We start from the raw sequence: 115,343 nt of genomic DNA on the forward strand, positions 1-115,343 counted from the left end.
GTCGAATTGTGTATATTTCCAAATAACTGTGTAAATATACATTTTGTTTTACGTTAAATAATATTACTTTGAACATAACCCAGTTTGTCTGAGAACGCGTATAGAAACGGAGGGATAGCAAAAACAAATAGCTTATAACAAATACTTTTAATATTCCATTTGTTCATGTGGAATAAGTCCCCAATGGACAAATGAATGTTCAGAGGAGGAAAAATGAAAAAACTTTTCAATGTATGTTTAATTGTATTCGTACTATTTTCGCAACTTGCTAGTTTTCCATACAATCAAGTAAAAGCGGAAACCTTAACAGGAGATTCCTTATTTGAAACTGTTGAAATGAAAGATGCAACGAATCATATTATTGACGAAGCATTAAATCCTAAAAACTTAATAAATGCAGGATCAATCATTCACCTAGAATATGCTTGGTCAATAAAAGATCATCAAATTGCACAAGAAAAAGATGCAACAGTTCTTCAAATACCTAACGCATTAAAAGTAAAAAATGACCAACAAGGAAACTTGATGGCAGATCAACAAATTATTGGTCAATATTTTGTTACGGCAAACGATAACAAAATGAAAATAGTCTTTAACGATTCAGTAAAAGATTCAAAAGGTGTTAAGGGAAAAATTAAATTTGACACTGTATTCAATCCAGATTTAAAACCTGGCATAAAAGCCGTCCCACTCACTTTCCCTCTAGGTACAGTAGCTAAGACTATCTCAGTTCCTGTTCAAGTAGATAACCCTACTTCACCTACTATTAATAGTGATGATGCTAAGCAGACTACCGAAGAGCAAAAGAACGGTGACGCACAGCAACCTACTGAACAGCCAAAAGATGGTGAAACACAGCAGAAACCTGCGGAACAACCAAAAGACGGGAATCCTCAGCAGCCTGCGAAAAAGTCAAAAGATGGTGAGACACAGCAGAAACCTGCGGAACAACCAAAAGACGGGAACACTCAGCAACCTGCGGAACAACCAAAAGACGGGAACACTCAGCAACCTGCGGAACAGCCGAAAGATGGGAATCCTCAGCAGCCTATGGAACAGCCAAAAGATGGCGGGACACAGCAACCTACTGAGAACCCTGGTGATAACACAACAGGGCAACCTGTTGAAAATCCAGACCCATCACCTAAGCAAATTAAAGAAAATATTTTAACAAGCGTAAAATTAACAGATAAAGACGGAAAACCATTTAATGATACAGATAATCGTCCAAATCCTGATTCTGCTGCCAATATCGATTTTACATGGGAAGTTTTAGAATCATTAAAAGTAAAAAAGGGAGATTACTATATTTTCCAACTTCCGGAATATTTTATCGTCCACAACACCATTACACAGCCTTTAGTTGATGGAACAGGACATGAAATTGGGACGTTCGTTGTTGACTTAAACGGAAAAGTAACTATGACTTTTAACGAGTACGTTGAAGACAACCCTAATATAGATGGTCATTTAAAAGTTGGTACCGAATTTAATAAAACAAAAATTAAAGGGACTACGGAACAAAAAATTCCTTTCCCAATTAAAGAACAAGACGTTATTATCGAGCTTGATTTCAAACCTAATGTAAAGAAATCTATGAATAAAAAAGGTATACCTGATAGACCGATTAATACGAATCAAATTAATTGGACAGTCGAAATGAACAAAACAAAAGACATTCTTACAAACGCTGTCTTCCAAGACAATATTCCAAATGGAGCCAGTCTCAGTGAAGATTCTATTAAGGTTTATGAGTTAGAAGTAGATATTAACGGGAAGACAACTCGTGGAGCCGAAGTTAGTAAAGAAGAATATACACTCACTTCATCTTCCGATAAATTAAATATCGCTTTTAAAAATGAAACGAAAAAAGCATATCAAATTGAATATGCGACAAAAATTACTGACGAAAGTGTTACTAGTTTCAAAAATGAAGCAAAAGTATCCAGCAAGAATCAAGGAGATGTATCCGCAAATGCAACTGTAACTGTTTCACGCGGTACACATCTAGAGAAAACTAGTAAATATAATCCAAAAACACAGACAATTGAATGGACAATTACTTTCAACGGTGACCAGAGAGATATTAAACAATCTGATGCGCTTTTAAAAGACATCTTGGACAAATCTCATAAAGTTGATGCAAGTTCTATCGTGGTTAAAAATGCTTCTTATGATAATAACGGAAAACTTGTTACAGGTGACAACGCCACAAACTTTACTGTAAAAGAAACCGATGAGGGATTTGATTTACAATTTAATGAAGATATTAATAGTGCCTATGTGATTACTTATACATCGAAAGCCAAGAATGATGTTATACAAGATGGCGAAATCGAAAATACAATTATTGCAGATGGAAAATGGAGTAAAACAAACAAAGTTACATTACAACAACAAAACATCATAAAGAAACATAATAAAAATGCAAACGATACAGATTACAATAAGAAAACAACGAAATGGACAATTATTGTAAATGATAACAATTACGTGTTAAATGATGCTGTTATCACTGATACGTTTGACTATAGTGGACTTACATTACAAAAAGATAGTTTCAAAATTACTGATGGATCAACTGAACTGAAATTAGACTCTGATTACACACTTGATGTAACAGCTGACGGATTCAAAGTAACACTAGCTGGTATTTATAAGTCTAATATGGATAAAACTTTAACCATCACGTACACAACAGACTTTAATTACGAGACTCTATCTAAAAAGGATGATAATAAATCATTCAAAAATACAGCTGAGTTATCATGGAAAGATATAAATGGGAACGATAAAAATAGTAAATCTCATGATAGATTCAATCCTGACGGCTATACAAAAGGAAACGGATTTAAATACGGTTCTTACAATGCCCAAACGAAAGAAATCAAATGGGACATAGGGTTTAACTATAATAACAGGACTATTAAAGACCCTTCTATCGTTGACGTACTAGAAAACAATCAAAAACTTATACCAGACTCCATTGAGATTCATCATATGGAATTAACTGGTGGTGCAGACGGTTATAAATTAGGGGCACTTGTTTCCCCTGACGAATATACGGTAGAAAATGCAACGAAAGATAATAAAAATACATTAACGATTCATTTTAAAAATGAAATTAAAACAGCGTACCATATCAGCTTTAAAACTTCACTTGCAGGTGAAGAAATTAATAAGCGCTATGATAATTACGCCAAATTAAAAGATGGATCGGAAACTATCGCCAATATTCATGGTGCATTCGAGATCAAAAATGGTGGTAGCGGCGTTACGAAAAAAGCAAAACAAAATGACAAGTACATTGATTGGAGCGTTTCTATTAATGCAAGTCAATCAACGATTGAAAATGCTGTCGTAACAGACGATCCGACAGACAATCAAATTCTCGATGAAAAGTCATTCCACCTATATGGGACAACAGTAGCCGTGGATGGCACTTTAACGAAAGATACAACAAACGAATTAAAAGAAGGAAAAGACTATAAACTCAAAATAACAACAGACAACAATACGGGAAAACAACAATTTACAATTGAATTTCTTCATACTATTAATCGAGCTTATATTTTAGAATACCGTTCACTCATTAATGCAGACAATAATGAAAAGGTAAGCAATAAAGCGAAGATTACTGGTAATAGTTTGAAATTAACAGAAACTGAAAAAATTGAAGAAATAGTAGTTAAAGTATCTTCTGGATCTGGAGGCGGTTCTGCTACTAAGGGACGCGGAAACCTTCAAATTAAAAAAGTAGATAATGCAGATCCAAATAAAATTTTATCTGGCGTAATATTTACTTTATTCGATCGCACAGGTACAACTGCTATTCGAACAATTACAACAGACGAAAATGGTATCGCTCAGTTTAACAACTTAAAACGCGACGAATATCTGCTCAGAGAAATGAAAACTCTTGATGGCTATGTCATTAGTAAAGAATTAAAAGCAGGTAAACTTGTTAAGCTTGGTGCAGAAGAAACTACAACATATACTCTTAAAAACGAGAAATTTGTTGGAAAAGTAGTACTTACAAAGACTGATGCTCATAACAAAGAAAAGCTTAAAAATGCAGTTTTCTCTCTGCTTGATCAAAACCATAATGTCATTCCTGAACATAAAGAATTAATAACAAATGATAAAGGACAAATTACTGTAGATAATTTAAAACCAGGAACTTACTACTTAAAAGAAATAAAGGCTCCTGAACATTATCAATTAGATGATCGACTTATTGAATTTACAATCGAGGAAGATCAAACAACAGTAATTAATAAAGAGGCCCAAAACAACTTGATTAGAGGCTCAGTTATCCTAACAAAAGTTGATAAAGAGGGTAATACTTTAGAAGGTGCAGTATTTAGTGTACGGGACCGAAATAACAAAAGAATTCCTGGTTATACCAAATTAACGACAAATGGTAACGGACAAATCGAAGCGAAAAATTTACTTCCTGGAGAGTACCAATTTGTTGAAGAGAAAGCTCCTGAACATTATGAAATAGATAAAAAACCACTTAAATTTACAATTGAAAAGAGCCAACAGAAAGCACTTACTGTTACAGCGACAAATCACCTCATTAAAGGTGGTGTCACTTTAACGAAAGTCGATGATGTCGATGGCACTGCCCTTGAAGGTGCTGTATTTAAAATTGTCGATGCGAATGACGAGAAACAAGTAATTCGTGAAAATATAAAAACAGGTTCAGATGGAAAAGTTACCGTTAAAGATTTAGAGCCTGGTGCTTATAAATTTATCGAAACAGAAGCTCCTAAGGATTATACGTTAAGTACAAACCCTATCGAGTTTACAATTGATAAAAGCCAACAAGCTCTTGCTACTGTTACGGCAAATAACAGCTTAAAAACGGGCGAGGTTGAATTATTAAAAGTTGATGAGTTTGGTGAGAAAAAACCACTAGAAGGTGCTGTATTCAAACTTGTCGATACAAATAATAATGACGTTTCCCCTCACACTAACTTAACTACTGATAAACACGGTAAAGTTAAAGTTAGTAACCTACGTCCTGGTACGTATAAATTTATTGAAATAGCTGCTCCTGAACATTACGTTTTACGAGCAGAACCTATTGAATTTACAATCGATAGAAGTCAGAAAGAAACTCTACTTGTGAAAGCTGAAAATGCTTTAAAACCAGGAGATGTTGAATTAACAAAAGTTGATGATATCGATGGTACAGCTCTTGAAGGTGCTGTATTTAAAATTGTTGATGCAAATGATGAAAAGAAAGTTATTCGCGAAAATGTAAAAACTGGTGCGGATGGTAAAGCTATCGCTACTGGCTTACGCCCTGGCGATTATAAATTTATCGAAGTAACAGCACCGAAGTATTACGACAAAAATACAAAACCAATTAAATTTACGATTACAGAAAGTCAAACAACTCAGGCTACTGTTACCGCTAAAAACAGCTTAACAAAAGGCGGTATTGAGTTAACAAAAGTGAATGCTGCAGATGAAAAGGAAACACTTGAAGGTGCAGTATTTAAAATCGTTAATAGAGATACTAATGAAGATGTTCGTACGGACCTTGTTACGAATAGTAAAGGAATGCTAGTTGTAGATGACTTACGTCCTGGTAACTATAAGCTTATCGAAACAAAGGCTCCAACTTATTACGATGTAAATGTAGAACCAATTGAATTTACAATCGAAAAAGGACAACAAAAACTCCTTCCACTTACATTTAAAAATAGTTTAACGAAAGGAAAAGTTAAACTTATTAAAGAAGATGATGTGGAAAGTAGTAAAGCTCTTGCCGGCGCTGTATTCACATTGCAAGATGCAACTGGCAAAGAAATTATGAAAGATTTAACAACAGATGATTACGGAGTATTAGTTATTCCTGATTTAGCACCAGGGGATTATCAATTTATCGAAACAAAAGCCCCTGAACATTATAAATTAGACAAAACACCTATTAAGTTCACAATTAAAAAAGGTAGTAAGGAAGATCTTCCTATCCCTGTTACTGTAAAAAATAGTTTACTTACAGGTGGCGTCACTTTAACAAAAGTTGATGATGTTGATGGCACTACTCTTGAAGGTGCAGAATTTATAATCGTTGACGCTCATGATACTAAAAAGGTAATTCGCAAAGGTTTAACAACTGATAAAAACGGTAAAATTTCTGCTTCTGATTTACGTCCTGGAGACTATCAATTTATTGAAGTAAAAGCTCCAAAAGACTATACCTTAAGCAAAGACCCTATTCCATTCACTATCGAAAAAAGTCAAAAAGAGAATATTACTGTTACTGCTACTAACAGTTTAAAGAAAGGTGCAGTAACATTAACAAAAATTGATGACATCGATCGTACGATGCTCGAAGGTGCAATCTTTAAGATTGTGGATATGAATGGTAAGGAAGTTCATACGAATCTTGTTACAGATAAAAACGGTAAAATTTCTGTTTCTGATTTACGCCCTGGAGACTATCAGTTCATTGAAACAAAAGCTCCTGAGCACTATGTATTAGATGAAACAACGATTCCATTTACAATTGAAAGAAGTCAAACGAAAGAGATCAATGTTACAGGCAAAAATGCTTTGAAAAACGGTAGCGTTGAACTAACAAAGATTGACGATATTGATATAACTACAAAACTTGCTAACGCCGTATTTAATTTATTAGATGCAGACGGAGAGCTAGTTAAAGAAGGCTTAAAAACAAATGATGAAGGTAAAATTGTTGTTGAAAACCTACGTCCTGGTACGTATCAATTCGTTGAAACAATTGCTCCTGAACATTACGATTTAGATAAAAAACCTATCGTATTTACAATTAAAAAGAGCCAAACTGAAACTCTTCATATCACTGCTACAAATGCTTTAACAAAGGGTGCAGTTAAACTTTCTAAAGTAGACGATGTTGATGGCACTGTTCTTAAAGATGCAGTATTTAAAATTGTTAATATGAACGGTGATGTAGTTCATAAAGACCTTGTTACAAATGAACAAGGAATAATCGAAATTAATGACCTACGTCCTGGTGATTACCAATTTATCGAAACGAAAGCTCCTAAGCATTACGTTTTAGATGAAACACCAATCAAATTCACTATTGAAAAAGGACAGAAGAGAGCTATTTCTTTAACTGCTACAAATAGCTTAAAACAAGGTAGTATCGAATTACTTAAAGTTGATGATTTAAACACTCAAACAAAACTTGCTGATGCGGTATTTAATTTACTGGATCAAGATGGCAAAGTACTTAAAACAGATTTAAAAACAAACAGTGAAGGTAAAATCGTTATCGAAAACTTACGTCCTGGTACGTATCAATTCGTTGAAATAACGGCTCCTGAACACTATGATTTAGACAAAAAACCAATTATATTTACAATTGAAAAAAGCCAAAAAGATATTGCTACCGTTACTATGAAAAATAGTTTAACAAAAGGCGGCGTGGAACTTTCTAAAGTGGATGACGTCGATGGCACTACTCTTGAAGGCGCAGTATTTAAAATTGTGGATATGAATGGTACTTTAATTCGCAAAAATCTTGTTACGAATCAACAAGGTAAAATTAGCGTTTCTGACCTACGTCCTGGTGATTATCAATTCATCGAGACAACGGCTCCGAAACACTACGATTTAAACAAAGAGCCAATTCCATTCACAATTACAAAGAGCCAAGCTGATCCTATCTCCGTTACAGCTACAAATAGCTTAACGAAAGGCGCTGTGGAACTTTCTAAAGTGGATGATGTAGATGGTACTGCTCTTAAAGATGCGGTATTTAAAATTACTGATCTGAATGGTAACGAGATTCGTACTGAGCTTACAACAGATGTACATGGAAAAATTTCTGTTTCTGATTTACGTCCTGGGGACTATCAGTTTGTTGAAACGAAAGCTCCTGAACACTATAAATTAGATAGTACACCTATTAAGTTTACAATTAAGAAAAGCCAAAAAGAAAAGCTCCAAGTTACTACTACAAATAGCTTAACTGAGGGTGCTGTAGAATTAATAAAAGTGGATGATATAAATCCAGATACAAAACTTTCTGATGCAGTGTTTAACATCATCGATGCGAAAGGTAAAATTGTTCGCACTGATTTAACTACTGATAAAGATGGTAAGATTACTGCTACGAACTTACGCCCAGGAGACTATCAATTCATTGAAACGAAAGCTCCTAAGCATTACGATTTAAATAAAACACCTATTAGCTTCACTATCGAAAGAAGTCAACTAACTCACGCTTCTGTTAATGCTAAGAATGGCCTAACAAAAGGTGGCGTGGAATTAACGAAAGTTGACTCTATAGATAAGAAAGAAATGCTAGAAGGTGCGGTATTTAAAATTACTGATCTGAACGGTAACGACATTCGTACGAATTTAGTTACCAATAAAGACGGAAAAATCATCGCTAAAGACTTACAACCAGGAGACTATCAATTTATTGAAACAAAAGCTCCTAAACATTACGACTTAAATGAAGAACCAATTAAGTTCACAATCGAAAGAAGTCAAACAAAGCATGTCTTCGTTACAGCTATTAATAGCTTAACGAAAGGTAGTGTTGAGTTAATTAAAGTTGATGATGCCAAGCAAAACACAACACTTGAAGGTGCAGTATTTAAAATTGTTAATAAGGATGGACACGATGTTCGTACCGATTTAACTACTGATAAAAACGGCCGTTTAGTTGTGGATGAATTACCGCCAGGAGACTATGAGTTTATCGAAACAAAAGCTCCTGAACACTATGACTTAAACAAAACACCTATTAAGTTCACAGTTAAAAAAGGCCAAGAAAAAATTGCCTCTGTTACTGCTACGAATAGCTTAACTAAAGGCGCAGTTGAATTAACTAAAGTTGATGACATCGATGGTACTACTCTTGAAGGAGCAATATTTAAAATTGTAGATATGGACGGCAAGGATGTTCGTTCTGATTTAACTACTGATAAAGATGGGAAGATTTCTGTTTCTGATTTACGTCCGGGAGATTATCAGTTTATTGAAACGAAAGCTCCTAAGCATTATGACTTAAACCAAAATCCTATCAAGTTTACTGTTGAAAAGAGCCAAACTGCTAAAGCTTCTGTTACTGCTACTAACAGCTTAACTAAAGGCGCAGTTGAATTAACTAAAGTTGATGACATCGATGGTACTACTCTTGCAGAGGCTATCTTTAAAATTGTAGATATGAACGGTAAGGATGTTCATTCTGATTTAACTACTGATAAAGATGGGAAGATTTCTGTTTCTGATTTACGTCCAGGAGATTATCAGTTCATTGAAACGAAAGCTCCAACTGGCTATGATTTAAACATTAAACCAATTCCTTTCACAATTACGAAAGGACAATCTCAGATTACCTCTGTTACAGCTTTAAATAGTTTAACAACAGGTTCAATTGAGTTAACTAAAGTTGATATTGATCACCATGGAACACTTGAAGGTGCCATTTTCAATATTTTAGACCAAGATGGAAAAATCATCCGAGAAGGTTTAAAAACAGACCAACACGGAAAAGTAATCGTAAATGATTTGAAACCTGGTAATTATCAATTAGTAGAAACACAGGCTCCTAAAGGCTATCAATTAGATGCATCACCAATAAACTTTACAATTGATAAAGCCCAAGCTACACCACTACAAATTACAGTTTCAAATAAAAAGATTGAATCTTCGTCAGGTGGAGATGACAAGCCAGTTACTCCTCCAAATAAAGAAGAAAACAAAGGCAATGAAACATCTGAGAAACACAAAAACGGAACTTCCGAAGAAACATCAAATGAAACAGATAACAAACAGCAAGATGATCGAAATACGGATAAACACCTTCCAAATACAGGTCATAAAGAAGACCCTACACAAACAGTAGGTATCGTCCTTCTACTAGCTGGATTATTAAGTATTTTAGCTACAAAACGCAAAAAACATTATTAATAATGTTTTTACATCCAATCAATCTCTCAATTGATTGGATGTTTTTTTATACAAAAAGGACGATACATAAAGTATCGTCCTTTTAACGGGGTGAGGCTGCCCAAAAGTACGGAAAACCTTTGAACAGCCTCTTATTTTCATATGGATGCCTTACATATATCACTGATAATAATTATGAAATGCGGAAACATAATTACCATCAACTGATTCAAACATGAGAAATGAAACCCTACAGTGGTTCCATTTCTCTACATAATCTAAAGTTTGGGTACACTAGATTCATGCAATGTAGGAGCTTTCAGAGTAGAAAGCGAACCTTCGTTTAAAATGATAGCATACATATCTTCCTCAAAAATATGCAAATATGCATATATTGTTTTTATTTCTCAATGTCAGAATATTGAAAAATAAAAGACGCGAAGGTAAAATAAAGTCATTATCCGTCTTCTTTTGTCAGTCACAGAGAATAGAAGAATAGGAGAGGAAAAAATGAGAAAATCATTGAAACAAAAAATAGTAAGCTCTTTGCTTGCTGTATCACTCGCTGTTAGCTTAGCTCCAATTGGGCAAGCAAAAGCGGATTCCACGTCAGAGGTTACACAAACTCCATCTATTACAAAACAGATTGATCCAAACCGCGCAATTGAACATGTTCGTTTCTTATCTGAAACAATTGGTCCTCGACCCGGTGGAACAAAATCCGAAGAATGGGCTTCTCGTTACATTGGTATGCAGCTTAAATCGATGGGCTATGAAGTAGAATATCAGCCATTTCAGGTGCCCGATCAGTACGTTGGATTCATTGAATCACCACTATCAATAAAACGTAATTGGCAAGCTGGTGCTGCTCCTAATTCACTAATTTCTACAGAAGCTGTTACAGCTCCCCTTATCTTTGTTCAAGGTGGGACAAAATTAGAAGATATTCCAAATGAAGTAAACGGTAAAATTGTTTTATTTGAAAGAGGAACGACAATTACAGACTATAATAAACAAGTTGAAAATGCTGTTAGCAAAGGTGCAAAAGGTGTTCTTTTATACAGTTTAATTGGCGGACGCGGAAATTATGGACAAACCTTCAATCCCCGCCTAACGAAAAAGCAATCTATCCCTGTCTTTGGTCTTGCTTATGCGCAAGGAAATGCATTTAAAGAAGAAATCGCTAAAAAAGGGACAACAATTCTTTCCCTAAAAGCGAGACATGAATCTAAATTAACATCTCTAAATGTTATCGCCAAAAAGAAACCAAAAAAGAGTACCGGTAATGAAAAAGCAGTCGTTGTAAGTTCGCACTATGATAGTGTTGTCGGAGCACCTGGCGCAAATGATAATGCTTCTGGAACTGGATTAGTATTAGAACTAGCTCGTGCTTTTCAAAATGTAGAAACTGATAAGGAAATTCGTTTTATTACCTTTGGTTCTGAAGAGACTGGCTTACTTGGCTCCGATTATTACGTTAATAGTCTATCCCAAAAAGAACGCAATCGAATTTTAGGTGTCTTTAACGCAGACATGGTTGCAACAAATTATGATAAAGCAAAGAATTTATACGCTATGACACCTGATGGCTCTACAAACTTTGTAACAGATGCTGCCTTGCAAGCAGGTAAACAACTAAATAATGACCTCGTCCTACAAGGTAAATTCGGTTCTAGTGATCATGTTCCATTTGCTGAAGCTGGTATTCCTGCTGCTCTATTTATTTGGATGGGTGTCGATAGTTGGAATCCATTAATCTATCATATTGAGAAGGTATACCATACACCTCAAGATAACGTATTAGAAAATATTTCACCTGAACGAATGAAAATGGCATTAGACGTTATCGGAACAGGGGTTTATAACTCGCTTCAAAAACCTGTTACTCAAATTGAACAGAAAGCTGCTTAATCAATAAAAGACCACTGATTTTTATCAGTGGTCTTTTATTGAGAAAAAATATATATGCATAAAAGCATATTTTATCCTACTCATTATCGTATACAATATTAACTGTAACAATATCGATTACAACTTATAAGGAGGCTTTTTCTATTATGAAAAAAATGATTTTAGCAGGTGCGTTAACTTTAGCAGGAATTACCGGCGCTACCGCGTTTATTCCTGAAACAAAAGTCGCTGCTGCCGCTCAAGAAAAAAGCTTTACAAAATTTTATTCTTTGCAAACTGGAGGTAGTTCTGAACAAGAACCTGTTTTCCTTCAAAAGGGACAAGAGTTAACAATTCAACCTAACAGCAAAACTCCTAGTTACAGTGTTTATGACTCAAATCATAACCTTATTGGACGTTATTCTGATGGTTACGGCCGAATTTTCACTGCAAAAACAGATGGAAATATGTACGTTCAATTTCATGCACCTTACGTTTACTATAGTCCTGTTAGTTTTTCTGTTACTTATACAATCCAATAAAATAAAGGGCCTTTCTCAAGGGCCCTTTATTTTGCTTCCCAATCCACTTTTACAAAACCATCTTTCACCATTAAACCACTTATATTAAATACATACTTTTCATTTGCTTTTAATGTAGCTTTAAAAGTACCTTTTTTCGATTCACAGATTTCTTTTAACTCTCTTATACCTTCTCCTTCTCCTTTCCTTTCATATAAGCTAAAGCATAAGTTACCATGTTTTGCATCTGTTTCATAAGAAAATGTTACTTCTGTATCTTTTGCATACTCAAGTTCAATACCTTTCCCAGCAATATCCCATGATGAGAATTTTGCCTCGTAACTTGTCTCCCCTTGCTTCTCATTTTCTAAATATATATCACCAGCTCTCCACATATCATCTAGCGTTTGAACAAAAGCAAAGCCGCTAAGTAATACAAACATCGCGCTTGCAAATATGACAACTAATGTTATCTTTTGTTTTTTCATAACCTTCATCTTATGTTCTCCTTCTATTTTCTTGTTACTTCTTCGTATCATATATAACAAAACTCCAATAAAAAATGGCAATACAATCGCTATAACACTCCACCACTGACTTATTCCACGCGTTTTCGCATCTGTATACACCCATGATGCTACACATACTAAAAGTGCTATAAAAGCCAAAAACATTGTAATCCCAGCTATCTCAAATACTACAAATGGATTAGCGAACTCTATCATGTAATTTATACTCCTTCTTTAAAAATGACTGTATGACAACGTATATAGGAATGTATAGGTGCATCATAATAACTATCGTTATAATGACAGATATTTTATGATCCAAATGACTAACAAACTGCTCTAGGGTGACTGTTAATACAATCATCCAAATAGCATGAATGAAAACAACCCATCTCTTTTCTAATTTCCGAGCATTTCGCACGCTCTGTTTCGTATGATTTATCAGCTCTTCGCTAGGAATCATCTCTCCCGCTAAACTGCTCTTTATTTTCTGTTCAAATTTATCTTCCTTCATGCACGAAACCCTCCAAATGTTCTCGCATTTTCTTTTTCGCATAATTGAGACGATACTTCACCGTACCAATCGGTATATTTAATATTTCACTCATTTCCTTGTAAGAATATTGTTCATAGTAATAGAGTACGAGTACCGTTTTATATTTTTCATTTAATAACTGTATTACTTCCCGTATCATTTCCGCTTCCACTTTTTGAATAAATTCTTCTGATATATTCACTTCATCTGCGAAATCTATTTCTCCACCATCTTCTTTATGAAACAAATCCAATATTCGGTCTTTCCACCTTTTTTTCTTACGATAAAAATCATAAAACGTACGAACACAAATTGTAGTGATCCACTTTTTATAATTATCCACATAAGAAAGTTGGTGCCTTGATGAAAAAACCTTTATCCACGTCTCTTGAAAAATATCTTCCGCATCTTCTTTCGTTTTCGCTAACTTATAGCATAAGGAATATATTTGCTGCTTATATATATCAATTAATTCTTCTACCTTTTCTTCCATCATAAGCCTCCTGTCATTTATATAAGACGACGCAAATTATCCTTTTGTTTGATAAAATTTTTTTTTTTTATTATCTCCATACAAAAAGGCAATCACAACATCGTGTGATTGCCTTTTACTGAAAGCGAAAAATCGGCTCCGCTTTGCTAGAATACTCGGTGGCTTCGCGCCTTCCTCCGAGGCAAAGTACGCCTCTCTGTCAGGAGCTCCATCCCCCCCTATTCTAAACGAGCCGCTTTCGCTTTTCTTAATTACATTTTTTCTGGTGCAGATACTCCTACGATTGCTAATGCATTTTGAAGTGTAGTGCGTACTGCTTTCATTAACTCGTAACGAGCTTTACTTAATTCTAAGTTATCTTGGTTCAATACTTTTTCTGCATTGTAGAAGCTGTGTAATGCTGCTGCTAATTCAAATGCATAGCTTGTAATGCGGTGTGGCAGACGTTTTTGTGCTGCATCCGCAACTACAGCTGGGAATTCACCAAGTTTTTTCAGTAACTCTACTTCTTTCTCAGAAGTAACAAGTTTGTAATTCACGTCTCCATCTGCAGCTAATCCTAACTCTTCACCTTGACGAAGGATACTGCATACACGAGCATGAGCATATTGTGCATAGTATACTGGGTTTTCATTAGATTTTGATACAGCTAAGTCCATATCGAAGTCTAAATGAGAATCACCGCTACGCATCGCGAAGAAGTATCTCATTGCGTCCACGCCTACTTCTTCCATAAGCTCACGAAGTGTAACTGCTTTACCTGTACGCTTACTCATTTTCATTTTTTCACCATTTTGGTACAGTTGTACCATTTGGATGATTTCTACTTCAAGTGTTTCTTTATCGTAACCTAGCGCTTGAATAGCAGCTTTCATACGAGGAATGTAACCGTGGTGGTCAGCACCCCAAATGTTGATTAACTTATCGAAACCACGCTCTAATTTATCACGGTGATAAGCGATATCTGGCGTTAAGTATGTGTAAGAACCGTCATTTTTAATTAATACACGGTTTTTGTCGTCACCGTAAGTCATTGAACGGAACCAAGTTGCTCCGCCTTCTTCAAAGATTTCATCACGCTCTTTTAATACAGCAAGTGCAGCATCAATTTTTCCGTTTTTGTATAATGATGTTTCTGAGAACCATACATCAAATTTAACACGGAAGCTCTCTAAGTCTTTTTGAAGTTTTGCTAACTCATATTTCAAACCATATTCACGGTAAAATTCATAGCTTTCTTTTTCATCAGCTTTTGCGTAACGATCACCAAACTCTTCAGCTAAACGTTTACCGATTCCAATGATATCCGCACCATGGTAACCGTCTTCTGGCATTTCTTTCTCTAAACCTAAAGCTTGCATGTAACGAGCTTCAACAGAAAGAGCTAAGTTATGAATTTGGTTACCAGCATCATTAATATAGTACTCACGAGATACATCGTATCCTGCTTTTGCTAATACGTTACATAAAGTGTCACCTACTGCCGCACCACGTGCATGTCCTAAGTGAAGGTCACCTGTTGGATTCGCAGATACGAACTCAACTTGTACTTTTTCACCTTTACCAGTGTTCGTTTCACCGTAAGCTTCACCAGCGTTTACGATTGTTGGAATTAAATCTGTTAAGTAGCTATTATCCATATAGAAGTTAATAAAACCAGGACCAGCGATTTCGATTTTTTCAATAGAAGCTTTTGCTTTATCGAAGTTTGCAACTAGTTCTTCTGCAATCATACGAGGTGCTTTTTTCGCAACGCGTGCAAGTTGCATTGCCATATTTGTAGAGAAGTCACCATTTGTTTTATCTTTTGGAGATTCTAATACAACGTTTGGAATCTGTTCTTCTGTCGCTAATTCTGCCTTTAATACAGCAGCTTGAATTTCTTCTTTAATCAATCCTTTTACCTGTTCTAAGGAATTCATTATTTTGCCTCCTTCAAATTAATTGTAATTGTATATCTGCCAGCTTCTTGTTCACTTAGAAGCAATGCGTACGTTAAGAAGAGTTGTCCTTTTTTCTTTTCATCCGACCATTTAAAAAGAACGTTATCAGTTTTCGTTTGCAGTGCAAACGTACCAAGTTCACTCGTATACGTACCCGTTGTCCATTCACCTTTCACATGCGTCTGACGCATAGAAATAGCACCTGAACGCATAATGAGAACTTGTTCATCTTGAATTTTAATAATTGTTTTCACTTCGCCTTGTTCGTTCGGCTCCTGGAATGTTACATATGTACCTTGACCTTTTACATAGTATTGACCATTTGCTTCAAAAGCAACGGTTTCCTTCCTCGCCCCTTCACGGATTTCTGTTACGAAATGAACGTGTACCGGCAAGCCTGCAAGTTGTTTCTTCACGTCTTGCACACCTTTCAAATGTTATAGATATTAAATACTACTTATAATAAATCACTTTTCCTATCATATCAAAAAAAGACGCTGTCTGTCTGCTGAAAAATCAGGAAAACTCCATTTCAAAAAATAATTCACTTCTACTTTATTTCATCTGATAAAATATTTTTTAAATCTAAATATTCTTTTAATTATAGAGGTGAATTCAGTGATACCAACAAAGTTAAAAAAGGGTGATGAAATACGCGTAATTTCACCATCCTGTAGTTTAAGTATTGTTTCAAATGAAAATAGAAAACTTGCTATAAAAAGATTAACTGACATGGGCTTTCAAGTTACATTCTCAAAATATGCCGATGAGATAGATCAATTTGCTTCCTCTTCTATTTCTTCCCGCATTCAAGACCTCCATGAAGCATTTGGAGACCCTAATGTAAAAGCTATTTTGACGACACTTGGCGGATACAACTCCAATGGTTTATTGAAACATCTCGATTATGATCTAATTCGTAAAAACCCGAAATTTTTCTGTGGTTATTCTGATATTACTGCCTTAAATAATGCAATTTACACAAAAACAGGGCTTGTTACATATTCGGGTCCCCACTTCTCTTCATTTGGAATGGAGAAAGGGCTCGAGTATACAAACGATTACTTTTTACAATGCTTAACCACTAATGAGCCTATTGAAATCATTCCGGCGGAAACGTGGAGCGATGATTCTTGGTATATGGATCAGGAAAATCGAGAATTTATAAAAAATGAAGGGTATGTTCCAATTCAAGAGGGGGAAGCGACAGGAGAAATTATCGGTGGCAATATGAGCACACTTAATTTACTACAAGGCACACCATATATGCCAAACTTAAAGGACAAAATTTTATTCCTTGAAGAAGACAGTTTAACAGGAAAATCAACGCTTAAAACTTTTGATCGCTATCTACATTCCCTTATGCAGCAACCTGATTTTGAACATATAACAGGTATTGTAATAGGAAGAATGCAAAAAGAAGCAGAATGTACGATAGCGGACATTCAAGAAATGATTTCTTCAAAACCTGAACTTGCACATATTCCTATCATTGCAAATGCAAATTTTGGACATACAACTCCAATTTTTACTTTTCCAATTGGTGGACATGCCAAAATCATTTCTAACAAAGAAAATACATCTATCACTATTTTAACGCACTAAAAAAGGAGCGAACGATTCGCTCCTTTTATGATTTTTCTATTTTTTGCAACGCTTTTTGCGGGATTGACTCTTTCGTTATTTCAGCCCATCCTTTTCCTTGCATACCTTTTGCATAAATTTTTATAAAAGCACCTGCATGCAATTCACGATTTACCATTCTTTTAATAATTTGTTGCTTTCCGTCCTCTGTATACCCTTTAAATGTATACAAATATTCACCGTCTTTTTTCTCACCTTTATCTACAACCGCATAATAATCTTGTATTTCTTTATTTGAAAAGAAGTTGTCTACAAAAGCATGTACACCTTCTGTTTTTGTGTTTAAATAATATGCTGTTCCCCCTAAAATGATGGCGAATACAGCTAAAACTTTAATTACCAATTTCATACATGCGCCTCCTGTTTGCACTTCTTTCTCACTAGTATTATATCTATACTTGTATTATACGGAAAAGAGCATACTATACTCTATCTAAAAGTCTTACACTTTCCTTACATTATTGTAAGGGATTTTTTCTTAAAGCAAGTTCCCAAGAAAAAATTTTTCCGTTTCATACACTTTTATATTATTATTGAATGATACGAATTTTTATTACAAAAATCAAAGGAGACAGTTTTCAAATGGCTATCTTGCAAGGTTTAGCACTATTACTTGTTGTACTTTGTCTATTTACACTTTTCAGTTACCGTGCGCCTTACGGAATGAAGGCGATGGGCGCTTTAGCTAATGCAGCAATCGCAAGTTTTCTTATTGAAGCATTTCACCGTTATATAGGTGGAGAAATGTTTCATAATGACTTTTTACAATCAGTAGGAGAAGCTTCTGGTAGTATGAGCGGTGTCGCAGCAGCGATTTTAGTGGCATTAGCAATCGGTGTTTCCCCCGTATACGCTGTTTTAATTGGTATCGCTACTAGTGGATTCGGTATTTTACCAGGATTTTTCGCCGGATACGTTTGTGCCTTCGTCGTGAAATTTCTCGAAAAGAAATTACCGGCTGGTGTGGAATTTTTAGCAATCCTATTTATCGCTGCACCAATCTCACGTGGAATGGCAATGCTTATGGATCCGCTCGTTAACGCAACACTTGGTAAAATCGGTTCTATGATATCAGTTGCAACTACAGAAAGTCCTATCATTATGGGTATTATGCTTGGTGGATTAATAACAGTTATTTCTACCTCTCCACTAAGTTCTATGGCACTAACTGCAATGCTTGGATTAACAGGTTTACCAATGGCAATTGGTAGTCTTGCCGTAGCAGCCTCAGCCCCGATGAACTTTATTTTCTTTAAGCGACTAAAAATTTGCTCAAAGAAAGACACAATCGCTGTAGCAATCGAGCCTTTAACACAAGCAGATGTTGTTTCAGCAAATCCAATTCCAATTTATGCAACAAACTTCGTTGGCGGTGCACTTGCCGGTATTATTACATCGCTATTCCAGCTTGTTAATAATGCACCAGGAACAGCATCACCAATTCCAGGTCTTCTTGTCCTATTCGGATTTAATGACGTTATAAAAGTAACGATTGCTGCTGTACTATGTGGAATCGTTACCACTATTGTCGGATACATCGGGTCTATTGTGTTCCGTAAATATCCGATCCGCTCTGCTGATGAAATTCGTGGAGTTACTTCGGAAGAGAAGGTTGCATAAGAAAAAGAGCTATTCCCATCGTTTGAGAATAGCTTTTTTTGTGTTGCGTAACGGTAAATGAAATTATACCGGTGATTTTTTAAATATATCGACTTACCGACACATAACGACAAAGCAAGAGCCCTCTAATCATATAGAGGGCTCTTACTTTATCTAGCTGCAGCGGCTAGAATGATCGGTGGCTTCCGCTTTTATTTCTATCCAGTTACGCCTCCTAGACCCTTGCGTCTAAGAACCTTCCCTGCCAAAAGGTAAAAAGCACCTTTTGCAGGAAAGAACCTTAGTCACCGGGTCTAAACAGTCGGCTTCACTTTTATTTCACCCAACCGAGCAGCATTTCCCGCACGAATTTGCTTGCTGCGACTGGTGTTTGATCACTATGGTCGTAGACTGGGGCTACTTCTACTAAGTCTGCTCCAACTACATTTATATTTGAATTTGCAATTGCTACGATGGAATCTAATAATTCTTTAGATGTGATACCGCCAGCTTCTAACGTTCCTGTTCCTGGAGCGTGAGCTGGGTCTAATACATCAATGTCGATTGTGACATAGACTGGGCGTCCAGCAAGTTTCGGTAATACTTCTTTTAACGGTTCTAATACGTCAAATTTATATAAGTTCATACCTACTTCTTTCGCCCATTCAAATTCTTCCTTCATTCCAGAACGAATTCCGAAAGAATATACGTTTTCCGGACCAATTAAATCACACACTTTACGAATTGGTGTAGAGTGGGATAAAGGCTCCCCTTCATACGATTCACGTAAATCAGTATGAGCATCCATGTGGATGATTGCTAAATCCGGATATTTTTTTGCCATTGCCTTAAAAATTGGCCAAGACACTAGGTGCTCACCGCCGAGACCTAGTGGAAACTTATCGGCATCTAAAAGTTTTGATACATACTCTTCAATCATGTCTAAGCTGCGTTGTGCGTTTCCGAATGGTAATGGGATATCACCCGCATCAAAATATTTTACCTCTTCTAATTCACGATCTAAATACGGACTATATTCTTCAAGACCGATTGATACTTCACGAATACGTGCAGGGCCAAAACGAGATCCTGGACGGTAACTTACTGTCCAATCCATAGGCATCCCATAAATAACTACCTTTGACTCTTCAAAACTTGGATGACTTTTAATAAATACTTTACCTGAATAAGCTTCATCAAAACGCATATTCTTTTCCTCCTTATGTGGAACTTAAGGTATCCCAACCTTTCACTATTTCTCAAATTTGGAGCGAATTGCTCCTCTTTCTCGATTTACCGGGTCTTCTTTTTAACAACAAGAAGACGATTTTCTCTACAGAAGTGTAAGTAGCTAGCATGTTCAAGTCTTCTGGACAAACACCTTAAATGAGCTACTCACACTTTATTTGTTCAAGCTCGATTTTCTTACTTAATTAAATCGCCAACAAATTTCGGTAATGCGAATGCTGCGTTGTGTAATTCTTTTGTGTAGTATTTCGTTTCGATTTCGTGGAAACGCTCTTCACTTACTTCTAATGGATCATGTTTTTTAGATCCAATTGTGAACGTCCAAAGACCACTTGGGTATGTTGGAATATTAGCTGTGTATAAACGAGTAATTGGGAAAATTTCTTTTACATCTTTAAACACAGTCGTAATTAACTCTGGTGTGAACCAAGGGTTGTCCGTTTGTGCAACGAAAATACCATCTTCTTTTAACGCTTTTGAAATTCCAGCGTAGAAGCCTTTTGTAAATAGGTTTACTGCTGGTCCTACTGGCTCAGTAGAATCTACCATAATTACATCGTATTCATTTTCGCTTTCTGCGATATGTAGGAAACCGTCTCCTACTTTTACTTCTACACGCTCATTATCTAATGCGCCTGCAATTGATGGTAAGTATTGTTTAGAGTACTCAATTACTTTTCCATCGATTTCAACAAGAGTTGCTTTCTTTACACTTGGGTGTTTTAACACTTCACGAATAACACCACCATCACCGCCACCAACAACTAATACGTTTTCAGGGTTAGGATGTGTAAATAAAGGTACGTGCGCTACCATTTCATGATAAACGAACTCATCTTTTTCTGTTGTCATAACCATGCCATCTAAAATAAGCATGTTTCCGAACTCTTCCGTTTCAACCATATCAAGTTTTTGGAATTCTGTTTGCTCCGTATGTAATGTGCGGTTAATACGCGCCGTAATCCCAAAATGTTTTGTTTGTTTTTCAGTGAACCATAGTTCCATCGTACAATCACGCCTTTCAATGCAAATTTATAATAGGGACATCATTAATGTCCCCTAACAAAAATAAAACAAAACATCCAAAATGTATAGTTAAAAGTACAAAAATACCGAAAATATATTTTAGTCAGAGGGTTCTAACATATATGTATAAAGAAAACCCTTTCTTAAGAAAGGGCTTTTGTCTCTATTTCTACTGGTTTACGAATTGGAATTAGGATCATAATACAACCAACTAACACCACAATTCCTCCTACTAAAAACGGACTTTGTGGTGAAACAGTATGACCGATAATTCCTGATAAAATCGGAGCAATTGCGCCCCCTAACCAACGAACAAAGTTATAAACACCTGACGTAACAGATCTTTCATAAGGTGAAATATCCATTACATAACTTGTATATAATGCATTGTTTAAGCCAGATGCTAATCCTGATAAAACGATAAGAGTAATTTGTAACCACATAATTTTCACAAAGAATAGTGCAATTAAGAAAATCGCAAATACAAGTAAACTACCCTTCAATAATGTTTTTGGTTCATATTTCCCTTCTAGCTTATGTGCTAAAATTGCAGAACCATAAGCTAACGCTAATCCCCATCCGCAAAATACAAAGCCTAATTGAATAGCTGATAAATGCATAATAAGTGGTGAATATGCTAACACAACGAAAAATCCGTAGTAGTATAACATTCCTGAAATCGCACCTTGCATAAACGGTTTATACTTCACCAGGTTAAGTAATTCTCCTACGCCAGCAGCCTTACGCTTCACTTTTCGCTCCGGTTCTTTTACAAAAAAGAATACTAAAATAAATGCTAAGAAAATTAAAATACTCGTCGCGAAAAATGGATAACGCCAAGAATGTCCACCTAATATTCCACCCAATAACGGCCCCCCAGCCATACCTAAGCCGATCGCTGCTTCGTATAATCCTACTGCTTCATGAACTTCTTTACTTAATGCTATTAACAGCGTCATTGCTGTAGCAAAAAACATCGCATTTCCTAATCCCCATCCAGCACGGAAAAGAGATAATTGAGCAATCGTTTGCGATATACCACATATAAACGCAAATACAGTCACAATCGCAAGACCGATTGTCATCATCCGTTTATCACCAAATCTTGATGCAAATATACCAGCTGGTAACATCATGATTGCCATCGTTAAAATATAAGCAGTAAATAACATTTCAACTTGCCAATGCGTTGCACCAATTTTCTCTGCAATAATCGGCAAAATTGGGTCGACTACTCCTATACCCGAAAAGGCAAGGAAGGTAGCCACCACTGTAATCAATCTCCCTAGTTTTTGTTTGCTCTCCATTTTGATTACTCTCCTTTTGTGCTCTCTAAAAATGTTACTGCACGATGTAAACTATCTTCAAGTTCTGCCTTTACACGTTGCATTTGCTCCATTTTTTCGTCTAACGTTTGCACTTGTTTTTCAAGCATATCTTTAATTTCTTGAATCACTTCACGATCACGAGGGTTCTCGCTATTTCTTCTTTGCTCCATTCTTTCTTTTAGTGATAAGAAATGCTGCATTTCTTGAAGTGTGATTCCTAGCACTTCTTTCGCTTCTACAATTCTTTTAATTCTGGCAATATCCTCATCCGTATACAGACGAATATTCCCCTCACTACGTTCTGGGGGATGAATTAAACCAATTTCCTCATAATAACGAAGTGTACGTTTTGTTAAACCGACTTGCTTTGTTACTTCATCAATTTTATACATGTTTATTCCTCCCTTCACTTGATTATTACATTTTACGTTAACGTTAACTTTTCTGCAACTGTTAGACTTTTGTAAATGTTTATCATATTCAATTGTATTTTCCCTAAAGCAGTTTCATAATGAAAGAAAAGAGATAATAAGGAGAATTTCACATGAGTAAACCACTTATTTTCGCTCACCGCGGAGTAAAAGGTACACATCCCGAAAATACGATGATTGCCTTCCAAGAAGCAGAACGCATTGGCGCTCACGGAATTGAACTCGATGTCCACTTATCAAAAGATGGTGAACTTGTCGTAATTCACGATGAAACCGTCGATCGTACAACAAATGGCGTTGGACTTGTTTCGGAAAAAACGGTAGAGGAACTACAATCATTGGACGCTGGTAGCTATAAAGACCCTTCTTTCCATGAAGCAAAAATCCCAACGTTGCGTGAGATTTTCATTTGGCTTTCCACAACGAACTTACAACTAAATATTGAATTAAAGACAGATGTTATTCATTACCCAAATATTGAGGAAAAAGCTGTTGCACTTGTGCGCGAATATCATCTTTCTAATCAAATTGTATTTTCATCATTTAACCATGACTCTGTTTCATTATTAGCAGAAATTGCTCCTGAAATCCCAAGAGCAATTTTATATGATACACCGATTGCTGATCCAATTGCCGAAGCAAAACAGAGAAAAGCAAGTGGATTACATCCAAACTTCCAGCTATTAAAGAAAGAATTTGTGCAATTAGCACAAGAGCAAGGATATGTTTTCCGTCCATATACAATTAACGAATACAAAGATTTACAAACTATGATTGATTATGGTGTAGATGTCATCATTACCGATTGGCCAGCACGTGCCTTTGAGCTCCTTTCTTAATGGAAGGAGCTTTTTATTTTCGAAATTTCATTGTTTAAAATAAATGAAAACCCTCAATACTAATACAATAACGCTTGTATTAATGAGGGGCTGAAAAAAGATGGATCAGACTATGAATCCAAAACTTAAAAAATATAAACGTCTTTTCTTCACCGCAATGTTTTCTTGCGTCCTTTTCTTCGTTTTTTCTTTTTTTGTTATTATTATAGTCGCAAAAATTATGGGACCTCCTCCTGTTGCGGTCCCGCAAACAAGCGTCTTTTACGCAAACGATGATACTGTTATTGGACAAAGTAATGAAATTCAAAAACGTTACAATGTATCTCTCAATGAAATTTCTCCTTATGTAAAAGAGGCGACACTATCTATCGAAGACCAACGATTCTACAAACATCACGGCTTCGATGTGAAACGGATTGCAGGTGCAATTGTTGCTGATTTAAAAGCGATGGCAAAGGTACAAGGAGCTAGTACAATTACACAACAATACGCGCGTAATCTGTATTTAGATCATGATAAAACGTGGAAACGGAAATTATTAGAGGCAATGTACACTGTCCGCCTTGAAGTAAACTATAATAAAAATCATATTTTAGAAGGATATTTAAATACAATTTATTACGGACATGGCGCTTATGGAATCGAAGCTGCGTCCCGTCTATATTTCGATAAAACAGCAAAAGATTTAACATTAGCAGAAGCTAGTATGCTCGCAGGTATCCCGAAAGGGCCAAGTGTCTATTCTCCCTTTTTGAAAGAGGATCGTGCTAAAGGACGACAAGCTCTCATATTAGATGAAATGGTCGAACAAGGATATATTACGAAGCAACAAGCAGCCTTAGCGAAGAAAGAGCCACTAACTTTTGCCTCATTAGATACGAAAAAAGTAGCAGAGGTCGCACCATATTTCCAAGATGCTGTACAAGCTTCGCTTCTTCGTGATGTTGGATTAGACGAACAAGCTTTACAACGGGGTGGCTTGCGAATTTATACAACGCTAGACCCTAAACTACAAGCTGTAGCAGAGCAAGCTGTAAAAGATCATATACCTGACACAACAAACATACAAACTGCTCTCGTCTCTATGAATCCAACGACAGGTGAAGTGGCTGCTCTTGTTGGCGGAACTGATTATACTACGAGTCAATTTAACAGGGCTACACAAGCCGTTCGTCAGCCTGGTTCTACATTTAAGCCATTTCTATATTATGCAGCATTAGAACGAGGATTCACGCCTGCTACGCGCTTAAAAAGCGAATATACTGTATTTACTTTAGGTGACGGCGTTTCAAAGTATAAACCAAAAAACTATAAAGATTATTATGCAGATGATTTTGTAACGATGGCACAAGCTCTCGCAGTCTCTGATAACATATATGCTGTAAAAACGAATTTATTTTTAGGAGATGACGCACTCGCAAAAACAGCAAAACAATTTGGAATTACAAGTGCATTAAAAGATGTGCCTTCTCTAGCTCTCGGCACATCACCCGTAAAACCAATTGAAATGGTTAACGCTTATAGCATGTTCGCAAACGGTGGAAAAGAAGTAAAACCTACTTTCATTCGCCGCATTATGGATCATGAAGGAAATATATTATACGATGCTCATTTAGAGAGTAAACAAGTTCTCGACAAGAGCAAAGCGTTTGTAATGGAAGAAATGATGACCGGTATGTTTAATAAGAAACTAAGCAGTTATGCTGCTGTAACTGGCCAATCGATGTTATCAAAATTATCAAGAACATATGCCGGAAAATCTGGTTCTACTGAAACGGATAGTTGGATGATCGGATTTACTCCGCAAATCGTAACAGGTGTATGGGTCGGATATGATCAACCTAAATCTATTTCAAACGTAGCAGAACAAGGATATGCGAAGAAAATATGGACTGATACGATGGAGAAAGGCTTAGATGGACAGCCCAAAAAAGAATTTAAACAACCAGGTGACGTCGTAGCGGTTAATATCAACCCAGAGAACGGTAAAATTGCTACAAAAAATTGTCCTATTTCTGTGAAAATGTATTTCGCTAAAGGTACCGAACCGACTGAATATTGTATGGATCACGTCGATGATAAAGAAGAATTTGAAAAAACGACTGAAGAAAAGGAAAAAACAAGTTGGTGGAAAAAATATCTTCCTTGGTAAAAAAAATAGCTGACGGGCATCCGTCAGCTATTTTTTATTCACTTAATAATGCACGACGCAATTCTTCACTAGATTCGTTCCAAATCGCTTCATTATGTTCTTTCAAGAACGTACCAAGTACTTTTTTAGATGATTCATCCATATGGTCAACCATAATGTGACGCTTCATTGATTTATCCATTTTGTTTACGTGTTCTGGAAGTGATTTATATCCGCGACGAATTTCACGGTCTACTGTCATTTCACAAGCTGTTACACCTGCGTAATAAGCACCAGTTGCAGTTCTTTCAATCGTTACCCAAACAAGCCAAAATGGTTTTCCGTTTGGAACTTCATCTTTATTTGTTAAAAACTTAATACCTTTTTCTACTGTACTACGCGCATGCATCGCACCGATATCAACGAAAGCAGTTTTCTCTAGTACATCAACAAATACAGGTGAAATGTTTTCTAGGCTTAATGCCCCAACACCAAATCCACCATGTCCATCTGTTGAATCATTTTTCACGATATTAAAACCGATTTTTTTCTTTTTCTCTGTCATATGTAAAATCCTCCTCACTTAAAAATTATAAAAGGCCAAAAATAGGCGCAATGATACTTTGTAAAAACATTAATACATGCGGAATAACTACCTGGAAAATAGGTTGAATTGTGTAATTACTAAGCGGTGTAATAACGAGAATTAATAACGCAATCGCTCCATATTTTTCATACTGTGTCATTTTCGCGCGAATATTTGCTGGTGCTAAATCTTCCACTACACGATACCCATCAAGTGGCGGGATCGGTAATAAATTAAATACAAGTAAAACAATATTTAACATAATAAAGAGCTCAAAAAACTTTCCTAATGTTTCAGCTACTGCAACTGGAACTGCATCTAACACTCCAAATACTGCTAAGCTATACAAAATAATTAAACCAATTGCACTTAAAATTAAGTTACTAATCGGCCCTGCAATTGAAACTAATATGCCTGCAAGACGCGGTCTTTTAAAGTTATATGGGTTAACAGGAACCGGTCTGGCCCAACCGAATCCAAGAATTAATACTGCAATCAAACCGATAGGGTCTAAATGGGCCATCGGTGATAGCGTTAAACGCCCTTGTCTCTTTGCTGTATCGTCCCCAAATTTATATGCAACATATGCATGTGCAAATTCATGAACGGATAATGCAATAATAATCGCCATTGCTACCAACGGAATTTCGTGCAATGGATATCTAAATAACTGATCCATACTTCATCTCCTCTTCCATATGTCAAAAAAAGAAATTATTTGTTTTTTCGATTGTTCTTCCCCATAATCCGCTATAATAAGAGTGTAACTTACATAAAAGGAGCGATTGTACATGCCATACGTAACAGTGAAAATGCTAGAAGGACGCACAGAAGAACAAAAGAAAGCTCTTGCTGAGAAAGTAACAGCAGCAGTAAGCGAAACAACTGGTGCTCCTGAAGAAAACATCGTTGTTTTCATCGAAGAAATGTCTAAGAATCATTATGCAGTTGGCGGAAAACGCTTAAGCGACAAATAATTTCAAGTTTTTCATAAGAAGCAGCCACTAGCTGCTTCTTATTTCTTTCCTTCTAACAACTCAATAATTCTCTCTTTATATTTTCCTTTTCTTCCATCTTCATAGATTAAATCATGTGGATAGAATAGCTTTTGGTCCGTTCTTTTCTTACCTGTAATCGCCTCAACAATATCCGATTCACGTGAAAGCTCTCTAAGCTCTCCGTTTGGCATAAGAAGTAGGATTGGCAAACGCTCTTCTTCTTCTCCTGCACGATAAAAGTCATACGGTAAGTCTGATGTTGAATCAACTACTAAATAATACTCCGGATCAAGTCCAATCTTTTTAAATAAACTACTTAATTCCATCCAATTATCTAAACCGTGTTTATCTGTAAACTCTACATATTTAAATAGATTTCGATTCATAAAACGGCGGCATAGATCGCTTAAAATTGGATCTTCTTCTTCCTGCCATACTTGGAAGTAGTAATACATAACGTTCTCGTCTAACTTTAAATAATCCTCTACTGTTACTTCTTCTTCAAATAAAGAATAGAAATGAACAGGATGATTTTTAAATGTATAATACTTCTCGTGCAATGATTTAGCACGGTGTAAAATCTTCGTTAAAATAACTTCTGCACTTCGCGTTACCGGATGGAAATATACTTGCCAATACATTTGATAACGACTCATAATGTAATGCTCAACAGCATGCATACCACTATTTTTAATGACTACTTGATCCCCATACGGACGCATTACACGCAGTATACGTTCCATATCGAAGTTTCCATACTTTACGCCTGTAAAATAAGCATCTCTTAATAAATAATCCATACGATCCGCATCAATTTGGCTCGAAATCATACTAATTGCTAATTTATTAGTAGACGTTTTTGCAATTACATCTGCTACCTTTTGTGGAAACTCCTTATCAACACGACTTAATACATCATTAATCTCCGTATTGCCAACAATAATCTTTTGCGTAAATTTCTCATGATCTAATGAAAATACTTTTTCAAACGAGTGAGAAAATGGGCCGTGACCGACATCATGAAGTAATGCCGCACATAAACATAACAATCTATCTTCAGCATTCCAATTTGGTCTGCCATCAAACACATCATCAATCATACGACGAATAATTTCGTATACACCTAACGAATGAGTAAAGCGACTATGCTCTGCACCGTGAAATGTAAAAAATGTCGTTCCAAGCTGCTTAATACGGCGCAAGCGTTGAAATTCTTTCGTTCCGATTAAATCCCAAATAACACGATCACGCACGTGCACATATTTATGTACTGGGTCTTTAAACACTTTTGTTTCGCTGAGTTTGTCGTTTAAATATACCACTTTCCGACATCCCCCTTTCTTTACTACATTCTTACTTTATATTATAAACGAAATGAGAAACAGAAAGAAATGAAAGACTGTATTAATTACCTTTATAAAAAGAAAAAATCACCTTTACCGAAGTAAAAGTGATTTCCTTTATACATTATTTACCTAAAACGAATTCAGCAACTTCGTCTAAGATCATATCTTTCCCTAATGGGAAGTAACCTTTGTTTAAGTCTTCATTTTTAATTGTGAATACGTGGTTGTTTTTAACAGCGTTCATGTTTTTCCAAATTGATTCTTCTTGGAATTCTTTTAAGCGCTGAGAACCGTCACCAGTTGTAAATACGAATAAGTAATCTGGGTTGTAATCGATTAAAGCTTCTTTTTGTACTTGTACTAGTGGTTTATCAGTTGGTGTACCTTTAACTGCTGGTAGTTTTAAATCATTAAAGATTACGCTACCGTAACCGTAGTCACCGTATACGCGGAAAGCATTTGGATACGCAGCCATTTTCATGAATGTTGCTTCACCAGTTTTAGCGACGATTTTGTCATGTAATTTGCTTGCTTTTTCATCATACTTTTTGAACCATTCTTTTGTTTCTTTTTCTTTACCGAAGATTTGACCTACTTCTTCGAATTTTGGACGCCATTGATCTAATGGAGTGTTTAACATAACTGTTGGTGCAATTTTAGATAATTGATCATAAATCTTTTCTTGACGATTATTTACAAGAATTAAATCTGGTTTTGCAGCAGCTACTGCTTCGATGTTAATTTTATCGCCCCAAGCAGAACCAACTGGTTTAACGTCTTTTAGTTTCTTTTCAATATGTGCATCAATTTTTTCTTGAGATGTATTAGCAGTAATAACCGGTTTCATACCGAAAATTAATAATTCTTCTGTTGAACCACTAAGGTCAGCAATTTTCTTTGGGTTTGCAGGAATTTTAATTTCCCCTTTTGCATGTTTTACAGTGCGCTCTTCAGTCTTTGCATCTGCTTTCTTTTCTTCTTCTTTGTTAGAACAAGCAGCAAATAGTACAGAAGTCACAACTAATACCATTGCTAATAGTGCCATTTTAAAATTCTTCATGTTCCCACTCCTTCTAGCTGTATTTATCTTATAAGTTGCAATCAACTATAAGAAACGAAGATAACAATTAATCAATATATTTTTATTAATTGTTGTTAATACCCCATTCTAACGGGCGTTCAACTTCCCGTTCTTATATAAGAAGCTCAACGTCCATTAGAAGTCCCCCCTCTTCACGAGGGGGTTCTACTTAAGCTTTTTTACGCAATTGATTACTAATCATCGCTAAATCATATGTTAAGCAAATTGGCTTACAGTTTACTGGACATGGAACGATTTGAGCTTCAATCTCAAATACGTTACGAAGTGTTTCACTTGTCATAACTTCATCTGGTGTTCCTTGTTTCATTAACTTACCTGCTTTTAATGCAATCATATGATCTGAGAAACGAGAAGCGTGGTTTAAGTCATGGATAACCATAACGATCGTTCTACCTTCTTCTTCGTTTAATTTTTTCAATAAGTTTAATACTTCTAATTGATGAGCCATGTCTAAGTACGTTGTTGGTTCATCTAATACAAGTAATTCTGTTCCTTGCGCAAGAGCCATTGCGATCCACACACGTTGACGTTGACCACCTGATAGTGCTTCTGCTGGACGATTCGCAAATTCTTTCATTCCTGTCACTTCAAGTGCCCAGTTAATGTAGCGATAATCCTCTTCTTTCAACGTGCCAAACCCTTTTTGATGAGGGAATCTTCCGTATGACACAAGCTCAAATACAGTAAGACCCGTTGGTACTTCTGCAGTTTGTGGTAAAATCGCCATTTTCTTTGCAATTTCTTTCGTTGGCTGTTTCTCAATTGCTTTTCCGTCAAGATAAACAGTACCTTGCTTTGCCTTCAAAATACGAGACGCCGTTTTTAATAATGTGGACTTCCCACAACCATTTGGTCCAATAATTGTTGTAATTTTCCCTTCCGGAATTTCAACTGTTAATCCATCAATAATTAAACCTTCATTATAGCCAACAGATACCGCATCAACCACTAAAGTTGCCATACGAAAAGCCTCCCTTTATTTTGTCCTCATAAGTAAATAAATGAAATACGGTGCACCAATTACAGAAATAACAAGACCGACTGGTATTTCTGAAGTTGTTAGTACACTTCTTGAAATTACGTCTGCGAATAAAAGTAAAAACGTTCCTATTAGCGCAGCTGTGGGCAACATGATTTGATGTTTGCCACCAACAAGGCGCCTTGCTAAATGCGGGGCCATTAAACCGATAAAGCCAATTCCACCGGCAACAGCAACAGATGCACCCGCTAAACAAACTGCAATAAATAATAATTTACGTCTTTCTTTTTCTACATTTACACCAAGGCCAACTGCTGTAGAATCGCCTAGGTTCATTACATTTAATATGTGTGCTTTACTTATAGCAAGCGGTAAGAAAATAACCATCCATGGAAGTACACTTAATACGAATTTCCAATCTGTACCCCATAGACTTCCCGCCAGCCAAATCGTAGCAAAACGAAAATCGTTAGATGTCATCTTCATAGAGAAAATTAAACTAACAGCTCCAAATCCAGCTGCAACGGCAATACCGACTAGTATTAATCGAGTCGATGAAACGCCGTCTTTCCATGCTAATAAATAAATAATTACCGCTGCTAATATCGCTCCAACTAGTGCGAAAAATGGAAGAATGAATACAGATAAAAATGTACCAGTCCCTACTTTCCCGAAGAAGAAGTAGACGAATATAACAACTGTTAATCCCGCTCCAGCATTAATCCCTATAATACCTGGATCAGCAAGTGGATTTCGTGATAAACCTTGCAAAATCGCACCTGACATAGCTAAAGCAGATCCGACTAGTATAGCAATTACCATACGCGGCATACGGAATTCAAATAAAATAACAGACTGATCTTCACCCCCTAGTCCAACCAATGACTTTAATACGTCCATTGGGGGTATTTTAAAAGTTCCTGTATTTAAACTAATAAGAAATATAGAAACGATTAGTCCTACTAAAATCGTTAATATAGAAATGTTCTTTTTTGTTAAGACACTCGTCCTCACATCTTTCCTCTCCCTTCATTACGTGCTAAGTAGAGGAAGAATGGAACCCCAATTAGCGCTGTAATTGCTCCAATTGGCGTTTCAAATGGCGGGTTAATAACGCGAGATAACATATCTGCACATTCAATTAACAGCCCGCCTAAGACCGCAGAACATGGAATAACCCATCTATAGTCCGAGCCTACAAGGAAACGAGTCATATGCGGGATTACAAGACCAACAAACCCTACTGATCCTGCCATGGAAACTGCGGAACCCGTTAAAACAAGAACAAGTACTGTTCCGATAAATTTAATTAATGTCGTATTTTGACCAAGTCCAATTGCAATTTCTTCACCGAAGCTCAAAATTGTAATATATCTCGACATCATAATTGCGATAAAAAGGCAAACAAGGCCAATTGGCACTAACATATTAATGCTTTGCCATTTCACTCCAGCAACTCCGCCTGCATTCCACATGCTCACCTCTTGGGCAAGATTGAAATACAATGCGATTCCAGATGAAATTGCCCCTAATAAAGCACTAATAGCTGCACCTGCTAAAGCTAATTTCACAGGTGTTAATCCACCTGGTGAAGAAGACCCAATTCCATATACAATGCTTGCACCAAACGCAGCTCCAATAAAAGATGCGATAACAAACAGTAAATAAGGTGAATTAGGGAAAAATGCATACATAATTGCAATTCCAAATACAGCCCCATCTGTAATCCCCATTAACGATGGTGAAGCAAGTGGATTTCTCGTCATACCTTGCATAATTGCTCCTGATACCGCTAAAAAGGCACCTGCAACTACGCCCCCTATTGCTCTAGGCATGCGAAGCTCTTGAATTACATTATGATGTGTAATAGATCCATCAAACTGAAATACAGCTTGCCATACAGTCTTTAAACTAATATCTGCAGCCCCAAAAGAAATAGAAACTGCCATGCTTAAAGCTAACAAAATTGTACCCGCTACTAAAATAATAGAAGCGATGAGCGGTCTGCTCTTAATCTCTTTAACATTCTCTTCTTGCTGTTCTATACTGCTTGCGCTCGCTTCCATCCCTCAACCATCCTAACCAACAACATATATTTATTAAAATGAAATTTATTCTCAAATAGTAATAAAAAAATTAGGTGAATTGTTATTTTCCTGATAATGATTCTCAGAATCAGACACTTCTATTCTACCTATCGCTTTAAAAGACTGTCAACCATTATTTTGAAATATAAATTTATATAAATTGGAACTTTAATACAAAAGTTATATCCATCCTTTAGAAAACGTTCGTCTACACAAGAGTACTTTCGCAGAATAAATCTTTCCTCTTATGGGCATAAAAAAAGAAGAGTAATCTTTTCACTCTTCTTTTTCTTACTTATTTAACTTTGCTTCAATTTTTACGATTAACTCATCTTCTGTTGGAGCCGCAACTGGACGGTTATTTACAAATGCGAATGATTTTTTACGACCAGGACCACAGTAAGACTGACATCCAACTTCAATCGTTGCACATGAATCTACTTTTTTTAACTTCGGAACTAACGTTTTAACGTTCGTTGCCTGACAGTCATCGCACACGCGAAATTCGTTTCCCATTATATAACACTTCCTCTATTTTAAACTTTTCTCAAGTACGTTTAAAAATAAACACTAAATGGTATTTTACCGCTCTTTGAAGCTCGTTGCAAGTTTCCCTACAAAGCCTATTCTCTACATAATGCTACATATTTATATGCTCTCCTACAGAAGCGCTCACCATTCATGGGAAAATTTTTACCTTTCATCGAAATCTACCATATTTTTAAAAGCTTTGTATAAAAGTTTATTTTTTTGCCCATTATAAAAATAGGAAGTTCATAAAAAGAAAGGGAGTTGAATCTATGAAAGTAAGACAAGATGCTTGGACAGATGAGGATGATTTATTACTTGCTGAAACGGTACTTCGTCATGTTCGAGAAGGAAGTACGCAATTAAATGCATTTGAGGAAGTAGGAGATCAGTTAAATCGTACATCTGCTGCTTGTGGTTTCCGCTGGAATGCTGTCGTTCGCTATAGCTATGAACAAGCTCTTCAACTAGCAAAAAAACATCGTAAAGATAAAATGCGTGCTGCAAGCGGTGAACAAGCGAAAAAACGTTTACTTTATACACCACCAGCTTCAGATTCGATAACTGATTATGAAGAATTAGTACAAGAGGAATCAATCGTACAATATAAAGAAGCTATTCCATATCAAGAATCTACTGCTCCTGCTGCAAGAAGCTCTATGACAATGCAAGATGTTATTTATTTTTTACAAACAGTCGGATCTTCAAATATAAAAGTGACAGCTCTTGAAAACGAGAATACGAGATTGAAACAAGAAATTAAAGCACAAATCCTTCGGAATGAGGAACTAGAAAAGAAACTAGAAAAGTTAGAAAAGCAATCTCATACTGTACAAGAAGATTACGAAACACTTATGAACATTATGAACCGAGCTCGTAAATTGGCAGTCATGGATGACGAAGAACGTTCTCAAACATCTTTCCGAATGGACCGAAACGGTAATTTAGAAAAAATTGCAGAATAAAAAGGATGCATGTAATGCATCCTTTTTATTATTTCACCTTTAAGCTCCCCCTTTATATGTGAGAAAACTCCATTCTTCATTTTTTGCTATAATAGAGATTGTCATTTTAAAGATAAGGGGTTAGTTATATGAGCAATTCCCGTTCCATTTTATCTCAGCCAGAGTGGCGCATTGTAGATCAGTCTAGTTTGGGACCAACATTCCATGCACTTCAGTCATTCGCAATGGATGACACATTATGCACAAGCATTGGAAATGGCAAGTCATCCGCAACAATGCGTTCTTGGGTTCATCACAATACAATTGTCCTTGGCATTCAAGATTCACGCCTTCCGCATTTAGAAGAAGGTATTTCTTTTTTAAAACAACACAACTTCAATGTTATTGTTCGTAATTCTGGCGGGCTTGCAGTCGTGCTTGATGAAGGTGTTTTAAACGTATCACTTTTATTCCAAGAAACAGAAAAAGGTATCGATATTGATCTTGGATACGATACGATGTGGCATTTAATTAAGGAGATGTTAAAGGATTACAACGTTACTATCGAGGCAAAAGAAATTGTTGGCTCTTACTGTCCTGGTAGTTATGACTTAAGTATTCGCGATCAAAAATTCGCTGGTATTTCACAACGTCGTATTCGCGGCGGTGTCGCTGTCCAAATTTATCTCTGTGCTACCGGAAGTGGCTCTGAGCGTGCCGCACTCGTTCGTGATTTCTACAACCTAGCAATTCAAGGAAAAGAAACACGCTTTACGTACCCTGAAATTGTACCAAGTACGATGGCCTCACTCTCAGAATTACTTGGCGAAACCATTACAGTACAAGATTTAATGATGCGTCTTTTAAAAACATTGCAGCAATTCGCTCCAAAGTTAACACCATCTCAATTAACAATAGATGAGATTCCTTTATATGAGACGAATTTACAACGTATTATTGATCGTAATAATAAAGCACTTGGCTTAGAAAAATAAAAATGACCACCCTTAGGGTGGTCATTTTCCATACTAATTCATTTTAGAATTAAAGTGCTTGAGCTGCTGTAATTAAAGCTAACTTGTACACTTCTTCTTCGTTACATCCACGAGATAGGTCATTTACAGGCATGTTTAGGCCTTGTAAGATTGGTCCTACTGCTTCGAAGTTACCTAAACGTTGAGCGATTTTGTAGCCGATATTACCAGCTTCTAAGCTTGGGAATACGAATACGTTAGCATCACCTTTAATTGTAGAACCTGGAGCTTTTTTCTCAGCTACAGATGGTACGAATGCAGCATCAAATTGGAATTCTCCATCTAAAGTTAACTCAGGAGCCATTTCTTTTGCAATGCGAGTTGCTTCTACAACTTTTTCTGTTTCTGGAGATTTCGCAGAACCTTTTGTAGAGAAGCTTAACATAGCAACGCGTGGATCAATGCCGAATAACTCAGCAGTTTTCGCACTTTCGATACCGATTTCAGCTAAATCTTGGCTGTTTGGTGCAATGTTAATTGCGCAATCAGCAAATACATATTTCTCTTCTTCACGTACCATGATGAATACGCCAGAAGTTTTTGTAACGCCTGGTTTTGTTTTAATAATTTGAAGTGCTGGACGAACTGTATCAGCTGTAGAGTGAGCTGCACCACTTACTAAACCGTGTGCTTTGCCCATGTATACAAGCATTGTACCAAAATAGTTTTCGTCTTTAAGAATTTTGCGAGCGTCTTCTTCTGTTGCTTTACCTTTACGGCGTTCAACGAAAGATGCTACCATTGCATCCATTTCTTCGTATGTAGCTGGGTCGTAAATATCAACGCCTGCTAATGTTAAATTCATGCTAGCAGCTTTTGCGCTAATTTCTTCCTTATTACCAACTAAGATTGGTTTTACTAACTCTTCTTTCGCTAAACGCTCTGCAGCGCCTAAAATTCTTTCATCAGTTCCTTCAGGAAGTACGATAGAAATGCCTTTTCCTTGAACTTTTTCTTTTACTGTTGTAAATAAGTTGCTCACGAATAAACCCTCCTACATATGTTAAAAAAACTCTATCTTTAAGAATACTGCTTTTCTTCTATATTTTAAACTTATAGCTCCCAAAAAATAGATAAAATAAAAATGATTATATTTTCATAAAATTCAGCCGTTAAATTCACCTTACTTAAACCCTTAAATGTGACAATTTTATGCGCCAAGGTTTTATATAGATGATTTTAAAACTATATATGCTATAGTTAACGTGTAAAACTATCATTAACTGAGGTGAATAGAATGAGTGAAGCAACAACAACGTTAGATGGCTGGTATTGTTTACATGATTTACGTTCTATTGATTGGGCTGCATGGAAAACATTATCTAGCGACGAACGCGGACAAGCAGTGTCTGAATTTTTAAATGTCGTTGAAAAATGGAACGAAGTAGCTACTGCGAAAAAAGGTAGTCACGCAATGTATACAGTTGTTGGTCAAAAAGCTGATATTATGCTTATGATTTTACGTCCAACAATGGAAGAGTTAAATGAAATTGAGACAGAATTGAATAAAACAACTTTAGCTGAATATATGGTTCCTGCATATTCTTACGTATCTGTTGTTGAATTAAGCAACTATCTTCCAGCTGATGAGGATCCATACCAAAACCCACAAATTTTAGCTCGCTTATATCCTGAATTGCCGAAAGCAAATCATATTTGCTTCTATCCAATGGATAAGCGTCGCCAAGGTAATGACAACTGGTACATGCTTCCTATGGAAGAGCGTAAAAAAATGATGTACAGTCATAGTAAAATTGGTCGTCAATACGCAGGTAAAGTACGCCAAGTGATTTCAGGATCTGTTGGATTCGACGATTTCGAATGGGGCGTAACATTATTTGCTGACGATGTTCTTCAATTTAAAAAACTTATATATGAAATGCGCTTCGATGAAGTAAGTGCTCGTTATGGTGAATTCGGAACATTCTTCGTTGGAAACATCTTACCAGACGAAAAAGTAGAGAAATTTTTACACATATAATATTGAAAAAGGGACGAAATTCGTTCCTTTTTTTATTTTCCTCTATATTTCTCCTCAAAAAACTCCTTTTTCCCGCAAATTCGAACAAAAACCGACAAATTCCTTACAAAATTGTAACTTTTCTATATCCAAATTCATGCTAAAATGGTACGAGCTATATGCTAATAACGATGCGAAGGTGATAATTTATATGAAGAAAATTTTGTCTATTTTACTAGCGCTTCTATTGTCAATTTCTTCCTTAGGAGTAACAACATCCCATGCGGAAGAAAAAATACAAATAGAAGCTGCTGCTGCACTTCTATTTGATGCAGATACAGGGAAAATACTGCATGAACAAAACCCAGACGAACTGCTAGCTATTGCTAGTATGTCAAAATTAATTGTTGTTTACGCTGTTTTAGAAGCAATTAAAGAAGGGAAAATTACTTGGGATACGAAAGTAAATATTTCCGATTACGCTTATGAAGTCTCACGTAATAATGAATTCTCTAACGTACCATTTGAGAAAGGACGTCAATATACTGTAAGAGAATTATATCATTCTATTGTTATATTCTCTGCAAACGGATCTAGTATTGCTTTAGCAGAACTTCTTGCAGGAAGTGAGAAAAACTTCTTAAATCTTGCAAATGAACATGCAAAAAAGCTAGGGTTAAAGAAATATAAATTTGTAAACTCTACCGGGTTAAATAATGCTGATTTAAAAGGAAAACATCCTGAAGGAACCGATCCGACTGGAGAAAACTCCATGTCAGCTCGCGATATGGGTATTCTCGCAAAAACGATTATTACAAAGTATCCAGAAATGCTAGAGGATACAAAACAAAGATTTAGAAACTTCCCAGACAATCATCCAAAACCAATTCGTATGGAAAACTGGAACTGGATGTTACCAGGAGCTGCCTTCGCTTATGAAGGTACTGATGGTTTAAAAACAGGAAGTTCTGATACAGCTGGATATGGATTTACTATTACTGCGAAACGCGGTGATTTACGTCTTATCTCGGTTATTATTAAAACGAAATCAATGGACGAGCGCTTCACAGAATCTCGTGAATTAATCGAATATGGATTTAATAACTTCGAAAAACAAAAGCTCAAGGTTGATAAAAATAACACAATCTCTGTAGTAAAAGGGAAAGAAGATCAAGTAACGGTTGCACCTGAAAAAGAAATAACAGTAATTGCGAAAAAAGGTAGCAAAGATCCTTATAAAATTGGGACTGAATTAGATAAATCTCTTGCTGAAGATGGACATTTAGTTGCTCCTGTTAAGAAAGATGCTAAAGTAGGCTCAATTACTTTAGAATCAACTGATAAATATGGTTTCTTAGACGGTAGTAAAAGTATGAAAGTTACTGCAAAAACAACAGAGGAAGTTGAAAAAGCAAATTGGTTTGTGCTAACAATGCGCTCTATTGGAGATTTCTTCTCAAACTTATGGTCTAAAGTATTTTAATGATGAAAAGCTAGCTTTTTTTATTTTCCTCTCTCAATGTAAAACTTCGTTTGGTTGTCATATCTGAGTCCTTTTTCTCATACGTATGAACTAGTAATTGTTCCACACTTCATCTAGAAATAAACCTCTTTCCAAAAGGTATTACAAAAAGAGAGGTGACACATAATGGGTGTTATTGCTTATAACGAAGCAGATGTAAAGTTGTTAGCTAGACTGATGCGTGCTGAAGCCGAAGGAGAAGGGCAACAAGGAATGTTAATGGTCGGAAACGTTGGGGTAAATCGTGTCCGCGGAAATTGTTTAGACTTTAAAAGTATTCGTAATTTACGTCAAATGGTGTATCAAAATCCTGGTGGTTTTGAGGCAACACAAAAAGGATATTTTTATCAAAGAGCCCGTGAACAAGATATCGCCTTAGCAAGGCGAACTATTCAAGGACAACGTTTTTGGCCCGCTAACTTTGCCTTATGGTTCTTTAGACCTGAAGGTCCTTGTCCACCAACTTGGTATAACCAACAAAACTCTGGTCGCTTCAAAAAGCACTGCTTCTTCCAACCATCTGGTGAAGACTGTCCTAGCGTATATTAAGAGATGAAAATGAGGAGGGATTTTTGAATGGCACAGCAACAAAATCCGTACTATGGAACAGGTTTTTATCAACCATCTGGAACTTATGTCCAACCACAACAAATGACTCAACAACAACAGCAAGCAATGCAACAACAAACAGCTCAAGCTGCGCAAGCTCAATATGCAATTTCTCAGGGCATGTTACCTCTAGAGCAATCCTATATTGAAAATATCCTTCGTTTAAACAAAGGTAAGCAAGCTACAGTTGTAATGACTTATGAACGTGGCAGTTCCCTTGGTACACAATCTTATACAGGTATTATTGAAGCAGCCGGCCGTGACCATATCGTTATTAGTGAACCGCAATCAGGAAAACGCTATTTACTATTAATGATCTACTTAGATTACGTAGAATTTCCAGAAGAAATTACGTATTTACCTAGTCAACAAGCAACTTATACTCCAAGACCATAAAAAAAGCTGGCAAATGCCAGCTTTTGTTTTTTATAATCCTTTTACAACTGCAGTCCCTACTAGAATCCACGCCACAATAAACGCTACACCACCAAGAGGTGTAATTGGGCCAAAGAACTTAATGCCTGTCGTACTTAATGCATACAAACTACCTGAGAACATAATAATCCCAGCTACCATTAGCCAACCAGCAGTAGTTAAAAGTGATGATTGAACCTTATCCATCAATAAAGCAACTACGAATAATCCACCTGCATGAAACATCTGATATGTAACGCCTGTTTTCCAAACTTCTAACATTTTCGCAGAAATTTTATTTTCTAAACCGTGTGCTCCAAAGGCCCCTAACGCAACAGATAGCCCCGCTGCAATACAACCTAGTAAAAAGAAAATTTTCATCTTAATTCCCCTTTTTTACCTTTATCATAAGCAATTTTTTCATATAAGCCAAACGATTTAATTCTTAAAAATCAAATAAAGAATTACCATTTGCACCTTCTTCTTTTATATACACAGGTTCTCCAGAAACTGGTATAACTGGTTGAACTGTTGTTATAGGCTGTGATCCAATTACTTGCGATTGAATTTGCGGCTCCCTATACGTAGAAGATTCAACCTGTTCATCTAATAGTAAATCGCATAAAGCACGCACAACTAATAAATGTTCTTTTGACTTTTGTCCTTCGCTACTTTTTGCCTTCGCAATTTCATTCGCCATTTTATTTAAAATCTTGTCACTAGATATTTGCATTCCTTATCACCTCGTACTTTGTAATTCTTTCTCAAATTGTCCCAGTTTCTCTACTGAACCAAATACTATTATCATATCATGTTCTTGTAGTTTTTCCTGCCCCGTTGGATTATGTATAATATTACCATTTCTTGAAATCGCTAATATCGTTACATCAAACTGATTCCTTACATTACTCTCTAGTAACGATTTACCGACTAGTATTGAATCTTTGCCAACTAGAATTTCTTCAATGACAAATGACTGTTCTACTCCATACAACACTGTATCAATATAATGAACGGTTAATGGATTTGCAATACCTTTTGCTATATGAATACCTGCCATACTAGATGGATTAATAACCTTATTTGCACCAGCACGCCTTAATTTCTCTTCAGTTTCTGGCTTTTCAGATCTCGCCACAATTTTAATCGTATCGTTTAATCCTCTTGCTGTTAATGTAATAAATACATTTTCGGCATCATTTGCAACAATAGCAACTAAACCAGCTGCTTTTAAAATTCCGGCATTATGTAATACTTGATCTTCCGTTGCATCTCCATGTACAAATAAAAGCTTTTCCTGCTCCAATATACTTTCATCTTTATCAACAACGACAAATGGAATGATCTTTTCTTGCAATTCATGTACAACTTGAAGCCCCACTCTACCGCAACCACATACTATAATATGATTTTTCAACTGCGCTATTTGTTTATCCATCTTCTTCCTCCGTACTGCATGAAATAAATTCCCTTCAATAATCATAGCTGCCACTACCCCAATTGCATACGTAACAATACCTACACCAACAGGAATAATAAGGAGCGCAAATACTTTCCCTGCTTGCGTTACAGGAACAGCATCTCCGTATCCAACAGTCAATACAGTAATCATCGTCATCCAAAATGCTTGAAACAAACTAATCTCTTCAATTGTCATAAATCCTATCGTTCCTAGAATTACAACAAAAGTCATACATATAACTGCTATCCATAATTGCTTACGTGCATTCATACCGTGTTTCAACTCTTTTCTCTATCTACAATCTTTGCCAGTGGAAATAAAATACGTATATACTAGATACGGAATCTATGAAAGAGGTTGATATAATGAAGACATTTCTTTCCGCCTTACAATGGGCACTATTTATTTTAGCTGGAAGCCTTATTGTACCAATTAGTGTCGCAACTAGTTATGGTCTTGATGGCGCTGAAGCCATTGCATTCGTACAAAGAACATTATTTGTTCTAGGCTTTGCAGGTCTCTTGCAAGCTATATTTGGGCATAAACTTCCTATTCAAGAAGGTCCTGCTGGCCTTTGGTGGGGAATTTTCTCCCTTTACGCAAGTTTAGGCGTCGTATTATTTGGATCAAGCAATGAGACACTTAAAGTTCTTCAATATGCTTTCTTATTAAGCGGTATTATTTGTATTATTCTTAGCGTTTTTGGACTTATTGATAAACTCGTTCGCTATTTTACACCGACAGTCATTGGAACGTATTTATTTCTTCTTGTCGCGCAACTCAGTGGCTCCTTCTTAAAGGGAATGTTTGGCCTTGATGGAAAACATACAGAAGTACAACCTAACGTATTTATTCTTTCACTCATTGTTATTTTACTATCCTTTTTCATCATGAAGCTACCTATTATTGGACAATATTCCGTTCTTTTCAGTATCATATGCGGCTGGATATTATTCGCATGCTTCGGATTATCTAATCCAATAACACCAGTGACAGACATAATCCGTTTTCCGTCCTTATTTGTTTTCGGCATGCCTCGTGTTGAATGGAATATGGTAATTACGGTCATATTTGTTACACTCTTACTTCTAACAAATATGTTAGCAAGTATTCGCGTTGTACAAAAGGTTGTCTCTAAATATGAAGAAAATGCTGCATCAGATCGTTTTAAACAAGCCGGCATTATAACAGGAATCAACCAATTGCTAGGCGGCCTGTTTTCAGCTATTGGGCCTGTCGCTATTTCTGGATCAGCAGGTTTTATTGCAACGACTAATATTTATAAACGTCTCCCTTTTATATTAGGGTCAAGCTTTATTATTGTCGTTAGTATATTCCCAAAGATTACTTCATTCTTTGCAGCGATCCCTGTTGCAGTTGGTTATGCCGCTATTTATCCTGTATTCGCAAGCATGATTGGCCTCGCCTTTCGAGAATACGAAACTGTCCAGGATAAAGAACAATTATTTAAAGTAGCCGGTCTTTCAATCTTCACAGGAGTCGGAGTTATGTTTGTTCCAGCAGGAGCATATTCCACACTTCCACCATTTCTAGCATCGTTTTTAAGTAACGGTCTCGTTCTTGGATCTGTAATGGCCATTTTGCTAGAAATACTATTTTCTCGTTCCACAGCAAAACAAATATCGTAAATTGGAAAACTTCCATTATTGCACTCTACCTTTAGAGTTGTTACGATAAAATCAAACTTGAATCATTGGGGTTTTATCCATCCCCAATGATTATTAACCGATATTATGAGCAACACACTCATAATGATTTATCTACTTCTTTTCAAAGAGGTTTGATGTCTTACTATTATTCCTCAACATCTTCATGAACATGTATTTTGATTTCAATTAAAGAAAGGAATTTTCTATATGACTTATAAAATGATTGTTTTAGATTTAGATGATACTTTATTACGTGATGACCATACTATTTCACCTCGTACGAAAGAAGCGTTAATGACTGCACAAGAGCAAGGGGTAAAGGTTGTACTTGCTTCTGGACGTCCAACATTCGCAATGCGTACAATTGCAAAAGAATTACATTTAGAAGAGTACGGTAGCTTCATTCTTTCCTTTAATGGCGCAAAAATTATTAACTGTAAAACAGATGAAGAGTTATTCAGTAGTACGTTACCCCCTGAAATCGTTCACAGTCTATATGATATTAGTAAAGAAGAAAATGTATGGATTCACACATACATTGGCGACGATATTATCACTGAAAAAAACAACTCTTATACTGAAATTGAAGGTCAAATTACGGGTATGCCAATCGTAGAAGTAAATAACCTGAAAGAATCTGTACAACAACCAGTTGTAAAAGTATTGATGGTAGAAAATCCAGAGCATTTACAAACGGTAGAAGCAAAACTGCAAAAACAACTAGAAGGCCAATTAAGCGTGATGCGTTCGAAACCATTCTTCTTAGAATTTACTGAAGCCGGTGTTACAAAAGGAACGAGCTTAAACAAACTGATTCAAAAGCTTGGCATTAAGCGTGAAGAAGTTATCGCAATGGGCGATAGCTATAACGACCAAGCAATGATTGAATTTGCTGGTCTTGGTGTTGCAATGGGCAATGCACCTGATGATATTAAAGAAATTGCAAACTACGTAACAGATACAAATATGAATGATGGTGTCGCAAAAGTTGTAGAGAAATTCGTTTTAAAAACGGATGTACTTGTTTAATATTTTCATTCACAAAACCTATTTGAAGTCAAATACTTCAAATAGGTTTTTATTTAAATTCTCATGCTTTTGTGACTATATTTTGAACTTTGCACTATTCTCGTAGTGTAAACTTTCTTTTTGTATATAATGAAACAAAATAGACTATTTTATTTTGAAAAAGAATACAAATTTACTATATACAAGCATACGTTAAAGGAGGCTACTTTATGTTATCTACACCAATCGGACGATTAAGAGCAATTGGACTAGTTGAGGGTATTTCTTTCCTATTACTATTATTTGTAGCAATGCCATTGAAATATTTCGCAGGATTTGCAACAGCTGTTAAAATTACAGGTATGGCTCATGGTGTTCTGTTTATTCTATTCATCTTTGCAGTAATTCAAGTAACAATCGTACACCGTAAATCAATTTTATGGGCACTTGGAGCATTTGTTTCATCAGTTATCCCATTTGGTACTTTTGTACTAGATGCAAAATTAAAGAACGAACAACAATAATAAAAAGGTAGTTAACGACTGTTAACTACCTTTTCTATTTATAAATTTGGAATTTCCCAATCAATTTCTCTTTCTCCCATATTAGCTAAAATCGTATTTACTTTAGAGTATGGCTTACTACCAAAGAAACCACGTCTTGCCGATAATGGGCTTGGATGTACAGATTCGATAATATGATGATTCGGATTCGTAATTAACTTCTTCTTCGCCTGCGCATGGCGCCCCCACAATATGAAAACAACTGGCTTTGCACGTTCGTTCAACAGTTCAATCACACGATCTGTGAAGTGCTCCCATCCTTTTCCCTTATGAGAATTTGCTTCGCCTTGACGAACTGTTAATACAGTATTTAGTAGTAATACTCCTTGTTCCGCCCATTTTACTAAATAACCGTTATTCGGGATTTCATAACCATATTCATCTCGAAGTTCTTTATACATATTTAACAATGATGGTGGTGTTTTAACATCAGGTTGTACAGAAAAACTTAAACCATGCGCTTGATTCGGTCCATGATATGGATCTTGTCCTAAAATAACAACCTTTGTATTTTCATAACTTGTATACTGAAGAGCGTTAAAAATATCTTCTACCTTCGGATAAACAATATGCGTGCTGTACTCTTCTGTCAAAAAACTGGATAGAGTACGATAATACTCTTTCTCAAATTCTGGTGCCAATAATGGTCCCCAATCATTCTTTAAAACATTTTCCATACTGTCACTTCCTGTCTAATTAATTCAACATATCCTGTTTTGTAAATACTAAGAACGAAATAATAAGGGAAACAACTGCCCAAACAGTTAAATTCATCAAAGAAAATCCCATTGATAAGCCTTGTAATGCAGGTAATTTTCCTGATAAATAATCCGTTAATGATAAATTCACGCTAAAAATATATTTCGCACCTTCCCAAGATGTTGCGAACGAGCTTAAGATACCGCCTGCAATTAATGCAGCTAGCATAACGCCCATACCAGCTGGTGTATTACGAATTAAAACAGAGACCATAAATGATATAGTTCCGACAACGATAGCAACAAACCAGGCTAGTCCATACGCCATTAAGATGTATTGCCACTGCGGAATAAGATGCACAAAGTTCGTATTTAACGTTTCCTTATCAATGACGAATCCTGTTAAAACAGGTAAATTCCATCCCGAGTATCCAAATACAAGCCCTGATAATATGTAAGCAAACAAACCTACAAGAAACAGTATGAGCGAAATGAAAAATAACATCGTCACGTATTTACTAAGGAGTATTTTCCAGCGCCGAATCGGCCGCGTAAGTAACATCTTCATTGTCCCATCACTTCGTTCTCCTGAAACGATATCAATAGCGACAATCATTACGAGAAGCGGAATAAACAATGTAATTCCTTGTTCAATAAATGCTCTGACAAAAGTCGGTGCACCCGGTGCCATTGGGTTAATATCATGATCTAAATAATATTGTTGTTGCTCAACTCTTACCTTTAACCAATCACGCCATTCTTCTGGCAACCTAGAATTGTTCAACCGGTTCTGAGAATCAACAATTTGCTGTTGCAATGAAACCTTCCAATCAGTTGTACCGAGTCTTTTTTGTGTCGTTTCTATTTCACGATACTGCGCGTACACAAAAAGCGGGATCAAGATTGCTAAAATAAGCATGACAACAAAAATACGTTTCTTACGGTAAATCTTTTCTGATTCATTTAAAACTAGATTCGCAAATTCACGCATGCTGCTCACCCCTTGTGAGTTCAATAAATAAATCTTCTAGCGTAAATACAAGCTCCTTAACGCTATGTACATCTATTTCATTTTCTACAAATTTTTTATTCCAACTACTTATAGATGCAATATCCATGCGGCATAGTAATCGCTCGCCTTTTACACTCACTTCTCTTATTTCCTCGGCCGCTTCTAGCATATCTTTCGCCTTAGAAGTTGGTGTAACAATCCATTCTACACGATCACTTGCTGTTTTAATTAATTCTTCAACTTTGGCAACTGTTATCATCTTTCCTTTATGAATAATAGCAACGCGATCGCATATCATTTGCACTTCACTTAGCAAGTGACTTGAAATAAACACGCTCATATTTTCTTCTTTCACAAGCTTATGTATAAATTCCCTAAGTTCTCTAATCCCTGCTGGATCTAAACCATTCGTTGGCTCATCTAATATAAGCAATTTAGGATTCCCAAGGAGCGCCTGTGCAATTCCAAGGCGTTGTTTCATACCAAGTGAGTACGTTTTTACCTTGTCATGAATTCTTTCATCTAAATGAACCATTTCAGCAATTTCAATAATACGTTCATCTGATATATCACCTAACATACGAGCAAATTGCTTTAAATTTTCCCATCCTGTTAAATATGTATACAACTCTGGGTTTTCAACGATACTCCCAATTTGACGCATCGCTTCTCTGAAATTTTCCTTAATCGAATAACCACCGATAGAAATCTTACCTTCTGTCGCCTTAATCAATCCGACTAACATTCGAATAGTAGTCGTCTTTCCAGCACCGTTTGGTCCTAGGAACCCGAACACTTCTCCTTGCTTTACATCAAAGGAAATATTCTCTACAAGAGTCTTGTTTCCAATTACCTTCTTCAAGTCTCGTACGGAAAGTATCGTCGTCATTTTACCCCTCCTTGTTCTAGTTTTAATTTACTTACAACATTTTGAACTAAACGTTCTGCCATATACGTATAACCTACTTCATTCGGATGAAAATGATCAGAGTATAATAAATCTTTCCCGCGGTTTTGGAATAAATCAATTGTCGGTGTAATATACACATTTTTATCGTTTAGCGCTAACTTCTCTAAAGATGCATTCCAGTCCACAACAATGTTTGAAGACCCTTTTAAATCTTCTACATCTTCAAAAGGATTGTATAAACCAAGCCAAAAAATCGGACTATTTGCATTTAATTTACGAATTTCTTCTATAATTTTCTTTGCTTCATTTTGAAACGTTTCTGTATCAGGACGATACGTCTCTAAATCTATTTTCCCGAGCGATTCCCAGCCTGGGAACAAATCATTCCCGCCGATCGTTAACGCGATTACATCTGCTTGCTTAATTGAATATTGAGCGCCACTACTTTCAATTTGTTTTAATAAATCGGGCATTTTTGCACCACTAACTGCTAAATTTGTTAATGCAATTTTTTGCTTATAATCTTTTTGTAAATCCTCTTTCATTCGCCCAACATAGCCAATTCCTTCTTTATCACCAACGCCACGCGTTAATGAATCACCTAAACTAACGATTTGTAACGTTCCCGTTTTCTTTTTCTCTTTTGCCACTACATCGGTCTTTTTAATTAAATTTGAAGCTTTCGGATTTAATACATCATTTACACCTGAAACAAAGCCATATGCAAATAAACAGAAAGATGCAATTGTAATCAGTAGAATTACTTTTACTACTTTTGATCTCATATCAAAACCCCTTTTAGCCCTCATAGATTGTCCATAATTATACCAAACGAAATTTTGAAAAGCGATTTTCACACCTTCTCAATTATGTCGTTTCTCTATCTACTAACTCTGGTAATAACTCTATATGCTTCACATCTAATTTCTCTTCACTAATCTTTTCATATAATAATTCAAACGCTTTCACTCCAACGTTTTTACTAGAATGCGAAATCGTCGTTATACCCAATATATCTGCCACCTCTTGATCATCACACCCGATAATCGTAATATCCTCTGGAATACGAAATCCTTGTTTTTTTGCTTCTGTAACCATCCCCGCTGCAATATGGTTACAAGATACAAGGAACGCCGTCGGTTTTACTGACATATGAGCCCATTCTCTAATTACATTGCGTCCATCTTCCACTGTAAAACATCCCTCAAATTTCCAGGTCTCTAACGATGTTACGATACTCTGTTGAAGCGAATCTTCGTACGCCTTCTTTCGTCTTTGGCTATTAACGCTATTACTTCTTCCAATACAATATCCAATACGTGTATGACCGGCATCTATTAAGCTTTTCATCCCACGTGAAAATACTTTGTAGTAATCGATATGGACACTTGAAATATACTTCGAATCTATTTCTTCACACATAACAATCGGGCCGAATTTCGTATATTCTTCAAGCTTCTCTTTACTATTTGTCCGAGAACAAATAATAACCCCATCAAGCTTTTTCATTTTTAACATATTTAAAATTTCTAGTTCTCTTTCTTCGCTATAATTTGTCTGGCAAAGCATCATATTATAATTATTCTTTGCTGTTTCTTTTGATATCCCCTCGATAATAGCACTATAATATTGATTATTTACGTGTGGCAATAAAACGCCAATTACATTCGTTTTTCCTTTCACTAAATGAATTGCATTCACGTTTTGCGTGTAATTTAATTCTTCTATAATTGCTAAAATTTCTTTTCGTTTCTGTTCATTTACGTACGGATGATTATTTAGTACACGTGAAACAGTTGAAACAGATACTCCAGCAAGTTCAGCAATCTTTCTTATATTTGTCATCTCATTTTCCCCTTCTCACAAAAATTCTCCCTTGACCTGGTAAGCTTTCCACAATATATCCTTTCCTAGCAAATACATTTAGAAAGGATATACAACTATGCTTCGATTCAAATTAGAATATATATTTTTCATTGGCGGTTTACTCATTCTTGCCATCGGTATTAATATGATGACAACAATTACTTCCTTTGGACTTAGTCCTTATGATTCCTTCTTTATTGCACTATATCAAAATTTTGGGATAAGCATTGGTTTTTGGATTTTCATGATTAACTTTGCCTTTACACTTATCGTACTCTTTTGGAATAAAAAACAAATTACAATCGGTACAATTGTAACGATGGTTCTTATTTCTCTTTTTGTTGATTGGATTGGTTCCATTACAACTATTATGGACGCTATCCGCTCTCTTCCAAAATATATAACACTTATTTGCGGAAATCTATTCGTTGGAGCTGGAATTGGTCTTTACGTCTCTACAAACCTTTGCGCAGCGCCTCAAGAAGCTTTCGTTTTAACGGTTGCTGAAAAGAAAAAATGGACGTTTAGAAGAACAGAGATTTCATTAGCCTTTTTATTTTTAACGTTAAGCTTTTTATTAGATGGACCTATCTATTTTGGAACAATCATCTTATCCTTTACAACAGGCTGGATTATCCAAGCATTTATTCAAGTTGGTACGCAGATTTTAAATAGAAAAGAGCCTATTAAGCAAGCTGCTTAATAGGCTCTTTCTGTTTTATGGTAAGAGATACTACTTAGCATCCCCTTCAATTCGATAGTTCGCTTTCAAACAATCGATTTCTTCATACCCTTGCAACGTATGTAGAATATAATCATAATCAGCAAGAGACGCACGATGCGTTACAATTACAATTTCAGCCTTTCCTTTCTCTTCAAGCGGCATTTGAATAATCTTTTCAAAGCTAACGCCACGCTCAGAGAACAATGAAGTAATTTTTGCAAATACACCAATTTCGTCTTTTACATGAAGTCTTAAAAACTTTTTCACGACAATTTCGTCTGGCTCTTTTAATACTTTTTGATATTGTGGGACTACAGCACTATTTCCTGTTACCCCTAATCTAATATTTTGCATTACAGCAACTAAATCCGAAACAACAGCTGTCGCTGTCGGTAAACTTCCTGCGCCTGGTCCATAAAACATCGTTTCTCCAACTGCTTCACCGTACACATACACAGCGTTATATTCATTTTGTACTGCCGCAAGAGGATGTGTATTTGGAAGTAAAGTTGGTTCAACTGTAACCTCCAATTTTTCACCATCTCGTTTTGCAAGACCGATTAATTTAATTGTATAACCTAAGCTCTTACTGTATTCAATATCTTCCTCTGTAATAGAGGTAATCCCTTTTACTTTCACATCTCCAAGCTCTACATTTGTAGAGAAACCAAGAGTAGCTAAAATCGTCATTTTTCTTGCTGCATCTAAACCTTCTACGTCTGATGTTGGATCTGCTTCTGCAAATCCAAGTTGTTGGGCTTCTTTTAACACGTCGTTATATGCTCTCCCTTCGTCTGACATTTTCGTCAAAATAAAATTTGTCGTTCCATTTACAATTCCCATTACTTTCGTAATAAGATCTGAAGAAAGTCCTTCTACGATACTGCGTAAAATTGGAATTCCTCCTGCCACACTCGCCTCATAGAATAAATCAGCCTTATTATCTTTTGCTGTCGCTAATAATTCAGCTCCATGTAATGCCATTAAGTCTTTATTTGCAGTTACAACATGCTTTCCGCTTTTTAAAGCTTGTAAAATATATGATTTTGCATCATCAATGCCACCCATCACTTCGATGACAACATCAATATTTGGATTATCTAAAATTTCATTTGCATCTTGTGTTAATAGAGTAGAAGGTACCTCTACCTCTCTCTCTTTCTCAATGTTTTGCACTAATACTTTCGTTACCTTAACTGGACAACCTACTTGGTGTATGAGTCGTTCTTGATGATCCGTAATAATACGAACCACACCACTGCCAACTGTCCCAAGACCTAATAACCCAACTTGAATTTCTTTCATAGTACTGTCCACCCCTCAAAAATTGTGTTTAGATGAAATTATATGAGTAAAAAATCTGAAAAACAATATATTTTGAACATTCGGGAAAATATAAGTTAATCTTTACAAGGAAAACGTTGCCACGTGTTACACAATCTTTCTTTACAATATATAAGGGGTTTCTTGATACACGTAATAATTCAACCAATTAGAAAACAATAAATTACCATGACTCCTCCACCTAACAAGCGGCTTTTCATCTGGATTATTATGTTTAAAATAGTTTTTTGGCACATCAATATTTAATCCCTTGTCACGATCTCGTTCGTATTCTTGTTTTAACGTCTCACAACTATATTCGCTATGTCCAAGGGCAAAAACTTGCCTTCCTTCTGGCCCAATAACAAGGTGAACACCTGCTTCTTCAGAGTTTGCTAACAATGTTAATTCTTTCACTTCTCTAATATCATTCTCTCGTACTTCTGTATGACGAGAATGCGGAGCAAAAAACAATTCATCAAATCCTTGTAACAATTTCACATGTTGCTCGCAAACCTCATGTTCAAATACACCGAATATTTTTTCCTTAAGGGGATACTTTGGAACACCATAATGATAGTACAAACCAGCCTGTGCCCCCCAGCAAATATGGAGCGTAGATGTTACATTCGTTTTTGAATACTCCATAATACGTTTAAGCTCTTCCCAATAATCTACTTCTTCAAAAGAAAGAGTTTCAACTGGTGCTCCTGTAATAATGAGCCCATCAAATTTTTCATTTTCAATATCACGAAACGTTTTATAAAAGCTCGTTAAATGGTCCTGCGCTACATTACGAGACAGATGTGATTCCATATGAAGTAAATGAACATCTAATTGCAACGGTGTGTTTCCAATTAAGCGAAGTAATTGTGCCTCTGTGTCTTGCTTCGTTGGCATTAAATTTAATATAGCAATTTTCAAAGCGCGTATATCTTGTGTTTCTGCTCGCTCCTTCGTCATTACAAAAATATTTTCTTTTTGCAACACTTTGCGAGCCGGCAAATCTTTATCAATTATGATCGGCATGTGTTTTGCCTCCAACTAGAGCTGCTTCCAAATCTGCAATAATATCAGAAACATCTTCTATACCAACCGATAAACGAATTAAATCAGATGTAACACCAGCTAAACGCTGATCTTCAGCATTTAATTGTCTATGCGTCGTACTAGCGGGATGTATAACGCAAGTTCGTGCATCAGCTACGTGCGTTACAAGAGTTGCTAGTTTTACATTTGCGATAAATTCTTTTGCTGCTTCTAATCCCCCTTTAATACCAAATGTTAAAACCCCACTAGCACCTTTTTTCAAATACTTTTGTGCTAACGAGTAATTTTCATTACTATCTAATCCCGGATAATTCACCCATTCAATACGTTCATGATTAGCAAGCCACTTAGCAACTGCCAGAGCATTTTCGCTATGACGCTCCATTCGTAAATGCAAAGTCTCTAAGCCAATATTGCTAATATATGCATTGAATGGGCTCATACAATTTCCATAATCTCTTAATAGTTGAACACGTGCTTTCACAATATATGCTGCTGCACCAAAGTTTTGAACGTAACTTACACCATGATAACTTGGATCTGGTTCAACAAGCTCAGGATATTTTCCATTTGTCCAATCAAAGTTTCCACCGTCAATTACAATACCGCCTAAAGAGCTCGCATGCCCATCGATATATTTAGTCGTAGAATGAACAATAATATTTGCCCCATATTCAAACGCTTGGCATAAATAAGGAGTTGCTAATGTATTATCAACGATAAAAGGTACCTCTAATTCTTTAGCGGCAGCTGAAAATTCTTTGAAATTTAAAACATTCATCGCTGGATTTCCTAATGATTCTGCATAGATAAGTTTCGTCTTATCGTTAGCAAGTGCCGTAATTTCATCTGCCGTTAAATTTGGATTAAAGAACGTAACATCAATGCCAAGCTTACGTAAACTCACCCCAAATAAATTAAACGTTCCCCCGTAAACAGTTGAAGAGCAAAGTAAATGATCCCCACTACTACAAATATTTAAAACTGCGAGCATAATAGCTGCTTGCCCAGAAGCCGTTGCAACAGCTCCTACACCGCCTTCTAAATCTGATAACTTCTGCTCAAATGCGGCTAGAGTAGGGTTTCCAATACGCGTATAAATATATCCTTCTGCCTCTAAGTTAAATAGAGCTGCTAAATCATCCGAAGTATCGTATTTATACGTTGTGCTTTGATAAAGTGGTAAAACACGTGGTTCACCATTCTTTGGCGTATAGCCACCTTGCACACAAATCGTTCCTTTTCCCCATGATTCTCCCATCTCTCATTCTCCTTTCTTTTATACAAAATAAAAAACTGCCCCTTTCCTGAAAACAAGAAAGGAGCAGTTTGAAAACACGCTCTAAAGGCTCTTTCTTATCTCTCAGGATTACTACCTGCAGGATTTGGCACAATTCCGTTATACGGCTGTTGCCAAGGTTTCATCGGGCCTGTCCCTCCACCTTTTCTTGATAAGACTATGCAATTACCGTTGATTTTATAGCAATAATTTTCTAATGTCAAACAGTTTTTCTGAATGTTCTAAAATAAATGTTAACAGTTTCATATAAAGCAACAAAAGAAATATATTCTAGTCTATTTCAAAAAAGACCTTTAAAAAACTCAAATCAGTCTATAAAATTAAATAAGTAATTTAACCTATAAATTCAAATTCTCTAAAATTCAGCCTATATGTTGAATAGGCGGTCCTCTCAAAAAGATACTATATATATTCAATCCATTTTCCACTAGTATATTTCACTTTTTCCCTACTGAGATTTACATAACGGAGGTATAACATGACAAATAAAAAAGATATGCAGTACATACTTGCTCTATATGGCATTCTTCTAGGATCTATAGTAGGAGCTACAGTCTGGTTATTTTTAGTCACAATAAATATTGGAATCCACTTTATTTGGGGATACTTGCCTGAAGTTCTCTCTTATCCCTCTTATTACACCCTTTGCGTAACAATAATTGGCGGGGTCCTCGTTGGTCTATCACAAAAATATTTCGGTATATATCCACGCCTTATGCCTGAAGTGATGACTGAATATAAAAAAACTGGTCGAATCGAATATCGCTTTGTCCATCAGGCTACTTTAACAGCGATTATTGTTTTAATTTTCGGAGCTAGTCTTGGTCCAGAAGCCGCACTAGTTGGAATTATAGGCGGACTGTGCACATGGGTAGGGGATCGCTTTAAATTTGCCTTAAAGGGTATGAATGAGCTAACCGAGATTGGAATTGGCGCTACTTTAAGTGTCATTTTTAACGCACCATTATTCGGTTATTTAGCACCGAATGAAAATGAGGGGGAACAAATTGCTGCTTTTTCTAAAGGAAAAAAGGCAATTGTATACTTAGCTACTACTTTCGCAGGTTTTTCTGTTTATTTACTACTGAGTAAACTCGATAATCGTGGATCCTTTATTGTTGATTTCGGGGAAGGTGCACTTTCTTTCAATGAATGGATCGCATTTCTTCCACTTGCTAGTATCGGTGCTATAGTTGGTTTCTTTTATTTCAAGTTAGAATTCACATTAGAGAAGTTAATTCACCCTTTTAGGGAATACAAGCTGACACTCGGAATTATCGGTGGCATTTTATTAGGAATTGCAGGAACTTTTCTTCCGTACACATTATTTTCAGGGGAACATCAATTAAAAGAGTTAGTTGTTGAATGGAGCCATTTATCTTTTTGGATACTACTTCTTTCAGGGATTTTAAAGTTGTGTATTACTGCCGTTTGTTTGAACACAGGGTGGCGGGGTGGACATATATTCCCAATTATATTTTCCGGATCAAGTATTGGATACGCTATAGCATCTATTCTTCCTATAGATCCAGTAGCATCCGTTGCTATCGTAACGACAGCAATTTCGAGCTATGCGTTACGAAAGCCAATAGCTATTACATTGCTATTACTTATGTTTTTCCCGCTTAATTTACTATTGCCAATGCTTGGTGCAGCTGCTATTGGGAATGCCTTTCCACTCCCAAAACATAACGAAAATACAAATTAACAAAAATAGACAGTGGAGACGAAAGCTCCACTGTCTATTTTTTTATTACACATGCTGCTTTAATAACGCTTCTAACTCCTCAAAATTATGCACTTCATATGTCGGTATAATCCCACTATCATTTAACTTCCTTTCTGAATTAAACCAACAAGTATCAATTCCCGCTACATATCCACCTTTAATATCCGCGCTTAATGAATCCCCAATAATCAGCCCTTCTTCAGGTGCAAAGTTAGGAATCCGTTCAAAAACATAATCAAAATACTCTTTCATCGGCTTTTGAAAACCTGTATCTTCCGAAACAAAAACATCTTTAAACAATGAATGTAACCCTGCATTACGCAAACGTTTATCTTGCGTCTTAGAAACACCATTTGTCACTATATACAACTCATACTCCCCTTGAATTTGATTTATAAATTCAAACGCACCTTGCATGAGTTGATTTCCTTCTTCTAAGTAGTTACGGTAATTATTTTCGAATAATATTCCATCTACTTCTTCTCCATACTCTTTAAACAACAGAGAGAATCGTGTATTTACAACTTCATTGCGTGATAGTTCCCCTTTTTCAAAAGCATCCCAAAGACCTTTATTTATTTTTTTATAACGAGCCTCTATCTCGTCTGTTAAAGGGATTCCCTTCTCTTCAAAAAGCACCCGTAAAGCCACTTTTTCAGCCTTTTGGAAATCTAATAATGTATCATCTACATCAAATAGCAATGTTTTATATTTTTTCATAAACTCATCACACTCTCTTTTCTACAAAAACAAATTTACATAAATCGTATCATTCCTTCTTGTAAAGATAATAGGAGATATCTCATACTATAAATAGGGGTGAAAATATGAAAATCAGCAAAAATGAGGAAGAAATTTATCAATACATGCAAATCCATCAATTCCATACCCTATTTTCATTTCATGTCTTGCCATATGTAGAGCTACATTCTTTTCAAACGAAAGAGATGATATGTAGCGAAGGAAATACTCTCCCTTATCTCTATTACTTAATTTCTGGGAAGGCAAAAATATATATGAGTCATAAAAACGGGAAGGTTTCATTAATTAATTTTATTCAAGCACCATCTTTTATCGGGGAATTAGGATTAATAGGAGTAGAAAATATTACTAAGTCCGTTGAAGTACTAGAAGATTGTGTTTGTTTGGCACTTCCTCTTAAAGATTGTCAGCAACTTTTATTACAAGATGCAACGTTTTTACAGCACTTATGCAAATTTATTGGAGAAAAGACAATTACTCGCACTGAAAATTACGCAAAAAACTATAGTTATCCTTTTGAAAATCGATTAGCTGCTTTTATTTTATTAACAGAACAAAATAATTGTTATATAGAAAAGCATACTGAGGCCTCGGAATATTTAAATGTCAGCTACCGTCATCTTTTATATGTATTAAATCAGTTTTGCCAACAAAATTACTTAAAAAAAGACGGAAGAACCTATTACATACGAGATCGAATTCAATTAAAAAAACTTGCTGATGAACTAAAAATATAAAAAAAGCAGCATTAACGTTTACATGTTAATGCTGCTTTTTCGAGTGACGATTATAATTTTAATTAAAATTTACTTGCTACTTTAGCTGCTTCTTCAAGACCTGTAGCAATGATTTCTTCCGCTTTATCTGGGAATTGGTTATGTCCTTCAATAATTACTGTTTCCATGTTTGTTGCGCCGAAGAAGCCCATCATACTTGCTACATATTTAACAGCCATTTCTACCTCAGCTGCTGGACCTTCTGAATATACGCCGCCTCGTGCATTTAATAATGCAATCTTCTTATCACCAATTAGGCCAACTGGACCCTCTGGCGTGTATTTGAACGTTTTACCAGCACGGTTTAAATAATCAATATATGTGTGTAGCACTGCTGGAATCGTTAAGTTCCATAATGGGAAGCCGAAAACAACTTTATCAGCTTCTAGGAATTGATTTAAATACTTATCAGCAACTGCTACTGCTTTTGCCTCTTCTTCTGTTAAATCAAATCCTTTACCTGCCTTGAATGTACCATTGATCATGTCTACACCTACATATGGTAATTCTTCTTTATATAAATCCAGTTCTACTACTGTATCATTTGGGTGTGCTTCTTTATAGTTTGCTAAAAATGCCTCATATAATTTTACACTAACTGCTTGTTCCGCTGGACGGTTGTTTGCTTTAACGAATAAAACTGTTTCCATTATTTCTTCCTCCTAGTACTCACTCTTATGTTGTTATATGCTTTCAAAAAAGGTATCCCTTGTAATTGTTGTTTTGTTGCTTACAAATATATTTTATCTTTATATCAAGACAATTTCGTCCTCACATAGACGTATTTTTCCATAAAAAAAGTCCACCTTCTAAAGGCGAACTAGGTCTTACGACTTTTGTCTTATACAATTCCATTTTTCACCGCATATAACGCCGCTTGTGTACGATCGGATAAATTTAATTTACTCAAAATGCTACTTACATGCGCCTTAACTGTCTTTTCTGTAATAACTAAAACAGATGCAATTTCCTTATTGCTCATCCCTTTTGCTAATAGTTGCAACACCTCATTTTCTCTCGCTGTTAGCACATCTACTTGAATAGAAGGTTCTTCTTCCTTTTCTTCTACAGGTAATGTTTGAGAGAGAAGAGCATTTGCTATATCCGGATGTAATTGAATATTACCTTTATATGCACTTCGAATAGCCTCAACAAGCTGATCCGGTTCTACATCTTTTAAAATATACCCACTTGCTCCAGCCCTTAATGCAGGTAACACATGCGCCTGATCAGAAAAGCTAGTTAACACAATTACTTTCACATTTGGATACTCTTTTTTAATATATGCCGTCGCCTCAACACCATCCATTTCAGGCATATATAAATCCATTAATATAACATCAGGATTTGTTTCTCCTACTTTCACTAACGCTTCTTTCCCATTATTCGCTTCTCCAACTAAATCTAAATCTTCCTGTGTGCTTAAGAAAAACGCTAATCCTTTTAAAACGACTGTATGATCATCAACTAACAATACTTTTATTTTCACAAACTTCCCTCATTTTCACATCATAATGGTACATTTACTTTTACGCTCGTTCGTTTATTACTACTTACAATTTTAATTGTTCCACCAACTAATTCTACTCTTTCACGCATCGTAGTCATACCTAGTGATTTCTTTTCTTTTATATTCTTTTCCACAAAGCCCTTTCCTTGATCAACTATTTCTAATGATACATTTTTCTCATTCACTGTAAAATAAATCGTCGCTTCTTTTATACCTGCATGCTTACTTACATTGTTCAGTGCTTCTTGGCCAATGCGCCATAAAGCTTCTTCTACTACACGAGGTAAATCACGAACACCCGTAACTTGCTCCCTAATTTTCAGTCCCAAATTTTCACCGTACTGCTTTAGAGCTGGCAATAATCCTTTTTCTAATCCTGCTGGACGAAGCTGCCAAATTAATGTCCTCATTTCTTTCAAAGCTCCTTGTGCAAGTTCACGCATCTCATACAAAGATTGATCTACCTTTTCATTTTTACCTTTTAAAACTGCCTCGGCGCCTTTTGTCATGAAGGTTAATGAAAATAATTTTTGCGAAACAGAATCATGTAAATCTCTTGCTAATCGGTTTCTTTCTTCCATTCGTACAAGTTCACGGCGCTGCTCGTTTAACCTCAAATTCTCTATTATTAACGAAACATGGTTTGATAGCGCTTGAATTACATCTATTGTATTAGCATCAAACTCTCCATTATTCAAGCTAACACATAAAACACCAAATATATGGTTTTGAATATGTATTGGCGTAGCAATAACAGTTTGATTTAGATGCACATTATGCCCTATTTGATGTTTTATTAGAACTGGTTCATCTTGCTCTAACGCCTTGTTGGCCGCCTCTTTTACATCCTCTTGTAACTCTTCCTGAACGTAAGACGCTCGCAGAGATAATTCTTTTTCCTCCCTAATAAAAAGCGCTACTTGATTCCATTGAAATACTTCACCTACGTGATTTACCACCTTTTCAGGTAATACATTAAACTTATGAATCGTTTTTAAATCTTGAATGAAACGCTCTAATTTCACATAATAATGTGCTCTTCTTTTTTCATTTTCATATAATTTTGTTCGCTTTAAAGCCGTACCAATTTGGAAAGCAACCGATTGGAGTAATACTAATTCTTCTTCCGAAAAATGTGTTTTACCCGGACTTGCAACATTTAACAACCCAAATTTTTCTCCTCCAGCTTTTAAAGGAACCGTAGCATGATGAAGAATGCCCTCCGTATCTCCCCAATTATATTCAATTGCATTATTAATTCTTTTACATTCAATAATATTAACGGCTCTCTCTAATTTCCCATCTACAAAACCTCGTAAACACCAACACTCACCTTCGCACATCGGGCGTTTATTTTCATATGTAAGTGCCTCTGGTAATTGGTAATCAATCAACTTCGTATACTTCCCATTTTCATCTGCAAGAAAAATCCATCCTGTCGTTAAGCCTGTCACACTTAGTAATTTCTCTAGGACAGCTTGCAATACATGATACGTATCATTTGATGTATTTAATGTTTCTGCAATTTCCTTTAATATAACTAATTCATTTGTACGATTATCTCGAAACATACTCAGTCTCCTGCATACAAGATTTTAAATAGCTCTTAAAATAAATCATCTACTTTTCACTTTGTACTTATTCGTAACATTGATATAATGGTGAAAACATAGTTTTCATTATATCACTTGAGGGGGCTTTCATAATGACATTAAATAAAGCACTTACTATCGCTGGTTCTGACACAAGTGGCGGTGCTGGTATACAAGCAGATTTAAAAACATTCCAAGAACTTGGCGTATACGGAATGACATCTCTTACAACAATCGTAACGATGGATCCACATAACGGTTGGGCACATAACGTATTTCCAATCCCAGCTTCTACATTAAAACCACAATTAGAAACAACAATTGAAGGTGTTGGCGTAGATGCTTTAAAAACAGGTATGCTTGGATCGGTAGAAATTATTGAAATGGTTGCAGAAACAATCGAAAAGCACAATTTCAAAAATGTAGTAGTTGACCCTGTTATGGTATGTAAAGGTGCAGATGAAGCATTACATCCTGAAACGAACGATTGCTTACGTGACGTTCTTGTGCCAAAGGCATTAGTTGTAACGCCAAACTTATTTGAAGCTTACCAATTAAGCGGTGTGAAAATTAATTCTCTTGAGGACATGAAAGAAGCAGCGAAGAAAATCCACGCTTTAGGTGCCAAATACGTACTAATTAAAGGCGGAAGCAAACTTGGTACGGAAACTGCAATCGACGTCCTATATGATGGAGAAACATTCGAACTTCTAGAATCAGAAAAAATCGATACAACCAATACACACGGTGCAGGTTGTACATATTCTGCTGCAATTACAGCAGAACTTGCAAAAGGAAAACCTGTGAAAGAAGCAGTAAAAACTGCTAAAGAATTCATCACAGCTGCTATTCGTTACTCATTCAAAATTAACGAATACGTAGGTCCAACTCACCATGGTGCATATCGTAAATTCGTTGTATCAAAAGAACTTGTCTAATATATAAATAAAAACACTCACAAGGTTCATACATTGACTCTGTGAGTGTTTTTTATAAGCTTTATGTCTTCTGGTCATCTTATCTTTAAGATGCAGAGCTGACCTTATTTCTACCATTTCGTTTCGAGTAGTATAACGCATCATCCGCCGCTTGAATAAATTGCTCTGATGACCCTTCATACTCTGAAACCCCTACCGAAACCGTAATTTTTATTTTTGTTCCATCTAACAATTGAAATGGGTGACTTTCAACAACTGTACGAATTTGCTCGCCCATACAAATTCCGTAAGCTAATCCCTTATTCGGTATCAAAAGCGCAAACTCCTCTCCACCCTTTCGAAAAGCCAAATCTGGAAATTGTGAAGTTTCTCGTAAAATACATCCTACTTGTTTTAACACTTCGTCCCCTGCAGGATGCCCGTACGTATCATTTACATACTTAAAGTGATCAATATCTATAAGGAGTAAACAAAGCGAATCATTTTTCATGTTCTTATTACTAATATGACGATTCATCTCTAAATCAAACTGTCTTACGTTTCCTAAACCTGTCAATGCATCTATCGTTGCGTATTGTTTCATCTTTTGAAATAACTCATTGGATTGTAAAACATAGTTTGTACTTACGAATGTTATGTAACCTGTAGTAATACTTGAAATTAAATATAGTACAACTACAGATATATCATTAAATAATATATACATCGGTACTATCAAAATAGAAAGGCAGTATACGTGTAACCATACTAACTTTAACGTAATCGAAGTTTGTATTCTTGCAATAAAGATAACACCAATTCCACTTAATAAAATTGTATAGCAAGCCAATTCGGAAGCTAAAGAGTACTCAGTAAAAATTAGCCGAGTAATTAAAATTATAGTAACTGTTATACTACTAGCTACCGGACCTCCAACTATAATTGCCAAAATAACGGCTAAATAACGTAAATCCAACATAATATCTTCAATGTGTACACCAAAATGCATTAACAGTACACCTAATATTCCAGTAAAAATACCGATTACACACTTCTGCAAAAAAGAGAATCCTTCTTTTAACGGCTTATCTCTTAAAAGCTGACCTCCAACAAAAATAAAGGAAATAATAATTGTTGTATTTACAAATAAGTCCCTTAACATAAAATAATCTCCCTACTTTTCCATCTATCCCCTTCCTCACTTTATTGTATACGAAATCCCTATAATTCCCAAAGTTTTTTGTTTATTTTTTTGCTGTTCCACGTGAAACAGCAAAAAAAATAAAAAGGGCGAAAACTCGCCCTTTTTCATTAACAACAGCGTGATATTTTTCCACCCTTTGCGTTAAATCTTGCTTCTTGTGCCTCAGCAAAAAACTGCTTTTGACATACAATCTCTTCTTCTGGATGATGCTTTTTCATATGCTCTACGTATATTTCATAACTTGGTACCCCAACGAGCAAACTAATAAAGCGCTTCCTTTCCCCCCATACTTGCCACAGCTTTTTAAGCATAGTTCCTCGACTCACTTTCATCTCTAGGAATATATGGTGCCTCTTTTAACGGCATTGGCTTATTTCTTAATACTTGTATCCAAATTCGAAGTGCTGAAATTAACACAGCGATTACAACTATCATAAAAATCCCACAAAGCGCTGCATCGATATAATCATTAAAAATAATTTGCTTCATTTGAGTAACATTTTTAGCTGGTGCTAACACTTTCCCTTCATCTAACGCTCCCTGAAACACCTTCGCGTGAGATAGAAATCCGATTTTAGGATTTTCATGAAATAGCTTTTGATAACCAGCTGTCATTGTTACAATAAGCAATCCCACAGTTGGAATAAGTGTTACCCAAACGTACGCCTTTTTCCCCATTTTGAACAAAATTGTCGTTCCAAGTAATAATGCGATACCCGCTAACATTTGATTTGCAATACCGAAAAGTGGCCATAATGTATTAATTCCACCGAGCGGATCTATTACCCCTTGGTATAGGAAATATCCCCACCCTAATACACATAACGTTGTAGCTATTACATTCGCTAATGTAGAATCTGTTTTCGCAAAAGGCTTATATACATGCCCTAAAATATCTTGAATCATAAATCGTCCTACACGAGTTCCTGCGTCAATCGTTGTTAAAATAAATAGGGCTTCAAAAAGAATGGCAAAATGATACCAGAATGCCATCATCGCCGTTCCACCTATTACTTGCGAGAAAATATATGCCATACCTATTGCTAACGTCGGTGCGCCACCTGTACGTGATAAAATTGTTTGCTCTCCAACATTTACAGCAAGTTCTTTTAATTCATTTGGTGTAATAGCAAATCCCCATGAAGAAATAACTTGAGCTGCCTGCGATACATCCGTACCAATAAGTGCTGCCGGACTATTAATCGCAAAATAAGTTCCTGGCGTTAATACACAAGCTGCAATCATTGCCATCGCTGCTACAAACGACTCCATTAACATTGCTCCGTAACCAATTGGCTGTGCATGTCCCTCTTGCTCAATCATTTTTGGAGTTGTACCAGATGAAACGAGAGCATGGAATCCAGAGACCGCACCACAGGCAATCGTAATAAATAAGAACGGGAATAAATTACCAGAGAAAACAGGACCAGTTCCATCAATAAATTGCGAAACTGCTGGCATTTGTAAATTGGGTGCTACAATTAAAATACCTATCGCCAATCCAACGATTGTTCCAACTTTTAAAAATGTACTTAAATAATCACGTGGTGCTAATAGCATCCAAACTGGTAATGCCGATGCAATAAATCCATATACAATAAGCATAATAGCAATTGTTTCACCACTAAATGTGAACATACTTGCAAGTGTTGGGTTTTCTGCTACATACTGTCCTCCAACAAGAGATAAAATAAGTAGGATAATACCAATTACTGACCCTTCTCCAACACGACCAGGCCTAATATAGCGCATATAAACTCCCATTAAAATAGCGATAGGAATCGTTGCTGCTATCGTAAACATTCCCCAAGGACTTCCGATCAGTGCCTTTACTACGACTAACGCTAATACTGCTAATAAAATAATCATAATTCCTAAAATACCTATCATTGCAATTAGTCCTGTAACAGGTCCAATCTCATCCTTAATCATTTCTCCTAACGATTTACCATTACGTCTCATCGAAGCAAATAAAATGACAAAATCTTGGACAGCCCCCGCAACAACTACCCCAACAATAATCCAAATGGTCCCTGGTAAATATCCCATTTGTGCTGCTAAAATCGGTCCTACTAAAGGTCCCGCCCCAGCAATCGCTGCAAAGTGATGTCCAAATAATACCCACTTATTTGTCGGAACATAGTCTTTCCCATCGTTTAATGTATGGGCTGGTGTTTGCCGATTATCATCTAAATTAAAAACCTTTCTCGCTATAAATCTACTATAAAAACGATAAGCAACTGCATATACACATACGGCAGCTACTAAGAGCCATACAGCATTAATGGTTTCACCTTGTGATAAAGCTATTACCCCAAAAGCACCTGCTCCTACTGCTGTAATAACGCCCCAAAGTAAGATCGATTTCAATGTCTTCACATACAATTCCCCCAATACTATTTCTTAGTGGAGATTGTACTAAATTTTCTGAATATTTAACTTGAATCCTCCTTATCATGAAGGATTTTCAGTTTATCATGTTAAAATACTCTCATTACCTACTATAATTCAATTTTATTTCGAAGGCGTTTTACATAATTACGACTGACTGGAATTGGTTGCTCATCATACCTATCTAAATACAAATTATACGTGCCATTATAATAAGGTTTCAGTTCTTTTACATATGACATATTAATTAAATAGCTTTTATGCACACGTAAAAAATCATATGCATTTAGCTTATTTTCTAATTCCTGAAGTGTATATGTTGAAATATACTGATTATTCGTTGTGTAAATTGAAACAGTTTTATTTTCTTTATTTTTACTTACATATACGATATCTTCTGGAAGCATATATCGTATACCTTCTTGACTTTCTATCGGTAGTTTCCGCAAATAACTCTTTGCTTTCTCACCTTGTTCTTTACCTATTTTATATAAAAGAAATTGTAAATCTTCTTCACGAAATGGTCGTAATAAATAATAAAATGCTTGGAAACGAAAAGCTGTAATAGATTCCTCTATGTTTTCACCTACAAAAATAAATTTTGTATAGCAATTTATTTCTCGTAATAAACTTGCATATTCAAAACCAGTACCATCTAGTAATTTGGAACTTAAAAAAACAAAGTCTGGTATATGTTTTTTCATCATAAATAAAGATTCTGTTCCTGTCTTTGCTTCAAAACATTCTACATTTCTCATATTTTCAGTGAAATTTTCAGCTAACTCTCTTCTCTCTTCTGCCTCTTCCATGATCAGTAAAATTTTCATTTCTTCAACCACCTAATTCTTTGTCCATATGTCCTGCTGTATACATTCGCTTTTATAAGAAATAATCCCTTTTTCTTACTATACCATTATTTATCTAAAAAAACAGAAAAAAGGAAACCCCTTCGGTTTCCTCTCCCCCTTTATCCTACATTAACTGCCTAGAAAGAGCCGAGTAGTGTAGGGTAATAAACGATCAGGCATACATTTAAAATTTCACTTTATACTAATTCTCTTTGCTTCGTTTCTTGTCCAAGTATTACTACAGCGAATACACCAATTAAAATTGATCCGCAGAAAATCGTAAATATTAATGATAGTGAAGCTTCTGAGGCAACTAAATACCCCACTAATAGTGGCCCAAGAATACCACCAATACGCCCAAACGCTGCTGCCATTCCTGCACCTGTACCACGAATAACGGTTGGATACTGCTCAGGTGTATAGGCGTATAATGCTCCCCAAGCACCTAAGTTAAAGAAGGATAGTAACATACCTGCCACGATTAATACTGTTAATGAATCCGCAACCCCAAACAAATAGGCACTGCAAGCTGTCCCGATTAAATACGTAACCAAAACAAATTTACGACCGAGACGTTCAATAAACCAAGCAGCAGTGAAATATCCTGGAAGTTGAGCTAGTGTCATAATAAGTACGTATTGGAAACTTTTTATTAAACTAAATCCTTTTAGCACCATTACACTCGGTAACCAAAGGAACATTCCATAATAGGAAAAGACAACACAAAACCATAGAATCCATAGCATAATTGTTGCTTTACGATATTCCCCAGACCAAACTGATTTTATATTTTCAATAACAGATGGTCTTTTTTCAACTTTTTGAAACCTTGGGGAATCCGGTAAATTCCATCTTAAATATAAAGCATATAGTGCTGGAACTGCACTCAATACCATCGCAACTTCCCAACCATATTTCGGAATAACAAAATACGAGATAAGAGCTGCAATTAACCATCCACCTGCCCAAAAACTTTCTAATAACACAACAATTTTCCCACGCTCATGTGCTTCAACACTCTCTGATACTAGTGTAGAGGCAACCGGAAGCTCTCCACCAAGCCCCATACCAATTACAAAGCGTAAAACGAGAAACATCGCGAGTGTCGTCGTTAACGCAGTTAAACCACTACCGATAGAAAATAATAATAATGTAATAATAAAGACTGATTTTCGCCCTATTTTATCTGATAGTATCCCAAAAATAAGCGCTCCTACTGCCATACCGATTGAGTTAATACTACCTATCCAGCCCATTTCCTGGCTCGTTAATCCCCAATCCTTTTGCAAGGCTACCATTACAAATGAAAGCATTCCAACATCCATTGCATCAAATAGCCATCCAAGCCCAGCTATACCAAGTAGTTTGCGCTTCGAAATTTCTTTTACCTTGCCCACTAGAAGTCCTCCTCACACAGGTGTCTTTACACATCATTTTACATGTGTGAATTGTATAAGTAAAATACTTTTGTATAAAAAATTTCTCCTTCATCATTCCCAAAAAGTAAAACGTCTATCCCGATTGGTGAGGGCTAATAATCAGTAGGGGTGCCTCACTCATTAAAGTTTCAATTTATTAAAAATGAACAAATAAAAAAAGCAGCGATATTTCGCTACTTTTTCGAACGCATTACTTCTTTTAAAAATTCCGCTAATACTAACTGACGACGCCAGCGTGTTGGATTACTGCATAATCTATAAAACCACTCTAAATGAATCGCTTGAATCCATTTTGGTGCACGTTTTACTTCTCCAGCCCATACGTCTAAACTTCCACCCACTCCAACAGCCATTTTCGTTTCTAAACGATGCTTATTGTTTTGGATAAAGTTCTCTTGTCTCGGGAAACCGAGTGCAACAAGTAATAAATCTGGTTTTGCTTCTTGAATGCGAGAAATAATATTCTCTTCGTCTTCTTGTTTAAAATAACCATCTTGTGTACCGGCGATGGATACAGCTGAATATGTCTTTGTTAAATGATCTGCTGCAGCTTGTACAACATGCGGCTTTGCACCTAATAAGAAAACAGATACTGGTTTACTATCTTCTGATAACTTCGCAAGTAAATTACACATTAAATCAAAACCTGCTACACGCTCTTTTAAAGGTGTACCAAGCATACCACTTGCCTTTACAACCCCAATACCATCAGGTGTAATTAAATCTGTATTCAATAATGTTTGATAGAACTTTTCATCCTTTTTTGCGCACATAACAATTTCAGGATTTGCTGTTACTACCTGAAACGTATGAGTTCGTTCCGCCTCTAGTTGTTCTTTTAAATATTGGACCGTTTCATCCATTGTCATTGTAGAAAAAGGAACGCCTAGAATATCAACTGTTTGTACTGCCATAGTTAACTATCCTCTCTATCATTACAAGTTTTTCGCTATTAATTGCTTATATGTTTCTTTTGTATCTTCATATAGTTTTTGAAGTGAGAAGTTCATAGTAGCATGCTCATAAATATGTTTACCCATTGCTGCTAATTCTCCCGTTTTCCACTTATCATACGCTTCTTCTAAAGCTAATGCTAATGCCTTTCCATCACCTGTTGGCACAATCCATCCGTAAGTTTCATCTACGATTAATGGCTCAATTTCTCCAGCCCTAGTCACAATTGATGGTACACGTTGGTTTGCCGCTTCTAATAAAACTAGTGGGAACCCTTCACTATGGGAAGTTAATAAATTTACATGTGACGACGCAAATAATTGTTTTACATCTTGACGATGTCCTAAAAACTCTACTTTATCGTTAATCCCTTTTTCAGTAGCTAATGACTTTAGATTTTCTTCTAATGGGCCATCGCCAACTAATAATACTTTAATTTTCTCTAATTTTGTTTGTTGTAACGCATCGAATAAAACTTCATGTCCTTTGACGGGATGTAATCGTGCTACTTGGATTGCCGTAAATACATCTTCATCAATATTGAACATTTCTTTTTTATTATAGCCTTCTGCTTTTTCCTGATCGTATTCAATTCCATTATAAATAACATGCATCTTGTCATTTGAAATGCCTAATGCTGCCAAGCTTTTTTTCAATCTATTTGTTACAACGAAAAATAAGTCTATATTTTTTAAGGCTTTCAAATTTAATTTCGTAAAAATCCAACCTTTTAAGCCCTGTTTAGTAAAGTCTTGAAATGGATCACTATGAATAGTCGTTACCCATTTTGCCTTTATTCTCTTTTTCATTAAAGAAACATAGAAATTAGCCCTAGGACCATGTGTATGAACTACATCAAATTTTTCTTTATTAATAAATTCACTTATATTCTTTAAAATGGATAAATCATAGCGCGATTTTTGTGAAAACACATGGACTTTTATCCCTAACTCCCTTGCTTCCTTCGCAACAATTCCATCTTCAAATACTGCTAATTCTACTTCACCAGTTGGAAACTGATCGAGAAGTGAAATAATATGTGTTTTCCCCCCCCCATCTTCTGCTCCTGCATTCATATGCAATATTCTCATATTTTTTCCTCCTTTAAATCCTCGCTACGTTTCCATCTATTTTTATTTTACTGTACTAAAAAATAAAAGCTAACAAAAGTTAGCTTTTATTTTTATCATTCAATTTCTAGGTCTACTATTAGATAAGCTAACACCACTACAAAGTAAATTCCAACTCCTGGTGCTGTTAAAATATGTCCTGCAATATAAGCAATACCTAACGCTAACAATAAGCTTGCTGAAATCATTCCATATTTTATATTAAATATGTCCTTAAATCTCGTAGCAAATGCTAGTAGAATTCTTAGCCCGTAATAAATAAATGGAATCATTAGTAATACAAAGCCAATAATCCCGAAATCGTAAAACCAATCATGGAAGTCCATTTCAATTAGTTTTGGATCTGGCTGCTTTTGTTCATTGTATTTAAAGTTACCTGCATAACCCATTCCTAATAACTTTTGTGACATTGGCGCTTCTTTAAAGAACTGCTTATGTCTTTCTTCATATACTTGACGTCCACTGAAAATAAGGTTTTCTTGATTTTCTTTCTTTTGCTCTTTCTCAAGTTCTTTCTTAACTTCCTCTTCTATCTTCGCCTTTTCTTCTGGCTTTTCAACTTTATGATGATTTTCTTCTTTTGCTTTAAGTTCTTGTTCTTTTTTCAACTTATCTTTAATTTCTTGTTCTTTTTGGCCTTGCTGAGCCACATTTTGCTCTGATAAATAATTATTATGAATGCCCATATTTTGTGCTAATGGTGTTTGTTTAAACGTCCCAACTACACCAGCTAATAGGACAATAGCAATTACTGCGTTAAGTGCAAGAGATTTTTTGTTCGGATTTTTTCTATTAAATAATAATTGTAGTACAATGATCCCGATTGCTGCTGCCAACGTAGCACCAATTGAGCCCATTCCTACTTTTGTACCAACTTGAATTAATGAGTAAATCATTAAAAGTGATGGAATCCAATATAAAATATGTTTCCAGCTCTTTGTTTTTTGAATAGAATATAGTACCACAATAGGGAAAATAATAGCTAAGATTGAACCTAGTTCATTCCCTGCATAGAACCAACCTCGAGAACCAACCTTCATCCATTCATAACTACCAAAGTCAGTAGATGTTGAAATAGAAATAACCATAATTGCGTTAATGATTAATGTAGAATATACAATACTATTTCGAACCTTATCACTAATGTTAACTTTCGTTTTCAATGATTTTAAAGCTAAAATGTATGATCCCAGCATAATATATATATATAATGCTTTCGCAACGAATTTAACTTCTTCACTAAGTACAATAGGATCCTTAACTAGTTTGTTATTAATAAATCCTATTCCTAAAACGCCGGCTAATAATATAAGATAAATTAAAAACTTTCTATTTTCCTTCTCTTTTGCCTGAATTAAAATGTAAATACCACCAACAGCCATAATAAGGAATCTTACTAAAATTCCAACGGTAGCATTTGACTTTAATAAAGTGATGCTAAGAGACGTTAATAAATCTAAAACAGGCTGTAAAATAATAAAAAAGAGCAAAAAATGCTCAAATCTAACCCTAGCTTGATTTGCTAACATTCCAAGACCTCCATACAAAATCTTAACATTATCTTTTAATCATAATTTATTATCGTTAAAACACACCTAGCAATTATAACATAACTCATATTTAAATTGAGAACTTATTTTTATGCCGAAACTAACCAAATCCAGCTTAAGTAGTGCTAGAAAACATTATCCTTTAGCTATTCTTCCCTATCTCTATAAAAACTATCTAACACTCTTCCACTTATTATCAGCATTATAGTAACATTTGTTAATTTATTTATAAGTATGTAAAATTTAATAATTACATACAAACACCCACTCGGCTATCCTACAACTAAAGATTAACCTTGCTTCGTTTTCTCCTAAGCATTTTCAAACGCTTTCTTTATGTATTTTATCCGTTTTTATACATGTAACGAAAAGTAATTGTTATTTCCAATACTTTAGTGTATATTTTTTCTCTGGAACATCTTTAAGAGAAAGGGATTAAGGCCATGTTATTAATCGATATATTTACGTTTCTTGGCATTATCGCCGCTGCCATTTCTGGTACATTAGTTGGTTTAAAAAAAGATTTAGATTTATTTGGTGTCCTTTGTCTAGCTGTAGCTACTGCGCTCGGCGGCGGTATTATTCGTGATATCATGATTGGTAACCTGCCCCCTGTCGCATTTGTAAAACCCATTTACTTTTTCGTAAGTGTATTATCAGCATTATTTACTTGTATGTTTTTTGAGCGTATCAATAAACTTCAAGTCGTTATTATGCTTTCTGATGCTGTTGGATTAGGCGTTTTTACAGCTATTGGTGCAAATGCGGCAATGTCACATCATGTTGACGCCTCATTTCTAGTTGTTTCAATGGGAGTCATTACAGGTATTGGAGGCGGTATTTTGCGTGACATTTGTGCTCAAGATATCCCTTACGTATTCCGAAAAGAGATTTACGCAATCGCTTCTATCTTAGGAGCAATTAGCTTCCTAATCACATACGCTATGGGGGCGCACGTATTAGCTTTCTATGTTTGTTTATTAGTAACATTCGTTATTCGTGTCGTCACTGTAATATATAATGTGCATTTCCCTGTTTTCTTTAAAACACATGCTAAAATTAATAAAGGCCATTAAGAGAATTCTATCTAGAATTCTCTTAATTTATATACTATTCAACGAACTAATATAGAGTAATTATATATAAGCATATATAATTACTCTATATTAGTTTTAAAATTGAAAACGTTTTATATACAGGGGGAAGAATGATGCTTGGGGTTTTCAAAAAAAATATTAATAAAACAAATGCCAGTATAATCGAATTAAGTAAGGACCAACAAATAACTTTTAATGTACCTACTAATTCTGAATTAAAAATTCAAATGGATATGCTTCATATTTCAAAAGAAGATTTACAAGTTGTAAAAGTACTACAGCCTTTTATTTATGCAGAAATTGATTGGATTACTGAAAAATTCTATGCCAACATTACAAAACAACCTAATTTAATTACTATTATTGAACGTTACAGCTCTATTCCAAAACTAAAACAAACTTTAAAAACACATATTAAAGAATTATTCAGCGGTAATATGCATGAAGATTTTATTGAGCAGCGTGTTAGGATTGCCAAAAGACATGTACAAATTGGTTTACATCGAAAATGGTATACTGCTGCTTATCAAGAATTATTCCGCTCTATCATGAAGATTTTACAAACAAAAATAACAACAATCGATGATTTTTCCTATTCCATAAATGTCATAAATAAATTATTCACTCTTGAACAAGAACTTGTTCTTGCAGCTTATGAATCTGAATATGAAAGAATGCAAAAAGAGCATGAGAAAGAAAAAGAAATAACTGCTATGACAATTACGCATATCGCAACAGAACTAGCTGCTGTATCTGAAAAGACAAGCTCTTCTATTCAAAAACTAACCGCTAAGTCTGAAACTATTGTAGAGATTGCTAAAACAGGTACATCATTAGCTACAACATCTGAAGAAAAAGCGAATAAAGGGAAAGAACAATTAAACCAGCAAAACAAACGAATGGGATCTATTCAAATGAATATGGAAACGATTATTACAGATACTCATGAACTTCTTGATATTTCTAACAAAATTAACGAAATCATAGATATCGTTAAATCAATCGCGGAGCAAACAAATTTACTCGCACTAAATGCTGCTATCGAGTCTGCACGTGCTGGAGAATTTGGGAAGGGGTTTTCTGTTGTTGCTGGTGAAATCCGAAAATTATCAGAGCAAACGAAAGAATCTATCTTTAACGTTACAAAGCTCGTCGAAAAAACAAATGAACAAATTATCCGTGTCTCGTCTTCCGTGAAACAAATTAGCTCTCTCGTATCAGAAGGAACGGATAGTATGTCGGCAACAGATCGATACTTCCAAGAAATTGTAAAAGATATGTCTAACTCAAAAGAACAGAATAAGAAAATTGAACATGAGCTACAAGCTATTTCACAAGTAATGAAAGGAATTCAAGATGATTCCTCACAAATGGCTCTAACAGCCGATAATTTACAACTAGAACTAAATCGATAAGATAAAGTGAAACTTTAATCAGCCCTCAACAATCGGGCTTTTACAGGCAGTCCGCCCCCACCTAACTTCTTTGCTTTCGCTGATTTTGAGGTGGGGGTCTTACTGTCCGGAAAATAGCGGAATAAAATTCAGGTCCGGCATACTTTCCATTTTGCACTGACTACTAAATTTCATCTTCCATCAAAAAAAAGAATCCAGAATGGATTCTTTTTATTTTCTGAAAAATATTTTTTGACAATACACATAACTCATATAAACACCAAAGCTCTGCAAAATAAACAATGCCGGCATAATTACATTGTAATATGCCATATCTACTTGGAAAAGCCTTAACAATACGTAGCCACTAATTAAAAATAAGAACAACATATATCCTTCATTTTGTTGTTTCTTAATAAGGAAGTGCAATAGAGCTATAGTCATAAACAATGTTACGGCTATATATATCAGTTTTTCACATTTGAAAAGAATAGAATTTATCCCCTCATCTGAAAACTGATTTATCATCGGTTCTAAAAGTTTAAATCTTTCTCCCTCAATCTCTTTTAACTTTTGATCAATATGCTCTGTTACACTTTGATTTTTCGATATTTTTTCCTCATGTTTCGTTTTTCCAATTAAGACAGATTGAACATACGTCTCATTCGAAATCGTATATTGTGACAATCCCATTGCCTTAATTCCATAATTCACACCAAAATGAGTACTATAAAATAGAATAAGTATCCCTACCATCTTTAGTAACACTTTTTGTTTCGTTGCTGATTGAGACACTTCAATTAATAATACATATACAGTGATAAAAATAGGAAGAAATAATCCCATTGGAAAAATCATATTACTAAATGCAAATAAAACCGCTGAAAACACCCACATATAAGGATGATCTAACCCTTTATATAAAAGTATGTAACAAGCAAAATAAAATAAAAATATTGCAAGTGACTCAGGAGTTAATACGGAACTCAGCAATATATTTGGAATATACAGAGCATAAAATATAGAAGCAATACGACCGCATTCTTCTCCAAAAACCATTGCCGCAATACGATAAATAAAAAATGCGGTTCCTGCGCAAAATAACACATTAAATAGTTGTAAAGCGAATAATGTATCACCGAATATACGAATGATTACTGACTCATATATAATAAAAAGCAAATGAGTTACAGTCTCTATATTATTACCAATTGCAATCTGCTTTGCAGACTCATACATCACTTTCATATCACCAATTATTGGAGCATCTACAAATAACAGCATACTAAGCCTCACAACTATAGATATACTTATAAGAAAAATAAGAAATTGTTTATCTGTAAAACGATATTGTAGAATTGATGCCACTAACAAAATAAGTATGACGAAAATTGCCAATATGATTGTTACACTTGTTGTACTTCCTCCAAAGAATTGCTTACTTGTCTCAAATGCTACCCAACAACTATAAACGAAAAATGCGAGCATCGCACCGATCGTAATTTTATTGAAGAAAGATGAAAAATTTGTTTGTATATGATTCATATGTCCATTGCACCTCTATTTCCATTCATAACAAAATGATTCTATCATGAATGGGTACACGGCTGATAGGGAATTTCTATGACGAATACATAGTCATTACTTTTTACTTGCAATGTAAGCGAATCCTCTTTTACACTACATTTTAGATAAAATAAATTTTCTTTCAGTTACATGAATACAAATACAGAAGTTTAAATAATCCTCTTTTGGAATACACTTTACTTCATTAAATATCTAATATGAGTACTCCGTTTACACATATTATTCTGATTGAAAACAGACTATAGGGGCTGAATATATGGAAAAGAAATTCATGCGAGAATCTAAAGCAATTAAGACAACACGTGTTTTTCCTAACGATTTAAATAATCACCAAACACTTTTTGGAGGGAAATTATTAGCAGAAATTGATAGTATTGCTTCAATTGCGGCTGCAAGACATAGTCGTAAACATTGCGTAACAGCATCTATTGATTCAGTTGATTTTTTAACTCCAATTCACCAAGCTGATTCTGTTTGTTATGAAGCATTTGTATGTTATACAGGGAAATCTTCAATGGAAGTTTTCGTAAAAGTAATCGCAGAAAATTTATTAGCAGGCGAGCGTAGAATTGCTGCTACTTGCTTCATTACATTTGTGGCTATAAAAGATGGAAAACCTTCGTCCGTACCACAAGTACTACCTGAAACTCAGGAAGAACATTGGTTATACACAACCGGTTTAGAACGCGCGGAAAACCGAAAAAAGGGACGTTTAAAAAGTAAAGAGATGGCTGAAGTTTTAACTTTAAGTAAGCCTTGGAATATTTAACATAATCTTCTCATCATACATGCACAGGTCCTTCCTTGCATGTATTTTTTATTATAAAAAATACTATCGCTTGCCTTTGTATCAGTGGCTTCCTCCTAAAATCACCCATCAGTTTTTCCTTTATTTTCTTATACTTTTAATGGTATATTAAGTAAAGTTGTTTATAAATAACCATAATATAGTTAAATATGTAAGGGGTGGTGCGGTAATGTCTATCGAGGTACCAATTTCAATACCAAAAACTTTGATTATTATTCCAGCCTATAATGAGGAAGAAGCAATTGCAGATACATTAACAAGATTACTAGAACTAAAACAACATTTTACAGCGTTAAGCATTTGCGTTATTAATGATGGCTCACAAGATAAAACAGCTCAAATCGTAAAAAATTTCCCTGTTCATCTTATTAATCTACCATATAATCTGGGCATCGGTTCAGCTGTACAAACTGGCTATAAATACGCATATGAGAATGGATATGATATTGCAATTCAGTTCGATGCTGATGGACAACATAATCCGGATGATTTATACAAAATTATACAGCCTATTGCTGAAGGCCAATGTGATATGGTGCTAGGTTCACGCTTTACAGAAAAAACAGCTTACAAAGGTAGTATTTCAAGGAGAATCGGTATTTTTTATTTTACTGCCCTACTGAAAGTTTTAACGAAACAAACATTTATGGATCCAACTTCTGGATATCGTGCTATCAATCGAGAAGTAATTACGATTTTTGCACACAATTATCCAAAAGATTATCCAGAGCCAGAAGTTCTTATTCATTTAAAAAAGAAAAAACTTCGCATTAATGAGATATCTGTAAATATGCAAGAGCGACAAGGTGGACAATCTTCCATCACACCTCTTAAATCTGCATATTACATGATTAAAGTAAGCCTTGCTATATTGATGCAAAAAATCGTGAAAGGTTGATAGTGAATGCATATAATTACCTTTTCATTCATCTTTATTTTGTTATTATTCTTCTTAATTATTAATTCTATTCGTCGCGGGGCTTTAGAAACAAAATATGCTATTTTGTGGATTTTTGTTTGTGTTGCAATGGCTATTTTAAGTTCTACTGATAAAATTATAAATTGGATTGGAAAACTATTAAAAGTAGAATATCCACCATCCATCTTATTCTTATTTGGATTATTATTCTGTTTCATCTTAATTTTTGACCTAACAAGAAAAATTTCTAAGCTACACCATCAACTTGTAACATTAACGCAAGATTATGCATTATTAAAGCAAAAATTAAACGTAACACAAACTGAAACTGAAACTGATAACTAATAGTTTTCTATTCAAATATGAATATATATAAAAAAACATCTTAATTTCTTTAAAAATTAAGATGTTTTTTATTTCAAACTATTTTTTGCTAATTAATAATTTACTAATTTTCATAACCGTTGCCACGGTGCCTACTCCAATTATAATAAATAAAAATGGGATTAATGGTAATGCATATCTTTCATATGCGGCATAAAAACATGTTAAAGCTGTTTGCAGTAAAAGAATTGACCATAAAAATGTAGTCTCTCTCCACCTTTTTAAAAGGAAGATAAATGAAAGTATTGTACATATTAAAAACATCGTCTTAATAAAATTATGTATTTCATTCATATCCTTTGCAGAAACATTGAATACTTCAATATTATGTTCTATAGAATAATACGGTTTTTTCCACATAATTTCTGGCTTCAAGATTAAATAACTCTCTATCATGGAATTCCTATCTGTTTTCCACCATTCTTTCATTTTATCTTTCGCTATTTTTTCTTCTAATTCCATAAATTCATGTGCTTCCAGGTTAGGGTACTTTGCGTGTAATTCTACTTCAAGTTCTGCCATATTCTTACCTTCTGGGTAACCTTTCCCTTGATACGTTCCAAGTAATAACGGATTTCCTGCCCCAGCAGTTAGTGGAATAAACTTATCAAATTGAATGTAATTGCGGGCCCACCATGGTCCAAGTACGATAAGTCCTATTCCTACACTTATAATCGCTTGCTTCATCATAATGCGGAATGGATAGCGCTTCATTAAGAGATATATAAATAATGGTATTGGATATAAAGCAACTTGTACGCGTAAGTACAATGCTAAAAAGTAGAAAATTAATACAATTAGGAAATGTTTCGTTTTATGAGTATCAGCTAATTTTAAACTCCAATATAATAATCCCAATGAAAAGAATAGAAACGGTCCTTCTGTTAAAGTTAAATTTTCCACAACAATCTCTGGAGGATACACAGCTAATAAGAAAGCACCTATTAATCCTGCAGCGGGATTCAATAAATAAGTACCAATCTTATAAGTTAGTAAAATACTAAGTACCCCTAATAGGATAATAATTAATTTAGCTACAAAAAGGCCTTCATTGCCATTTCCAAAAAAGTAAAATACAGTAGCTAAAAACGCTGGAAAACCTGGCATAATATGAATAGTTGGTTTATCCGGCTCATGATATGTTAACATTCCTGTTTCCAATAAAATATTTGCCGTTTTTTGATAGCCTAGATCATCGCTAGCTAGAGTCAAATCTGCACCATGTGTTTGTAAAGTTGCAAAACGAAGCGCAAAACCGACTATCATAATAATCCCTAAAAGGATTACATTAGATTTGCGAGTAAATCGCCTTAACATCTCATCTTCTCCCTTCAAATACATAATTTTCAAATTATATTTCTATATTTTTACAAGACAATATATTCTATAATAAATACTTTTTATACAAAGTACAATAATAGAAAGTTGATTTACAAAGTTTATATGCGTTAAACTGATACAGATGTTCTTGTAATCTTCTTCCTTTCAAAAGGCTTGTATATATGGTGCAAGACATAAAAAATTTGAGGAGATAAAAATTCTATGATGGAACAAAAACAACTTGTTTCTGTTGTCATACCCCTGTATAACACAGAAAAATATATTGAAGAAACAATGCAGTCAATACTGGATCAAACATATAAAAACATTGAAATTGTAATTGTAGATGATGGAAGTAAAGATCAATCACCTTCTATCGTAAAAAATCTTGCAGAAAAATATCCGGTTCAAGTAAAATACGTTCACCAAAAAAACCAAGGTGTTTCAGTAGCTCGTAATACAGGGATTGAAAATGCTAGCGGAGAATATGTCGCTTTCCTTGATAGTGATGACTTATGGCATCCAACTAAAATTGAGAAACAAATCGAGAGTATGCATAAAAACAACATGGACGCGTGCTATTGTGGTTATATGAATTTCTACGAAGAAACAGGTGAAAAGGTTGAGCATACAACAAACTTTATTAAAGGTGATATGGCAAAAGCATTCTTAACACACCAAGTTGTTGCTCAAACAAGTACTTGGATTTTCAAACGCTCTATCGCAATGAATTATAATATCCGTTTTACACCAGGATGTAGCTGGGGAGAAGACTTGGAGTTTTTATTTAAACTAATGAATGTGACAAATGTATGCTATGTCGATGAATACTTAACATATTATAGAATCTTATCGGAAGGAAATCTTTCTTCTAAATATAAAGATTACGAATTAAAAACCACTAAAGAACTGGAAGTATTCAATCGTATGAAAGACTGGGTACATAATAAATCTCAAGACTTCATTACGAAAGACCCTCAGTCACTTATTGAGATTCTTGAGACTTATTTATTCCCTTATACGGTTATCAATAATGCTTGTATATACATTAAAGAAAACTCTCAATTGGATAATGCTCAAGTTCAATTAATCAAAAAAGATATAAAGAAATATTGCCGTAAAATCTATTCAAAAAACGGAAAGCGTAGTAAAAAACTATATGCAATGCTTTGGTTTGTGCGAATTAAATTTCTGTTTTCTTAAACCGAAAATATAGTACTCACCTCTCTTTCCGTAAACAAATCAAATTTACAAATAGGACAAACTAAAAAAGTCCTAAAGAATAGAAAGGTTTTTTCTCATGAAAACAAATAAGATTCTTAAAAATGCCTCCTACCTATTTGTAGGAAATATTACTGTTCGATTTGTACTTGCTATCGCGACGATTCTCTTTGCAAGATACGTTTCTCCTGGTGAGTATGGAATGTTTACAACTGCATTAGCAGTTTCCGCTGTTATTTGTTATTTCACAGATGCAGGTTTGACACATACGTTTATGCGTGAAGGAACAAGAAAGGATGCAAATATTAGCGTACTAATCAGTAGTTATTTACGCATTCGTTTCGTATTAGCTGTCGTAATTTCTGTACTCTTCGCTATTTTTGCTCAGTTCTTCTATACGGATGTCTACTTACGTGCCATGGTATATTGGGTTGTACTACCGACAATGTTTGGAGCAACTTTACAAGGCGTTGGAATGGCTTATTTCCAAGTAACAGAACGTATGCAATTTACAGCGATTATTTCTGTACTACAAGGTGTAACAGCCGCAGCTGCGCTTCTACTAGGAATGTCGTTGAAATGGTCACTTATGACAGTCGCTGCCATGTACGGGATATCTAGTCTTGTAACAGGAGTCATCGCCTTCATAATGGTACTGCGCCATACAACAGTTCATAAGGGCTGGGACAAAGGAATTTTAGATCAACTGCTGATTTTCACAATCAATGGCATTATCATTATGCTTTTACCACAGTTAGGCCCTATTATATTAGAAAAAGTTTCGACGTATGAGCAAGTTGGATTCTTTGGAGCTGCATCGAAAATACCTGCAGTCCTTTATCAAATACCTGGTGTAATTGCAGCAGCCTTCTATCCAAAATTATTTGCGTTTGGAAATGAAAAGAATATTGATGAACATAGAAAACTATCTCAGTTTGAATTAAAACTGATGTCTTTCTTAGGAATGGGGATCTCCATTCCATTTATCGCTGATCCAAGCTTTTGGATTGTTACTTTATTAGGTGAAGAATATGCGCCAGCTGGTGATGCTCTTGCCATTTTAGCCTTTATGGTCATTCTACAATCTATTAACTATCCACTTGCTGATAATTTAACGACAATTGGTCAACAATGGAAACGCGCAACAACAATGGGAATCGGACTAGCTGTTGCCGTTATAAGTTACATCGTCTTAGGTGGTCAGTTTGGAATGATGGGAGCCGCTATTGCCGCTATCCTTACCGAGATTACGTTATTAATCGGATTCACTCTATTTGTTCGTAAAGGCTTCTCTTTACTATTTAAAGGGATTATATTCAATACCTTAGCCTTTATAATCAGCTATATTCTATACCGTACAATATTAATTACCTTACCGCCACTAGTTGCTTTAACAATTACTGGTATATTATACGGTATTATCGGTCTTGCAATCGATCCACAAATACGCGGATTGATTTTAGGATTTATAAATAAAAAACTGGCTCGAAAATAAATAAAAATAAAAACTTCAAATCAAATTTGAAGTTTTTATTTTTATCTTCTTCACTTAAAAAATGAGCCCTTTTCCAATCTATATCTTAAATTGACTTGCCTTTCTGGAATGATTATACTTGGAAACGAACAGCACTAGATGTACAACAGCTATTATTAAGGTAATTCATAGTTAATTCTTCATGTAAATATTAACTATTCACGCCCTAAATTTAACACAAATTGCACAAATGAACACTTTATTAATACTATTAAAAATCGCCGATTCATACATAGTTTTTCTTCATCCTAAAACGATATCCAGAGATGAAGAATGTGGCAATTGCATTTAAGGAGGCTTATTTATTTAATGACTTCAGAAGTAAATAAAAGAACATTTTTCAGTAAAAGCACACTTATTATTATTCCATTATTAATAATATGTGCATTTGCTTTTCATTACTTTTTCCTAAAATCAGACAGTGTATTTTCTAGTACGGGAGATGCATTATCACAATTCAGTTTCTTTACATTCCTTTTACAACACGCATTTAAAGATGGGAATTTATTTTGGTCTTGGGATTATGGATTAGGTGGAGATTTATTCGGAGAATTTAGTTATTACTATAGTACAGCACCATTTTTCTGGCTTACACTTCTACTTCCTAAACTAAATTTTGACCAAATCTTTGAGCTGAAGCTATATATGAGTATTTTAAAAAGTACATTAGCGATGTTATTCATGTATGGTTCTTTACGTTATCACAATAAAACTATTTTTTCTTCTTTCATTTCTGCCATTATATATGGAGGATGTGTAACTTTCATTCGCCATTCTTTATTATGGGATTTCATGGCAGATGCTATAGTATTTTTACCTTTAGTAATATGGGGATTAGATAAATATATTTTAGAGCGAAAAAAGGGACTATTCCTGTTTGCAACAGCACTTATGCTTGCATCAAATTTCTATTTCGCTTTCATTACTAGTATTTTTATCTATATTTATGCCTTTTTCCAATATTTCGCTACACAGCAGGACAAAACAATTAAAACATTTATAATTTATTATATTAGAATTGCTTTTCTATATGCTTTATCACTAGGTTTATCTGCTGTTTGCTTTATACCATCTGTAAATGGTGTATTCAGTTCCGATCGACTTGCTACAAAATTTACTATACCGTTATTTTTTGAAGATACGTTTTATAAAAACTTAATGGAAAGTATCTTTTTCATTAATAATACAGAGGATTATCAGCTTGCATTCCCTGTTTTCATCCTCTTCCTTATTACTAGCGCGCTTCTAATACGCAATAAACTTGTCACAAATAAATTGCTCTTTACTGGGTTTATGTTAGTGCTATATATGCTTCCATATACGTATTCCGTATTTAATGGCTTTTCTGCTATGCAATACAGATGGTTTTACTTATTTGCATTTGTGGTTGCGCAAACTGTCGCCTACATTCTAGATTGGATGCTGCTCCACAAAAAGAATGTCAATTCTTTAATAGGTCCTTTGCTAGCAACAGCATTATTTATTTACGCATTCTATAGAAAAGTAAATATAAACGCACAGCCGCTACAAACGATTGATAAAATTTTAATTTGCACTACTATATTATCTATTATTACAATATTACTATGGCGCTATTTATCAAAAGTATCCTTACAATGTTTCATTGTATTAAATGTACTCGTCAATGTAATATTTATTAATTACTTCTATTCAGATTTTGCTCTTAGTAAACACTTTAATCAAGCAGGCGTGACAAAAGAATCATTACATGGGCCAGGTCTTGATAATAAGGATGAAATTGACGCAATTCGTTATATACAAAATCAAGATAAAGATTTTTATCGAATTATCAATCCAAACAATAATTATAAAAATACGCCGATGTTGCAAGGTTATCATGGTACAAGTACTTATCAAAGCTTAGTCAATTATCATGTTCATGACTTTATGAAGAATAAGTACAATGTTTTCCAAGGATATGATAGCCCATCTATGTTCTTCCAGTTAGATAAACGATTATTCCTTGAGAACATGCTAGGGGTAAAATATTATGTACTAAGTGAAGGTGCTAATAAAACCGAAATTCCTTATGGCTATAAGCATTTACAACAAGTAGGTCCTTACAACATTTATAAAAATGAATTTGCACTACCATTAGGCTATGTATACGAAGCTGGAATAAGTGAGGAAGAATTTTCAAAACTTAATTTTGCCGAGAAAGATCAACTTTTATTAGATGCTGTAGTTGTAAATGATGTTGGAAGTCTTCCATTAAAACAATTTAATACAAAACAGCTAGATTCAAAACAAATTAAGATTAATCCAAATAAAATGAAGTGGGAAAATATAGAGAAAGAGAAAGATATACTCACTGTTCATGAAAATGGGCGTATAATAGTACCTATTGATAATAACGATATGTTAGGTGATCTTCTTGTTGAAATTAAAATTAGAAATATAAACAAGGAATCATTTGGAGTTACCGTGAATGACAAATCTATGATAAAAGGTAATGAGGATGGAGCTTATGCTTATCCGTTAGAAAGATTTGTTTACAACTTAGGAAAAGATGCGAAGCCAACCGAGCTAATCATTTCTATTCCTACTCCTGGTCAATATGAGTTGAAAGACTTACAAATCAACAGTACTAACTATCAGACTGTCCCGAAAAAAGTAAATACTTTAAAAGAAAATAGTCTACAAAACATTTACTATGAAGGTAACTCCTTAAAAGGTGAGATTAATTCCACTAAGGATGGATTACTATATTTATCGGTACCGTATAGTAAAGGATGGTCAATAAAAGTTGACGGTAAAGAAACGGAATTTACGAAGGCTAATTCCACCTTTATTGGCGTTCCTATTTCTAAAGGGCAACATGTAGTTGAAATGAAATACGTCACACCTTATTTCAAAATGGGTCTCGTTATTTCTATCATTTCATTTATCATTTGCATCTCGCTTCTAGTTCTTGGAGATACGAAAAGATATTCAAAATTAAAAAATCGTTTTAAAAAAAGTTATTAAAATGAAGTGAAGTAAAAGTTGAAGATGATTGCTTCACTTTTACTTCATGCCCAGTTTAAAATTACACCTAAGGAGGTCCTAACATGACCCTTTCAATAGTAGTACCATGCTACAATGAGGAAAAGGTGCTTCGTGCCTTTTATTCAGAGACTTCTCTTGAAATTCATAAATTAACTACCGATTATGAATTTGTTTTTGTTAATGATGGTAGTAAAGATGATACCTTAAATATTTTACGTGATTTAGCTAGTGCAGATTCATCGGTACACTATATATCGTTTAGTCGAAACTTCGGAAAAGAAGCTGCAATGTTAGCAGGTTTAAAATATGCTACAGGCGATGCAATCGTTATTATGGATGCTGACTTACAACACCCTCCTACATTAATAAAAGAACTGTTAGAAGGATATAACGACGGCTACGACCAAGTCATTGCAAAAAGGACAAGAACTGGTGATTCACCCGTTCGCTCTTTCGTCTCTCGTCTTTACTATAAAGTAATGAATAAATTTGTAGATATTGAATTAGTAGATGGTATTGGTGACTTTAGACTTTTAAGCCGAAGAGCAGTGGATTCTTTAGTATCTTTAAGTGAATACAACCGATTTTCGAAGGGCTTATTCTCTTGGATTGGTTATAACGAATTAATCATTGAATATGAAAATGTATTACGTTCTGATGGAGAAAGTAAATGGACCTTCTCGAAATTATTAAATTACGGAATTGATGGTGTAATTTCATTCAATAATAAACCGTTACGTCTATCTATATATCTCGGATTACTAACAACCATTTTTGGACTTTTATATGTAATCACTACGTTCGTTCAAATCATCCTTGGTGGTGTGGAAGTTCCTGGTTACTTTACTCTCATTTCCGCTATACTATTTATTGGCGGTATTCAACTCATATTCCTAGGGGTTATTGGTGAATATATCGGTCGTATTTATTATGAAACAAAACGTAGACCACATTTTATTGTAGCTGAAAAGAAAGTTAGTGAAGTTAAACAAAAGGCATAACAAAAAAGTTACTTCTATAGGTAGAAGTAACTTTTTTATATCCTAACATTTACACACCCTTTTTTTGCATAGATATAATCATTTCTTTTAGCCCATTATAATACGAAGTTTTTGGTATCTCCCCGATACACCTCTCATATTTCTCCCCGCTTAATACAACTGGTTTTTCCGTCAAATATAGCATTTCCACAAATTCTTTCATCTGCTTATCAAACAGACCAATGAACTGGATCATTCCTCTTTTTACAGCTATTATTCGTTTGGTATATCCCGTTAATTCCCGTATGTGTTGAATCATTTCCTCACCTGTAATGACACCATAACCTGGTATGTTCCAATTTTGTCCATAGGCCTCATCATGTGAAGCTAATTCAACCATCGCTTTTGCACCATCTGGTGTAAAAATATATTCACGGGCAATCTTTTTATCTCCAACAAAGCTAGACATTTTATTTGCAAGTATTCCCTTTAATGTATGATGGACAAGTGTATTTTCTGCATTTGGACCATAAAAGTCTGGGAAATGAGCAATAAACATTCGTACATTAGCTTGTTTTGCCATCTCTTCAAGTTGTAAACGAATCTTCCCTTTCTTTGTTTGTGGTCTCTTTTTAGCATCTTCTTTTACAAGCCCTTCCCCTTGCCTTCCATACGCATAAATATTATCAACTATTCCTAGTTTGATACCGTAATGTTTCGATACCTCTAATATGTTTATTAATAATTTCTCTTGTTGTTTCTCCCAATCTGAATACGGAATATTTACAGCATGAAATATAATATCAACATCTTTAGCAGCATTCATTATATCCTCTTGTATAAATACGTCGCCTGCTACAACTTCTACATGTTTGTTCCCAGAAAATAATGCACCTAATCTCTCCTTATTTCTTGCAAAAGCAACTACATGAATCCCTCGGCCACATAATTCGTTTACAATTGCATAACCCATTGAACCAGAAGCACCTAATACTAAAGCCTTCTTCATTATAAATCCCCTCCTAAATTAATTAACCACCGTTCAATTAATGTTAAAAAGAAAATCACTTACATAAGAAGCGATTTTGAAATAAACTCTACATGTACTTTAGCCAAACCTTGTAGTTCTTCAAACGTTTGACCACTTCTGCAATAATGTGCTACAAATCCATGTAATGATAAAAAAACAGACCATATTATCATCGCATTTAATTTCCCATCACATAAAGAAGAAATAACCTTCGCAAATTTTTCATAGCTAACATTAGGACTATTTGCCAAACACTCTTTTAATTCGACATCTTTAATTAAAAACATAATTTCATAATGACTCTGATTTCTTAGACCAAATTCAATAAAACCGAATAAAACTGCTCTTAGTTGCTCTTCTCTCGATAATTTTTGATTACAAATTTCATCTAACTTTTTATTTAATAATTGAAAATCCTGTTCCACCATTGCGTAAAATAGCTCTGCTTTGTTTTTAAAATGATAATAAATCGAACCATGGCTATATCCAAGTTCTGTTGCAATTTTGCGCATTGAAGTATGTTGATATCCTTGTGCTATAAATAGCCCCCTAGCTACATTCATAATCATTTCTCTTGTTAGTTCTTGTTTAACCGCTTTCCTTGGCGACATATTTCATACCTCACACATTTAATTAACCATCGTTCAATTATATTATATATTTTCAGAAAATTAATGCAACCCTTTTTTTGAAAAAATATACATTTTGAAATGATGGCATTATATGAAAGAATTTAGTATCATGATTCAAGGTACTATTTCAAGTTGGACGGAGGATACTATGAGCTTATTAACAGTTGAAAAATTAGGACATACATTTGGCGATCGTACATTATTTAAAGATGTATCTATGCGATTATTAGCAGGTGAGCACGTTGGATTAGTTGGTGCAAACGGTGTTGGTAAATCAACATTCATGAATATCATTACTGGTCAGCTTATTCATGACGAAGGTCGTGTAGAATGGACACCAGGCACACATTACGGTTACTTAGATCAGCATACGGTTTTAACGCCTGGACGTACAATTCGTGACGTACTAGCGGATGCATTTTTACCGTTATTCGAAAAGGAAACAGCTTTAAATGAAGTTACAGAAAAAATGGGAACTGCTACACCAGAAGAACTAGAAGAACTTCTTGAACAAATGGCAGAAATACAAGATGCACTTGAAGCAGGTGGTTTCTATTTACTAGATATGAAAATTGAAGAGGCTGCACGTGGTCTTGGAATTGATGCTATTGGTTTAGATCGTGATGTTTCAGCACTAAGTGGTGGACAACGTACAAAAGTATTGCTTGCAAAGCTATTACTTGAACAACCAGAAGTGCTATTGCTTGATGAACCTACTAACTATTTAGATGTTGAACATATTCATTGGTTAACAACTTATTTAAAAGAATATCCACATGCGTTCTTATTAATTTCTCATGATACAGAATTTATGAACAAATGTGTTGATGTTATTTTCCATCTAGAATTCACAAAAATGACACGCTATACAGCGACATATGAAAAATTCCTAGAACTAGCAGAAATTAATAAAAATCAACATATAAACGCTTATGAAAAGCAGCGCGAGTTTATCAAAAAGCAAGAAGACTTCATTGCAAAGAACAAGGCTCGTTATTCAACGACAGGTCGTGCAAAGAGTCGTCAAAAACAACTTGATCGCATGGAACTTATTGATCGTCCGGAAACAGCAATTAAACCTGAATTCTCATTTAAAGAAAGTCGTGCAAGTAGTCGCTTTGTCTTTGAAGGTGAAAATGTAGAAATCGGATATACACATCCGCTACTACCAAAACTATCAATGACAATTGAGCGTGGTGAAAAAATTGCTATTGTTGGATGTAATGGTGTTGGTAAATCAACGTTACTAAAAACAATCTTAGGTAAAATTAAACCTTTAAACGGTAAAACAAGTCTTGGTGACTTCTTAGAGCCTGCATACTTTGAGCAAGAAGTTAAAGCTGATAATATAACACCAATTGATGATGTATGGAATACATTCCCTGGCCTAGACCAGCATCAAATTCGTGCGATGTTAGCAAAATGCGGATTAAAAAATGAACATATTTCTCGTCCATTAAGTCAATTAAGTGGTGGAGAACAAGCAAAAGTTCGTTTATGTAAGTTAATGGGTGAAGAAAGTAACTGGCTACTATTTGATGAGCCGACAAACCATCTTGATGTTACAGCAAAAGAAGAACTTAAGAAGGCTATGAAAGCATACAAAGGGACTATTCTTCTTGTATGTCACGAACCGGAATTCTATGAAGATTGGATCACAAAGGTTTGGGATGTAGAAGAATGGTCTCAAAATAGTAAGTAATCATTAATAAAAAACTCCTTGTGTAGACAAGGAGTTTTTTATTAAGAATTTTTTATATTGTAGTATCCTATAAGGCGTAAGCGAAATTCTTTTAATTCCGGATACACCTCTAAATTTGCTAACATACCTCTAATTACCGGAATTCTTGGATTAAGCAATCGCATTTCCGCCTCTAAAACATCTAATGTTACTAGCAGCTCATCGTCCTCTAATTGATCAGCTAGAGTGCGCTTAAATCCAATAATTTCTTTTAAAAAATGCTCTTTAACCTGTTCCTTAATGAGCTCTGATTTACAAAGAAATTCTCCAAGCTTTTCTTCATGTAAAATAGGCTCTTCCGAAGACTCTACCAAGCCATCTACTAGATTATCTACTCTTTTTAAAATAAAAGCAGAGACGTAAGATAAATCAATTTCTGTTGCTTGTAAAATAATTAATTCTAAATACCCACGGCATATGCCTTCCACCATAATTACTAAATCCAATAAATATGGCATAATCTTTTTACCATAAATGGACAATAAACTATTTCGATAAAATGCATGAGACTCTAACTTCATCCGCATCATAAAGTCTTCCACTTCTTTATTAAACGGAATCGCATTTTCTCTCGCATGCATAATAATAAACTCTTTATGCTTTTGTATATCATTAAACTGACAATGTAATTGTTTTGCAAATTTTTCACGTGGTAACAAAGACTCTTGCTCAATATCCAGCATTTTCTTTTGAATTTTGTCATAATAATATCGAAGTGTCGCTAATAAAAGCTCATCTTTCGATTTAAAGTACAAATAAAAAGCTCCCTTTGAAATACCACAAGTGGTGACGATTTCTTGTACCGACGTTGCATTTACACCCTTAGTCGCAAATAACTTCATAGCCGATTCTATAATTAAACGCTCTTTTTCTTTCATATCTTCTCTCCTAAATTTAATCTCGCATCTTATTATGGATTTATTATACCATCTCTTTTTATTGACGATTGACCAAACGGTCAGTTATATTATGTATTAGACTGACCAGTTGGTCAATATAATAAAAAGGGAGCGCAAACATGAACAAAATCATCAATTTCTCGTTAAAAAATAAGTTCGCAGTTTGGCTACTAACCATTATTGTTACTATTGCGGGAATTTACTCTGGCCTCAATATGAAGCTGGAAACAATTCCTGATATTACAACACCGATTGTGACAGTAACTACGGTCTATCCTGGTGCTACACCAGAAGAAGTAGCCGATAAAGTTTCAAAGCCGATGGAAGAACAACTACAAAATTTAAGTGGTGTTAACGTTGTTAGCTCATCATCTTTTCAAAACGCATCTTCTATTCAAGTAGAATACGATTTTGATAAAAATATGGAAAAAGCAGAAACAGAAATTAAAGAAGCTCTCACAAATGTAAAGCTCCCTGACGGTGTTAAAGACCCTAAGGTTTCACGAGTAAACTTCAATGCTTTTCCAGTTATTTCGTTAAGCGTAGCAAGCAAGAATGAATCTTTAGCTACCTTAACTGAAAATGTAGAAAAAAATGTTGTACCAGGATTAAAAGGACTTGATGGTGTGGCATCTGTTCAAATTGCAGGTCAACAAGTAGATGAAGTACAGCTCGTCTTCAAGAAAGATAAAATGAAAGAACTAGGACTAAGTGAAGATACTGTAAAAAATGTGATTAAGGGATCGGATGTATCTTTACCACTTGGCTTATACACATTTAAGGACACGGAAAAATCAGTTGTTGTAGATGGCAATATTACAACGATTAAAACATTAAAAGAACTTAAAATCCCAGCTATACCTTCATCACCTAACGGTCAAGGTAGTCAAAATGCTGGCGCTGGCGCACAAACGCCACAAATGAATCCAGCTGCTATGAACGGGATTCCAACAGTTACATTAGACGAAATTGCTGATATTAAAGAAGTTGGGAAAGCAGAATCCATTTCTCGAACAAATGGAAAAGAAGCAATTGGAATTCAAATTGTGAAGGCCTCTGATGCAAATACAGTTGATGTTGTAAATGCAGTAAAAGATAAAGTAAAAGATCTTGAGAAAAAATATAAAGATTTAGAGATTATTTCAACATTCGACCAAGGTGCACCTATTGAAAAATCAGTTGAAACAATGCTGAGCAAAGCAATTTTCGGTGCTATCTTTGCGATTGTTATTATTATGCTGTTCCTACGAAATATTCGAACAACGTTAATCTCTGTCGTTTCAATACCACTTTCTTTATTAATTGCTGTTTTAGTCATAAAGCAAATGGATATTACGCTTAATATTATGACACTTGGAGCAATGACCGTTGCTATAGGCCGCGTTGTCGATGACTCAATTGTTGTTATTGAAAATATTTACCGACGTATGTCGTTATCAGAAGAGAAATTGCGCGGAAAAGATTTAATTCGTGAAGCTACGAAAGAAATGTTTATCCCAATTATGTCTTCTACCATTGTAACAATTGCTGTATTTTTACCACTTGGACTAGTAAAAGGTATGATTGGTGAAATGTTCTTACCATTCGCCTTAACTATCGTCTTCGCTTTATTAGCATCATTACTAGTAGCTGTTACAATCGTACCGATGCTAGCTCACTCTTTATTTAAGAAAGAGAGTATGAGGGAAAAAGAAGTACATCATGAAGAAAAACCAAGTAAATTAGCAAATGGTTATAAACGCATACTTGCATGGGCTTTAAATCACAAAATTATTACATCAAGTATCGCTGTCCTTCTATTGGTTGGTAGTCTTGCACTTGTACCAGTTATCGGTGTAAGTTTCTTACCTTCTGAAGAAGAAAAAATGATTATTGCAACATATAATCCTGAACCAGGTCAAACGTTAGAAGACGTTGAAAAAATTGCAACAAAAGCTGAGAAGCACTTCCAAGATAATAAAGACGTCAAAACAATTCAGTTCTCATTAGGTGGAGAGAATCCAATGAGTCCTGGTCAATCAAACCAAGCAATGTTCTTCGTGCAATATGATAACGACACGAAAAACTTTGAAAAAGAAAAAGAACAAGTCGTGAAAGATTTACAAAAGATATCTGGAAAAGGTGAATGGAAAAACCAAGACTTCGGAGCAAGTGGCGGTAGTAATGAAATTAAACTATACGTTTACGGAGATAGCTCAGAAGACATTAAGCCTGTCGTAAAAGATATTCAAAATATCATGAAGAAAAATAAAGACTTAAAAGATATAGATTCTAGTATTGCAAAAACATATGCAGAGTACACTTTAGTCGCAGATCAAGAAAAGCTGAGTAAAATGGGCTTAACGGCTGCTCAAATTGGAATGGGACTTTCTAATCAACATGATCGACCTGTTTTGACAACAATTAAAAAAGACGGTAAAGATATCAATGTATATGTAGAAGCTGAAAAACAAAATTATGAAACAATCGATGACTTAACAAATCGTAAAATTACAACACCACTTGGTAATGAAGTAGCTGTGAAAGATGTTATGACTGTAAAAGAAGGCGAAACATCGAATACAGTAACACACCGAGATGGCCGTGTTTATGCAGAGGTTAGTGCCAAATTAACATCTGATGACGTTTCAAAAGCATCTGCTGCAGTACAAAAAGAAGTAGATAAAATGGATCTTCCTTCTGGTGTAGATGTTTCTATGGGCGGTGTTACTAAAGATATTCAAGAATCATTCAAGCAACTTGGCCTAGCGATGTTAGCTGCGATTGCCATTGTATACTTCGTTCTTGTCGTTACATTTGGCGGTGCCCTTGCACCATTCGCAATTTTATTCTCGCTACCATTTACAATTATCGGAGCTCTTGTCGCCTTATTAATCTCTGGCGAAACATTAAGTGTATCTGCAATGATCGGTGCGCTTATGTTAATTGGTATCGTTGTAACAAATGCTATCGTGCTTATCGACCGCGTTATTCATAAAGAAAATGAAGGTCTATCAACACGTGAAGCTTTATTAGAAGCTGGTGCAACACGCCTTCGTCCGATTTTAATGACTGCAATTGCAACAATCGGGGCTCTTATCCCGCTTGCATTAGGATTTGAAGGTAGCGGCTTAATTTCTAAAGGACTTGGTGTAACAGTAATTGGTGGATTAACAAGTTCAACGTTATTAACACTTCTTATTGTTCCAATCGTTTATGAAGTATTAAGCAAGTTCAAAAAGAAAAAAGCAAAATAACAAAAAAATAACCTCGCAGTTAGCGAGGTTATTTTTTATTTCCGAATACGATTAGGAAATCACCATATCCTTCTTTCTCTAATTCCTCTTTTGGAATAAATCGAAGGGCTGCAGAGTTAATACAGTAACGAAGACCATCTGGTCCTGGACCGTCTGGAAATACGTGCCCAAGATGTGAATCTCCTTCCTTACTTCTCACTTCTGTACGAGTCATATTATGACTTACATCCATCTTTTCTTTCACACTTGCTGACATAACTGGTTTTGTAAAACTAGGCCATCCACATCCACTATCAAATTTATCTAGAGAAGTAAACAACGGCTCACCTGAAACGATATCTACATAAAGACCTTCCTCTTTATGGTTCCAATACTCATTTCGAAATGGTGGTTCTGTACCATTTTCCTGCGTTACATAAAACTGCATCTCATTGAGTTTTTCTTTTAAATGAGCATTATCCTTTGGCCAATGTTGCTTAATAAAAGCATCTCGTCCTGAGCCTTTACGATATAACTCATAGCGGAATGTATTTTTCTTATGATATCCTTGATGATATTCTTCAGCTGGATAAAATGTAGCTGCTGGCAATATTTTTGTCGCAATTGGTTTTGAAAAGCGCCCACTCTGCTCAAGTTCTTCTTTTGAGGCTTCTGCTTTTTTATGTTGTTCTTCATTATGATAAAAAATCACTGTTTCATAAGACTGTCCGCGGTCGTGGAATTGTCCTCCAATATCGGTCGGATCAATTTGTCTCCAATATATATTTAACAATTCCTCATACGACATTTTATTTGCATCAAATGTAATTTGTACCGCTTCATAATGTCCTGTTGTTTCTGAGCATACTTCTTTATACGTTGGGTCCTCTTTATGACCGCCTGTATAACCTGAAACAACCTGTATAATTCCCTCCATCTCTTCAAATGGAGAAACCATACACCAGAAACACCCTCCAGCAAATGTAGCCAATTCTATCTTTTCATTTACAGCCATTACTTCACCCCTATTCTATATTCTCCTTACAGTATGGCATAAGAAACATAATGTTATAAAAGAAAAAGCATCGAACATCGATGCTTTTTCTCTACTTCACTTTATTTTGTTCCAACATCCTTCTCAATTTCATCACTTGTCACGTCTAAAACATCTAGTAAGAAAATGAAGATTGGAATACCGATAATCAGTCCCCATACACCTAAGAAGTGCTCTGAGAAAATTAATACCATAAAAGTATAGAAAATCGGTAAATTTGTTTTTTGTGACATAAACTTCGGATTTAATACGTAACTTTCAAGCGCATGAATCACTGTTACTATAACTAAAATATAAACAACGTACATAATACCGCCAATATTGTAAGCAATCATACAAAGTGGGAATAACGAAATGATAACCCCCGCTACTGGAATTAAGCCAAGCAAGAAGATCATTAACGCTAAACCTAATAATTGCGGGAATCCTAATATCCATAGTGCAATCACGGATAAAACACAGTTAACAACTGCAATTAAAAATTGTGCTTCGATTACTTTTCCGAATGAACGTGCAAATTTCTTACCGAAGTACTCAATTTCAGTATAGAAAATTGCAAGCCTGCTTTCTTTAAACTTTGCAGTAAAACCAACAATACGAGATTTTTCTAGTAAGAAAAACAAACTCAAAATTAAAGAAAGTAAAACTTGAAGGCCAAATTTACCAACATTCGTAATTGATTTATACAAAATGTCTACGCCTTGTCCTACATATTTAGAAAGCTCCATATGATTGACAGCATTAACTGCATACTTAATTAGTTCACTATCTGGTGGGTTTCTTAAAAATACATTGAATTGGTAAATCAATTGTGAAATTTGTATCGTTAATACTGGTAAATATTTAAATAGAGTAATAGCAATTCCACCAATTAACATTACATATAGAAATGCTATAATAATTTTTCGATTAATAGGCATGAAATGATCTAATTTGCGGGAAATAAACTTTTGGAATCGATCCATTAAATACGTGAGAATAAACGTAATTAATATTAAATTCAACATACTTTGCAGCCCGTATAACACGAGAGCAAGTATTACTAATACGAGTAACCTCTGAAATCCTTTGCTTTGAAACAGGTTTTTTATTTGCATAATCGACGAATACTCTCTCCTGTCCTATAAACTAAAACGTTAATAAGTAGATTTCTCTCTCTTTTCTACTTTTAATTATTCATTCATATTAAGATTTTTATAAACTCATTATATGCCTACCTTAACAGGTATATAGTAGCTTACTTCTTATTTTACAATACAATGACCTAATTCAAAACGTATTCTACATAGTATTAATGAAGATTTAAGGAAACTTACATTTTTTTAAATAGGTCTTACCACTACTGTAACATAAAAAGCAAGCTATCAGTAGAAATCTGTCCTACAAATAGCTTGCTTTTCTTATTTTTTAAGTAAGTTTTACTATCCAATGAATGGCATGAACATCGGGATGACAACTACTGTTACAACCCCAACTACCGTTACAGCAATACTTGCCATCGCTGCCTCTACCTCACCCATTTCAATTCCTACTGCAACTCCTAATGCATGGCCCGCTGTTCCAAGTGCTAAACCTTTTGCAATCGGATGTTTCACTCTAAATGTTTTTAAGAATAATGCTCCTAATGCGTATACGATAACTGCGTTGAAAATAACCGCAAACGACGTAATTGCAGGAATACCACCAATACTTTCTGAAATTGGTAACGCAATTGCTGTTGTTGCTGCTTGTGGTAGCATTGAATTCATTACTGCTGTATCTAAACCGATTGCTTTTGCAACAATGAACACGACAATTACTGAACAAATAGATCCAACCACGATAGCTGATAAAATTTGCCACCAATATTTTTTCAACTTATCCACTTGTTTATATAGTGGGATAGCGAATGCAATTGTTGCTGGCTCTAAGAAGAAACTAATCATTTTTCCACCAGTATTATATTCTTCAAAAGTAAAGTTACCTACCTTTAGAAAGACAATCCCTAATACCATCGCTACGAATAATGGTGTAAATAGGAAGAACCCTTTTGAATGCTTGAATAATAATGTTCCGATTCCGTATGCGATTAATGAAACGACGATTCCGAAATATGGAGTCATTGTGCTTGCCATGTTCATTACCTCCTAACAATATATAAATTCAATGGTTACGCAACCTTTCCGTGCTTGCGTCCTTTATTTACTACTTTCAATTCTTTTGTATCTTCTGTTTCTTTTTCATCTTTTCCTAAAATGAATTGTGCAAATAATCCTGTTACAGCGAGTAAAATAACTGTCGCTACAACAATTACAGTTAAAATTTGTACAAAGTATTGCCCCATTACACCAAGAGAATTAATAACTGAAATACCTGATGGGACGAAAAGGAATCCGATAATACCGGTTAAAGCTGTTCCAAGTGATTCAACTTGCTCCAATTTAATTACTTTTAAACATAATAGACTAAATAAAATAACTAACCCGATTACCGATGAAGGCATTGGAATTGGTAAATGCGTTGCAATAATATTTGAAATTAACATAATAGCTGAGAATATAAATGCTTGTGATAAGAAACTATATACTTTTTTCGTACTCATTTTGGCCACCTCTTTCGATTTGGTACCTTTATTGTATAGGATATAAACACTAAAGTAAGCGTTTACATAATGGAACGTCAAATATACAGAATCAGTTACAAATATAAAAGGATGAAATACAAAAGCTACTTCTTAAATACGAAGCAGCTTCTTGAGTTCTTTTGCATATGTACGGCTAACAGGTACTTTCGATCCTTCTTTCATGATTAAATTATAAGTAGAATTGAACCATGGCTGAATTTCAGTAATATGATTAATATTCGCAATAAAGCTACGATGGATGCGCATGAAGCTTGCTTGTGGTAACTTCTTCTCTAAAATTACAAGTGTATCATGTGTTACATACGTTTCCCTCATTGTTTTTACTGTTACTTTCCCATCTACAAGCCCTACATATATAATGTCTTCAATATTCACAAGTACGATTGATTCTTCAATTGGTAATGCTAATTTATGCATCTCTGCCGCTACATCTGTCCCCTTTATTTCGTGCTTCGTTTCTATTTGCGCTTGTTTTTGTTTTTTATACTTCTTTAATGTTTGCACAATACGTTCTTCATCAAATGGTTTTAAAATGTAGTCTAACGCATCTACTTCAAATGCTTGCAGCGCATATTGATCATAGGCAGTAGCAAATACAATTGCAGGTGGATTTTTCATCTTCTTTAATATATTCGCGATTTCAAATCCGTTATCATCGGATAATTGAATATCTAAAAACACAATATCTGGTCTACTTTGCATTAGTTCTTCTAATGCGTCTTCCACACAATCAGCCTCACCAACTATCTCAACTTCTTTCGTTCTCTCTAATAAATACTTTAGTTCATCACGTGCTAACATTTCATCGTCAACTACTAATACTTTTAACACCCGGCTCTTCCTCCCCTACTTTTTTTGGAATAATAAAGGTAATCTCCGTCCCTTTATTTAATTCACTTTCGATATGAAGCATCGTTTCTTTCCCAAATAACCCAATAAGACGTTCATTAATATTATATAAAGCTGTTCCAGTCCCTTTCTTTGATGAAACTACCATCTTTCCTAATTGTTCTAAACGTTCTTCCTCAATTCCCTGTCCATTATCTTTTACTTCAAAGTGAACCATACCCTCTTTTTCAAAAACATGCACTTCCACTTCGCATATTGGTTGCTTCTTCGGAAAAGCATGTCGCAATGCATTTTCAACCAATAGTTGAAGAACGAATGGTGGTACTAAAGTTGTCTTTAGCTCATCCTCAATATACATCTTTACCTCATACTTATTTGGGAACCTTGCTTGTTCTAGTGATAAGTATGCCTGTACGTGGTTTAATTCTTGCTCTAGTGGAATCAATAACTGACGTGCCCCTTGCAAATTACAACGAAAATACACGCTCAGCTGTAATAATAACTTCCTTGCTTTTTCTACATCTGTTCGGCATAAAGCTGATACTGTATTAATCGCATTAAATAAAAAGTGCGGGTTAATTTGTGCTTGTAATGCTTTTATCTCCGCATCTTGAAGTAATTTACTTTGCAACTCAGCTTCTCCTAACTCTAACTGCGTGGAGAATATCTTTGCTAACCCCTCTGCTAATTCTTCTTCAACGCGACTTAACTGGTTAGAATTTTTAAAATACAGTTTTAATGTACCTATCGTATTTCCATGTGAAGTTAGTGGAATAACAATAGCGGCTTGTAAGGGACAGCTTTCATGTTGGCAATTAATAACCTCACGTGATTTCGCCTTCATTATTTGCCCTGTATGTAAAACTTCTTTTGATAAACCAGTTATTAAACTATGTGAAGGAATATGGTGATCTGATGCTAATCCAACGTGCGCTAATATTTTCTCTGTATCTGTTAAAGATACCGCATCCGTTCCTGTAAAGCGGTGAATAATTTGTGCCACATGCTTACACGATTCTTCTGTTAAGCCTTGACGAAAATACGGTAACGTTTTATCAGCAATACGCAATACTTTATGAGTCTGAAGTGCTTTTGCATTCTCCTCCTGACGCAAAATAGCTTGTATCATAGAAAGTAAAATAAAACTTCCAAAACTATTTACAAGAATCATCGGTATCGCTATTGTTTTCACAACGCTAATTCCATCCTCTATAATTAATAAAATCATAAGCATTTCTAAAGATACGATAAAAACACTTAAAACTGCTGAAAACTTAGGAGTAATTGTACGATTATATTTTTTGAAAATATATCCGATATAACCAGTTATAATCCCCGCTAAAATAGAAGAGATTGCGCAGCTTAGCGCTGTCGTACCACCAAGCATATAACGATGAATACCAGCAATAAACCCTACTCCAACCCCTACGATAGGGCCACCAAGTAAGCCACTAATACCAACACCCATAATACGTGTATTCGCAATTGTACTTGACGAAGAAACACCTTGTAACCAATTTTCATTCATAATCGTATTTCCTGCTATTTCAATCCCAGTGTAATTGCTTACAATTGTAAATACCGAAAAAATACAAATAAGCTTAAGCTTATCTACATAGCCGTCCTGTTTATGAAGGAGGCGCCTGAAAGTTTTAATATGAGAGAGTAAAAATCCTAAAATAACTATAAGTCCGACTCGTTCAATCATCATGAGTACTAAATTTAGCATCTTTGATTCATTCCTTTTTATTTAGTTAGTTTTATTATGGGAAAATAATGAAGTCGGCGTCAAGAAGAACGAAATGTTTTTTGAAATATTTTACACATAATAACTTCCTCTTTATTTGACAATACAATAGAAGAGTGCTAAAAATAAAGTAATATAATACAGGCCTTTAACCCAACCCCGTGAGGTTGAGAAGGAAGTCGGAATACAATATACGTATGTTCTTTTCTTGGGGATACGTATGCTTTTTGACCTTCTCATCATATCAGGTGAGAAGGCCTTTTGTTATTCTTCCATAGCGACTGTAGAAAATAAGGAGGAGTAATAATGAACGTCACTACTGATGTACAACAAATAACAGAGGAGACGAAAGCGAAAAGATATAAAACATTATTTGGTTCTGCGCTAGGATATGCAGCAGAAGGTTTAGATATGTTGCTATTATCTTTCGTACTTGTCTATATTTTAAAAGAGTTTCACTTAAGTCCTGTTGAAGGTGGAAACTTAACATTAGCTACCACAATAGGGATGTTAATTGGTTCTTATTTATTTGGATTTATTGCTGATTTATTTGGACGTATTCGTACAATGGCCTTCACAATCTTACTGTTTTCACTAGCAACCGCACTCATTTATTTCGCAACAGACTACTGGCAATTATTAATTCTTCGCTTTTTAGTTGGAATGGGAGTTGGTGGTGAATTCGGAATCGGAATGGCCATTGTAACAGAAACATGGTCTAAAGAAATGCGCGCTAAAGCGACATCTGTTGTTGCACTTGGATGGCAATTTGGTGTACTGGTTGCTTCACTCCTTCCAGCATTTATTGTCCCGCATTTTGGATGGAGAGCCGTTTTCTTATTTGGATTAATTCCAGCTTTACTAGCTGTCTATGTCCGTAAAAGTTTAAGTGAACCGAAAATATGGGAGCAAAAACAACGCTACAAAAAAGAACTATTGCAAAAAGAAGCTGCAGGTAAATTAACACCTACTGAAGCAGAACAACTAAAACATATAAAAAAATTCCCACTTCGAAAGTTATTTGCCAGTAAAAAAGTAACAATCACAACAATCGGTCTTATTATTATGTCATTTATCCAGAACTTCGGATATTACGGAATCTTCACATGGATGCCAACTATTTTAGCAAATAAATATAACTATACATTAGCAAAAGCAAGTGGCTGGATGTTCATTTCTACCATCGGTATGCTAATTGGAATTGCAACCTTTGGTATTCTAGCTGATAAAATTGGTCGTCGTAAAACTTTTGCAATTTATTATATTGGCGGTACAGTATACTGTCTCATTTACTTCTTCTTATTCACAGATTCAACATTATTATTATGGGGAAGTGCATTGCTTGGATTCTTTGCAAATGGAATGATGGGAGGATTTGGGGCAATTTTAGCTGAAAACTATCCTGCTGAAGCTCGCTCTACCGCAGAAAACTTTATTTTCGGTACAGGACGTGGATTAGCTGGATTTGGGCCTGTTATCATCGGCTTACTCGCTACAGGTGGCAACCTACTTGGAGCATTATCCCTGATTTTTATCATCTACCCAATCGGGTTAATTACAATGCTACTATGTGTACCAGAAACAAAGGGAAAAGTATTAGATTAAACGTAAAAGAGGAAGCATCTCATTTAAGATGCTTCCTCTTTTACGTTTTTATTTATTTTGATTTACTAGCCTTCTGAAATAAGAATGCAGTTTTATCTTCTTCTTTTACAATACCTTGTTTTAATGCTAATTCTCCCGCAACTTTAGGCGCTAACCATAGCATCGGGAATAACAAAATTGATACCGGAACTGCCGTCACTACGATAAACGATTGTAGCGCATTAATACTTCCTTCACCCATATATAAAAGAATTGCTGCAACTGCTCCCATAATAAGCGACCAAAAAATTCGCAAACTAATTCTAGGATCTCCGTCTCCAGTCACTGCCATTGAAATGGAATACGCCATTGAATCTCCTGTTGTCACTACAAATAAAATTGTTAATAAAAGAAATGCTGGTCCAATAATATTAGAAAGTGGCAATTGTCCTGTAATTGCAATCATAGCTGCCGGCATACCAGATTCACTTAATGCATCCGAGATAGAACCAGGATTCATTAACTCATAAAACACACCTGATCCACCTAATATAGTAAACCAAAACGTTGTAATAATAGGTGCGATAATTCCAATTGCAATGATGATTTCTCGAATCGTTCTCCCTCTTGAAATTCGACTCACTAAAATTGCCATCATTGGTCCGTATCCAATAAACCATCCCCAGAAAAAGATTGTCCAAGATCCTAACCAACTTGTATCACCACGGTATGTGCTCATCGGTATAAACTCACTTACATAAAATCCAAACGAAGAAACAAACGAATCAATAATAAATCCACCTGGCCCAAATAGTAATATGAATGCCATTAACAAAATTGCTAATCTAACATTTAAATTACTTATAATTTGAATCCCTTTATCAATACCTGTTACTGCCGATATGGTAGACACGGCCACTACACAAACAATAATTGCTAATTGAGTAGTAAATACATTAGAAATTCCAAATAATTCTTGTAACCCATAACTTGCTTGTAAACCTAAAAATCCAATTGGGCCAATTGTACCTGCAGCTACTGCAATAATTGCAGCTGCATCAATTATCGTTCCAAGCAGGCTCTTTCTTAATTTTTCCCCAAAAATAGGATATAAAAGCGTTCGAGGTTTTAGCGGCATACCTTTATGATAATGTCCATACATCATAACTACCGCACTAATTGTACCTAAAATCGTCCATGCTAAAAATCCCCAATGCATATAACTTTGTGCTAAAGCAGGCATAACTGCTTCTTTCGTTCCAGCAGATATACCATCATGTATTGGTGGCACCGTCATCAAATGGTACATTGGCTCTGCTGCTGCCCAAAAAACGCCACCTCCGGCAAGTAATGTAGACATAATAATAGCAAGCCATTTTGCCGTACTAATCTCAGGTTTTTCTAATCCCCCAAGTTTAACTCTCCCATATTTGGAGAACGCCATACACATCGCAACAATAAATGTACCTAATAATAAAACTTGCCAGAAGGCACCAAAATATTTAATTGAAAAAGCGAAACTGTTATTAATCGCACTCTCTACATAATCCTTGTTCAAAAAAACTGCAATTACAAATAATAAAAGTGAACCACCGCTAATAATAAACACAGGCCAATCAGTTTTTCGACTCTTCATCCTCATTTACACTTCCTCCTTCCTCAGCAATCTAAAAAAACAACTTTATTATGTTTTATTGTTTAAACCCAAAACACAATAATTATATATGCATAACATTTTATCGACTTCCCACATACTTATGTTGTCCCTAAAAACATGCCAAATCCCTTATTAAAAAGAAAAAATCTCTTTCTCTTACATAAAAAAGCAAAACAAAAGACCTTATATTTCTATAAGGTCTTCGAAACAGAAATTTGATTATAACATAAGGAACTCCTTGGTTCAAAAATCCTCTTCCAAAAATAACCGAGAGTAAAGGCTTCCATTTGCTACATAACAGTAATTAAAAAAAATATATTTTGCAGAAAAAAACTGCACTAAATATTATTTATGAAAGAAATTTGGCTTCAAAATTTCATTCGGATACGGTTTATGATAAATATGAGTGGTAGCTGGAGACAATGGTGGAATAAGCCACACCCAATTACCTGTTACAACACGACCACAAGCAGCTTCTTGCTTCTCAAATTGCTGAAATTGTTGTGCAGCAGTATGATGATCAACAATACTAACTCCTTGTTTTTTAAAAGAGTGTAGTACGGCAATATTCAACTCAATTAGCGCCTTATCCTTCCATAACGTACCGTTTCTCGATGTATCTAAATCCATCATCTCCGCAACAGCCGGAAGTAAATTATAACGATCATGATCCGCTAAGTTGCGCGCCCCAATTTCTGTTCCCATATACCATCCATTGAACGGAGCGGCTGTATAAGAAATACCGCCAATTTCTAAGCGCATATCTGAAATCATTGGAACCCCATACCATTTTGCTCCAAGTGATGAAATAGGGTATTCTGGGTGTTCAATTGGCACTTCTTTTACTTCTTTCCTCGGAATTTCTTTATATGTAGGCGCCTTCCCGTTTATAGAAAATACAAGTGGCAATACATCGAAATTCGTACCTTCTCCTTGCCAGCCAAGCTCCTGACAAAAGTCCGTAAATGTAGCAGAATGCGAGTCACCGATCACTCCCATTTCTGTTTTATATCCTGCATATCGAATCAATTGGTGATTATAAATTCGTATATTATTTTCCTCACCTTGATATTGCTTAAAAATCGTAATGGTTGGTTTAACTTTTCCATCGTTCGTTGCATATTTAATATGATGAATTAATGCATTATATACACCCTCTTCATCATTTACTTCGCGCGCATCTAATATGTGCATCTTACTCCAAAATAGTCTTCCAATACATCTATTACTGTTACGCCATGCCATTCGTGAACCATGAACAAGTTCTTCAAATGTATGCTCATATGTCCCTGTCTTCTCTATCTCAATTTGAATTTCTTTTATACGTTCTTCTATCAATTGTTCTTTATGAAACTCCTTATAACAAATCGTAATAAAATTACTTGCTTCCTCTATTAATTGTTTCGTTTTACTCATAAACAATCTCCTTCTATTTCAACAAAACCTTGCTACTTTACAGTATAAGCAAAAAGGATAGGAGTCACAAATGAAATTGAGAGTGTTACTTTTATTGTAATATTTTTCAGAAAATTAACAGACTTACTATTGACTTATATGGAAAATGGGTGTATTTTTGACTCAGGTAAAGTATTTTTACCTAGACCAACTTTTTAAATAGAAAGGAGGTAATGTTATGTCTTCATTTCAATTGCCAAAGCTTTCATATGACTATGATGAACTAGAGCCACATATCGATAGCAATACACTTTCCATTCATCATGGAAAGCACCATGCGACATACGTAAACAATTTAAATGCTACTTTAGAAAATTATACTGAATTACATAATAAATCTTTAGAAGAATTGCTATGTAATTTAGATGCTTTACCGAAGGAAATTGTTACAGCTGTAAGAAATAACGGTGGTGGTCACTATTGTCATAGTCTTTTTTGGGAAGTGATGAGCCCACGAGGTGGCGGTGAGCCTAATGGAGACGTTGCAAAAGTAATTGATTATTATTTCAATACCTTTGACAACTTAAAAGCTCAACTTTCCAAAGCAGCTATTAGTCGTTTTGGAAGTGGCTATGGATGGCTTGTTCTTGACGGTGAGGAACTCTCTGTTATGAGTACACCAAATCAAGATACGCCTTTGCAAGAAGGGAAAATCCCCTTACTCGTAATTGATGTATGGGAACATGCTTATTATTTAAAGTATCAAAATCGGCGCCCAGAGTTTGTTACCAATTGGTGGCATACAGTAAACTGGGACCAAGTAAACGAGAAGTATTTACAAGCAATTCAATCACAAAAACATTAGTCGTATGTATAAGGTAAATTTGGTAATGTAAAATCAGTATTGTCGAAATCCTCCAGAATCCCCCGGATTGCCACCGGGGGATTTATGATTACTTCATTGTATTTATATAATGTTTTAAAACATTTTTTATTTCTAGTTTCAGCTCTCGGAACAAAAATCCAAATTTACGAGCCTTTCCATTATGTAACGTACAGTTAGTTACCTCATTATAAGGAGCTATATTTTCTCCAGCTTCCTGGATGAGTGCTTTTATTCCCGTCTTCTCTTCTATGAAATGAATAATTTCTTCCGTAGAAACTACCCCGTTACTACAGGCGTTAATTGGTCCTTTCACATTTTCCATTCCGCACCAAGCTAGAAACTCTCCTGCCTCTTTTTCATGTATAAATGACAAAGTTCCATCTACATGATCCACAACGATAGGTTTTTGGTTCACAACACATTCAACGTAAAATTGTAACCTCTTCGTATAGTCATTTTCTCCAATAACAACTGGAAAACGCACTGCAACGACTGGGAATGTTGCATATTGAAATAAAACCGCTTCGGCTAATCGCTTTCCTTCACTATAATTAAAATCATTTCTATCTCCATATGTAATTGCATATTCGTATGGATTAAAGTCCTCTTCTAACAAACTTAATGCAGGTTCATAGACAGCCATTGAAGATGTCATAATATACTTCTTCGTTTTTCCTTTCAAAACTTCACATACCATTTTCGCTGCATTTGAACTATAGCATAAATTATCGTATACAATATCATAACTTTTTCCTTCTAGACGCTCTTCTAGTAGCTTTCTATCTTCTCTATCGACAATTATTCTTTTTACTGCGCTACCAAAAGAATCTTCAGTGACTCCCCTTGTGGCAATTGTTATATCGTGTCCAGCTTGCAAAAGGTACTCTACTAAATGTTTACCAAAAAACCTTGTTCCTCCTAGCACCAACACTTTCTTCAATTTCATCATCCCCATTTTCATGATTTATGAGATACCACCTCTTTTATTATAAAACGCTAATATATAAAAAAGCATGAAATCAGTTTAACGATTCCATGCTTTTATGCAGATCATATATTAACGTACTCGATATTTATAAATACAATAACAGAAGTACAAAATAGAAATTACTGATACATAAACCCATAGTTCATATACGAATCCCTCTCCCCATACTCCCATAAAATAAAATAGTGAAGGTAAAGTCAATGTTACCCATGATTGTACGAAGGCAATCCTTCCAAGATATTGATTGATGTTCTTCTTTTGTGTATTTAATACAAAGAATAAATACCAAAGTAATGCCCACATAAACCACGTTAATGCATTAACAACATCATGGAATTGAACAAATGAAACAACCATATAGAATAAAGCAATAATTGCTACCCAAATACAAAACCATCCTAGACCACTACTATCCATTCCTTTTATAAAAGTAACACCTACATATAAATAAGTTAATCCAAATAAGAAAGTAGCCGCATATGAATACACTGTCCAATTGCTTTGGTCAGAAATCATGATCAAATAAAACGGAATAATAATTTGTAGTGCACCCACAAATAAATTAAAAACACCCGCACTTTTCATCTCTGCTTTCCCTAATATAACAAGACTATTTAAAAATAAAGCTGCCCCTGAAAGTAATAATCCTATATAACCCATATATATTCGTGTGAAAATCTTTACCTTTCACACTTTTAACCTCCCCACACTATAAAGTGATACTGATATTATTTTTCTTCCCATTTAAAACTACATACATAATTTTTCATCTGAATAAGTCAGACCTCCTACCTTAAAAAGGAGCGAACTTAAAACGCTTTCAATAATAAATAATCCTATCAAAACATGAACTAGGATTCCTTGATTATAAACGGACTCTAGCAATGATACAAGTGTTGGAATACTTTTCAATAATACGCTTTCAATTTCTATAAAAAATTAATAAAATAATACATTCCTCTATCTCATTCTACTACCTTCTAGCATAAGATATTGTAAAATCATATCATTTTAAGAAAGGTTTGATATTTATGCCTCTTCATTATCCAAATCATTCTGTTTTTCACTCTACAGGTGTGTTAACAAGAGAGCCTGCAACTATTTCAGCAGTCGTAAACATTGTAAATTTAGATGCATATTACGCTCACTATGTAAATATAGAAGTGTGGGATTGGTCTAATTATTCTAATCCTGTAAAGTTACCTGTATTAATTGGTGAAAATGTAGAAGTAGAATTCCCATATGTTTTACAAGGCAATCATCTCGCAGTCTTTTATGCTAATTTAGATGAGACTGTTGATTTGTATGAAATACGTATTTCTTATCCCGCTCACTCCAATATTATTGCAAATTGTTTCGGGCGAAGTCTCCCACCATATACAAGTCAAGAGGGAAACACAGTATATCACAAACAACTTGTTCGAATTCATTAATTCCTCCTATTATGTAATAGGTGGTGGTCCGTAATACATTCTTTCTTATAAGAAAATTGTATTACGGACCTAAAACGCGATAGTACCCCTTAGCAGTTTTTGATTGTTTCAAACCCTCAATTTTGTATAAGGAATAGGCTTGATTCAAAACCTTTAATTTCTTTTAATAAATTTACATATGCTCGCTGAAATTGCTCTTGTGTTGCTGGCTGATCATAAGTGAAGCTTTAATTAGTGGGGGGTTTTACGGGCAGTTGATCCCCCATCTATATCCTTTCCGATAATTTGCCTTATTTATAACAATACCTCTGTAGCACTTTTCAATCTTCATTCACTTACTACTAGGCTATATTAAATACAATTTCGTTCTAAAACGAGAAATAGAACGCATACTTAATAATCAATACCTTTACTTACATTGAAAATATTGATTCCTACATGTGTTGCCAGCCAAATATTCCTATAAAATAGCGAACGTTCTTTTCTAGGTTCGCTAATAAACTTAATAGAAAATGAATATAAAAAATGACCTCTTGCTTTTATGCAAAGGTCATTTTTTTATTCATCATTAAACTTCTAAATAGCCATTTTTATTATTTGATTGCCATTTCCAAGAATCTGCACACATCTCTTCTAATCCGCGTGTTGCCTCCCAGCCTAATTCACGCTTCGCTTTAGATGCATCAGCAAAACACACTGCCACGTCACCTGGGCGACGCTCTGTAATTTTATAAGGAACTTTCTTGCCCGAAACTTTTTCAAACGCTTTAACCATCTCTAGTACACTATAGCCCATGCCTGTGCCTAGGTTATAAGCATCTACTCCTGTTGTATTCAGTACTTTCTCAAGCGCCTTTACGTGACCATTTGCTAAGTCCACAACATGAATGTAATCACGGACTCCCGTTCCATCTTTCGTTGGATAGTCATTTCCGAATACACTTAATTCTTTTAACTTACCTACTGCTACTTGCGTTACATATGGCATTAAGTTATTTGGAATTCCATTTGGATCTTCTCCAATACGCCCACTCTCGTGTGCACCAAATGGATTGAAATAACGAAGTAACGCGATACTCCATTCTGCATCTGCAAATGCTACATCACGCATAATTTGCTCAATCATTAATTTCGTTTGACCATATGGATTTGTTGCACTTAATGGAAACTCCTCCGTAATCGGTGACGTTTCCGGGATACCATATACAGTTGCAGATGAACTAAAGATCATCTTCTTTACATTATGTTTCTGCATTACTTCACATAGCACTAACGTGCTTGTAATGTTGTTATGATAATATGTTAATGGAATCGCTACTGACTCCCCTACAGCTTTAAATCCTGCAAAGTGAATAACTGCTTCAATTGCATTTTCTTCAAAAATTGCGTCAAGCGCTTCGCGATTTAAAACATCTTCTTTATAAAACTTAAATTGTTTTCCTGTTATTTCTTTCACTCGATTTATAGATTCTACCGAGCTATTCGAAAGGTTATCCACTACTATAACTTCGTAACCGCTATTTAGTAATTCTACACATGTATGACTACCAATATATCCTGCTCCACCTGTTACAAGTATTGCCATAATTATAGTCCTCCATATTTCATTCATTATAAACTTCTCAAAGTATATCACATATTTCTTATCCTATGTTTAACATGCGAACACAGAAACTTACATTTTATCCCATAATAATTTTATAACATATATGATTCTAATCAGGTAATAAAAAAACGCCACATAATTTTTATTATGTGGCGTTTTTTTATTAAATTACGTAACAATATACACTTAGAAAATGCGCAAGACTACCTAATAATACAAAAACATGAAAAATTTCATGATGCCCCATATATTTAAACTCTAACCATTTTGGCTTTGTTCCATAAATAAATCCACCAATTGTATAAAAAATGCCTCCAAGTACTAAGAAAATAATGCCTCCTGTACTTAAATTTTCAGCTAACGGTGCAAAGAATAAAACAATTAACCAACCCATCGTAATATAAATTGCTGTCGATAACCACCTTGGACAATTAAACCAAAACATCTTAAATACAATGCCACAAATCGCAGTTGCATAAACTAAACAAAATAATAGTAAACCACTTGCTGAATTTAATGTAATTAAGCAAAAGGGTGCATATGTACCTGCAATTAATATAAAAATCATAGAATGATCTAGCTTCCTAAAGAAGTAAATAACACGTTCATTGGCCACAACACTATGATACACAGCTGATGCCGTATAAAGGACCATCATTCCAATACCAAACAAAATAACAGCTGTAATTGCAGCAAATGATGGCATATTAATAGAAACTTTCACAAGCATAGCTAATAAGGCAATAAATGATAATATCGCTCCACCTAAGTGAGTAAATGCGTTAACTGGTTCCCTTACATAAGCATTCATAATAACACCCCTCATATAATTACATGTAGTTTTAATAACTACATGTAATTATATACACATTTCTTTTTAAGGTCAACATTTACAATTCATTTGTTTCGTAATACCATATTTAAAGATATATTAAACATTAAGTTCCACTAAGTTATAAAAGTGAGGGATTTTACGTGGAAAATATAAATGAATTACTTGAGACATTACATTTAGAAAAAAATATTAAACTTGAGGATATTCCAAATGTTGACTTATATGTAGACCAAGTTGTCCAACTATTTGAGAATACTTATGCAGATACAACAAGAACTGACGATGAAAAAGTATTAACAAAAACGATGATTAATAATTACGCAAAAGGGAAACTATTTATCCCTATCAAAAATAAAAAGTATTCAAAAGAGCATATGATTTTAATTAGCCTAATTTACCAATTAAAGGGCGCACTCTCCATTAACGATATAAAAAGTTCATTAGAAAATATAAATGACTCCTTATTAAACGATGATTCATTCGAATTAAATGCGGTATATAAAAATTATCTTGCTCTTACTGAAAGCAATGTCGAAAGCTTTAAACAAGACGTAAATAAACGTGTTACAGAAGTAAATGAGATTTCTTCCTTAGAAGATACAAAGCTAGAAAAATTTCTACTACTAACATCCTTTGTGACTATGAGTAATATGTATAGACGTTTAGCAGAGCAACTAGTTGATGATTTGAAAAAATCATAAATAAAAAACTATCCACCTATTAAAGTGGATAGTTTTTTATTTACTTAATTGCCTCATGCACTTTTAATTGTTTCCCTTTAATCGTTGTAGTCTTCATGACTTTCAAGACAAGTGGTCCTTTTCCATTTAATATTTCAACGTAAGAAACGTTATCTTGTATCGTAATAATGCCTATATCTTCTGCTGTAACACCTTTAATTTTAGCAATTGTACCGACGAAATCTACCGCTCTAATTTTCTTTTTCTTTCCGCCATTAAAGTACAGCTTCATAATGCCTTTGTTTATGTCAGCATTTTTATCTTTCTTTATAATTGGTTTAGCATGTATCTTTTCTTCAAATGCAGCTTTCTCTTTCATAACTTCTTCTTTTGAAGGTCCAATTGCCTTTGGAATTTCAAAACCAATATAATCCTCAATCTCTTCTAAAAATCTATTTTCATATGGTGTTATAAATGTAATAGCTTTTCCACTATTTCCAGCTCGTCCCGTTCTCCCAGTACGATGTACATAGCTTTCTTTTTCAAGTGGAATATCATAATTAATAACATGTGTAATATTATCAATATCGATTCCTCTCGCAGCCACGTCTGTTGCTACTAAATAACGGAATTTCCCTTTTCTAAAATCATCCATGACTTCAAAACGATCTTCTTGTACCATACCACCATGTATTTTGTCGCAAGGATAGTTAGCTCGTTTTAACTGTCTATATACATGATCTACATTTTCTTGTGTACGACAGAAAATAATACAACTATCAGGATTCTCAATCGTTGTTACATCTTTAAGTAGTGAAAGCTTCTCGTCTTCTATCACCTCAAAAAGAGTATGTTCAATTTTATCCGTTGTAATCCCGGCCGCTTTAATTTCAATATGAATTGGTGAATTCATATATGTACGAGATAATTTTTCAACATCTTCTGGAAGTGTTGCTGAAAATAACATTGTCATTCTTTTTGTAGGTAATTCATCAATAATTGCCTCTACTTGATCGATAAAGCCCATATTTAGCATCTCATCTGCTTCATCAATAACTAAATACTTCAAACACTCTAAAGAAAGGGTACCCTTTTCAATATGATCCAACACACGACCAGGAGTCCCAACTACAATATGTGTCTTTTGCTTTAATTCTAATTTTTGACGTGCAAATGGAGATTTCCCATAAACTGCCGCAGCCTTAATCCTTTTGAATCGACCTATATTCGTAATATCTTCTTTTACCTGTACCGCAAGCTCTCTCGTTGGTGTTAAAACTAATGCTTGTGGTTTATTCTCTTCCCACTCCACCATTTCACAAAGTGGAATACCAAATGAAGCTGTTTTTCCACTTCCAGTCTGGGACTTCACAACAAGATCCTTCTTTTGTAATGCGACTGGAATAACCTCACCTTGTACTTCTGTTGGATGATCATATCCTAACCCAGTAAGTGCCCTTACAATTTCCTTACTTAATTTATAATCAGAAAAACTTTTTTTACTCATATATTAACCTCATTTTATTCTGTATTATTTTCTTTTTTATCTTTTGTATACGTTACTATCACCCTACTTATTATACTTGAAACCTCACATAAAAAGGTGGATCATGCCAGATTCATCTTTTTATATAGAAATAAACCTTATCATTTCATATATTGTTCAACTAATTGATAACATCTTTTGCTCGTATTGTTAGCATTAACCCTTTCATAGTACCCTCGCCCTACCAAAAAATAAAAAGAATACATACAACCTTGTGTAATTATCTCAATTTTTCAACCTTTTCCATAAACGAACAATACAATTGAAAAAACTTTTTAAATTCGTTTTTAACGTTGTTTTTCAGATATAAAATCTACTTTTTCAAAAAATGTTAAGAAATCCTTTGACTTCTTAATAAAAATAATGTAAATTATCCTATGGACGAACATTTTTGATTAATAAAAATAAAATATTCGTATTTTAGGGGTGTAAATGATGGAAAACGTATTCGACTATGAAGATATTCAATTAATTCCTGCAAAATGTATTGTAAATAGCCGCTCTGAATGTGATACAACTGTCACTTTAGGAAAACATAAATTTAAATTACCTGTCGTGCCTGCAAATATGCAAACGATTATTGATGAAAGAATCGCAACTTATTTAGCTGAAAACAATTACTTCTATATCATGCATCGTTTCCAACCAGAGAAACGAATCTCATTCATTAGAGATATGCAATCACGTGGATTAATCGCTTCTATCAGCGTTGGTGTAAAAGAGGACGAATATGAATTCGTACAACAATTAGCTGCTGAGCAACTTACACCTGAATATATCACGATTGATATCGCACACGGTCATTCTAATGCTGTGATCAACATGATTCAACATATTAAAAAACATTTACCAGAGAGCTTCGTTATCGCTGGAAACGTTGGAACTCCAGAAGCGGTAAGAGAATTAGAAAATGCTGGTGCTGATGCAACAAAAGTTGGTATTGGACCTGGTAAAGTTTGTATTACTAAAATTAAAACAGGCTTCGGAACTGGTGGTTGGCAGCTAGCTGCACTTCGCTGGTGTGCAAAAGCTGCAAGTAAGCCAATTATCGCTGATGGTGGTATTCGTACACACGGCGACGTAGCTAAATCTATTCGATTTGGGGCAACTATGGTAATGATCGGTTCTCTATTCGCTGGTCACGAAGAGTCTCCAGGGGAAACTATCGAAAGAGATGGCAAACTTTATAAAGAATACTTCGGTTCTGCTTCTGAATTCCAAAAGGGTGAGAAGAAAAACGTTGAAGGTAAGAAAATGTTCGTTGAGCATAAAGGTTCTTTAGAAGATACGTTAATCGAAATGGAACAAGATCTTCAATCTTCTATCTCTTACGCTGGTGGAACAAAACTAGATGCTATTCGTACTGTAGATTATGTTGTCGTGAAAAACTCGATTTTCAATGGTGACAAAGTATATTAATTCTTAAATTTAAAAAGAAGGAGAAGCATTTCTATGCTTCTCCTTCTTTTTCATATATAAAAATGTAAAATATTTTTATTTTACTGAATTTTCTAGTATCATATTTTTAGATGCTTTTAATAAGGGGGATGTAAGACATGAAAACTATAATTGAGAATCGTCTTGTTCGTGCGGAAGTACCTAACGAACTAAAATGGGATTTGTCTGATTTGTATAAGTCTGATGATGAGTGGCATACCGCATTAAACGTATTAGAAAATAATATACAGAAACTTGATGCATTTAAAGGACGGTTACATACTAACTCCACAACTTTATTAAATTGTCTACTTTTAGAAGAAGAGCTTTTAATGAAGTTAACAAAACTGTACTCATATGCAAATTTAAAAGAATCTACTGATCGTACAAATCCAATCATTCAAGCGAACTCTTCCAAAATTTCTGCTTTATGGACGAAAGTACATACTGCACTATCCTTTATTCATAATGAAATCCTCTCATTCGACGAAGAAACAATTGAAAAATATTTAACTGAAGAAACAAAACTCGAACCTTTCCGTAAGTCGTTACTAGAAATACTCCAAAAAAGGCAGCACACTCTCTCTCCTGAAACAGAAGAAGCACTTGCTGCACTTGGCGAAGTTCATAGTTCTCCATACAAAATTTACGGCATGACTAAATTGGCAGATATGGATTTCACTTCTATACAAGACGAACAAGGAAACGAACTCCCTGTTTCTTTCGCATTATTTGAAAGCAAATATGAATTTTCTCCAAGCGCATACATACGTAGAAAAGCATACTCATCATTTGTTTCCACTTTGAAACGCTATAAAAATACAGTTGCGACTACATATGCTACCGAAGTAAAAAAACAAGTAACACTTTCTCGTTTACGTAAATATGAATCCGTTACCCATATGCTATTAGAACCACAAAAGGTTCCACTTGAAACGTATAACAACCAACTTGATATTATTTATAAAGAATTAGCACCTCATATGCGCCGTTTTGCAGATTTAAAAAAGAAAGTATTAGGACTCGATCAAATGCTTTTCTGTGACTTACATGCACCTTTAGATCCCGAATTTAATCCGGCGATTACTTATGAAGAAGCAGGCACGCTCATTCAAGATTCTTTAAAAGTATTAGGCGATGAATATAGTTCCATAATCGAAAAAGGATTCAAAGAAAGATGGGTAGATCTTGCAGATAACGTAGGCAAATCAACAGGGGCATTTTGCTCAAGTCCATACGGCTCTCATCCCTATATTTTAATTACATGGCAAAATACGATGCGTGGATGCTTCACTTTAGCACATGAATTTGGACATGCTGGTCATTTCTATTTAGCAAATAAAAATCAACGTATCATGAACGTACGCCCATCTATGTACTTTGTTGAAGCACCATCAACTATGAATGAATTACTATTAGCTCAGCATTTACTAGCGACTACCGACGATAAGAGAATGCGCAGATGGGTCATTCTACAACTACTCGGCACATATTATCACAACTTTGTTACTCATTTACTTGAGGGTGAATATCAACGTAGAGTATATGCTCTAGCAGAAGAAGGACAGGCCCTTACAGCTACAACTTTAACTGAAATTAAAACAAATGTCCTTTCGACATTCTGGGGAGATTCTGTGGAAATCGATGAAGGTGCGGGCTTAACTTGGATGCGTCAGCCTCATTATTATATGGGGCTATATTCTTACACATATTCCGCAGGCCTCACTGCATCTACTGCAGTAGCTCAAATGATTAAAGAAGAAGGACAACCTGCTATTGATCGCTGGTTAGATGTGCTTCGCGCTGGTGGTACAATGAAACCACTTGAACTAATGAAACATGCCGGAATAGATATGTCAAAACCAGATGCAATCCGTAAAGCTGTTTCTTACGTTGGTTCATTAATTGATGAATTAGAGCATTCTTATCAAGAATAAAAAAATAAGCCCTCGCTTTATGAGGGCTTATTTTATATTTACTTCCCAAACCTTTTGCGGTATCCACATTTCCTACAAAGTTCTTCAACCGCAACTCTTTTTGAAAATCCATCGACAATGTTTGTTGCTCTTTCACCTTCTATAATGTTAGAAAATGAATCATTATTAATATTTCCAAGGTTAATAATCCCTTCACCATCTAAACAACAAGGAATAACCGTCCCATTGGCTAAAATCCCTGCCTGATTACGAAGTCCATGACAGAATCCTTTCCCATCGTCCTCTTCTTCATGTAATGCTGGCCACTGGAATTCATAGTCTTGATTAATAAAGACACGTTCTGCAATTTTTATACCTTTTCCTGGTGTAAGCTTCTCTTCAATCTGATAAGATAGATCAAATTCATTTTCAATTATGGATAATAACTCTCTATTTTTCTGGATTTCAGCATTTGTTTTATTATCCTGAGTTAAATTCCATAACCTTAACGATACAATTAAATCTGATTGACTTGTCGCTTCCCTAATGAAGGAAAGTATACTCCTTACATAGCCTTCTTTATCTTGCGAACCTGGGTGCCCATCAAAACTATGCAGTGAAAAATTCATTTGTCTTAACGCGGGCTTATTTAACAGTCTATGCCTTCTCTTATTAATTAACGTTCCATTCGTTGTAATATTAACTTTAAACCCTTTTTCATGACTTAAGTCTAATAGTTGATCTATTTTCGGATGGAGCAACGGCTCCCCCTTCACGTGCAAATAAATGTAGTC

General features: G+C 35.0%; 99 protein-coding genes, 1 pseudogene and 1 riboswitch (1 of these 101 only partly in view). Of the genes and pseudogenes, 38 read left to right on the top strand and 62 right to left on the bottom strand.

The features are described 5' to 3' along the window. Nucleotides 1–213: 213 nt before the first annotated feature. From BUA87_RS14825 to BUA87_RS14835, 3 genes are all read left to right on the top strand, one after another. Nucleotides 214–9,930, top strand: coding sequence for a SpaA isopeptide-forming pilin-related protein (locus tag BUA87_RS14825; RefSeq protein WP_072940121.1), 9,717 nt, complete (start codon nucleotides 214–216; stop codon nucleotides 9,928–9,930). 489 nt (nucleotides 9,931–10,419) lie between these two features. After that, nucleotides 10,420–11,820: a M28 family metallopeptidase gene (locus tag BUA87_RS14830; protein ID WP_072940124.1), complete on the top strand. Its 1,401-nt coding sequence runs from the start codon at nucleotides 10,420–10,422 to the stop codon at nucleotides 11,818–11,820. 146 nt (nucleotides 11,821–11,966) lie between these two features. Further along, nucleotides 11,967–12,341, top strand: a complete 375-nt coding sequence (locus tag BUA87_RS14835) for a hypothetical protein (RefSeq protein ID WP_072940127.1) — start codon at nucleotides 11,967–11,969, stop codon at nucleotides 12,339–12,341. A gap of 26 nt (nucleotides 12,342–12,367) precedes the next feature. Here BUA87_RS14835 and BUA87_RS14840 read toward each other — a convergent pair whose 3' ends face one another. The 5 genes from BUA87_RS14840 to BUA87_RS14860 all read right to left on the bottom strand — a co-directional run bounded on the left by BUA87_RS14840 (nucleotide 12,368) and on the right by BUA87_RS14860 (nucleotide 16,216). Continuing rightward, on the bottom strand, nucleotides 12,368–13,045 hold the full coding sequence (locus BUA87_RS14840; protein ID WP_065229610.1) for an ABA4-like family protein: 678 nt from the start codon (nucleotides 13,043–13,045) through the stop codon (nucleotides 12,368–12,370). Continuing rightward, nucleotides 13,029–13,343 (bottom strand): hypothetical protein, encoded by a 315-nt coding sequence (locus BUA87_RS14845; RefSeq protein WP_000656690.1) that lies wholly within the window; start codon nucleotides 13,341–13,343, stop codon nucleotides 13,029–13,031. Before BUA87_RS14845 ends, BUA87_RS14840 begins: the two co-directional genes overlap by 17 nt. Continuing rightward, a complete protein-coding gene (locus BUA87_RS14850) occupies nucleotides 13,330–13,857 on the bottom strand; it encodes an RNA polymerase sigma factor (RefSeq protein ID WP_000391649.1) in 528 nt (175 codons plus the stop codon). The genes BUA87_RS14845 and BUA87_RS14850 overlap by 14 nt, the downstream gene beginning before the upstream one ends. Nucleotides 13,858–14,108: 251 nt before the next feature. Next, nucleotides 14,109–15,779 (bottom strand): arginine--tRNA ligase, encoded by a 1,671-nt coding sequence (gene argS / locus BUA87_RS14855; RefSeq protein ID WP_001086464.1) that lies wholly within the window; start codon nucleotides 15,777–15,779, stop codon nucleotides 14,109–14,111. Beyond that, complete coding sequence (locus tag BUA87_RS14860) at nucleotides 15,779–16,216, bottom strand: YwiB family protein (RefSeq protein ID WP_000744343.1); 438 nt, start codon at nucleotides 16,214–16,216, stop codon at nucleotides 15,779–15,781. Before BUA87_RS14860 ends, argS begins: the two co-directional genes overlap by 1 nt. Nucleotides 16,217–16,418: 202 nt before the next feature. Between BUA87_RS14860 and BUA87_RS14865 the strand changes: the two genes are divergently transcribed. After that, complete coding sequence (locus BUA87_RS14865) at nucleotides 16,419–17,405, top strand: S66 family peptidase (RefSeq protein ID WP_065229611.1); 987 nt, start codon at nucleotides 16,419–16,421, stop codon at nucleotides 17,403–17,405. Nucleotides 17,406–17,430: 25 nt separating this feature from the next. On the opposite strand, the gene BUA87_RS14870 is transcribed toward BUA87_RS14865, so the two are convergent. Beyond that, nucleotides 17,431–17,793, bottom strand: a complete 363-nt coding sequence (locus tag BUA87_RS14870) for a YxeA family protein (RefSeq protein WP_000779932.1) — start codon at nucleotides 17,791–17,793, stop codon at nucleotides 17,431–17,433. A 233-nt stretch (nucleotides 17,794–18,026) separates the two neighbouring features. On the opposite strand from BUA87_RS14870, the gene BUA87_RS14875 reads away from it, so the two are divergent. After that, nucleotides 18,027–19,064: a PTS sugar transporter subunit IIC gene (locus tag BUA87_RS14875; protein ID WP_000996313.1), complete on the top strand. Its 1,038-nt coding sequence runs from the start codon at nucleotides 18,027–18,029 to the stop codon at nucleotides 19,062–19,064. 313 nt (nucleotides 19,065–19,377) lie between these two features. Here BUA87_RS14875 and speB read toward each other — a convergent pair whose 3' ends face one another. The 4 genes from speB to BUA87_RS14895 form a co-directional block, all read right to left on the bottom strand. Further along, on the bottom strand, nucleotides 19,378–20,250 hold the full coding sequence (speB, locus tag BUA87_RS14880; protein ID WP_001209831.1) for an agmatinase: 873 nt from the start codon (nucleotides 20,248–20,250) through the stop codon (nucleotides 19,378–19,380). 218 nt (nucleotides 20,251–20,468) lie between these two features. Then, on the bottom strand, nucleotides 20,469–21,296 hold the full coding sequence (gene speE, locus BUA87_RS14885) for a polyamine aminopropyltransferase (RefSeq protein ID WP_000424696.1): 828 nt from the start codon (nucleotides 21,294–21,296) through the stop codon (nucleotides 20,469–20,471). 164 nt (nucleotides 21,297–21,460) lie between these two features. Next, on the bottom strand, nucleotides 21,461–22,624 hold the full coding sequence (locus BUA87_RS14890; protein ID WP_000444233.1) for an MFS transporter: 1,164 nt from the start codon (nucleotides 22,622–22,624) through the stop codon (nucleotides 21,461–21,463). A 5-nt stretch (nucleotides 22,625–22,629) separates the two neighbouring features. Beyond that, nucleotides 22,630–23,037 (bottom strand): MerR family transcriptional regulator, encoded by a 408-nt coding sequence (locus BUA87_RS14895; protein ID WP_000276560.1) that lies wholly within the window; start codon nucleotides 23,035–23,037, stop codon nucleotides 22,630–22,632. Between the two features lie 152 nt (nucleotides 23,038–23,189). Between BUA87_RS14895 and BUA87_RS14900 the strand changes: the two genes are divergently transcribed. Together BUA87_RS14900 and BUA87_RS14905 are read left to right on the top strand one after the other, a co-directional pair. Beyond that, entirely contained in the window at nucleotides 23,190–23,915 is a 726-nt protein-coding gene (locus tag BUA87_RS14900; RefSeq protein WP_072940132.1) for a glycerophosphodiester phosphodiesterase, read from the top strand. A 100-nt stretch (nucleotides 23,916–24,015) separates the two neighbouring features. Continuing rightward, the gene (locus BUA87_RS14905; RefSeq protein WP_071713923.1) at nucleotides 24,016–26,067 is read left to right on the top strand and encodes a transglycosylase domain-containing protein; all 2,052 of its coding nucleotides are present in this window, start codon (nucleotides 24,016–24,018) and stop codon (nucleotides 26,065–26,067) included. A gap of 34 nt (nucleotides 26,068–26,101) precedes the next feature. On the opposite strand, the gene BUA87_RS14910 is transcribed toward BUA87_RS14905, so the two are convergent. Both BUA87_RS14910 and BUA87_RS14915 read right to left on the bottom strand, forming a co-directional pair. Next, nucleotides 26,102–26,611, bottom strand: a complete 510-nt coding sequence (locus BUA87_RS14910; protein ID WP_000136683.1) for a YwhD family protein — start codon at nucleotides 26,609–26,611, stop codon at nucleotides 26,102–26,104. Between the two features lie 25 nt (nucleotides 26,612–26,636). Further along, nucleotides 26,637–27,311 (bottom strand): site-2 protease family protein, encoded by a 675-nt coding sequence (locus tag BUA87_RS14915; RefSeq protein ID WP_000372443.1) that lies wholly within the window; start codon nucleotides 27,309–27,311, stop codon nucleotides 26,637–26,639. 112 nt (nucleotides 27,312–27,423) lie between these two features. Here BUA87_RS14915 and BUA87_RS14920 point away from each other — a divergent pair, with 112 nt between their 5' ends. After that, nucleotides 27,424–27,609, top strand: coding sequence for a 2-hydroxymuconate tautomerase (locus BUA87_RS14920; protein WP_001147171.1), 186 nt, complete (start codon nucleotides 27,424–27,426; stop codon nucleotides 27,607–27,609). 38 nt (nucleotides 27,610–27,647) lie between these two features. Here the strand turns inward: BUA87_RS14920 and BUA87_RS14925 are convergent, their stop codons facing one another. The 6 genes from BUA87_RS14925 to BUA87_RS14950 form a co-directional block, all read right to left on the bottom strand. Further along, nucleotides 27,648–28,952, bottom strand: a complete 1,305-nt coding sequence (locus BUA87_RS14925) for an HD domain-containing protein (RefSeq protein WP_000262741.1) — start codon at nucleotides 28,950–28,952, stop codon at nucleotides 27,648–27,650. 145 nt (nucleotides 28,953–29,097) lie between these two features. Continuing rightward, on the bottom strand, nucleotides 29,098–30,036 hold the full coding sequence (locus tag BUA87_RS14930) for an ABC transporter substrate-binding protein (protein ID WP_000787724.1): 939 nt from the start codon (nucleotides 30,034–30,036) through the stop codon (nucleotides 29,098–29,100). A 190-nt stretch (nucleotides 30,037–30,226) separates the two neighbouring features. Continuing rightward, nucleotides 30,227–31,039, bottom strand: a complete 813-nt coding sequence (locus tag BUA87_RS14935; RefSeq protein ID WP_072940136.1) for an ABC transporter ATP-binding protein — start codon at nucleotides 31,037–31,039, stop codon at nucleotides 30,227–30,229. A gap of 15 nt (nucleotides 31,040–31,054) precedes the next feature. Further along, a complete protein-coding gene (locus BUA87_RS14940; protein ID WP_001260759.1) occupies nucleotides 31,055–32,071 on the bottom strand; it encodes a FecCD family ABC transporter permease in 1,017 nt (338 codons plus the stop codon). Beyond that, nucleotides 32,068–33,123, bottom strand: a complete 1,056-nt coding sequence (locus BUA87_RS14945) for a FecCD family ABC transporter permease (protein ID WP_029443687.1) — start codon at nucleotides 33,121–33,123, stop codon at nucleotides 32,068–32,070. Before BUA87_RS14945 ends, BUA87_RS14940 begins: the two co-directional genes overlap by 4 nt. 312 nt (nucleotides 33,124–33,435) lie before the next feature. After that, on the bottom strand, nucleotides 33,436–33,660 hold the full coding sequence (locus tag BUA87_RS14950) for a YuzB family protein (RefSeq protein ID WP_000526079.1): 225 nt from the start codon (nucleotides 33,658–33,660) through the stop codon (nucleotides 33,436–33,438). Between the two features lie 284 nt (nucleotides 33,661–33,944). Between BUA87_RS14950 and BUA87_RS14955 the strand changes: the two genes are divergently transcribed. Both BUA87_RS14955 and BUA87_RS14960 read left to right on the top strand, forming a co-directional pair. Further along, nucleotides 33,945–34,637: an RsfA family transcriptional regulator gene (locus BUA87_RS14955; protein ID WP_000868358.1), complete on the top strand. Its 693-nt coding sequence runs from the start codon at nucleotides 33,945–33,947 to the stop codon at nucleotides 34,635–34,637. Between the two features lie 128 nt (nucleotides 34,638–34,765). After that, nucleotides 34,766–35,611: an octanoyl-[GcvH]:protein N-octanoyltransferase gene (locus BUA87_RS14960; RefSeq protein ID WP_071713922.1), complete on the top strand. Its 846-nt coding sequence runs from the start codon at nucleotides 34,766–34,768 to the stop codon at nucleotides 35,609–35,611. A 49-nt stretch (nucleotides 35,612–35,660) separates the two neighbouring features. Here the strand turns inward: BUA87_RS14960 and pta are convergent, their stop codons facing one another. Next, nucleotides 35,661–36,632 carry a phosphate acetyltransferase gene (gene pta / locus BUA87_RS14965; RefSeq protein WP_000067215.1) on the bottom strand — a complete coding sequence of 324 codons (972 nt, stop codon included), beginning with the start codon at nucleotides 36,630–36,632 and terminating at the stop codon, nucleotides 35,661–35,663. A 255-nt stretch (nucleotides 36,633–36,887) separates the two neighbouring features. Here pta and hemQ point away from each other — a divergent pair, with 255 nt between their 5' ends. The 4 genes from hemQ (at nucleotide 36,888) to gerQ (ending at nucleotide 40,137) form a co-directional block, all read left to right on the top strand. After that, nucleotides 36,888–37,631 (top strand): hydrogen peroxide-dependent heme synthase, encoded by a 744-nt coding sequence (gene hemQ, locus BUA87_RS14970; RefSeq protein WP_016079605.1) that lies wholly within the window; start codon nucleotides 36,888–36,890, stop codon nucleotides 37,629–37,631. A gap of 190 nt (nucleotides 37,632–37,821) precedes the next feature. Further along, a complete protein-coding gene (locus tag BUA87_RS14975) occupies nucleotides 37,822–39,093 on the top strand; it encodes a serine hydrolase (RefSeq protein WP_071713920.1) in 1,272 nt (423 codons plus the stop codon). 165 nt (nucleotides 39,094–39,258) lie between these two features. Next, nucleotides 39,259–39,681, top strand: coding sequence for a cell wall hydrolase CwlJ (gene cwlJ, locus BUA87_RS14980; protein WP_000538155.1), 423 nt, complete (start codon nucleotides 39,259–39,261; stop codon nucleotides 39,679–39,681). Nucleotides 39,682–39,708: 27 nt separating this feature from the next. Next, nucleotides 39,709–40,137 carry a spore coat protein GerQ gene (gene gerQ, locus BUA87_RS14985; RefSeq protein WP_000068652.1) on the top strand — a complete coding sequence of 143 codons (429 nt, stop codon included), beginning with the start codon at nucleotides 39,709–39,711 and terminating at the stop codon, nucleotides 40,135–40,137. Nucleotides 40,138–40,167: 30 nt separating this feature from the next. On the opposite strand, the gene BUA87_RS14990 is transcribed toward gerQ, so the two are convergent. The 3 genes from BUA87_RS14990 to BUA87_RS15000 all read right to left on the bottom strand — a co-directional run bounded on the left by BUA87_RS14990 (nucleotide 40,168) and on the right by BUA87_RS15000 (nucleotide 41,887). After that, a complete protein-coding gene (locus BUA87_RS14990; RefSeq protein ID WP_000688315.1) occupies nucleotides 40,168–40,536 on the bottom strand; it encodes a DUF423 domain-containing protein in 369 nt (122 codons plus the stop codon). A 64-nt stretch (nucleotides 40,537–40,600) separates the two neighbouring features. Next, a complete protein-coding gene (locus BUA87_RS14995; RefSeq protein ID WP_001167346.1) occupies nucleotides 40,601–40,888 on the bottom strand; it encodes a YwdI family protein in 288 nt (95 codons plus the stop codon). A gap of 6 nt (nucleotides 40,889–40,894) precedes the next feature. Beyond that, nucleotides 40,895–41,887: a potassium channel family protein gene (locus BUA87_RS15000; protein WP_072940140.1), complete on the bottom strand. Its 993-nt coding sequence runs from the start codon at nucleotides 41,885–41,887 to the stop codon at nucleotides 40,895–40,897. A 95-nt stretch (nucleotides 41,888–41,982) separates the two neighbouring features. Here BUA87_RS15000 and BUA87_RS15005 point away from each other — a divergent pair, with 95 nt between their 5' ends. The 3 genes from BUA87_RS15005 to BUA87_RS15015 all read left to right on the top strand — a co-directional run bounded on the left by BUA87_RS15005 (nucleotide 41,983) and on the right by BUA87_RS15015 (nucleotide 44,819). Further along, nucleotides 41,983–43,266 carry a purine/pyrimidine permease gene (locus BUA87_RS15005; protein WP_000847031.1) on the top strand — a complete coding sequence of 428 codons (1,284 nt, stop codon included), beginning with the start codon at nucleotides 41,983–41,985 and terminating at the stop codon, nucleotides 43,264–43,266. 228 nt (nucleotides 43,267–43,494) lie between these two features. Beyond that, entirely contained in the window at nucleotides 43,495–44,316 is an 822-nt protein-coding gene (locus tag BUA87_RS15010; protein ID WP_072940143.1) for a Cof-type HAD-IIB family hydrolase, read from the top strand. Nucleotides 44,317–44,525: 209 nt separating this feature from the next. Continuing rightward, nucleotides 44,526–44,819: a DUF3817 domain-containing protein gene (locus BUA87_RS15015; protein WP_000953396.1), complete on the top strand. Its 294-nt coding sequence runs from the start codon at nucleotides 44,526–44,528 to the stop codon at nucleotides 44,817–44,819. A 38-nt stretch (nucleotides 44,820–44,857) separates the two neighbouring features. On the opposite strand, the gene BUA87_RS15020 is transcribed toward BUA87_RS15015, so the two are convergent. From BUA87_RS15020 to BUA87_RS15040, 5 genes are read right to left on the bottom strand one after another with little or no spacing between them, the layout of a single operon-like run. Beyond that, complete coding sequence (locus BUA87_RS15020) at nucleotides 44,858–45,535, bottom strand: uracil-DNA glycosylase (protein WP_072940146.1); 678 nt, start codon at nucleotides 45,533–45,535, stop codon at nucleotides 44,858–44,860. Between the two features lie 19 nt (nucleotides 45,536–45,554). Then, nucleotides 45,555–46,547 (bottom strand): ABC transporter permease subunit, encoded by a 993-nt coding sequence (locus tag BUA87_RS15025; protein ID WP_001206475.1) that lies wholly within the window; start codon nucleotides 46,545–46,547, stop codon nucleotides 45,555–45,557. Further along, the gene (locus BUA87_RS15030) at nucleotides 46,540–47,457 is read right to left on the bottom strand and encodes an ABC transporter ATP-binding protein (RefSeq protein ID WP_072940149.1); all 918 of its coding nucleotides are present in this window, start codon (nucleotides 47,455–47,457) and stop codon (nucleotides 46,540–46,542) included. Before BUA87_RS15030 ends, BUA87_RS15025 begins: the two co-directional genes overlap by 8 nt. Beyond that, the gene (locus tag BUA87_RS15035; protein ID WP_142953283.1) at nucleotides 47,454–48,335 is read right to left on the bottom strand and encodes an SGNH/GDSL hydrolase family protein; all 882 of its coding nucleotides are present in this window, start codon (nucleotides 48,333–48,335) and stop codon (nucleotides 47,454–47,456) included. Before BUA87_RS15035 ends, BUA87_RS15030 begins: the two co-directional genes overlap by 4 nt. 10 nt (nucleotides 48,336–48,345) lie before the next feature. Continuing rightward, a complete protein-coding gene (locus BUA87_RS15040) occupies nucleotides 48,346–49,323 on the bottom strand; it encodes a LacI family DNA-binding transcriptional regulator (RefSeq protein ID WP_072940156.1) in 978 nt (325 codons plus the stop codon). A 97-nt stretch (nucleotides 49,324–49,420) separates the two neighbouring features. Between BUA87_RS15040 and BUA87_RS15045 the strand changes: the two genes are divergently transcribed. After that, a complete protein-coding gene (locus BUA87_RS15045) occupies nucleotides 49,421–50,047 on the top strand; it encodes a YczE/YyaS/YitT family protein (RefSeq protein WP_000943411.1) in 627 nt (208 codons plus the stop codon). A 30-nt stretch (nucleotides 50,048–50,077) separates the two neighbouring features. Here BUA87_RS15045 and BUA87_RS15050 read toward each other — a convergent pair whose 3' ends face one another. The 3 genes from BUA87_RS15050 to BUA87_RS15060 all read right to left on the bottom strand — a co-directional run bounded on the left by BUA87_RS15050 (nucleotide 50,078) and on the right by BUA87_RS15060 (nucleotide 53,702). Continuing rightward, nucleotides 50,078–51,373, bottom strand: a complete 1,296-nt coding sequence (locus BUA87_RS15050; protein ID WP_000659109.1) for a homoserine dehydrogenase — start codon at nucleotides 51,371–51,373, stop codon at nucleotides 50,078–50,080. Between the two features lie 141 nt (nucleotides 51,374–51,514). Beyond that, nucleotides 51,515–52,420, bottom strand: coding sequence for a homoserine O-acetyltransferase MetA (gene metA, locus BUA87_RS15055; protein ID WP_072940159.1), 906 nt, complete (start codon nucleotides 52,418–52,420; stop codon nucleotides 51,515–51,517). After that, nucleotides 52,404–53,702, bottom strand: coding sequence for a bifunctional O-acetylhomoserine aminocarboxypropyltransferase/cysteine synthase (locus BUA87_RS15060; protein ID WP_000504786.1), 1,299 nt, complete (start codon nucleotides 53,700–53,702; stop codon nucleotides 52,404–52,406). Before BUA87_RS15060 ends, metA begins: the two co-directional genes overlap by 17 nt. A gap of 92 nt (nucleotides 53,703–53,794) precedes the next feature. Beyond that, nucleotides 53,795–53,899: riboswitch (SAM riboswitch) on the bottom strand. 320 nt (nucleotides 53,900–54,219) lie between these two features. On the opposite strand from BUA87_RS15060, the gene BUA87_RS15065 reads away from it, so the two are divergent. After that, entirely contained in the window at nucleotides 54,220–55,449 is a 1,230-nt protein-coding gene (locus tag BUA87_RS15065; protein WP_000182472.1) for a chloride channel protein, read from the top strand. A gap of 45 nt (nucleotides 55,450–55,494) precedes the next feature. On the opposite strand, the gene BUA87_RS15070 is transcribed toward BUA87_RS15065, so the two are convergent. Next, nucleotides 55,495–56,190 (bottom strand): YjjG family noncanonical pyrimidine nucleotidase, encoded by a 696-nt coding sequence (locus BUA87_RS15070; RefSeq protein WP_071713915.1) that lies wholly within the window; start codon nucleotides 56,188–56,190, stop codon nucleotides 55,495–55,497. Nucleotides 56,191–56,297: 107 nt separating this feature from the next. Between BUA87_RS15070 and BUA87_RS15075 the strand changes: the two genes are divergently transcribed. Next, the gene (locus tag BUA87_RS15075; RefSeq protein ID WP_000703310.1) at nucleotides 56,298–56,969 is read left to right on the top strand and encodes a transcriptional regulator YeiL; all 672 of its coding nucleotides are present in this window, start codon (nucleotides 56,298–56,300) and stop codon (nucleotides 56,967–56,969) included. A 62-nt stretch (nucleotides 56,970–57,031) separates the two neighbouring features. Here BUA87_RS15075 and BUA87_RS15080 read toward each other — a convergent pair whose 3' ends face one another. From BUA87_RS15080 to BUA87_RS15090, 3 genes are all read right to left on the bottom strand, one after another. Beyond that, a complete protein-coding gene (locus tag BUA87_RS15080; protein WP_071713914.1) occupies nucleotides 57,032–57,658 on the bottom strand; it encodes an FMN-dependent NADH-azoreductase in 627 nt (208 codons plus the stop codon). 191 nt (nucleotides 57,659–57,849) lie between these two features. Continuing rightward, nucleotides 57,850–58,497: a response regulator gene (locus BUA87_RS15085; protein ID WP_071713913.1), complete on the bottom strand. Its 648-nt coding sequence runs from the start codon at nucleotides 58,495–58,497 to the stop codon at nucleotides 57,850–57,852. A gap of 20 nt (nucleotides 58,498–58,517) precedes the next feature. Then, nucleotides 58,518–60,089 carry a GAF domain-containing sensor histidine kinase gene (locus BUA87_RS15090; protein WP_072940163.1) on the bottom strand — a complete coding sequence of 524 codons (1,572 nt, stop codon included), beginning with the start codon at nucleotides 60,087–60,089 and terminating at the stop codon, nucleotides 58,518–58,520. Between the two features lie 134 nt (nucleotides 60,090–60,223). Between BUA87_RS15090 and pdxK the strand changes: the two genes are divergently transcribed. Beyond that, nucleotides 60,224–61,048: a pyridoxine/pyridoxal/pyridoxamine kinase gene (gene pdxK, locus BUA87_RS15095; RefSeq protein ID WP_000174259.1), complete on the top strand. Its 825-nt coding sequence runs from the start codon at nucleotides 60,224–60,226 to the stop codon at nucleotides 61,046–61,048. Between the two features lie 85 nt (nucleotides 61,049–61,133). Here the strand turns inward: pdxK and BUA87_RS15100 are convergent, their stop codons facing one another. The 8 genes from BUA87_RS15100 to BUA87_RS15140 all read right to left on the bottom strand — a co-directional run bounded on the left by BUA87_RS15100 (nucleotide 61,134) and on the right by BUA87_RS15140 (nucleotide 70,522). Next, complete coding sequence (locus tag BUA87_RS15100; RefSeq protein ID WP_072940166.1) at nucleotides 61,134–62,189, bottom strand: GGDEF domain-containing protein; 1,056 nt, start codon at nucleotides 62,187–62,189, stop codon at nucleotides 61,134–61,136. A 149-nt stretch (nucleotides 62,190–62,338) separates the two neighbouring features. Next, the gene (locus BUA87_RS15105; protein ID WP_000914502.1) at nucleotides 62,339–62,542 is read right to left on the bottom strand and encodes a YbdD/YjiX family protein; all 204 of its coding nucleotides are present in this window, start codon (nucleotides 62,540–62,542) and stop codon (nucleotides 62,339–62,341) included. After that, complete coding sequence (gene cstA / locus BUA87_RS15110; RefSeq protein ID WP_071713910.1) at nucleotides 62,535–64,610, bottom strand: carbon starvation protein CstA; 2,076 nt, start codon at nucleotides 64,608–64,610, stop codon at nucleotides 62,535–62,537. Before cstA ends, BUA87_RS15105 begins: the two co-directional genes overlap by 8 nt. A 122-nt stretch (nucleotides 64,611–64,732) precedes the next feature. Beyond that, a complete protein-coding gene (locus BUA87_RS15115) occupies nucleotides 64,733–65,449 on the bottom strand; it encodes a LytR/AlgR family response regulator transcription factor (RefSeq protein ID WP_065229618.1) in 717 nt (238 codons plus the stop codon). Nucleotides 65,450–65,667: 218 nt separating this feature from the next. Continuing rightward, the gene (locus BUA87_RS15120; protein ID WP_000521106.1) at nucleotides 65,668–66,867 is read right to left on the bottom strand and encodes an MFS transporter; all 1,200 of its coding nucleotides are present in this window, start codon (nucleotides 66,865–66,867) and stop codon (nucleotides 65,668–65,670) included. A gap of 215 nt (nucleotides 66,868–67,082) precedes the next feature. Beyond that, a complete protein-coding gene (locus tag BUA87_RS15130; protein WP_000290751.1) occupies nucleotides 67,083–67,823 on the bottom strand; it encodes a WecB/TagA/CpsF family glycosyltransferase in 741 nt (246 codons plus the stop codon). 21 nt (nucleotides 67,824–67,844) lie between these two features. Then, nucleotides 67,845–68,954 carry a glycosyltransferase family 4 protein gene (locus BUA87_RS15135; RefSeq protein ID WP_053563282.1) on the bottom strand — a complete coding sequence of 370 codons (1,110 nt, stop codon included), beginning with the start codon at nucleotides 68,952–68,954 and terminating at the stop codon, nucleotides 67,845–67,847. Nucleotides 68,955–69,049: 95 nt separating this feature from the next. Then, nucleotides 69,050–70,522 (bottom strand): O-antigen ligase family protein, encoded by a 1,473-nt coding sequence (locus tag BUA87_RS15140; protein WP_000880753.1) that lies wholly within the window; start codon nucleotides 70,520–70,522, stop codon nucleotides 69,050–69,052. Nucleotides 70,523–70,986: 464 nt separating this feature from the next. Here BUA87_RS15140 and BUA87_RS15145 point away from each other — a divergent pair, with 464 nt between their 5' ends. Next, nucleotides 70,987–71,619, top strand: a complete 633-nt coding sequence (locus BUA87_RS15145) for a trimeric intracellular cation channel family protein (protein ID WP_000924377.1) — start codon at nucleotides 70,987–70,989, stop codon at nucleotides 71,617–71,619. A gap of 134 nt (nucleotides 71,620–71,753) precedes the next feature. Further along, on the top strand, nucleotides 71,754–73,055 hold the full coding sequence (locus tag BUA87_RS15150) for a globin-coupled sensor protein (protein WP_072940169.1): 1,302 nt from the start codon (nucleotides 71,754–71,756) through the stop codon (nucleotides 73,053–73,055). Nucleotides 73,056–73,265: 210 nt separating this feature from the next. Here BUA87_RS15150 and BUA87_RS15155 read toward each other — a convergent pair whose 3' ends face one another. After that, nucleotides 73,266–74,579 carry an ArnT family glycosyltransferase gene (locus tag BUA87_RS15155; protein WP_072940172.1) on the bottom strand — a complete coding sequence of 438 codons (1,314 nt, stop codon included), beginning with the start codon at nucleotides 74,577–74,579 and terminating at the stop codon, nucleotides 73,266–73,268. Nucleotides 74,580–74,877: 298 nt separating this feature from the next. On the opposite strand from BUA87_RS15155, the gene BUA87_RS15160 reads away from it, so the two are divergent. The 3 genes from BUA87_RS15160 to BUA87_RS15170 all read left to right on the top strand — a co-directional run bounded on the left by BUA87_RS15160 (nucleotide 74,878) and on the right by BUA87_RS15170 (nucleotide 76,693). Beyond that, the gene (locus BUA87_RS15160; RefSeq protein WP_000412129.1) at nucleotides 74,878–75,390 is read left to right on the top strand and encodes an acyl-CoA thioesterase; all 513 of its coding nucleotides are present in this window, start codon (nucleotides 74,878–74,880) and stop codon (nucleotides 75,388–75,390) included. 208 nt (nucleotides 75,391–75,598) lie between these two features. Continuing rightward, nucleotides 75,599–76,327, top strand: a complete 729-nt coding sequence (locus BUA87_RS15165) for a glycosyltransferase family 2 protein (RefSeq protein ID WP_000021473.1) — start codon at nucleotides 75,599–75,601, stop codon at nucleotides 76,325–76,327. Between the two features lie 6 nt (nucleotides 76,328–76,333). Beyond that, nucleotides 76,334–76,693 (top strand): DUF2304 domain-containing protein, encoded by a 360-nt coding sequence (locus tag BUA87_RS15170; RefSeq protein ID WP_072940175.1) that lies wholly within the window; start codon nucleotides 76,334–76,336, stop codon nucleotides 76,691–76,693. A 78-nt stretch (nucleotides 76,694–76,771) separates the two neighbouring features. Here the strand turns inward: BUA87_RS15170 and BUA87_RS15175 are convergent, their stop codons facing one another. Beyond that, on the bottom strand, nucleotides 76,772–78,049 hold the full coding sequence (locus BUA87_RS15175) for a glycosyltransferase family 39 protein (protein WP_071713904.1): 1,278 nt from the start codon (nucleotides 78,047–78,049) through the stop codon (nucleotides 76,772–76,774). A gap of 225 nt (nucleotides 78,050–78,274) precedes the next feature. Here BUA87_RS15175 and BUA87_RS15180 point away from each other — a divergent pair, with 225 nt between their 5' ends. From BUA87_RS15180 to BUA87_RS15195, 4 genes are all read left to right on the top strand, one after another. After that, nucleotides 78,275–79,255, top strand: coding sequence for a glycosyltransferase family 2 protein (locus BUA87_RS15180; protein WP_072940178.1), 981 nt, complete (start codon nucleotides 78,275–78,277; stop codon nucleotides 79,253–79,255). A 97-nt stretch (nucleotides 79,256–79,352) separates the two neighbouring features. Continuing rightward, entirely contained in the window at nucleotides 79,353–80,768 is a 1,416-nt protein-coding gene (locus tag BUA87_RS15185) for an oligosaccharide flippase family protein (RefSeq protein ID WP_029443701.1), read from the top strand. Between the two features lie 348 nt (nucleotides 80,769–81,116). Further along, nucleotides 81,117–83,795, top strand: coding sequence for a YfhO family protein (locus tag BUA87_RS15190; RefSeq protein WP_072940181.1), 2,679 nt, complete (start codon nucleotides 81,117–81,119; stop codon nucleotides 83,793–83,795). A gap of 83 nt (nucleotides 83,796–83,878) precedes the next feature. Continuing rightward, nucleotides 83,879–84,817, top strand: coding sequence for a glycosyltransferase family 2 protein (locus tag BUA87_RS15195; RefSeq protein ID WP_043935117.1), 939 nt, complete (start codon nucleotides 83,879–83,881; stop codon nucleotides 84,815–84,817). A 49-nt stretch (nucleotides 84,818–84,866) separates the two neighbouring features. Here the strand turns inward: BUA87_RS15195 and BUA87_RS15200 are convergent, their stop codons facing one another. Next, on the bottom strand, nucleotides 84,867–85,805 hold the full coding sequence (locus BUA87_RS15200; RefSeq protein ID WP_000709948.1) for an NAD(P)H-binding protein: 939 nt from the start codon (nucleotides 85,803–85,805) through the stop codon (nucleotides 84,867–84,869). A 59-nt stretch (nucleotides 85,806–85,864) separates the two neighbouring features. After that, a complete protein-coding gene (locus tag BUA87_RS15205; RefSeq protein WP_065486003.1) occupies nucleotides 85,865–86,437 on the bottom strand; it encodes a TetR/AcrR family transcriptional regulator in 573 nt (190 codons plus the stop codon). A 169-nt stretch (nucleotides 86,438–86,606) separates the two neighbouring features. Here BUA87_RS15205 and BUA87_RS15210 point away from each other — a divergent pair, with 169 nt between their 5' ends. Further along, nucleotides 86,607–88,160, top strand: a complete 1,554-nt coding sequence (locus tag BUA87_RS15210) for an ABC-F family ATP-binding cassette domain-containing protein (RefSeq protein WP_063549394.1) — start codon at nucleotides 86,607–86,609, stop codon at nucleotides 88,158–88,160. A 41-nt stretch (nucleotides 88,161–88,201) separates the two neighbouring features. Here the strand turns inward: BUA87_RS15210 and BUA87_RS15215 are convergent, their stop codons facing one another. After that, nucleotides 88,202–89,077 (bottom strand): TetR/AcrR family transcriptional regulator, encoded by an 876-nt coding sequence (locus BUA87_RS15215; RefSeq protein WP_071713901.1) that lies wholly within the window; start codon nucleotides 89,075–89,077, stop codon nucleotides 88,202–88,204. A 140-nt stretch (nucleotides 89,078–89,217) separates the two neighbouring features. Here BUA87_RS15215 and BUA87_RS15220 point away from each other — a divergent pair, with 140 nt between their 5' ends. Beyond that, nucleotides 89,218–92,334 (top strand): efflux RND transporter permease subunit, encoded by a 3,117-nt coding sequence (locus BUA87_RS15220; protein ID WP_071713900.1) that lies wholly within the window; start codon nucleotides 89,218–89,220, stop codon nucleotides 92,332–92,334. A gap of 28 nt (nucleotides 92,335–92,362) precedes the next feature. Here the strand turns inward: BUA87_RS15220 and msrB are convergent, their stop codons facing one another. From msrB to lytS, 6 genes are all read right to left on the bottom strand, one after another. Further along, on the bottom strand, nucleotides 92,363–93,328 hold the full coding sequence (gene msrB / locus BUA87_RS15225; protein ID WP_071713899.1) for a peptide-methionine (R)-S-oxide reductase MsrB: 966 nt from the start codon (nucleotides 93,326–93,328) through the stop codon (nucleotides 92,363–92,365). Between the two features lie 101 nt (nucleotides 93,329–93,429). Beyond that, nucleotides 93,430–94,464 carry an AI-2E family transporter gene (locus BUA87_RS15230; protein ID WP_001166009.1) on the bottom strand — a complete coding sequence of 345 codons (1,035 nt, stop codon included), beginning with the start codon at nucleotides 94,462–94,464 and terminating at the stop codon, nucleotides 93,430–93,432. Between the two features lie 324 nt (nucleotides 94,465–94,788). Further along, entirely contained in the window at nucleotides 94,789–95,481 is a 693-nt protein-coding gene (gene lrgB / locus BUA87_RS15235; protein ID WP_000168869.1) for an antiholin-like protein LrgB, read from the bottom strand. A 35-nt stretch (nucleotides 95,482–95,516) separates the two neighbouring features. After that, nucleotides 95,517–95,948: an antiholin-like murein hydrolase modulator LrgA gene (lrgA, locus tag BUA87_RS15240; RefSeq protein ID WP_000104901.1), complete on the bottom strand. Its 432-nt coding sequence runs from the start codon at nucleotides 95,946–95,948 to the stop codon at nucleotides 95,517–95,519. Between the two features lie 132 nt (nucleotides 95,949–96,080). Continuing rightward, nucleotides 96,081–96,821, bottom strand: a complete 741-nt coding sequence (locus BUA87_RS15245) for a LytR/AlgR family response regulator transcription factor (protein ID WP_000921848.1) — start codon at nucleotides 96,819–96,821, stop codon at nucleotides 96,081–96,083. Beyond that, nucleotides 96,799–98,568 (bottom strand): two-component system sensor histidine kinase LytS, encoded by a 1,770-nt coding sequence (gene lytS, locus BUA87_RS15250; RefSeq protein WP_071713897.1) that lies wholly within the window; start codon nucleotides 98,566–98,568, stop codon nucleotides 96,799–96,801. The genes BUA87_RS15245 and lytS overlap by 23 nt, the downstream gene beginning before the upstream one ends. A 324-nt stretch (nucleotides 98,569–98,892) precedes the next feature. Here lytS and BUA87_RS15255 point away from each other — a divergent pair, with 324 nt between their 5' ends. Continuing rightward, complete coding sequence (locus BUA87_RS15255) at nucleotides 98,893–100,191, top strand: MFS transporter (protein WP_016513283.1); 1,299 nt, start codon at nucleotides 98,893–98,895, stop codon at nucleotides 100,189–100,191. Between the two features lie 52 nt (nucleotides 100,192–100,243). On the opposite strand, the gene BUA87_RS15260 is transcribed toward BUA87_RS15255, so the two are convergent. Both BUA87_RS15260 and BUA87_RS15265 read right to left on the bottom strand, forming a co-directional pair. After that, nucleotides 100,244–101,812, bottom strand: a complete 1,569-nt coding sequence (locus BUA87_RS15260; RefSeq protein ID WP_072940184.1) for a BCCT family transporter — start codon at nucleotides 101,810–101,812, stop codon at nucleotides 100,244–100,246. A 360-nt stretch (nucleotides 101,813–102,172) separates the two neighbouring features. After that, on the bottom strand, nucleotides 102,173–103,243 hold the full coding sequence (locus tag BUA87_RS15265; RefSeq protein ID WP_071713895.1) for a nitric oxide synthase oxygenase: 1,071 nt from the start codon (nucleotides 103,241–103,243) through the stop codon (nucleotides 102,173–102,175). Nucleotides 103,244–103,460: 217 nt separating this feature from the next. On the opposite strand from BUA87_RS15265, the gene sodA reads away from it, so the two are divergent. After that, nucleotides 103,461–104,087 (top strand): superoxide dismutase [Mn], encoded by a 627-nt coding sequence (gene sodA, locus BUA87_RS15275; RefSeq protein WP_072940187.1) that lies wholly within the window; start codon nucleotides 103,461–103,463, stop codon nucleotides 104,085–104,087. A gap of 88 nt (nucleotides 104,088–104,175) precedes the next feature. On the opposite strand, the gene BUA87_RS15280 is transcribed toward sodA, so the two are convergent. Both BUA87_RS15280 and BUA87_RS15285 read right to left on the bottom strand, forming a co-directional pair. Beyond that, nucleotides 104,176–105,069, bottom strand: a complete 894-nt coding sequence (locus BUA87_RS15280) for an NAD-dependent epimerase/dehydratase family protein (protein WP_000781720.1) — start codon at nucleotides 105,067–105,069, stop codon at nucleotides 104,176–104,178. A gap of 96 nt (nucleotides 105,070–105,165) precedes the next feature. Further along, on the bottom strand, nucleotides 105,166–105,756 hold the full coding sequence (locus BUA87_RS15285; protein WP_000540540.1) for an AmiS/UreI family transporter: 591 nt from the start codon (nucleotides 105,754–105,756) through the stop codon (nucleotides 105,166–105,168). 371 nt (nucleotides 105,757–106,127) lie between these two features. Between BUA87_RS15285 and BUA87_RS15295 the strand changes: the two genes are divergently transcribed. Beyond that, nucleotides 106,128–106,529 carry a hypothetical protein gene (locus BUA87_RS15295; protein ID WP_016079559.1) on the top strand — a complete coding sequence of 134 codons (402 nt, stop codon included), beginning with the start codon at nucleotides 106,128–106,130 and terminating at the stop codon, nucleotides 106,527–106,529. Nucleotides 106,530–106,648: 119 nt separating this feature from the next. On the opposite strand, the pseudogene BUA87_RS32160 reads toward BUA87_RS15295, so the two are convergent. The 3 genes and pseudogenes from BUA87_RS32160 to BUA87_RS15305 all read right to left on the bottom strand — a co-directional run. Continuing rightward, nucleotides 106,649–106,851: pseudogene (locus BUA87_RS32160) on the bottom strand (glucanotransferase); the annotation flags it as partial. Between the two features lie 246 nt (nucleotides 106,852–107,097). Beyond that, nucleotides 107,098–108,114 (bottom strand): UDP-glucose 4-epimerase GalE, encoded by a 1,017-nt coding sequence (galE, locus tag BUA87_RS15300; RefSeq protein WP_071713893.1) that lies wholly within the window; start codon nucleotides 108,112–108,114, stop codon nucleotides 107,098–107,100. A gap of 184 nt (nucleotides 108,115–108,298) precedes the next feature. Continuing rightward, complete coding sequence (locus tag BUA87_RS15305) at nucleotides 108,299–108,946, bottom strand: PAQR family membrane homeostasis protein TrhA (protein WP_065229628.1); 648 nt, start codon at nucleotides 108,944–108,946, stop codon at nucleotides 108,299–108,301. A 164-nt stretch (nucleotides 108,947–109,110) separates the two neighbouring features. On the opposite strand from BUA87_RS15305, the gene BUA87_RS15310 reads away from it, so the two are divergent. After that, nucleotides 109,111–109,671, top strand: coding sequence for a DUF1836 domain-containing protein (locus BUA87_RS15310; RefSeq protein ID WP_000427876.1), 561 nt, complete (start codon nucleotides 109,111–109,113; stop codon nucleotides 109,669–109,671). 40 nt (nucleotides 109,672–109,711) lie between these two features. On the opposite strand, the gene BUA87_RS15315 is transcribed toward BUA87_RS15310, so the two are convergent. Next, on the bottom strand, nucleotides 109,712–111,157 hold the full coding sequence (locus BUA87_RS15315; RefSeq protein WP_016079555.1) for a DEAD/DEAH box helicase: 1,446 nt from the start codon (nucleotides 111,155–111,157) through the stop codon (nucleotides 109,712–109,714). 474 nt (nucleotides 111,158–111,631) lie between these two features. On the opposite strand from BUA87_RS15315, the gene guaC reads away from it, so the two are divergent. Together guaC and pepF are read left to right on the top strand one after the other, a co-directional pair. Continuing rightward, complete coding sequence (guaC, locus tag BUA87_RS15320; RefSeq protein WP_000432447.1) at nucleotides 111,632–112,615, top strand: GMP reductase; 984 nt, start codon at nucleotides 111,632–111,634, stop codon at nucleotides 112,613–112,615. 137 nt (nucleotides 112,616–112,752) lie between these two features. Then, on the top strand, nucleotides 112,753–114,570 hold the full coding sequence (pepF, locus tag BUA87_RS15325) for an oligoendopeptidase F (RefSeq protein WP_072940189.1): 1,818 nt from the start codon (nucleotides 112,753–112,755) through the stop codon (nucleotides 114,568–114,570). A 38-nt stretch (nucleotides 114,571–114,608) separates the two neighbouring features. Here the strand turns inward: pepF and BUA87_RS15330 are convergent, their stop codons facing one another. Beyond that, nucleotides 114,609–115,343: the 3' portion of a radical SAM/SPASM domain-containing protein gene (locus BUA87_RS15330; RefSeq protein WP_000713633.1), read on the bottom strand. 144 nt of this gene lie beyond the right edge of the window; 735 of the gene's 879 nt are visible here — the last part of the coding sequence; the start codon falls outside the window, past its right edge; the stop codon is at nucleotides 114,609–114,611.

This window comes from Bacillus sp. bc15 (genome assembly GCF_900142585.1).
Taxonomy (GTDB): Bacteria; Bacillota; Bacilli; order Bacillales; family Bacillaceae_G; genus Bacillus_A; species Bacillus_A cereus.

Coding starts and splice junctions, on each gene's coding strand:
- BUA87_RS14825 (WP_072940121.1), top strand. CDS start 214: ATGAAAAAACTTTTCAATGTATGTTTAATTGTATTCGTACTATTTTCG.
- BUA87_RS14830 (WP_072940124.1), top strand. CDS start 10,420: ATGAGAAAATCATTGAAACAAAAAATAGTAAGCTCTTTGCTTGCTGTA.
- BUA87_RS14835 (WP_072940127.1), top strand. CDS start 11,967: ATGAAAAAAATGATTTTAGCAGGTGCGTTAACTTTAGCAGGAATTACC.
- BUA87_RS14840 (WP_065229610.1), bottom strand. CDS start 13,045: ATGATAGAGTTCGCTAATCCATTTGTAGTATTTGAGATAGCTGGGATT.
- BUA87_RS14845 (WP_000656690.1), bottom strand. CDS start 13,343: ATGAAGGAAGATAAATTTGAACAGAAAATAAAGAGCAGTTTAGCGGGA.
- BUA87_RS14850 (WP_000391649.1), bottom strand. CDS start 13,857: ATGGAAGAAAAGGTAGAAGAATTAATTGATATATATAAGCAGCAAATA.
- argS (WP_001086464.1), bottom strand. CDS start 15,779: ATGAATTCCTTAGAACAGGTAAAAGGATTGATTAAAGAAGAAATTCAA.
- BUA87_RS14870 (WP_000779932.1), bottom strand. CDS start 17,793: ATGAAATTGGTAATTAAAGTTTTAGCTGTATTCGCCATCATTTTAGGG.
- BUA87_RS14875 (WP_000996313.1), top strand. CDS start 18,027: ATGGCTATCTTGCAAGGTTTAGCACTATTACTTGTTGTACTTTGTCTA.
- speB (WP_001209831.1), bottom strand. CDS start 20,250: ATGCGTTTTGATGAAGCTTATTCAGGTAAAGTATTTATTAAAAGTCAT.
- speE (WP_000424696.1), bottom strand. CDS start 21,296: ATGGAACTATGGTTCACTGAAAAACAAACAAAACATTTTGGGATTACG.
- BUA87_RS14890 (WP_000444233.1), bottom strand. CDS start 22,624: ATGGAGAGCAAACAAAAACTAGGGAGATTGATTACAGTGGTGGCTACC.
- BUA87_RS14895 (WP_000276560.1), bottom strand. CDS start 23,037: ATGTATAAAATTGATGAAGTAACAAAGCAAGTCGGTTTAACAAAACGT.
- BUA87_RS14900 (WP_072940132.1), top strand. CDS start 23,190: ATGAGTAAACCACTTATTTTCGCTCACCGCGGAGTAAAAGGTACACAT.
- BUA87_RS14905 (WP_071713923.1), top strand. CDS start 24,016: ATGGATCAGACTATGAATCCAAAACTTAAAAAATATAAACGTCTTTTC.
- BUA87_RS14910 (WP_000136683.1), bottom strand. CDS start 26,611: ATGACAGAGAAAAAGAAAAAAATCGGTTTTAATATCGTGAAAAATGAT.
- BUA87_RS14915 (WP_000372443.1), bottom strand. CDS start 27,311: ATGGATCAGTTATTTAGATATCCATTGCACGAAATTCCGTTGGTAGCA.
- BUA87_RS14920 (WP_001147171.1), top strand. CDS start 27,424: ATGCCATACGTAACAGTGAAAATGCTAGAAGGACGCACAGAAGAACAA.
- BUA87_RS14930 (WP_000787724.1), bottom strand. CDS start 30,036: ATGAAGAATTTTAAAATGGCACTATTAGCAATGGTATTAGTTGTGACT.
- BUA87_RS14935 (WP_072940136.1), bottom strand. CDS start 31,039: ATGGCAACTTTAGTGGTTGATGCGGTATCTGTTGGCTATAATGAAGGT.
- BUA87_RS14945 (WP_029443687.1), bottom strand. CDS start 33,123: ATGGAAGCGAGCGCAAGCAGTATAGAACAGCAAGAAGAGAATGTTAAA.
- BUA87_RS14950 (WP_000526079.1), bottom strand. CDS start 33,660: ATGGGAAACGAATTTCGCGTGTGCGATGACTGTCAGGCAACGAACGTT.
- BUA87_RS14955 (WP_000868358.1), top strand. CDS start 33,945: ATGAAAGTAAGACAAGATGCTTGGACAGATGAGGATGATTTATTACTT.
- BUA87_RS14960 (WP_071713922.1), top strand. CDS start 34,766: ATGAGCAATTCCCGTTCCATTTTATCTCAGCCAGAGTGGCGCATTGTA.
- hemQ (WP_016079605.1), top strand. CDS start 36,888: ATGAGTGAAGCAACAACAACGTTAGATGGCTGGTATTGTTTACATGAT.
- BUA87_RS14975 (WP_071713920.1), top strand. CDS start 37,822: ATGAAGAAAATTTTGTCTATTTTACTAGCGCTTCTATTGTCAATTTCT.
- cwlJ (WP_000538155.1), top strand. CDS start 39,259: ATGGGTGTTATTGCTTATAACGAAGCAGATGTAAAGTTGTTAGCTAGA.
- gerQ (WP_000068652.1), top strand. CDS start 39,709: ATGGCACAGCAACAAAATCCGTACTATGGAACAGGTTTTTATCAACCA.
- BUA87_RS14990 (WP_000688315.1), bottom strand. CDS start 40,536: ATGAAAATTTTCTTTTTACTAGGTTGTATTGCAGCGGGGCTATCTGTT.
- BUA87_RS14995 (WP_001167346.1), bottom strand. CDS start 40,888: ATGCAAATATCTAGTGACAAGATTTTAAATAAAATGGCGAATGAAATT.
- BUA87_RS15000 (WP_072940140.1), bottom strand. CDS start 41,887: ATGAATGCACGTAAGCAATTATGGATAGCAGTTATATGTATGACTTTT.
- BUA87_RS15005 (WP_000847031.1), top strand. CDS start 41,983: ATGAAGACATTTCTTTCCGCCTTACAATGGGCACTATTTATTTTAGCT.
- BUA87_RS15010 (WP_072940143.1), top strand. CDS start 43,495: ATGACTTATAAAATGATTGTTTTAGATTTAGATGATACTTTATTACGT.
- BUA87_RS15015 (WP_000953396.1), top strand. CDS start 44,526: ATGTTATCTACACCAATCGGACGATTAAGAGCAATTGGACTAGTTGAG.
- BUA87_RS15020 (WP_072940146.1), bottom strand. CDS start 45,535: ATGGAAAATGTTTTAAAGAATGATTGGGGACCATTATTGGCACCAGAA.
- BUA87_RS15025 (WP_001206475.1), bottom strand. CDS start 46,547: ATGCGTGAATTTGCGAATCTAGTTTTAAATGAATCAGAAAAGATTTAC.
- BUA87_RS15030 (WP_072940149.1), bottom strand. CDS start 47,457: ATGACGACGATACTTTCCGTACGAGACTTGAAGAAGGTAATTGGAAAC.
- BUA87_RS15040 (WP_072940156.1), bottom strand. CDS start 49,323: ATGACAAATATAAGAAAGATTGCTGAACTTGCTGGAGTATCTGTTTCA.
- BUA87_RS15045 (WP_000943411.1), top strand. CDS start 49,421: ATGCTTCGATTCAAATTAGAATATATATTTTTCATTGGCGGTTTACTC.
- BUA87_RS15050 (WP_000659109.1), bottom strand. CDS start 51,373: ATGAAAGAAATTCAAGTTGGGTTATTAGGTCTTGGGACAGTTGGCAGT.
- metA (WP_072940159.1), bottom strand. CDS start 52,420: ATGCCGATCATAATTGATAAAGATTTGCCGGCTCGCAAAGTGTTGCAA.
- BUA87_RS15060 (WP_000504786.1), bottom strand. CDS start 53,702: ATGGGAGAATCATGGGGAAAAGGAACGATTTGTGTGCAAGGTGGCTAT.
- BUA87_RS15065 (WP_000182472.1), top strand. CDS start 54,220: ATGACAAATAAAAAAGATATGCAGTACATACTTGCTCTATATGGCATT.
- BUA87_RS15070 (WP_071713915.1), bottom strand. CDS start 56,190: ATGAAAAAATATAAAACATTGCTATTTGATGTAGATGATACATTATTA.
- BUA87_RS15075 (WP_000703310.1), top strand. CDS start 56,298: ATGAAAATCAGCAAAAATGAGGAAGAAATTTATCAATACATGCAAATC.
- BUA87_RS15080 (WP_071713914.1), bottom strand. CDS start 57,658: ATGGAAACAGTTTTATTCGTTAAAGCAAACAACCGTCCAGCGGAACAA.
- BUA87_RS15090 (WP_072940163.1), bottom strand. CDS start 60,089: ATGTTTCGAGATAATCGTACAAATGAATTAGTTATATTAAAGGAAATT.
- pdxK (WP_000174259.1), top strand. CDS start 60,224: ATGACATTAAATAAAGCACTTACTATCGCTGGTTCTGACACAAGTGGC.
- BUA87_RS15100 (WP_072940166.1), bottom strand. CDS start 62,189: ATGTTAAGGGACTTATTTGTAAATACAACAATTATTATTTCCTTTATT.
- BUA87_RS15105 (WP_000914502.1), bottom strand. CDS start 62,542: ATGCTTAAAAAGCTGTGGCAAGTATGGGGGGAAAGGAAGCGCTTTATT.
- BUA87_RS15115 (WP_065229618.1), bottom strand. CDS start 65,449: ATGAAAATTTTACTGATCATGGAAGAGGCAGAAGAGAGAAGAGAGTTA.
- BUA87_RS15130 (WP_000290751.1), bottom strand. CDS start 67,823: ATGGCAGTACAAACAGTTGATATTCTAGGCGTTCCTTTTTCTACAATG.
- BUA87_RS15135 (WP_053563282.1), bottom strand. CDS start 68,954: ATGAGAATATTGCATATGAATGCAGGAGCAGAAGATGGGGGGGGGAAA.
- BUA87_RS15140 (WP_000880753.1), bottom strand. CDS start 70,522: ATGTTAGCAAATCAAGCTAGGGTTAGATTTGAGCATTTTTTGCTCTTT.
- BUA87_RS15145 (WP_000924377.1), top strand. CDS start 70,987: ATGTTATTAATCGATATATTTACGTTTCTTGGCATTATCGCCGCTGCC.
- BUA87_RS15150 (WP_072940169.1), top strand. CDS start 71,754: ATGCTTGGGGTTTTCAAAAAAAATATTAATAAAACAAATGCCAGTATA.
- BUA87_RS15155 (WP_072940172.1), bottom strand. CDS start 74,579: ATGAATCATATACAAACAAATTTTTCATCTTTCTTCAATAAAATTACG.
- BUA87_RS15160 (WP_000412129.1), top strand. CDS start 74,878: ATGGAAAAGAAATTCATGCGAGAATCTAAAGCAATTAAGACAACACGT.
- BUA87_RS15165 (WP_000021473.1), top strand. CDS start 75,599: ATGTCTATCGAGGTACCAATTTCAATACCAAAAACTTTGATTATTATT.
- BUA87_RS15170 (WP_072940175.1), top strand. CDS start 76,334: ATGCATATAATTACCTTTTCATTCATCTTTATTTTGTTATTATTCTTC.
- BUA87_RS15175 (WP_071713904.1), bottom strand. CDS start 78,049: ATGTTAAGGCGATTTACTCGCAAATCTAATGTAATCCTTTTAGGGATT.
- BUA87_RS15180 (WP_072940178.1), top strand. CDS start 78,275: ATGATGGAACAAAAACAACTTGTTTCTGTTGTCATACCCCTGTATAAC.
- BUA87_RS15185 (WP_029443701.1), top strand. CDS start 79,353: ATGAAAACAAATAAGATTCTTAAAAATGCCTCCTACCTATTTGTAGGA.
- BUA87_RS15190 (WP_072940181.1), top strand. CDS start 81,117: ATGACTTCAGAAGTAAATAAAAGAACATTTTTCAGTAAAAGCACACTT.
- BUA87_RS15195 (WP_043935117.1), top strand. CDS start 83,879: ATGACCCTTTCAATAGTAGTACCATGCTACAATGAGGAAAAGGTGCTT.
- BUA87_RS15200 (WP_000709948.1), bottom strand. CDS start 85,805: ATGAAGAAGGCTTTAGTATTAGGTGCTTCTGGTTCAATGGGTTATGCA.
- BUA87_RS15205 (WP_065486003.1), bottom strand. CDS start 86,437: ATGTCGCCAAGGAAAGCGGTTAAACAAGAACTAACAAGAGAAATGATT.
- BUA87_RS15210 (WP_063549394.1), top strand. CDS start 86,607: ATGAGCTTATTAACAGTTGAAAAATTAGGACATACATTTGGCGATCGT.
- BUA87_RS15215 (WP_071713901.1), bottom strand. CDS start 89,077: ATGAAAGAAAAAGAGCGTTTAATTATAGAATCGGCTATGAAGTTATTT.
- BUA87_RS15220 (WP_071713900.1), top strand. CDS start 89,218: ATGAACAAAATCATCAATTTCTCGTTAAAAAATAAGTTCGCAGTTTGG.
- msrB (WP_071713899.1), bottom strand. CDS start 93,328: ATGGCTGTAAATGAAAAGATAGAATTGGCTACATTTGCTGGAGGGTGT.
- BUA87_RS15230 (WP_001166009.1), bottom strand. CDS start 94,464: ATGCAAATAAAAAACCTGTTTCAAAGCAAAGGATTTCAGAGGTTACTC.
- lrgB (WP_000168869.1), bottom strand. CDS start 95,481: ATGGCAAGCACAATGACTCCATATTTCGGAATCGTCGTTTCATTAATC.
- lrgA (WP_000104901.1), bottom strand. CDS start 95,948: ATGAGTACGAAAAAAGTATATAGTTTCTTATCACAAGCATTTATATTC.
- lytS (WP_071713897.1), bottom strand. CDS start 98,568: ATGCTAAATTTAGTACTCATGATGATTGAACGAGTCGGACTTATAGTT.
- BUA87_RS15255 (WP_016513283.1), top strand. CDS start 98,893: ATGAACGTCACTACTGATGTACAACAAATAACAGAGGAGACGAAAGCG.
- BUA87_RS15260 (WP_072940184.1), bottom strand. CDS start 101,812: ATGAGGATGAAGAGTCGAAAAACTGATTGGCCTGTGTTTATTATTAGC.
- BUA87_RS15265 (WP_071713895.1), bottom strand. CDS start 103,243: ATGAGTAAAACGAAACAATTAATAGAGGAAGCAAGTAATTTTATTACG.
- sodA (WP_072940187.1), top strand. CDS start 103,461: ATGTCTTCATTTCAATTGCCAAAGCTTTCATATGACTATGATGAACTA.
- BUA87_RS15280 (WP_000781720.1), bottom strand. CDS start 105,069: ATGAAAATGGGGATGATGAAATTGAAGAAAGTGTTGGTGCTAGGAGGA.
- BUA87_RS15285 (WP_000540540.1), bottom strand. CDS start 105,756: ATGGGTTATATAGGATTATTACTTTCAGGGGCAGCTTTATTTTTAAAT.
- BUA87_RS15295 (WP_016079559.1), top strand. CDS start 106,128: ATGCCTCTTCATTATCCAAATCATTCTGTTTTTCACTCTACAGGTGTG.
- galE (WP_071713893.1), bottom strand. CDS start 108,114: ATGGCAATACTTGTAACAGGTGGAGCAGGATATATTGGTAGTCATACA.
- BUA87_RS15305 (WP_065229628.1), bottom strand. CDS start 108,946: ATGAATGCTTATGTAAGGGAACCAGTTAACGCATTTACTCACTTAGGT.
- BUA87_RS15315 (WP_016079555.1), bottom strand. CDS start 111,157: ATGAGTAAAAAAAGTTTTTCTGATTATAAATTAAGTAAGGAAATTGTA.
- guaC (WP_000432447.1), top strand. CDS start 111,632: ATGGAAAACGTATTCGACTATGAAGATATTCAATTAATTCCTGCAAAA.
- pepF (WP_072940189.1), top strand. CDS start 112,753: ATGAAAACTATAATTGAGAATCGTCTTGTTCGTGCGGAAGTACCTAAC.